This is a genomic window from Streptomyces sp. CY-1, assembly GCF_047218265.1.
Taxonomy (GTDB): Bacteria; Actinomycetota; Actinomycetes; order Streptomycetales; family Streptomycetaceae; genus Streptomyces; species Streptomyces niphimycinicus.
The window spans coordinates 1,146,015-1,261,357 of sequence record NZ_CP178393.1 but is presented as its reverse complement, the minus strand read 5'-3'; the positions used below and the strand labels follow the sequence as shown (position 1 = coordinate 1,261,357).

Sequence of the window (115,343 nt, the reverse complement as noted above, 5' to 3'; positions counted from 1 at the left end):
ATGAATTCAGCCGGATAAATGCGGATGCGGATTCCGGACACTGTGGGAGTGGGGCGGACGTCGCCACAGGGGCGGTGGTGGGACGTGTCGTGCGTTGACGCGCGTCGACACTTCGGAATTCCTCGTTCAAGGCGGTACAAGACCCATTCCGCTTTTGTCGGGGAGGGCAGCCCAGGAGCCGGTAAGTGATTTTCCGTACCGGCTGGGCTGTAATGCCTGACCGGATACCGTTCTCGCCGCCCGCAGGCACTTGCCGTGCGCACTTCACCGCGCGATACGGTGCGGCCGGGATTTCACCGGGGGCATCCGCTCCCTGTCCCGATCAGAATTTGGGGGGACTGGTGCAGATACGCAAGGTCGTTTTAGCGGCGAGCGGAGTGGTTTTCGCGTTCGCCCTGACGATTCCGGCGGCCGCGTCCGCCGACTCGCACAGCACCGTCACACGTACCGCGGATTCCGCGGTGTCCACACACAAGAGTGCGGCATCCCGCTCATCCGTTGAGTCCGCCGAGAATTACTGGACTCCGCAGCGCATGCGCAGAGCCGTCGAAGCCGACACGCCCGCCGACGCCAAAGCGTCCCGGAAGGCGGCCGTCGACGCGGCGGCCAAACCCTCTCAGCTCGCGAAACCGCAGAAGGCGACCACTTCGAAGAAGGCCCGCGGGATCCGGATCGCGACCTCGATCGTGCAGGGGAAGGTCTTCTTCCACAACCCGACCAACGGCGGCGACTACGCCTGCTCCGCCGCGGCGGTCAACAATCCCACGAAGAACATGGTGTTCACCGCCGGACACTGCGTCCACGGTGGCGCCGGCGGCACCTGGGCGACCAACTGGGTGTTCGTCCCCGCCTACTACAACGGCTCGCGGCCGTACGGAACCTGGTCCGCCAAGACGCTGACCTCGTTCAACGGCTGGATCAACAACAGTGACCTGAACTACGACATCGGCGTGGCCAACGTCTGGGACAACGGCTCCAGCAAGCTGGTCAACACCGTTGGCGGCATGGGGCTCGGCTACAACTACGGGTACGCCAACACCGTGACCGTCTGGGGCTACCCGGCCGCCTTCGGCTACAACGGCGAGGTGCCCTACGTGTGCCAGAACATCGGCACATGGCAGGACGGCTCCCGGGTGCAGAACGGATGCACCATGGTCGAGGGCGCCAGTGGCGGCCCCTGGCTGCGGGACTACAACGAGACCACGGGCCTGGGGACCGAGATCGGGGTCACCAGCACCCGGACCGACCCGCCCGCCTACATCGACAGCCCCTACTTCGACAACAAGATCCAGACGATCTACAACAACACCGCCAACGGCTGAGCACCACACCGCCAACGGCTCAGTACCACACCGCACTCGGCCGGGGCCCCGCAGCCAGGGGTCCCGGCCTCCGGCATCGGGAGACAACGCCATGCGCCCGCTCAGTGCAGCCCTCCTCACCGCGGCGATCGCGGCAACCGGCATCGTCGCGGCCCTCGCCGTCGCCGCCCGGGGCCAGGACACCGGCGATCCCCCCGCCCCGGACACCCCGCGGACCGCCCCGGACACCCCGCGGACCGCCCCGGACACCCCGCGGACCGCCCCGGACACCCCGCGGACCGCCCCGGACACCCCGCGGAGCCACCGGGCGGATCCGCCGGACCCCTCGTACTGGACCCCGGAGCGGGTGCGCGACGCCCGGCCCGCGCCCATGCCCACCGATCCGCGCACGGGAGGCGGGCGGCAATCGCCGCCGTAGGTGCGTAGGGTGGCGCGGGTGCGAATAGCTGTGTCCTCCGGCCGCCGTGCCGGCTACCGAAGCTGGCCGGGGCGGATCCTGATCTCGGCGCTTGCGCTGTTGTCCCTCTTCTCCGTCTATCAGGACGTGACGGAGCGGATCGTCTTCGACCCGACCCTCGACACGGAGGCATACGTCGGGGACTGGGTGCCGGTCTGCTCCGGAGCCCTGGCCGGGGCGATGGCCGTGCTGGCCGTGATGCGCGAATCCCGCTGGGTCCCGCGGGCCGCGCTGGTGGCCTGCGCCGGTACCTTCGCGGCCACGCTGGCCTACCATCTGCTGCCGGTGAACATGGTGACCAGCGAGAGCAGCGGCAGCGAACTCATGGGCCTGCTGGTCCTCCTCGCCGTGGCGGTGCGCCGCTGCACCCCCGGATGGGCCCCGGTGATCGTGGCGGCCCTGGGCATCAGCGTGTTCTCCGTCCCGCTGCTGCGGGACTCGGATCCAGGCGACTTCTCCGGCAGCATCGTGCTGGCCCTGGCACTGGCCTTCGTCTGCGGTCTGGTGCTGCGCCTCTACGACATCCAGCAGGAACGCACCGGACAGCTCGTCCGGCAGGAGGAACGGCTCGCACTCGCCCGCGACCTGCACGACACCGTGGCCCATCAGGTGACCGCGATCGTGGTGCAGTTGCAGGCCGTGCGCCATGTCACCGGCCGGGGCACCCCCGACCCGCGGATGCTGAACGAGATGCTCGACGCCGTCGAGAACGCGGGCGGCGAGGCGCTGACGTCCATGCGGCGTCTGGTCGGTTCGATGCGCGGTGACGAGACCCCGCGGCATCCGGAGAACCTCGCCGAGGTGCTGACCCGCATCGTGGACGAGGCACAGGCGACGGGGCTGCCGATCCGGCTGGACCTCGGACAGGACCTGCCGGAGGACGTTCCCACGGAGGTCACCGGCGGGCTGAGCCGCGTCCTCCAGGAGGCTTTGACCAACGCCCAGCGCTATGCGCGCGGAGCACGGTCGGTGGACGTGTCCGCCCGGGTCGCGGCACGCCACGCCGAACTGGTCGTCGAGGACGACGGACAAGGCTCCCCGTCCGGACACCGCGGCGGCCTCGGCCGGCTCGGCGGCGGCTTCGGCATCATGGGCATGCGGGAGCGGATCGAGCTGCTCGGCGGCGCCTTCGAGGCCGGGCACCGCCCGGAAGGCGGGTGGCGGGTCCGCGCCTCCGTACCGCTGCACCCCGACGAGGCGTCACGGAACGCCCGGGCACGCGGGCGGCACGCCGTACGATCCGGATTGCGGCTACGGGAGGGCAGGACGGCATGACCATACGCATCCTGGTCGCGGACGATCAGCACCTGGTGCGGGCCGGGTTCCGCATGGTGCTGTCGGCCGAGTCCGACATGGAGGTGGTGGCCGAGGCCGCCGACGGGGCCTCGGCCCTGTCGCTGGCCCGCGAGACCCGCCCGGACGTGTGTCTCGTGGACATCCGGATGCCCCCGCCCGACGGTCTGGAGGTCACCCGCCGACTGGCCGGCGGCGGTCATCCCGGAGCGCCGAAAGTGGTCGTGGTCACCACCTTCGACCTCGACGAGTATGTGTACACGGCGCTGTCGAACGGGGCGTCGGGCTTCCTCCTCAAGGACGCCGGTCCGGCACTGCTGACCGAGGCCGTCCGGGCGGCCGTCCGCGGGGACGCCATGGTCGCCCCGCAGATCACCCTCCGTCTGCTCCAGCACTTCACCAAGGCGCGGCGACGCGGCGCGTCCGAACCGGCCGAGCCGCTGACCGACCGCGAGGAGGAGGTCATCCAGGGCATCGCCCGTGGACTGACCAATCCGGAGATCGCCGCCGAGCTGTATATCGCGCCCAGTACGGTCAAGACGCATCTGGGGTCCGTCCAGGCGAAGCTGGGCCTGCGCAACAGGGTCGAGGTCGCGGCCTGGGCCTTCCGCTCGGGGCGGGTGGAATAGCGGCCCGGCCGTCGTGGCGGTCCGTCCGGCCGGAAGGGCGGTGCCGCGATCTCCCCCGATCGGGGGATGCGGTGCCGGATGTTCGGGGGATCCGCCGGCGGGTGGCCGAGCGGCAGGCTCATGGAGGTCGCCATCAGCGGCGACTCCCTCTGCCACGAGGGCATCCACCGAGCGTCCACCGAGGATCGGCATGCACGCGAACCTGCCCCCTTCCGCCCCCGAGAGCTACGCGGCCCACGCCACCGACCTGACGAAGGTGTACGGCACGGGGGACACCCGTGTGGTGGCCCTCGACGCGGTCACCGTCGGCTTCGTCCGGAGCCAGTTCACCGCGATCATGGGTCCCTCCGGGTCGGGGAAGTCCACGCTGATGCACTGCATGGCCGGTCTCGACGCGCTGTCCTTCGGGTCGGTCCGCCTCGGTGACACGGAGATCAGCTCTCTGAACGACCGTCAGCTCACCCGGCTGCGCCGCGACCGCATCGGCTTCGTGTTCCAGGCGTTCAACCTGCTGCCGACCCTGAGCGCCGTGGAGAACATCACCCTCCCCATGGACATCGCGGGCCGTAAGCCGGAGCGGGACTGGCTGGAGAGCATCATCCGGACCGTCGGCCTGGCCGACCGGCTCGACCACCGGCCCGGCCAGCTCTCCGGCGGCCAGCAGCAGCGCGTCGCCGTCGCCCGCGCGCTGGCCGGGCGGCCCGATATCGTCTTCGCCGACGAGCCCACCGGCAATCTGGACTCCCGCAGCGGGGCCGAGATCCTCGAGTTCCTGCGCGACTCCACGAGCGCGCTGGGCCAGACCGTCGTCATGGTCACCCACGACCCCGTCGCCGCCTCCTACGCGGACCGCGTCGTCTTCCTCGCCGACGGGCGCATCGTCGACGAACTCCACGCGCCCACCGCCGAGGCCGTCCTGGAGCGCATGGGGCGCCTGACCCCCGCGCACCAGGTCTGACGCCCATGCCTCACGTCTGACGGCCGCTCGCCACGTCCGACGTACGCCCCGCTCCCGAGCACCCCTCACCCGGCACCCTCCCGGAAGGCCCCCGTGTTCCGCACCGCCTTGCGCAACGTCCTCGCGCATAAAGCCCGCCTGCTGATGACCATGCTCGCCGTTCTGCTCGGCGTCGCCTTCGTCGTGGGCACCCTCGTTTTCACCGACACCATCGGCAACGCCTACAAGGAGCGCTACCTCACCACTCTGCGCAATGTCTCGGTCCAGGCCACGCCGCCGTACGACGAGAAGACCGGCGAGCCCGGAACCGTGGGTGAGGACACACTGCGGAGCCTGCGACGGCTGTCCGGGGTGGCGTCCGTGACCGGTTCCGTCGAAGGGTTCGCCGCCGTGGCCGCGAAGGACGGCCATCCCCTCGGCGGGGACGATGTGACCAGGGCGGGCAACTACTTCCCCCAGGCCGACGGCAAGGACAACCGCCACCCGCTGACCGCCGGACGCGCTCCCACCGGGCCCGACGAGGTGCTGGTGGACACCAGCACCGCGGACCAGGGCGGCTACCGGATCGGCGACACCGTCCGGCTGGCCATCGACGGGCCGGTGCTGCACAAGAAACTCGTCGGCATCGTCCGCACCGACGACACCTCCGGCTCCGGCGGCACCTTGGTGCTCTTCGACGACGCCACCGCGCAGAAGCTGCTGCTGAAGCCCGGCCACTACGACGCGGTCTCGCTCGAGGCCGACCGCGGCGCTTCCGAGCAGCGGCTCGCGGCCGAAGCGCGCGACCTGCTGCCCGAGAACTCCGAGATCCACACGGGGGCGCAACTGCGCGCGCAGCAGCAGGCCGATGCCGCCGAGGGGGCCAAAGGGCTCAGCCAGGTGCTGCTCGTCTTCGCGGCCATCGCCCTGTTCGTCGGCATCTTCGTCATCGCCAACACCTTCACCATGCTGGTCACCCAGCGTTCGCAGGAGATGGCCCTGATGCGGGCCGTCGGCGCCGAGCGCCGCCAGGTGACCCGCTCCGTCCTCATCGAGGCCGCCCTGCTGGGGCTGTGCGCAGGCGCCGCCGGGTTCCTCCTCGGCATCGGCGTGGCCATGGGCATCCGGCAACTGTTCGCGTCCACCGGATCCGGCCTCCCCGACGGGCCGCTGGTCGTCGCCCCGGGCACCGTACTGATCTCGTTCCTGGTGGGCGTCGTCGTCACCATGCTCGCCGCCTATCTGCCGGCCCGCCGCGCCGCCGCCGTGCCTCCGGTGGCCGCCATGTCCGCGCTCCACACACCCCCGCCGGTCCGCGGCCTCCGCAGGCGCAACGCCATCGGTATCGCCCTGATCGTGATCGGTGTGCTCGGCGTGGTGTACACGGCGTCCAGCGGCGAGGAGGGCCGGACCACCGTCCTCTTCCCGTCCGTCCTGCTGCTCATCGGCATCATCGTGGTGACCCCGGCGCTCTCCGGCCCGGCCATCGCCCTGGCCGGGCCCCTGCTGCGCCGCTTCGGTGTCCCGGGCACGCTGGCCCCGCGCAACGCCCGGCGCAACCCCCGGCGCACCGCCTCCACCGCCTCGGCCCTGATGATCGGGCTGTCCTTGGTCACCGGCCTCACCGTGGTCGCGGTGTCCGCCACGACATCGCTGCAGCAGCGGGCCGAGAACACCGTCACGGCCGACTTCGAGATCTCCTCGAGGAGCAGCGGCCACCTGCCCGCGTCGGTCCATGACGCCCTGGCGAAGTCCACGGCCGTGACCTCCTCGAGCCCGCGGCGCGAGGGCGCTGTCCGGATCCGCGGCGACGAGGTGAACCTGACCGGTGTGGACGCCCGGAGCATCGCCGACCTGCTCGACCCGAGCTTCGCATCAGGGTCGCTCGCGGCACTGGGCGCGGGCGGCGGCAGGAACCTGCTGATCGACACCTCCACGGCCGAAATGCACGGATGGACCATGGGGCAGCGGGTGCCGGTGGTCTACGCCGACGGCAGCCGGGGCACTCTACGGATCGGCGGCATCTACCGCAGCGACGAATTCCTCCCGGCCACCATGATCCCGCTGGCCACCCTCCAGCCCCATCTGAAGAAGATCGAGGACACCTCGGTCCTGGTGCACACCAAGGACGGCGACGGCGAGACGGTACGGCGCTCCCTCCAGCGCGCCCTCGACCAGAACCCCCTCATCCGGCTGCGGAACACCGACGACCTGGCCGAGTCCGCCGGCGGCGAGTCCATCACCCTGCTCCTCAACGTCCTGTACGGGCTGCTGGCCATGGCCGTGGTGATCGCCGTCCTGGGAGTCATCAACACCCTCGCGATGTCCGTGTTCGAGCGCACCCGTGAGATCGGCATGCTGCGCGCGGTGGGGCTCCAGCCCGAGCAGACCAAGCGGATGATCCACCTGGAGTCCGTCCTGATCTCGCTCTTCGGGGCCCTGCTGGGCATCGGCGCGGGCATCTTCCTCGGCTGGGCCGCGGGCAAGCTCGCCTCCGACAGCATCCAGGGGTACGAGATGGTCATCCCCTGGGGCCGCATCGCCGTGGCCCTCGCGGGCGCCGCACTCGTCGGCGTGGTGGCGGGACTCTGGCCCGCCCGCCGGGCGGCCCGGCTGAACGTCCTCACGGCCCTCAAGGCGGACTGAGCCGCGCGCGGGACGGCTTGGACCCGGGCGGCGGTGGGACTCGTTCCACCGCCGCCACGCGTGCCACCCGGCGCATCCCCCCGAGCGCTCCGGGGCCGCCCGCCCGAGCGCTCAGGGATTGCCGTAGGCCGCCACCATGATGTTCCGCGCCACCTCGTTCATCTCCTGGCCCTTGGCGTCCGTGGAGTTGACGCTGTAGACCAGGGTGCGCGAGCCGTCGCGGGTGGCGGCGACGCCGGTGTTGTAGCCCCAGCGGCCGCCCGTCTTGCCCCACACCTCACGGCCGCCCAGCTTCTTCATCGACAGCCCGGCCGAGTACGCGGCCGGGTCCCCGGTTCCCCAGTCCGCCACCTTCGGCAGGGTGAACATCTCGCGCAGCAGCGGGCCGCGCACCACGTGTCCCCGGAACAGGGCCTTGATGAACCGCTCCAGGTCGGCCGTGGTCGAGATGATGTCACCGGCCGCCCAGCCGTCCGTCGGCCCCCACACCGACACATCGCGCGGACCGGTCGTGCCGTCGTCCAGCCGCATCGTCTGGTAGCCGTGGTTGTGCGGGCCCAGGATGCGCGGATCGGCCCCCGGGAGATAGGTGTCGCGCAGCCCCAGCGGCTTCAGGATCCGGCGGGTCACCTGGTGTTCGTACGAGTCGCCCGAGACCCGCTCGATGACCAGAGCGGCGATGGTGTAGCCGATGTTCAGATAGTGCTGCTTCTCGCCGGGCGGGAACTCGCGGTCCTTCGAGGTCGCCGAGCGGACCATCTCCTCGGGGTCATGGATCCGGAAGCGGTCGGCGTACCGCTCCTCGACCGTGTTCCCGGGGAAGTCGGGGGCCGGGATGCCATGCGTGTGATTGAGCAACTGCCGCACGGTGACCTTCGCGTATGACGCCGGGATCAGCTCCGGCAGATACGAACGAGCACTGCGGTCCAGGTCGAGCGTGCCCTCGGTGGCCAGTTGCAGGGCGACCGCGGCCGTGAAGACCTTGGTCACGGAACCGGCGCGGAACCGGCCCGCCGGATCGGCCGGCCGGTTGGTCCTCAGGTCGTGCACACCCGAACTGCCCCTCCAGACGCCCTCGGAGCCCCCGACCCGGACCAGCGCGGCCGTCGCGTTCCGCGTCGGCAGACCCGCGATGGCGGCTTCCAGCGCCGGAATCCCGGACCGCGTGGGGACCGCCGCGGACGAGGTGGCCGCGAGGGCCGGCGGCACCGCCGGGCCCGCCACGACGCCCAGGACGAGCGCCGCGGCCAGCAGCGTGCGTCTGGTGCTCTGCATGGTCAACTCCAGTGATAGGGGCGCGAGCGCCGTATGAGCCATTGCTCCCGATGGCTCCATCCTGGTGACCGGCGGTCTGTCGCGGATCGCCCGCGCGAGCGTGTTCCGGGTGTCAGTTCCTCGCCGACGCGGGGGAGGAGCCGGGCCGGGACGCTCCCCCGGGCGGGGGATCCCCGGCCGTCCCGGCCGTGATCAGGCCCGTCTCGTACGCGCAGATCACCGCCTGGATCCGGTCCCGCAGCCCCAGCTTGGCGAGCACATTGCCGACATGCGTCTTGACCGTGTGATCGCTGACCACCAGCTCCGCCGCGATCTCGGCGTTCGACAGGCCGCGCGCGAGCAGCAGCAGGGTCTCCCGCTCCCGTGCGGTCAGCGTGTCCAGACGGGGATCGGGCCGCCGTGGCCGGGCGGTCGCCCGGGTGTACTGCTCCACCAGACGCCGGGCCACCGACGGCGCGAGCAGCGAGTCGCCCCGCGCCACCACCCGCACCGCGTGCACCAGATCGTCCCTGCGCACATCCTTCAGCAGGAAGCCGCTCGCGCCCGCGTGCAGCGCTTCGTACACATACTCGTCGGAGTCGAAGGTCGTCAGCATCACCGTCCGGCAGGTGCCGTCCGCGCCGATCTCGCGGCATGCCTCGATGCCGTCCATACCCGGCATCCGGATGTCGAGCAGCGCCACATCGGGCGCGTGCCGCCGCACCGCCTGAACGGCCCCGGCCCCGTCGCCCGCCTCCGCGATCACCTCGATGTCCGGCTGGGCGTCAAGGATCATGGAGAAGCCGCTGCGCACCAGCTCCTGGTCGTCGGCCACCACCACACGGATCGTCAACGCGCCACCTCCGCCGAGGAGCGTACGGGGAGGCGGACCCGTACCTCGAAGCCCCGGCCGTCCGGGCCCGGCCCGGTGACCGCCGTACCGCCGTGCGCCGCGGCCCGCTCGCGGACCCCGATCAGACCGTGGCCGCCGTCGGAACCGGACCGCGGTCCCCGCCCGTCGTCCACCACCCGGATGTCCACCGCGCCCTCACCATAGGTGAGTTGAACGCGGACGGTACGGGCTCCCGCGTGCTTGACCACGTTGGTCAGCGCCTCCTGGACGATCCGGAAGACGGTCGCCCCGGTGGCGTCCGGCAGCGGCCGCACGGCCCCCGCCCACTCGTACGCGACATCGAGGCCACTCGCCCGTACCCGGTCGAGAAGACCGGACAGACCGGCCAGGCCCGGCTGCGGCTCACGCGGGGCGCGGCCCGGCTCGTCGCCCGTGCGCAGCAAGCCCAGCATCCGGCGCAACTGGACCATCGCCTCCCGGCCCGTCGTGGAGATGGCGTCGAAGGCGGCCTCGGCCCGCTCCGGAGCCGTCCGCACCGCCACCGGACCGGCCTCCGCCTGCACGATCATCAGGCTCACCGCATGGGAGAGGATGTCGTGCATCTCCCGTGCGATCCTGGCCCGTTCGCGGGCGGCGGCCCGCTCCGCCTCGATCCGGTCGGCCCGCTGCCGGGCATCGGTCAGCCGACCGAAGACGTAGGCCGCCGCGAACACGAAGAGGGAGAAGGTGAGCTCGCGCGCCGTCCGGGTGTTCAGCCACACCGACACCGGCACGGCGACCGCCAGCAGGCCCCCGGTGGCCAGCCGCTTCCACGGCGGTGACAGGACGGCGACCGTATAGACGATGACGAGCCCGGTGTACGGCAGCGGCTGTCCGGGGCCTTCCACGGCCAGCTTGTACAGCGCGCTCGTCGCGATGATGGCGATCAGCACGGCGAGGGGAGCGCGCCGACGCCAGATCAGGGGGACGACGGTGAGCGTGGTCAGCCCATAGGCGGGCCAGGTCGCCGGCTCCACATCGGGTGGCCGCGGCACCACGAACGGCATCGTCATGGCCGCCTGGACCAGGAGCGCGATCCCCAGGTCAACGGCCTGGGGATGGGCTGCTCCCAGCGCCCGGCCCCGCTCCCACCACCCCCGCACAAGACAGGATGGTAGCCGTTATGCCGCCGCCAGCAGGACGCGTGCGGCTTCCTTCGCCGCGTGCGCGGGCTCGGCGCTGCCGGTGATGGCCGCGGTGGTGATGGCGCCTTCGGCGAGGAGGGCCAAGTGGCCGGAGAGCGAGGCCGGTTTGCCCGCGGCCGCCGTCAGCTCGGCGAGGTATCCGAAGAACGCCTCCTTATGGGCGCGTGCCGTCTCGGCCACGGGCGAGGAGGTGGCGCCGAGTTCCCCGAAGGAGTTGCTGAAGGCGCAGCCCCGGAAGTCCGGCTCGCCGAACCACTCATGGAGCCAGTCGAAGACCGCGAGGATGCGTTCCTCGGGGGTGTCCTGGGCATCGGCGTACGCGGCCAGCCTCTGGCGCCAGCGGATGTCGCGGCGCCGCAGATACGCCTGTATGAGCTCCCCCTTGGACGGGAAGAGCTGGTAGAGCCGTTTGAGGGAGACGCCGGAGGCGGACCGGATCTCGTCCATGCCCACCGCCTGGAGCCCCCGTCCGTAGAACAGGGTCTCGGCCGCGTCGAGGATCCGGAGCTCCGCGGTCTCGGGACTGATCATTTCGCCGTTCTCCTGGTGCCGGTCGGTCAGAGGCCGAGGTCGCTCAGCCCGGGGTGGTCGTCGGGGCGGCGCCCCAGCGGCCAGTGGTAGTGACGCTCCGACTCCTTGATGGGGAGGTCGTTGATGCACGCGTAGCGCAGGCGCATCAGACCGGAGTCGTCGAACTCCCAGTTCTCGTTGCCGTAGGAGCGGAACCAGTTGCCCGAGTCGTCGTGGCATTCGTAGGCGAAGCGCACGGCGATGCGGTTGCCGTCGAAGGCCCACAGCTCCTTGATGAGCCGGTAATCCAGCTCGCGCGCCCATTTGCGGGTGAGGAAGGCGATGATCTCGTCGCGCCCGGTGACGAACTCCGCGCGGTTCCGCCAGCGCGAGTCGACGGTGTAGGCCAGGGCGACCTTCTCCGGGTCACGGGAGTTCCAGCCGTCTTCCGCCAGCCGGACCTTCTGGATGGCGGTCTCCCGGGTGAACGGGGGGAACGGCGGGCGTGGAGCGTCGGTCACAGCGTCTCCTTGTGAGCGGTGGAGCGGGGCGGTGGAGGAGAGAACGAGCATTCTCCTCTTCGGGTACGAGGGTAGGAGAACGATGGTTCTCGCGCAAGGGCCGGCTCGCTGCCGTCCGCGTGGCGGGGGTGGTGATCAGGTCTTCTCGGGGCGGTGGGTACCGTGCGAGCGGAAGCACCGTGCTCGACGACAAGGCAGGGGACCGGGCGTGTTGATCGATGATCTGCGGCAGGAGCTCGCGGCCGGCCGGATGGTCGAGGACCCCGGTGTCGCCGCCGGTTTCGTCCACGACGAGGCGGAGTGGGCACCGTACGGCACGCCCCTCGTGGTGGTACGGCCACGTACGGCGCTCGAAGTGCGTTCCGTGGTGCGGGCCTGTGTGCGGCACGGCGTTCCGCTGGTCACCCGGGGCGCGGGCACCGGTCTCTCCGGCGGCGCCAACGCCGTCGAGGGCTGTGTGGTGCTCTCCACCGAGGCCATGGACACCATCCACGAGATCGACCCCGTGGAGCGCCTCGCGGTCGTCGGACCCGGTGTGGTCAACGACGATCTGCGGGCCGCCTGCGCCGAGCAGGGCCTCTGGTACCCGCCGGACCCGGCGAGCGCGCCCTGGTCCACCATCGGCGGCAATGTGGCGACCAACGCGGGCGGGCTGTGCTGTGTGAAGTACGGCGTCACCCGCGACTATGTGCTCGGCGTGGAGATGGTGACCGGCACCGGTGAGCTGGTGCGGCTCGGCCGCAGGACCGCCAAGGGGGTCGCCGGGTACGACCTGGCGGGGCTGATGGTCGGCTCGGAAGGCACCCTGGGAGTGATCACCGAGGTCACGGTGCGGCTGCGGCCGCGGCGTGAGGCCGAGCGCACGGTCGCCGGATACTTCTCCTCGGTCGTGGCGGCGGGACGCGCGGTCGCCGCGATCGGGGCCGCGGGCCTCACCCCGTCCGCGCTGGAGCTGATCGACCGGCACTGCCTGGCGGCGGTCGACAAGTGGAAGAACATGGGCCTGTCGGTCGACGCGGACGTGGTGCTCCTCGGCCGTACGGACGCCCCGGGCCCGGCCGGTGCCCAGGAGGCCGAGCGCATGCTCGCGTGTTTCGAGGAGGCGGGGGCGACCTGGGCCGCGCAGTCCACGGACCAGGAGGAGGCCGACGCGCTGTTCTCGGCCAGGCGGCTGGCCTATCCGGCGCTGGAGCGGCTGGGCCCGGTGCTCACCGAGGACGTCTGTGTGCCCAAGGCGGCCGTACCGGAGATGCTGGCGCGGATCGAGCGCGCCGCCACCCGCCATGACACGCTCATCGCCAACATCGCCCACGCCGGTGACGGCAACCTCCACCCGCTGCTGATCACCCAGCCCGGCGACACGGCGGCCAGGGAGCGGGCCCAGGCCGCCTTCCACGACATCATCGCGGACGCCATCGACCTCGGCGGCACGGTCACCGGTGAACACGGGGTGGGCCTGCTGAAGCGGGACGGTCTGGAGCGGGAGCTCACACCGGCCGTTCTGGAGATGCACCGTGCCGTGAAGGCGGCCCTCGACCCGCATGGGATTCTCAATCCGGGCAAGGTCATCGCAGGCGGCTGAGCGCGCGGCGGGCGAGCGGACGCCACTCCAGTCCGCCTCACTCCAGTCCGCCGCGCTTCACGAGCTGAGCCGCGATCACATTGCGCTGGATCTCATTGGTGCCCTCGCCGACGATCATCAGGGGCGCGTCACGGAAGTAGCGCTCCACGTCGAACTCGGTGGAGTAGCCGTAACCACCGTGGATGCGGATGGCGTTGAGCGCGATCTCCATGGCGGTCTCGGAGGCGAACAGCTTCGCCATGCCCGCCTCCATGTCCACGCGCCGCGCCGCGTCGGCCTCCCGCGCGGCGTACAGGGTGAGCTGACGGGCCGCGGTCAGCGAGGTGGCCATGTCGGCGAGGTAGTTGCCGATCGACTGGTGCTGCCAGATCGGCTTGCCGAACGACTCGCGTTCCTGGGCGTAGGCCAGCGCGTCCTCCAGCGCCGCCCGGCCCACGCCGAGCGCGCGGGCGGCGACCTGGAGCCGCCCGGTCTCCAGCCCCTTCATCATCTGGGCGAACCCCTTGCCCTCCACACCGCCCAGAACGGCGTCGGCCGGGGCGCGGTAGCCGTCGAACGACAACTCACAGCTCTCGACGCCCTTGTAGCCCAGCTTGGGCAGATCGCGGGAGACCGTCAGACCGGGTCCGTGCTCGACCAGCAGGATGGAGATGCCCTGGTGCGCGGGGGTGGCGTCGGGGTCGGTCTTGCAGAGCAGGGCGATCAGCCGGGAGCGTCGGGAGTTGGTGATCCAGGTCTTGGAGCCGTCCACCACATAGCCGTCGGTGTCCTTACGGGCGACCGTGCGCATCGCCTGGAGGTCGGAGCCGCCGCCCGGTTCGGTCAGCGCCATGGTGGCCCGGATCTCGCCGGTGGCCATCTTCGGCAGATACCGGCGCTTCTGTTCCTCGGTGCCGAAGCGCAGCAGGAGGGTGGCGACCACGGTGTGGCCGCCCATCGCACCGGCCAGGCTCATCCAGCCACGGGCCAGTTCCTCGGTGATCAGGACGTAGCACGGGGTGGAGACAGGGGTGCCGCCGTACTCCTCCGGGATGGCGAGCCCGAAGACACCGAGCTGTTTCATCCGCTCGATCAGGGCCTCGGGGTAGGTGTTGGTGTGCTCCAGCTCCTGGACGACCGGTTTGACGTCGTTGTCCACGAAGTCGCGCACCGTCCTGACGATGAACCGCTCGTCCTCGGACACGATGTCGAGGATGCTCATGCTCTGACGCTCCTGCGAGACGGGGGAGACGGGACTGGCTTCCGAGCCAAGTGTCATCATGGACACTCATGGACGTGCCAGTGAAATAGCAAAGCGTGATACGTCCATGCCGGGCGCGGATGGCTGGGAGCGAGCGTTGGACGTCAAACAACTCAAGGCACTCGTCACGGTCGCCGAGGTCGGTAGCGTCACCCGGGCCGCGGAGTTGCTCCATCTGGTCCAGCCCGCGGTCACCCGGCAGATCCGCACCCTGGAGCAGGAGCTGGGTGTCCCCCTCTTCGAGCGGACCCGGCAGGGCATGCGGCCCACCGAGGCCGGTGCGATCGTGGCCGACCGCGCCCGCCGCGCCCTGAACGAGCTGGAGCGCGCCCGTGCCGAGGTCCAGCCGACCCCGGGCGTGGTGACCGGCATCGTCACCGTGGGGCTGCTGGAGAGCACCACCGATCTGCTGGCGGAGCCGCTGGTGTCCGCGCTCGCCCGGGACCACCCCGGGATCGAGCTGCGCCTGATGACGGCGTACTCCGGGCACCTCCAACAATGGCTGGACGACGGCGACCTGGACCTCACGCTGCTGTACAACCTGGCCGGCACACCGTCGCTGAACCTCCAGCCCCTGGTGCGCGAGCGGCTGTGGGTGGTCGCGCCGCCGTCCGAGGGGCTGCGTGGCGATTGGCCCGTCCCCCTCGCGCGGGCCGCCGAGCATCCGCTGGTCATGCCCGCGGCCGGGCACGCCCTGCGCAGCCTGATCGACGGGGCCGCCGGGCGCGCCGCGGTCGAGATGGACGTCGTCGCGCAGACCAACTCCATGCGGGTGCAGAAGCAACTCGTCAGGGCCGGGCACGGCTGGACCATCCTGCCGGGGCTGGGCATCGCCGAGGACGTGGCCGATGGCACACTCAGCGCGGCACCGCTGTGCGCACCCGATGTATGGCGCTCCATCGTCCTCGGGACGTCGAGAGCCGGGCGGACACCACCCGCGGTGGACGCCGTCGCCCGGGAACTGCTCCACCAGATCACCTCGGCCGTGGACCAGGAGCGGTGGCCCTCCGCCCAGTTGCACATGCGGGCCGCGCCCACCGACGACACCTGAAGCCCGAAACCCGAAAAACGACCCGTGAAGCCCGAAAGGCGAGAAACACCCATGGCAAGCACCGACGTCCATCAGCAGGTCAGCGGCCACGCCCGCGCGCTGGACGGCACTCTCCTCGCCTATCAGCACCAGGGCACCGGACGGCCCCCGCTGGTGCTCCTGGCGGGCCAGGCCAACAACCACCACTGGTGGGACGGCATACGAGCGGACTTCCACGACACCCACACCACCCTCACCATGGACTGGCGTGGCACGGGGGAGAGCGAGAAGCCCGACCAGCCCTACTCGACGCCGGGCTTCGCCGACGATGTGATCGCCGTCCTCGACCATCTGGGCATCGAGCGCGCCGATCTGTACGGGACCTCCATGGGAGGGCGGGTCGCCCAGTGGGTGGCCGCCCGCCATCCGGACCGGATCCGGCGGCTCGTGCTCGGCTGCACCTCGCCCGGCGGGCCCCATGCGACGGAGCGCGATATGGCGGTGCGGCGCTCGCTGGCCCAGGCCGACGCGCGGGCGGCGAACGAGGCGCTGATCGACCTGATGTACACCCCGGCCTGGCGGTCCGCACACCCCGGGCCCTATACGACTCTCGGCGCCCCCGGTATGCCCCCGCACGCCCGGCGAGGACACCTGGTGGCCAGCAATCGGCACGACGCCTGGGATGCCCTTCCGCGGATCAGCGCGCCCACCCTGATCCTGCACGGCGCGGACGACCGGCTCACCCCGGCGGCCAACGCACCGCTGCTCGCCTCGCGCATCCCCCAGGCGCGTACGCACATCTTCGAGGGTGCGCGGCACGGTTATTTCCAGGAGTGCCGCCCGGCGGCCGCGACGATCGTGTCGTCGTTCCTGGCGGAGCAGCCCTTCCCGGTCTGACCAGGTCTGGCCCAGGTCTGACCACCCACTCACGAATGAGGAGGGACAGAAGAACCATGCCACCCACCCCGCCCCCGCTCAGCCCGTACGTCGCCGCATGGGCCCCGGGACCGGTCACGGCCGAGGACGCCCTGCCCGTCGGCCCCGTCGTGGCCCTGTCGGCGGTCCTCGACCTGCCCGAGGCCGTGGCGAAGGACGGTGAGCCCCTGCCACCGCTGTGGCACTGGCTCTATTTCCTGCACTGGCCCGCCCAGCGGGAGCTCGGAGCCGACGGACACCCCCGGGACGGACACTTCCTGCCGCCCCTCCCGCACCGGCAGCGGATGATCGCCGGAGGGCGGTGCGAGATCGCCGAACCGCTGCGCCTCGGCGAGCCCGCCGAGCGCATCAGCAGCCTGGGCACGGTGGCGGCGAAACACGGGAGCACGGGGGAACTGCTGTTCGTCACCGAGCGCCGGGAACTCCGCCAGCGTGGCCGGACCTGCCTCGTCGAGGAGCAGGACATCGTCTACCGGTCGGGGCGCGGCTCCGTCCGCCACCACCCGGCCGCGCTCGACGAGTCAGCCGCCCCCGACCCCGAAGGGACGTGGCAGCTTCCGCTGCACCCGGACCCGACACTGCTGTTCCGGTTCAGCGCGCTCACCGCCAACGCCCACCGCATCCACTACGACACGCCGTACGCGCGAGGGGAGGAGGGCTACCCGGGGCCCGTCGTCCACGGCCCGCTGCTGGCCCTGCTGATGCTCGAACTCGTCCGCCGCCACGCCCCGGCGCGGCGGGTGGCCTCGCTGTCCTACCGGCTGCGGCGGCCGCTGTTCGCCGGGGAACACCTCCTGGCGTCCGGCACACCCTCCGGCAGCGGCGCCGACCTGCGCATCGCCACTCACCGGGAGGCCCGGCACGCCACGGCGGAGGTGACGTTCGCATGAGGGCGTGCCGGGACCGTGCGGCCGGACGTCGCTCAGGGGGTGTCCGCCGTCCGGAGTGAGGCGGAGTGGGTTTCGGCGGTGGGCCGCTCATGGCCTATCACCGTGGAGACGCCGCGCGGTGCGATCCGGGCGCGCAGGGACACCACCGTCAGCAGGGCCAGCGCCGTGCCGACGAGCGGCACCGTGAAGGCGGCGCTCGCGCCGAAGCCGTCCGCCATCTGTCCGGCCGCCGTCACCGCCGCGGCCTGCCCCAGCGCGACCGAACCGGTCAGCCAGGTGAATGCCTCGGTCCGGGACGTGGCCGGGACCAGGGCCTCCACCAGGGTGTATCCGGTGATCAGCGCCGGTGCGATGCACAGGCCCGCCAGCAGACCCAGCCCGCCCAGCGGCAGCGGCGCGGACACCGCCCACAGCGCCCCGCAGACCAGCGTCAGCGCGGCGTAGGAGGTCAGCAGCCGCCGCCTGGGGGAGGTGCGCCAGGCGATGGCGCCGCAGGCCACGCCGGCGAGCATGTTGCCCGCCGCGAAGACGCCGTACAGCACACCGTTCAGGGCCGGTTGGCCGTGCTCCTGGGCGAAGGCGGTCAGGGCGACCTGCATCCCGCCGAAGACCGAGCCGACGCCCAGGAAGGCCACGGCCAGGACCCGTACGCCCGGTACGGACAGGGCCGAGGCGGGCCGCTCCCGGGTGTCCGCCCGCGCCGCGCTCAGCGGCGGCGCGGTACGGCGCTGGGCCGCGAAGAGCAGTCCGCCCACCAGCGTCAGCGCCGCCTCCGCGATCAGGCCGGCCGCCGGATGCACACCGGTGCTCAAACCGGTCGCGAGCACGGGGCCGATGACGAACGTCAGCTCGTCCGTCACGGACTCGAACGCGGCCGCGGTCGCCAGCAGCGGATGGCGCCCCGAACGCGGCCCGGATCCGCCCGGGGCGCCATCCCCGAGAGCGCCGTCCCCGAGAGCGGCCGCCCAGCGGGCCCGCACCATCGGCCCGACCTGCGGGACGGAGGCGCCCGTCGGCACCGCGGCCGCGATCAGCGCCCACAGTGGCGCGTGGGCCAGGGCGAGCGCCGTCAGCAGGGCGGCGGCCGCCGCGTGGAGCAGCACACCCGGCACCAGGACCGCGCTCTGCCCATGGCGGTCGGCCAGCTTGCCGCTCTGGGGCGCGAACAGCGCCATGGAGACGCCGGTGACGGCCGCGACCGCACCGGCGAGCCCGTACGACCCGGTGGTGTGGCGCAGCAGCAGCACGATGCTGATCGTCAGCATCGCGAACGGCTGCCGGGCGGCGAAGCCGGGCAGCAGGAAGGTCCATGCGCCCGGTGTGCGCAGCAGTTGCCGGTAGCCGGCGCGCTGTGCGGGAGGAGGGGTGGTGCTGGAGACCGCGGATGCCACGGCCGACGCCTTTCCGCCGCCTGGTAGCGCACCCGGGCCGGCATGCCGGAGTGCGCCGAGAGCTGTCCTCTCGCGCTGGACCGGGGTAGATACCGGGTCCGCGCCGATGAGGAGGCAGAAGGACCGCGGCCGCCGAGCGGTCGCGCCAGCTCTGCGTCAGGCAGAGTGGTTCGTTGCTTGCCGCGCCATCGTACAGGGAGGCCGCCACCTCGCCGGTGGCGGCGTGTGTCGTACGAGGTCAGGCGCCGGGCAGCGGGCGGACGGTGAGGATCTGCTGGGCGTGTCCGATCGGGCCGCGCAGATCGTGCAGCACGGTGCTGGTGATGCCCTGGCCGGTGGGACCGAAGGTGACCGTGGTGTCCAGCCCGGCCCAGCCGCCCTCGGGCCGGCGGTGGAGGTGGAGGGTCAGATCGACGTTGGGGAACATCCACTCGGTGGGCGGCTGACGTACGGCGATCCCGTTGGCGGTGTCGACGAGGGCGACGTACGAGGCCAGCGGGGTGCTGGTCTGCCCGGCCACGAGGGCGAGCGGGCTGGAGACCCAGACGGTCGCCCGGCCCCGCTGGGGCGGCGCCAGCGGACGGGAGTCCAGGGAGGCGATGTACCCGCCGGGCCACAGGGAGGCCATCGACCAGGGGGCGAGCTGCTCGGGAGGGGTGAGCCGGTCCCCGGCGCCACCGGCGACGGCCGTGGTGTCCACGGTGGCGAGGAGCCACGCCCGGGCCCGGACCACGGGGCGGTCGGCGATGAGCACGACGGCCTCGATGAGTTCGATGGTGCGGCCGGGCCGGACGGTCTCCACCCGGATCTCGCACTCGTCGAGGGCGAGGCGCCCGAGGATGTCGAAGCTGATCCGGCTGAGCAGCAGCCCGGTGTGCGGACGGGTGGCGAGGTGGCGGTCGATGGCGTGGACGATGAGTCCGCCGAGCGGGCTGAAGTGCTGTTCGTCGGTGCTCCAGGCGCCACTGACATGGGCGGTGGGCTTGTAGCGGTGTTCGTCGATCGGCACGTAGTAGCTGTCGGTGGTCAACGGGGACTTCTCCTCGGGCGGGAACATCCTGGTGATCAGGGGGGCGTTGACCAGCATGACCTATACGGCCGGGTGGACGCCGCCCCGCGTCGAGCGCGGCCGTCCTGGCGCGGGCCACTGATGAGCGCGCTCGGACGGCGGTGGGAGGCAGTTACTCAAGATCCTTGAGTAACTGCTCTTGATCAAGGGTTGCGTCACCCCCTAAGTTGAAAGTAACAACAGGTGGCATGAACCTGTTCAGCCGCAGTACCTCCCGTCGCGCGGTCACCAACGCCGCGCCGGCGGTCCCCCCTACCCGGGCGACGTCCGGCGCCGTCGCTGTGCCGGATACCGGCCTCGCGGCTCTCACCGGAGAGTGGATCGTCGATCCGGCCCACAGCCGGATCGGTTTCTCCGTCCGGCACGCCATGGTGAGCACGGTACGTGGCGCCTTCACGGAATTCGAAAGCCGCCTCTACTTCGACGGCCGTGACCCGCGCCGCTCCCGGGCCGAGGTCCTGCTGTCCACCGCCAGTGTCCAGACCGGTGTCGAGCAGCGCGACGACCACTTGATGGGCCGGGACTTCCTGGACGCCAGAACCTACCCCCATATCCGGTTCGCGAGTACCGCCGTGGAAGTCGCGGGCCCGGACGTCTACCGGATGATCGGGGACCTCACGATCAGAGACATCAGCCGCCCCGTCGTCCTGGAACTCACCTACATCGGGTACGTCACGGACCCCTTCGGCTACCAGCGGGCGGGCTTCGACGGCACCACCACCATCAACCGCTCCGAATGGGGCCTGACCTACAACGCCCGGCTGGCCGAGGGTGGCGCGCTGGTGAGTGAGAAGGTCCGCCTCCAGTTCGACATCGCCGCCATCCGCACCGTCCCCGCCGCCTGACGAGCCCGGACCCGGAAAGGGCGCTCTGAAGACTGCCGTCTGCGCAGGAGGGTGCTGAGGGGGGGGCGGGCGGCGTCGGCTGGGGAACCGGCGCCGTCACACCGGCTTCACGGGCGCGGTGGTGAGGTCCAGGTTGTCCTCGACCCACAGGCGCAGGTTCCTGAGCGGGACGGACGCGCTGTGGCCCAGGGGAGAGAGTTCGTATTCCACGTGGAGCGGGACGGCGGGGTAGACCGTCCGCTCGATGAGACCGGCGTCCTCGAGGCGGCGCAGCGTCTGCGTGAGCACCTTGGGGCTGATCCCCTGAAGGCGGCGCTGTAGTGCGCCGAACCGGAGCGGGCCGTCCTCCAGAGCCCCGATGGCAAGCGCCGACCACTTGTTCGCGAGCAGATCGAGCATGGCGCGGCACGGGCACTGGGCCTCGTACACATCATGATGGTCGTGCTGGCCTGTGTGGCATCGCGTGCTCATGGAGGGACCTTCCGGGTGCTGGTACTACCCAAAAGATAGCAGTGTCCCTTGTGGGTAACCACGCCCCCGCGGCTAGCGTGCGAGCGCGCCCGGAGAGCGGGCGTGACGAGAACGAGAGCTCAGGAGGCCCACGTGGCCAGGTCCATGATGCGTGCGGTGGTGCAGGACGCGCTCGGCGGCCCGGAGGTGCTGCGCGTCGCGGAGGTCCCGCGGCCGGAGCCGCTGCCCACCGAGGTGCTGGTGCGGGTGCACGCCGCCGGTATCAACCCGGTCGACTGGAAGACCCGTCAGGGCGGCGGCATGGCGGGTGTGCTCGGCGAGCCGCCGTTCACCCTGGGCTGGGATGTCTCCGGTGTGGTCGAGGAAGTCGGGTTCGGGGTGACCACGCTGGCCCCCGGCGACGAGGTGTACGGGATGCCGTGGTTCCCCCGTCAGGCCGGTGGCTACGCCGAGTACGTCACGGCTCCGTCCCGCCAGTTCGCCCGTAAGCCCGCCACGTTGAGCCATGAGGAGGCGGCCGCCGTGCCGCTGGCGGCGCTGACGGCCTGGCAGATCGTGGTGGACACGGCACATGTGACGGCCGGGCAGCGAGTACTGGTGCACGCCGCCGCGGGTGGCGTCGGGCACTTCGCCGTCCAGTTCGCACGGCACCTGGGCGCGCGGGTGGTGGGGACCGCCCGGGAGAGCCGGCACGCCTGGCTCGCCCGGCTCGGGGCGGCGGAGCTGGTCGACTACACCGAGCAGCGCTTCGAGGACGCGGTCGAGGACGTCGATGTGGTGATCGACCTGCTGGGCGAGGAGCACGACGCCACCGGCACCCGTTCCCTGAAGGTGCTCGGGAAGGGCGGACTGCTGGTGGCCGTCCCCGGTGGCGTCGCCCCCGAGGTGCGGCGGGCCGCCGACGCTCGTGGGGTGCGCACCAGCGCCTTCCTGGTCGAGCCGGACGGTGCCGCGCTCACCACGATCGCCGGACTCATCGACGAGGGTGAGGTCGCGGTCGAGGTCGAGGAGGTCTTCCCGCTGGAGGAGGCCGGACGGGCCCACCGCCAGGGGGAGGACGGCCACACCCGCGGCAAGCTGGTCCTCCGCGTCGGCGCCTGACCCGCGCCGCGCCGACGGCGGACGCCCGAGGCCCTCTCGACCACCCCTCACATCAGAAGGAGACACGCATGTTCTACGAGATCCGCCGCTACCACATCAGGCCCGGCCGCCGGGAGGAATGGGTCGGCTTCATGGAAGAGGTGATCATCCCCTTCCAGGAGTCGATGGGGATGAACGTCATCGCCTCGTTCATCGACGAGGAGGATCCCGACGGCTATGTGTGGATGCGGCGCTTCGCCGACGAGGCGGAGCGGGAGCGGCTGTACGCGGCGGTCTACCAGAGCGAGCGGTGGCAGCAGGAGATCGGCCCTCGGGTCGAGGAGCTGATGTTCCGGGAGAAGATCCAGGTCACGCGTGCCGTGCCCACACCGGCTTCCGGGCTTCGCTGACCGCGTCGGCCCCATGTCCCTCCGGGAGCCACCCGGTCCCGTCCCGCCCGGAAACCACACGGTCCCAGGGCGGGACGGGCCGGGGTCACCCGGAGGCGGTCCGCGCGGGGACGGGGGCGGCGGCTTCGGCGCCGCTCCGGCCGCTGCCGCGGCGCAGGAAGTACACGCCGACGGTGGCGAGCAGCGAGGCCGCGGAGAGCGCGTAGAGGCCGCCGTTGGTGCTGCCCGTCGTCTCCTCCAGGTAGCCGAAGAGGGTCGGGGAGACGAAGCCGCCGAGGTTGCCGAGGGAGTTGACGACGGCGAGCCCCGCGGCCGTGACCCTGAGGTCGAGCGTGGACTGGGCCAGCGGCCAGAAGAGGTTGGCGGCGCATTTGCTGCCGACGGCGGCCAGGGTGACGGCGGCGAGGCCGAACCACGGGGAGCCGAGGGTGGCGAGGAAGGTGCCGATGGCGGACAGCACCAGGACGACGGCGAGGTAGGGCCGCCGGTCGGGCATGCGGTCGGTGTAGCGGCTCATCGTGTACATCGCGATGACCGCGCAGATCCACGGAATGGCCGTGAGCAGCCCGATCTGGAAGGAGGAGAGCCCACCGATGTCGTCGACCAGGCTCGGCAGCCAGAAGGTGATCGCGTATCCGGTCAGCGCCATGGCGAAGAACACGCCGGTCAGCAGCGCGACTTGGGGGTGGACCACCAGGCGCAGCCTGGACACCTGCGGCTCGCGGCTGCGCGCCTCGCGGTCCCGGCCGACCGCAGCGCCGAGGGCGGCCTTCTCCTCGCCGGTCAGCCAGCGGGCGTCCTGGATCCGGGAGACGAGGAAGAAGGCGGCGACGATGCCCACGGTGATCGAGATGGCGCCTTCCAGCGCGAACATCCAGCGCCAGCCGGCGAATCCGCCCAGGCCGTGCATTTCCAGCAGTGCGCCGCTGATGGGGCCGGTGACGATGTAGGCGGTGGCGGAGCCGCCGAGGAAGAGGGCGCTGGCCCGGCCGCGGGCGGAGTCCGGCAGCCAGGTGGTGAGGTAGTACATGACACCGGGGAAGAACCCCGCCTCCGCGATGCCCAGCAGGAACCGCAGGACGTAGAAGGAGGCGGCCCCGGACATGAAGCACATGGCGAGGGTCACCGCGCCCCAACTGATCATGATCCGGGTGAGCCAGACGCGGGCGCCGAAGCGCTCCATCAGCATATTGCTGGGGACTTCCAGCAGGGCGTAGCCGATGAAGAACAGCCCGGCGCCGAGTCCGTAGGCGGCGCTTCCGATGCCGATGTCGGCCTTGAGGTCGTCCTGGACGAAGCCGACGTTGGTGCGGTCCATCTGGTTGACCACCAGCATGAGGACCAGGATGGGCATCACACGCCGCAGAAACTTGGTCACGGCCCGTTCGACGAGCTCCGATGAGGCGGCCGGATCAGGGTCGGGGGCGGGGGGATTCACCATACCGGCTCTCCTCGGATCGTTCATCCACGTGAACACTCATAAAGTGTGTGCAGACCTTACGATCGCCCGTTCTCACGGGTCAATGACTCCGGAAGCAACAATTCCGTGGGACTGCGCATGAGTTATGGCTGGTGGTTTGCCTTCCCCTGGTCCGGGCATGCCCCTTGGTAGGGTTCACACACCTACCATCTGTTCAACCATATGAATGGACGTCGATGTCTGACGGAGCACCCCTGCGCATCACGGATGTCACCATCACCCCCGTCGCCTTCCGCGACCCGGCCCTGCTCAACTCCGTCGGCGTCCATGAGCCCTTCGCGCTCCGCTCGATCGTGCAGCTCCACACCGACGCGGGTCTGACCGGGCTCGGCGAGACCTACGCGGACGAGCTCCACCTGGAGCGCCTCGCGGCCGTCGGACACGAGATCGTCGGGCTCGACGCCTTCGCCACCGAGCAACTGCATCAGCGCGTCCAGCGGGTCATCGAGCGCGTGGGCGGCGCCGGTGGCTCCGGGCTCACCGGCATGATCACCACCAGCAGCACCGTCGACCGGGTCGCCTCCCCGTTCGAGGTGGCGCTCCTGGACATCCAGGGCAAGGCCGTCGGGCGCCCGGTCAGCGACCTGCTCGGCGGCGCGGTGCGCTCCGCGGTCCCGTTCAGCGCCTACCTCTTCTACAAGTGGGCCGCCCACCCCGGCCAGGAGCCGGACTCCTGGGGCGAGGCCCTCGACCCCGACGCCATCGTGGCGCAGGCCCGCCGGATGGTGGACGACTACGGCTTCACCGCGATCAAGCTGAAGGGCGGCGTCAGGCCCCCGGAGGAGGAGATCGAGGCGATACGGGCGCTGCGCCGCGCCTTCCCCGGCCATCCGCTGCGCCTGGACCCCAACGCCGTCTGGACGACACGGACGTCGGTGAAGGTCGGGCGCGCGCTCGACGGTGTGCTGGAGTATCTGGAGGACCCCACCCCAGGGATCGACGGCATGGCCGCGGTCGCCCGCGAGGTCCCCATGCCGCTGGCCACCAACATGTGCGTGGTCGCCTTCGACGAGCTGGCCCCCGCGGTGGCCGCCGACGCCGTCCAGGTCGTCCTCTCCGACCACCACTACTGGGGCGGACTGCGCCGGTCCAAGCTGCTCTCCGGCATCTGCGACACCTTCGGCATGGGCCTGTCCATGCACTCGAACTCGCATCTGGGAATCAGCCTGGCCGCGATGACCCACCTGGCCGCGGCCACCCCGAACCTCACCTACGCCTGCGACACCCACTGGCCCTGGAAGACCGAGGACGTGATCGTGGACGGCGCGCTGACATTCACCGACGGCTCGGTGCCGGTGCCGACCGCCCCCGGCCTCGGTGTGGAACTGGACCCCGACGCCCTGGCGCGGCTGCATGAGCAGTATGTCCACTGCGGACAGCGCAACCGCGATGACACCGGGTACATGCGGCGCTTCAACCCGTCCTTCCAGGCCGGCCTCGCCCGCTGGTAGGCCCCGCCGGTGGCCCACCGCCACCCGGGCCCACCTGCCCGAATACCTCGATTGAAGGAGGCCGTCCTCGGTCACGTGGGGTACCCGGATTTCGGCTAAGCGTACGAAGCTCCAGGCCAGGACGTTTTCCTAGCCTCTGAGGGACGGAAAAGACGCCGAAACCCTCGGAAGTGCTGAGACTTGACTTCTGCTCCTCGCGTACGTACCGCCCCTGTCCGGACCGATCGCCGCCGCCGGCGCACACTGGGCGCGGCGATCGCGGCAAGCCTGGCCGTGGGCGCCCTGGCCGCACCCGCGGCCGGCGCCGTGGGCCACCACGCACGGCACGGCGCCGAGGCGGCCGCCCCCAAGGCCGACACCGGCTCGCCGGTGCGGGTGAACCAGGTCGGCTATCTGACCCACGGCCCCAAGAAGGGCACCGTCGTCACGAGCGCCACCAAGCCGCTGACCTGGACGCTCCGGGCCGCCGACGGCACCAAGCGGGCGAGCGGGACCACCCACCCCGCGGGCATCGACCCCAGCTCCCGGCAGAACGTCCAGACCTTCGACTTCAGCGAGGTCACCGACGCGGGCGAGGGGTACACCGTCACCATCGGCGGGAAGAAGAGCGAGCCGTTCACCATCGGTGACCATCTCTACCGCTCGCTGCGCAGCGACGCGCTGGCGTACTTCTACCACAACCGCAGCGGCATCAAGATCGACGCGGACCTCGTGGGCCCGAAGTACGCCCGCCCCGCGGGCCACGACAAGGCGGCCCCGCACCGGGGCGACACCGACGTCCCCTGCCAGAAGGGCGTATGCGACTACCGCCGGAATGTCTCCGGTGGCTGGTACGACGCCGGTGACCAGGGCAAGTACGTCGTCAACGGCGGTATCTCGGTGGCCCAGCTCATGTCCGCGTACGAGCGCACCCGGACCACCAAGGGCGTCGACCCCGCCCCCCTCGGCGACGGCCGGCTCCGGGTGCCCGAGCGCGGCAACGGCGTCCCGGACATCCTGGACGAGGCCCGATGGGAGATGGAATTCCTGCTGCGCATGCAGGTGCCCCAGGGCAAGCCGCTCGCCGGTATGGCGTTCCACAAGGTCCACGACAAGCAGTGGACCGGGTTCCCGACCCGGCCCGACCAGGACAAGCAGCAGCGTGAGCTGCACAAACCGTCCACCGCGGCCACGCTCAACCTGGCGGCCTCCGCCGCGCAGAGCGCCCGCGTCTTCAAGTCCTACGATCCGGAGTTCGCCGCCCGCTGCCTGCACGCGGCCCGGACCGCGTGGGACGCGGCCAAGGCACATCCGAAGATCTTCGCCAGCGACCGGGACTCCACGGGCGGCGGCGCCTACGGCGACCGGTACGTGGGCGACGAGTTCTACTGGGCCGCGGCCGAGCTGTTCCTGAGCACCGGTGATCACACCTACGCCAAGGCGGTGCTCGACTCGCCGCTGCACCACGACGTCGACGCGCTCTTCCCGCGCGGCGGCGGCATGTCATGGGCCTCGACCGCGGGCCTCGGCGCGCTCGACCTGGCCACCGTCCCCAACAAGCTCACCGCCAAGCAGCGCGCCGAGGTGCGCACGATGGTGACGAAGGCCGCCGACCGCTACGCCGCGGACTCCGCGAAGTCGGCCTACGGCGTTCCGTACGCGCCCAAGGACGGCAAGTACGAGTGGGGCTCCAACAGCCAGGTGCTGAACAACATGATCGTGCTCGCCACCGCACACGACCTGACGGGCAAGCCCCGCTATCTCGACGCGGTGCTCCGTGGCATGGACTACATACTGGGCGGAAATCCGCTCAACCAGTCCTATGTCACCGGCTACGGCGAACGGAACTCGCACAACCAGCACCACCGCTTCTGGGCACACCAGCGAGACCACAGGCTGCCGCATCCGGCACCCGGTTCGCTGGCCGGTGGCCCGAACTCCGGGCTCCAGGACGAGGTCGCCAAGAAGAAGCTGAAGGGCTGCGCCCCGGCGATGTGCTACACCGACAGCCTGATGGCGTACTCCACCAACGAGATCACCATCAACTGGAACGCCCCGCTGGCCTGGATCGCCTCGTACATCGATGGCCTGGGCGGCGGTGCGACGGGCAAGCCAGTGAGCTGACCCGGCCCGGTTTGCGCCCGGCCCCTCCGGCGGCGCGGCACCCCCGAGCGGGGGTGCCGCGCCGCTTGGCGTCTGCGGGAGCGGTCAGCAGGTGGCGTTCGTCCGGGTGAGCAGCCCAGCCGCGAAAAGCACACGGCCAGGACGCCCCGTCGAGGGGTGTCCTGGCCGTTGTCGCGTGTGGTGGAGCGCAGACCTAGTCGGCGCCGAACTCCATCGCGGCGCGGTCGAGCAGCGTGTCCTGCCCGGATACATGTCCGTCCGAGGCGATCGCCTCGGAGGCGCCCTGCGGCATCGCGCCGATCAGCCCGGTCGAGGCCGCCTGCGCGGCGCCGATCAGCGCCGGATGCGCGTTGCCGACCATGCCAAGCCCGGCGTACTGCTCCAGCTTGGCGCGCGAGTCGGCGATGTCGAGATTGCGCATGGTCAACTGGCCGATCCGGTCCACCGGCCCGAAGGCGGAATCCTCGGTCCGCTCCATGGAGAGCTTGTCCGGGTGGTAGCTGAACGCCGGTCCGGAGGTGTCCAGGATGGAGTAGTCCTCACCGCGCCGCAGCCGCAGGGTCACCTCGCCGGTGATCGCCGCACCGACCCAGCGCTGTAGCGACTCGCGCACCATCAGCGCCTGCGGGTCCAGCCAGCGGCCCTCGTACATCAGCCGGCCGAGCCGCCGTCCCTCGCTGTGGTACGTGGCGAGGGTGTCCTCGTTGTGGATCGCGTTGACCAGCCGCTCGTACGCCGCGTGCAGCAGCGCCATGCCCGGTGCCTCGTAGATGCCCCGGCTCTTGGCCTCGATGACGCGGTTCTCGATCTGGTCGGACATGCCCATGCCGTGCCGACCGCCGATGGCATTGGCCTCCAGCACCAGATCGACGGCGGAGGCGAACTCCTTGCCGTTGATCGTCACCGGCCGGCCCTGCTCGAAGCCGATCGTGACGTCCTCGGCCGCTATTTCGACCGTCGGGTCCCAGAACCGCACGCCCATGATCGGCTCGACGAGCTCGATGCCCGTGTCGAGGTGCTCGAGCGACTTGGCCTCGTGGGTCGCGCCCCAGATGTTGGCGTCGGTGGAGTAAGCCTTCTCGGTGCTGTCCCGGTAGGGCAGGTCATGGGCGACCAGCCACTCCGACATCTCCTTGCGGCCGCCGAGCTCGCGGACGAAGTCGGCGTCCAGCCACGGCTTGTAGATCCGCAGGGAGGGGTTGGCCAGCAGGCCGTAGCGGTAGAACCGCTCGATGTCATTGCCCTTGAAGGTGGAGCCGTCGCCCCAGATCTGCACATTGTCCTCGAGCATGGCGCGCACCAGCAGAGTGCCGGTGACCGCCCGCCCGAGCGGGGTGGTGTTGAAGTAGCTGCGGCCGCCGGAGCGGATGTGGAACGCCCCGCAGGCAAGGGCCGCGAGCCCCTCCTCCACCAGGGCCGCCCGGCAGTCGACCAGCCGGGCGACCTCCGCGCCGTACGTCGTGGCGCGCCCGGGGACCGAGGCGATGTCGGGCTCGTCGTACTGGCCGATGTCGGCGGTATAGGTGCAGGGCACCGCGCCCTTGTCGCGCATCCACGCGACCGCTACCGAGGTGTCGAGGCCGCCGGAGAAGGCGATCCCGACGCGTTCGCCGACAGGGAGGGAGGTGAGAACTTTGGACACAGCAGGAGTATGCAGTCTTATGCATGATCATGCAAGCGCCCCTGGTAACGCTGATGATCCAACGCCTCACCCAGCGCCTCGTCCCGCGCTTCGCCGGGCCGGAAACCGGGGCGTCCGGGCGGCTCCGGGCGGCTCCGGGCGGCGAAGCGCGGGGGCGAGGGTCACGAGGTCAGATACGCCTCCACCTCACTGAGCTGGGCGGCCGGCCAGCCCGTGTTGCCGGTGACATTGAGCTTCAGGTAGCGCACCTGCGCGGTGCCGGGCAGGGCGATGGTGACCTTGTTGCCGGTCGCCGGGTCGAAGCGGTAGCCCTGCGAGCCCACCACCGTCGAGTACGCCGAGCCATCGGAGCTGCCCAGCACGGACAGCGTCTGGGTACGGGCGCCCCACGCCGAGGAGGGCGGCAGCTTCAGCACCAGCCGGCGGACGGCCTGGCTGGAGCCCAGGTCGACGGTCAGGGCCTGCGGAAAGGCGTTGTTGGTCGACTCCCAGTAGGTGCCGGCGTCGCCGTCGACCGCCTTGCCTGGGGTGTAGACGTCCTGGGAGCCGGTCGCGGTGGCCGGGCGGCCCTTGGCGAGGTTGCGGCCCGGGTCCGGGTCCGGGTTGCCCTGGCCGGGCTGGGGCCAGGCGGAGCAGTCCGACCAGGTGCTGCTCCAGCCGGAGTTGCCACCGCCGTCGGCGACCTCGAAGGTGCCGGAACCGGCCGGGAACGGGCAGTTGTAGACCCCCGCCACGCCGACGCTGGAGGCGGTGACATTGCCGAACTTCGCCGCTCCCTGCGCCTCGGCCTGGACGACGACCGTTCCGGGGTTGGTGACGGTCGCGCCGGTCACATTGACGTTCTTGACCGGGTAGCCCCGGCCGCCGCCGGAGACGAACTCGAAGGCGCTGTACGGGCTGTCCGTGATGGTCGTGTTGGTGATGTTGACGGTGGCGTCGATCGCGCTGTCGTAGGAGTCGACGCGCAGGGCGCCCATCGGATGGTTCCAGTTGGGGTTCATGGCACCCGCGCGCACGAGCGTGTTGCCGTCCACCGTGATCGTGCCGGCCAGTGGATGGAACGGGTCCAGGAACTTCTGGTTGGAGATGGCGATGCCGCTGCCCAGCGCGTTGGTGTCGGAGATCAGGTTGTTCTTGACGGTGATGTCCCGGCCGCCGTAGATCGCGATGCCATTGGCCAGGTTCGGCTGCGAGATGGTGTTGTTCTCGAAGCTGCTGCTCACATCCGGGGAGTTCAGCGACCACATGGCGAGCGAGTCGTCACCCTGGTTGCGCAGGAAGTTGTTGCGGACCCGCACCTCCTTGGCGCTGCCGTTGAGGTTGAGGCCGTCGGCGGTGGTGTCGAGGATGCGGTTGTTCTCCACCACGAGGTTGTCGTTGTTGCCGGTCAGCCAGAGACCGACCTTCAGATGCTGGAGCCACATGCCCGACACGCTGGAGCCCGGGCCGAGCGAGCCGTTGACGAAGTTGTCCGGGTTGGAGTCGACCCGCTCGGTGACCTCGCCGATGACCGCGAAGTCCTTGATGTGGACGTTGCCGGAGGAGCTGGTCTGGTCGATGAACCGCGAGGTGTGCACGACCGAATGCCAGCTTCCGGCGCCCTGGAGGGTGACGTTCTGGACACCGCTCAGGGAGGAGGTCAGCTTGTAGTCACCCGGCGGGATCCAGACCACACCGCCCTGGGCGGCGGCGATGGCGTCCCGGAACGCCTGGGTGGAGTCGCCCTGCCCGCTGGGGTCGGCGCCCTTGGAGGTGACCGAGACCGATCCGGCGGGCTGTCCGGAGGCCGCCGCGACCTGCTCGAAGTCGGCCACATCGACGGTGACCTGGGCGTTCGCCGCCTCGAAGGCGATCTTGTCACCGGCCTGGATGTTCTGCCCGAGCAGCAGCCGGACGTTGTCGTACAGGTGGTGGGTCTTCGAGCCCGCGATCCAGCCGGTGTCCACATACGAGTACTTGGACGTGACCGCGAGGGTCTTGGCCAGCCTGGTGCCGTTGACATAGACGTTGAGCGCGCCCGACTGGCCGTCGGGCACGCTGTAGGCCACGTTCACCGCGTTGGCGGCGCGCGGTGCGGTGAACTCGACGCGCTGGCCGGTGGCGAGGCGGACGGCCTGGCGCCCGGACGCCTCGGAGGCGAGCGTGCCCTGGGTGAAGTCGGGGCCGATCTTCGTACCCGTGGTGGTGGCCGCCTCGGCCTCGACCGAGGTGAAGGGCAGGGAGGCGCCCGCCGCCGCGTGTGCGGCCGTGGGGGTCAGGGTGACGAGCATGCCGGCCGCCAGGGCGACGGCCACGCCGATCGCCGACAAGCGCCTGGTGGATGCCGATGCGGTGCTGCTGCTGTGCATGTGCTGATCCCTTCGTGGTGGGGGTCGTGGGATAGCGCGGTGCGGTGGGGGGTGGTTCAGGCGAGCAGCCAGGCCGCCGTGTCCTGCGGAAGACGGCCCTGGTCGTCCAGCGGGCCGCTGCTGAGCAGCAGCCGGGAGGTGCCGTCCAGCTCGGCGGGGGTGTCCGCGAGGTTGACCACGCAGACCAGGCCGTTGTCACGGGCGAAGGCCAGGACACCGTCGGCCGAGGGAAGCCAGGTCAGCGGCCCGTCGCCGAATCCGGGGGTGGCCCGGCGGAGGCGGATCGCCTCGCGGTAGAGGGCGAGCATCGAACCCGGATCCGCCTCCTGCGCATCGGCCGCGTACGCCGGCCAGTGCGCGGGCTGCGGCAGCCACGGCTCCTGGTGCGAGCCGAAACCGGCGTACGGCGCCTCGGCCCCCCACGGCAGCGGCACCCGGCAGCCGTCGCGGCCCGGGTCGGTGCCGCCGGAGCGGAAGTGCATCGGGTCCTGGATGCGATCGCGGGGGATATCGGCCTCGGGCAGGCCCAGTTCCTCCCCCTGGTAGACGTAGACGGCGCCGGGCAGGGCCAGCGACAGCAGGGCGGCGGCCCGTGCCCGCCGGGTGCCGAGGGCGAGGTCGGTGGGGGTGCCGAAGACCTTGGTGGCGAAGTCGAAACCGGTCTCCTCGCGCCCATAGCGGGTGACCGTGCGGGTCACATCGTGGTTGCACAGCACCCAGGTGGCGGGCGCGCCCACCGGAGCGTGTTCGGCGAGCGTCTCGTCGATCGACGCCCGCAGCCGCCGGGGCTCCCAAGGGCAGGCCAGAAAGGAGAAGTTGAAGGCGGTGTGCAGCTCGTCCGGGCGCAGATAGCGGGCGAAGCGCTCGCTGTCCGGCAGCCACACCTCGCCGACGAACACACCACCGTGCTCGTCGGCCACCGCGCGCCAGGAGCGGTAGATGTCATGGAGCTCGTCGCGGTCGACATACGGATGCGGATCGCGGCCCTCGACGAAGTCGGGCAGCCGGGGATCCTTGGCCAGCAGGGCGGCCGAGTCGATGCGCACGCCCGCGACACCCCGCTCGAACCAGAAGCGCAGGATGTCCTCGTGTTCCTGGCGTACGGCGGGGTGCGCCCAGTTGAGGTCCGGCTGCTCGGGGGCGAACAGATGCAGATACCAGTGGCCGTCGGGCAGCCGGGTCCAGGCCGGGCCGCCGAACTCCGACTTCCAGTCGTTGGGCGGCAGTTGACCGTGGTCGCCACGGCCCGGGCGGAAGTGGAACAGCTCGCGCTCGGGGCCGCCGGCCAGCGCGGCACGCCACCAGGGGTGCTGGTCGGAGACATGGTTCGGCACGATGTCGACGATCGTGCGGATGCCCAGCTCCCGGGCCTCGGCGATGAGCTTCTCCGCCTCGGCCAGGGTGCCGAAGGCCGGGTCGATGGCGCGGTAGTCGGCGACGTCATAGCCGCCGTCCTTCATGGGCGACTGGTACCAGGGGCTGAACCACAGTGCGTCTACGCCGAGTTCGGCGAGGTACGGCAGCCTGGCGCGGACACCCGCGAGGTCGCCGGTGCCGTCGCCGTCCCCGTCGGCGAAGCTGCGCACATACACCTGGTAGATGACGGCGGAGCGCCACCAGTCGTGGGGCGTCCGGGCAGGGGTGGGCTGGGCCACGGTGGATGCCTTTCTGTCGAGGGGGCGATATCAGCCCTTCGTGCTGCCCGCGCTGATCCCGGCGATGATGTGCCGCTGGAAGACGAGGAACAGCGCGACCATCGGGATGCTGGCGATGACCATCGCGGCGATGAGCACGGTCAGTTGGATGTTCTGCGACAACTGGACGAGTGCCACGCTGATCGGCTGCTTGCCGGTGTCGGAGAAGACCATCAGCGGCCACAGGAAGTCCTGCCACACCGCGACCAGCGCGAAGATCGACACGACGCCGAGCACCGGATGCGACATGGGCAGCACGATCGACCACAGGGTGCGCAGCTTCCCGGCGCCGTCGATCTCGGCGGCCTCCAGGACATCGCGCGGGATCTGGTCGAAGAACCGCTTGAGGAGATAGAGATTGAAGGCGTTGGCCACGGCCGGCAGCCAGATCGCGAGCGGGTCGTTGAGCAGGCTGGTGTGGATCAGCGGCAGATCGGCCACGGTCAGATACTTCGGCACGACCAACGCCTGGGCCGGGACCATCAGCGTGGCCAGGATGCCACCGAGGAGCACCTTGCCGAAGGCGGGCTTCAGCTTGGACAGGGCGTAGGCGGCGGCCGTACAGAAGACCAGTTGGAACAGCCAGGCACCGGCCGCCTGGACCACCGTGTTCCACAGATGCTGCGGAAGCTGCATCAGGTCCCAGGCGTCGGTGTAGCCGCTGGAGTGCCACTGCTTCGGGACGAGGCTGGGCGGGGTCTGCGCCACCTCGTCCGGCGACTTCATCGCACCGGTCACCATCCAGTAGACGGGGAAGAGGAAGGCGATCGCGAACAGCACCACCACGGCCGTGAAAACCGTCCAATAGACGGCCCGGCCGCGGGGGCGGGCCAGGGCGGCGGGGGAGACGAGGGTCCGAGTGCTCACGCTTCGTCCTCCCCGGAGCGGGTCAGCCGCAGATAGAGGGCGGAGAAGGCGCCGAGCAGCACCAGCAGCATCACGCTCAGCGCACACGCGCCACCGAAGTCGTTGTAGAGGAAGGCGTATTTGTAGATGAGGTAGAGGACGGTGACCGTGGCGTTCTCCGGGCCACCGCCGGTGATCACGAAGGGCTCGGTGAAGACCTGCATCGTCGCGATGATCTGAAGCAGCATCAGCATGAGGATCACGAACCGCGTCTGGGGAATCGTGACATGGCGGACACGTTGCAGCAGACTCGCGCCGTCCAGCTCGGCCGCCTCGTACAGCTCACCGGGGATGGACTGGAGGGCCGCCAGATAGATCAGGACGGTGCCGCCCATATTGGCCCAGGTGGCGACGATGACGAGGGAGACCAGGGCGGTGTCGGCGCCGTTGGACCAGTTCGAGGTGGGCAGATGCGCGAAGCGCAGCGCCTCGTTGGCCAGCCCGGCGCCGGGGTCGTAGAACCACTTCCACAGCAGGGCGCTGACCACCGGCGGGATCATCACCGGCAGATAGACCACGACCCGGAAGAACGCCTTGGCGTGCCGGAGTTCATTGAGGACCAGGGCGAGCAGGAACGGGATCGCGAAGCCGATGACCAGCGCCAGCAGGGTGAAGGTGAGGGTGTTCCGCCACGCCGCGGTGAACTCCGGATCGTGCAGGACCCGGGTGAAGTTGGCGGTGCCGACCCACTCGGGGGACGAGCCGGGCGTGTACTTCTGGAAGGCGATCACGACCGCGCGGATCGCCGGATACCAGGAGAACAGCGCGAAGCAGACGAGACCGCCGAGGAGGAAGCCATAGGCGCGGGCCTGGTCGGCGAGGCGGCGCCGCCCCCGACCCCCCGCCGGGGGCGGCGCCTGCACCGGGTGGACGGCGATCGCCTCGGCGGGCGGCCGCGCAGCGGTCCTGGTCATCGGGTCAGCCCCGGGCCAGGATGCTGTCGATCTTTCCCGAGGCTTCCTCGATGAGCTGGTCGATATCGGCGTCCTTCTTGGTCAGGACGGCGGAGACGGCTCCGTCGAGCACGGAGTAGATCTGCTGGGCATGCGGCGGCTCGATCTTCATCCGCAGCTTCTGATTGCCGTCCAGGAAGGTCTGGTAGTTGTCCACGGGGACATTGGCGTTGGCCTTCTTGACCTGCTGGTCCTTGGCGTCGGCGGCGCCGGTGAACAGCCGCGGCTCGGGCAGGCCCACCGGGGCGTCGTTCTTCTTGGCGCGGACGTAGTCGCCGAGGAAGCCCTTGCCCGGAGTCAGGAACATATGGTCGAGCCACTTGAGACCGGCCCGGATCTGGGCGGGCGTGTCCTTCTTCTGGAACATATAGCCGTCGCCGCCGATGAGCGTGCCCTTGCCACCGGGCATGGGGGCGATGGCGAGGTCCTCGTAGTTGCCGCCCTTCTCCTTCACCAGGATCGGGATGTTGTCGGGCGCGGCGAGATACATGCCCAGCTTGCCCGAGCCCATCATCTGCTGGGCGTCGTTGATGACGAGGAGCTGCTTGCTGCCCATCGAGTCGTCCACCCAGCGCATATCGTGCAGATTCCGCAGGACGGCACGCGCCTCGGGGGTGTCGATGGTGGCCTTCTTGCCGTCGGTGCTGACGACATCGCCACCCTGTGCGTACAGCTCCGCCGTGAAGTGCCAGCCGCCCTGGTTCTGTGCGCTGTAGTCCGCGTAGCCGACCGTGCCATCGCCCAGCGCGGCGATCTTCTTTGCGTCGGCGCGGACCTCTTCCCAGGTCATCGGCGGCTTGTCGGGGTCGAGTCCGGCCTTCTCGAAGAGCTTGCGGTTGTAGATCAGGCCCATCGAGTAGCCGGTGCGCGGGATGCCGTAGACCTTGCCGTCGACCGTGTAGATGTCGCGAAGCTGCTTCTGGAGGGTGGGGTAGCTCTTCAACTCCTTGACGTACGGAGTGAGATCGGCCGCCTGGTTGATGTCGACGACATGCCGGGCGTCGGTGAAGTACGTGTAGAAGACGTTCTCCATCTGGCCGCCGGCCAGCTTGGCGTCGAAGGTCTTCGGGTCCTGGCAGGGGAACGCGTCATGCGCGACGACGTCGATGTCCGGGTTCTGCTTCTCGAAGGAGGCGATGTCCGCCTCGAAGAACGAGCGGTCGACCTTGGCGCTCTTGGGCGGCATGCAGTTGACGGTGATACGCGTCTTTCCGCCCGCCGAGCCGTCGTTCGACCCTCCGCAGGCGGTGAGGGCGAGGGAGCAGGCGCTGAGCGCGATGAGCGTACGGCGGAACCCGGTGCTTCTCATGGGTGGACCCCTCTGTACAGGAGCAGGGAAGCACCACGGCCGCGAGCGGGGCGCACACAACCGTGAGTGCGCCGCACACTCAAGCACCGTCGACAACGGGCCGCAAGATGTCGCGTAGATTCTGTAATTATTCAACTGAGCTGTGGATCAAGTGAATTGATCCTGCCGACCACCTGCCGACCACCTGCCGACCGGCTACGGGCAGGCCCCGCGCTTCAGTCCCGTGCGGCCTGCGCGGTGGAGCCGCGCACCACCAGCTCCGGCTCGAACAGCAGCTCCTCGGACGGTACGGCCGCGCCGCCGATCTGCGCGTTCAGCAGCTCCACGGCCGCCCTGCCCATGGCCTCGATGGGCTGGCGGACGGTGGTCAGCGGCGGCTCGGTGCAGTTCATGAACGCGGAGTCGTCGTAGCCGACCACGGACACCTGCGACGGCACGCCGAACCCCTTGCGGCGCGCCGCCCGGATCGCCCCCAGGGCCAGCGGGTCACTGGCGCAGATGATGCCCGTGACGCCCCGGTCGATGAGCCGGGAGGCCGCGGCGTGGCCACCCTCGATCGAGAAGATCGCCCGGGCCACGAACTCGTCCGGCAACTGGCCCGCGACCGCGCGCGCGGCGGCCAGCTTGCGCGCCGACGGCATATGGTCACCCGGCCCGAGTACGAGCCCGATCCGCTCGTGGCCGAGGGAGGCCAGATGCCGCCACGCCTGCTCCACGGCCACGGCGTCGTCGCAGGAGACGCCCGGGAAGCCGAGATGCTCGATGGCCGCGTTGATCAGCACCACCGGGATGTTGCGCTCGGCGAGCAGCCGGTAGTGGTCGTGCGGTGCGTCGGCCTGCGCGAACAGCCCGCCCGCGAACACCACCCCGGAGACCTGCTGTTGCAGCAGCAGGTCCACATAATCGGCCTCGGAGACCCCGCCCTTGGTCTGGGTGCACAGCACCGGAGTCAGCCCCAGTTGCGCCAGCGCCCCGCCGATGACCTCGGCGAACGCCGGGAAGATGGGGTTTTGCAGCTCGGGCAGGACCAGCCCGACCAACCGGGCCCGGTCGCCCCGGAGCTGGGTGGGCCGCTCGTAGCCGAGGACGTCCAGCGCGGACAGCACCGCCTGCCGGGTGGCTTCGGAGACCCCGGGCTTGCCATTGAGCACCCGGCTGACCGTGGCCTCGCTGACACCGACCTTCTTCGCCACTTCAGCAAGTCGTCGCGTCATGCACGCAAGCGTAGCGCAAGAATTGCAAGTCGCTTGCGTAATGGGGGAGTAGATCGCACGGACCCCGGCGGTGGCCCCGGCTCAAGTCGCCCGGGTGACGGCCACCGCCGCTTTCAGATCCGCCCAGAACTCGGGCCGGAGGCCGATACGGTAGCCCAGCCGGTAGACCGTGGTCCTGGTCCGGCCACGCACCAGCAGATGTACCTCGGTCGGTCCCGGATGGGCCTGGAGGATCTCCTTGAGCTGCTGGAGGGAGCGCGGCGTCACCCGCGCTTCGAGCATCTCCAGGCGCAGCGGGGCATGGCGGGCGCTCAGGTCGGGGACCGCCAGTTCCATCCCCACCAGCCGGGGCACATCCTCGCGCCGGTCGAGGCGGCCCTTGACGAACACCACCGTGTCCTCGACGAGTTGGGCCGACACCAACTGATAGGTGGCGGGGAAGAACATGCGCTCGATGGAGCCGGCCAGGTCCTCCACGGTGGCGATGGCCCAGGCGTTGCCTGTTTGGTCATCGTCCTCGAACTGGTTGGGTTTCACCAGCCGCAGGAGCGAGCGCATCGCGCTGCCGTCGAACTGGAACACACCGAGGGTGTGGCCACCGCCGAGCATCTCGAAGGTCCTGCGGTCTTCCAGCGGCAGCTCGAGCAGTTTCAGGTCGACGCCCTTGTTGGCACGCACCATCGTGACGGCGTCGTCCATGATGGTCAGGTTGCGCAGGCCCAGGAAGTCCATTTTCAGCAGGCCGAGCGACTCACAGGTGGGGTAGTCCCACTGCGTGATCGTGACGCCGTCGGTGTGCCGCACCCAGACCGGGACATGGTCCACGATCGGCTCGCTCGACATGATCACACCGGCGGCGTGCACACCCATCTGCCGCACCAGGCCCTCGACACCCTTGGCGGTGTCGATGACCTTCCGCGCATCCGGCTCGTTCTCGTACATCGCCCGCACCTCGCCCGCTTCGGAGTACCGCGGGTGTTCCGGGTCGGTGATGCCGGACAGCGGGATGCCCTTGCCGCCGACGTCGGCGGGCATGGCCTTGGTGATGCGGTCGCCCATCGCGTACGGATAGCCCAGCACCCGGGCGGAGTCCTTGATGGCGTTCTTGGCCTTGATGGTGCCGTAGGTGCCGATCATGGCGACCTTGTCGGCGCCGTACTTCTCCATCACATGGCGGATCACCTCGACCCGCCGGCGCTCGTCGAAGTCGATGTCGACGTCCGGCATGGAAACGCGCTCGGGGTTGAGGAACCGCTCGAAGATCAGCCCGTGCTCGACGGGGTCGAGGTCGGTGATGCCCATCGCGTACGAGACGATCGAACCGGCCGCCGAGCCACGGCCCGGCCCGACCGCGATGCCCTGCTGCTTGGCCCACATGATGAATTCGGCGACCACGAGGAAGTACCCCGGGAACCCCATCTGGATGATGACGTCCATCTCGTACGCGGCCAGCTTCTGCCGGTCCTCCGGTACGCCACCCGGATAGCGCCGGGCCATCCCGCGCCGGACCTCCTCGCGGAACCAGGTGACCTAGGTGTGGCCGTCGGGCACATCGAACCGCGGCATGGGGTCGCGCTTGTCGAACATGCCGGTGGTGTCGATCTGCTCGGCGACCAGCAGGGTGTTGCGGCAGCCCTCCTGCCAGGCGTCCGAGGAGTCGATGGCATACATCTCCTCGGCGGACTTGAGGTAGTAGCCGGTGCCGTCGAAGCGGAAGCGGTCCAGGTCGGAGAGGCTCTTGCCGGTCTGGATGCACAGCAGCGCATCATGTGCGGTGGCCTCGTCCGCGTAGGTGTAGTGCGAGTCGTTCGTCACCAGCGGCGGGATGCCCAGCTTCTTGCCGATCTCCAGCAGCCCGTCCCGGACCCGGCGCTCGATCTCGATGCCGTGGTCCATCAGCTCCAGGAAATACCGGTCCTTGCCGAAGATGTCCTGGTACTCGGAGGCGGCCTTCAGCGCCTCGTCGAACTGGCCCAGGCGCAGCCGGGTCTGCAACTCGCCCGAGGGGCAGCCGGTGGAGGCGATCAGGCCCTCGGCGTGCTCGGCGATGACCTCCTTGTCCATCCGCGGCCACTTCTGGAGCCAGCCCTGCGCATACGCGTCCGACGACAGCCGGAACAGATGGTGCAGCCCGGTGGTGTCCGCCGCCCAGATCGTCTTGTGGGTGTAGCCGCCCGAGCCGGAGACATCATCGCGCTTCTGGTGGGGCTGCCCCCACTGGATCTTGCGCTTGGTGCGCCGCGACTCCGGCGCGACATACGCCTCGATCCCGATGACCGGTGTCACGCCCGAGGCCGTGGCCTGCTGGAAGAAGTCGTACGCGCCGTGCAGATTGCCGTGGTCGGTCAGGGCGGGATCGTCCTGAACGTGCGTTCCGAATGTTCCGTCGAGGTCCGGCAGCAGCTTGCCGAGGCTTTCGAACGGTCCCGTACGGATCGGTCAGGACGTGTGTTCAGAATGTTCGGAACGGGCGCTCAGGACGGTCATGCGGACGGCGGATCAGGTGTGGCTCGGCGCCGGTTCCTGCTCGGGGCGGGGCGCGTCGTGCTCGTGCCGGGGGAGGAGGAGTGGGGTCGCCAGGCTGAGGAGTCCGGCTATGGCGACCGCGATCCGGGGGCCGGTGACAGCGGCCAGCAGGCCCCACAGGGCGGTCAGGGTCGCGATCGTGGCCTTGCTGGAGACCGACCACGCGGAGAGGGTACGGGCGACCCGGTCCGCCGGGGTCCGGTCCAGCCGGTAGGTGGCGTACAGCGGGTTGAACACGCCCATGCAGCAGATCAGCCCCAGCTCGACCGCCATGACCAGCACCAGCCCCGCCGTACCAGGGCGGACGAAGGCCAACCCCGGCAACCAGCACGCCCGCAGCGCCCCCGAGATCAGCATGACCCGGTGCCGCCCGAACCGTGCCGCCAGCCTGGGAGCCAGCCGGGAGCCGATCAGACCGCCGACGCAGGGCAGGGTGAAGGCCATGGCGTACTGCCAGGGCGCGAACCCCAGGCTGCCCAGCATGAGGACGGCGAGCAGCGGCGCGGTCGCCATGATCAGCCCGCCCACCAGGACCTGGTTGAAGAACAGCGGGCGCAGCGCCGGGTGGGTCAGAATGCACCGCCAGCCCTCCAGCAGCTCACCGGCCCGCAGCCGTGGCGGCGGGCCGGTGCGCGCGGGGCGTGGCTCCGTGCCGCCGATCGCGCGGATCCCCACCGCGGAGAGCAGAAAGCTGACCGCATTGGCCGCCACGGTCATCACCGGGCCGAAGAGCCCGATCGCGGCGCCGCCGATCTGCGGTCCGAGCATGGTGGCGGTCCAGGCCGTGGACTCGAACCACGCGTTCGCCACCAGCAGGTCCTCTCGCGGCACCAGCGCCTTCAGACACGCCCCACTGGCCGAGGTGAAGGCGATGTCGGCCGCGGAGACGACGACCGAGACGACCACGAGCTGGGCGAAGGTGAGCCGGCCGAGCAGATACAGGACGGGGACGGTCATCAGGGCCGCGAACCGGACCATATCCATCGCGATCATCACCGGCCGCTTGCGGCGGAACTCCATCCACGGCCCGAGCGGCAGCGCCACCGCCGCGCCCACCGCGAGTCCCGCGGCCGCCAGCAGCGACACCTGGGCCGCCCCGGCATGGAGCACCATGATCGCGATCATCGGGAACGCGTCGAACGCGAGCCAGGTGCCGAACGCGCTGACCGCGTACGCCCCCCAGAGCCATCCGAACTGCCGCCCAAGCTTCCGACTCGCCCCCATGTGCAGCGCACTCCTCCTCGCCGTCCCGCCCGAAAAACCTCATATGGAACGGGCGATATCCAAGCGAGCCGGGGCGGGCGGTTCAAACAACGCCCTCGATATGCCACAACCAGACGTTGTGCGACTAAGGTGGCCGACGTGGACCTCAAGGCCGTGCGCACCTTCGTCGCCGTCGCGGACGCGGGCCAGTTCCAGGAGGCGGCCGCCGAGCTGTCCATCACCCAGCAGGCCGTCTCCAAGCGCATCGCCGCCCTGGAGAAGGAACTCGGGGTGCGGCTGTTCACCCGTACCGCGCGTGGAGCCCGGCTCACCATCGACGGGCAGGCGTTCCTGCCCCACGCCCGGGAGCTGCTACGGGCCGAGGAACGGGCCGCCGCCTCCGTACGCCCCGGCCGCCGCGCGCTGCGCGTCGATGTGATCGGGCGGCGGCTCGCACCGGCCGATCTGCTCCGCGGTTTCCACCGGGCGAACCCCGAGGTCGAACTCGATGTGGTGACGCTCTTCGACGCCGACGCGGCCATCGCCGCCGTGCGCACCGGCACCATCGACGCGTCGTTCCGGGCGGTCACCATGCCCGCCCGGCGGCTCCCCGGCGGTATCGAGGCCACCCGGGTCCACGACGAGCCCATCCAGCTCCTCACCGGACCGTCCCATGAGCTGGCCGCCGCCCGCGAGGTCACCCCCGCCGAACTGGCCGGGCACCGGATCTGGATGCCGGGCATCGTTCCCGGTACCGAATGGGCCGCCTACTACGACGACCTCGCCGCCGCGTTCGGGATCACCATCGACGCGATCGGCCCGTACTTCGGGCCCGAGCCGCTCCTCGACACGATCGCCGACTCCTCGACACTGGCGACCTTCGTCGGCGAACGGACCCGCCTGGTCTGGCCCGCCGACTACGGGCTGCGGCGCATCGCGGTGCGCCACCCGACCCCGGTCTACCCGCATTCGCTGATCTGGCACCGCGACAACCCGCACCCCGCCCTCACCGCGCTCCGCGACCACCTCGTCGCCGCGCCGCCCGGCCACCGCGACACCGACGCCTGGACGCCGAAATGGGCGTGGTGACCTAAATCACCGCGTCACCGCCGACGGGCGGATCATGCGGGCCGGTGAGTTCGCGCAGGTCGGCAACTCCCGCTATTTATCGCCGAAAAGGTGCGGGTTGACAGCGGATCAGCCAACGATCTAGGTTCACCTCAGGGGACTCGCTGGACGGCGAACGGGGGCTGTGGTGAGTGTTTTGACGTTGCGCGCATCCGATATCACCAGGATCGCGCGGCTGGTCGCGCGTGATGTCTTAATGGACCGATTGACCGACCGGTCGACCTCAGGAAATGCTGTCTTGGATCGCGAGGATCGCGAGGATCGCGAGGAAAACGACACCTCACCGCAGCGTGGCGGATTTCGCGGAAATTCCCTGTCCGGCGCTGGTATCACCGCATGGCTGCCGCCTTATGAATCCGGCAAGAGCCTGGTGGGCGCCGGTGCGCGGGCTGTCGCTCAACCACCCGCCCGCTCTGCGGAGTTCGAGGTGCGCCGGACGCTCGCCTCGGATGTCGACGCCGCTCACCCGGTGAGTTTCAGCCGACGGGCCGGCTTCCCCGGACTCCGGATCCCTATGGGCCGCACGTCGAATACCGGCGCGGGCCGGGGCGATGGTGTACCGGTGCCGACTTGTGCACCGGTGCTGACTTCCCTTTAAACGGCGTCCTGAACGGCATCCGCGCCACAGCCGGGCAAGTATCAGTGGCAGTATCAGCGAAATAATCGCGCAAAACCATTTCCATCAGTCGTCGGGGAAGGCTGTGTTGTGGGGCAATCAGGCGCGCCCAAATCCCAAGGTCTCAGCGCGGCCATGAGTAATCTCTTCGAGCGCACCAGGCGAAAGGAATCCACGGGTGTGGTGCCGGTCTCCAGGGACCGGGAGCTGAGGGCGTCATTCGCCCAGCGACGACTGTGGTTTCTGGACCAACTCGAGCCCGGCAACGCCTCGTACAACCTCCCCTTCGCGGTGCGGGTGCGCGGCCGCCTGGACGTTACTCATCTCTCCCGGGCCCTTTCGCTGGTGGTCGCCCGGCACGAGGCGCTGCGCACCACCTTCACCGAGACCGGCGGCCAACCGGTGCAGTCGGTCCAGCCCCCCGCCCCCGTCCCGGTGCGGATCGAATCGGTGCCCGACGGCCCGGAGGAGGAGCGGCTCGCCGCGGTCCGGCAATTGGCCGGAGCGGAGATCACCGAGCCCTTCGACCTGAGTACCGGCCCCTTGCTGCGGGCCAAGGCGCTGCGGCTGGACGAACAGGACCACGTCCTGCTGCTGACGGTGCACCATGTGGCCACGGACGCCTGGTCGCAGGGCATTCTGGTGGGTGAGCTGTCGGCCGCGTACGAAGCGCTGGAGGCCGGGCGGGAGCCCGTACTGCCGCCGCTGCCCGTGCAGTACGCAGACTACGCGGAGTGGGAGCGCGACTGGCTGTCCGGTCCCACCCTGCGCCGCCAGTTGGACTACTGGACGAAGCGACTCGACGGCATGGCACCCGCGCTGGAGCTGCCCACCGACCGGCCCAGGCCCTCGGTCGCCCGCCAGGAAGGCGACGCGGTGCGCTGGGAGCTGCCCGCCGAACTGATCCAGGCCGCCCGCCGGCTGGGCGCCGGTGAGAACGCGACCCTCTATATGACCTTGCTGGCCGCCTTCCAACTGGTCCTGGGCCGGTATGTGGACAGCGACGACATCACGGTGGGCACCCCCGTGGCCAACCGGGGGCGCGCCGAGGTCGAGGGCCTCATCGGGTTCTTCGTCAATACCGTGGTGCTGCGGACCGACCTGTCCGGCGACCCCACCTTCCGCCAACTGCTGGCACGGGTCCGGGACATGGCGGCCGGTGCCTTCGCCCATGGCGACCTGCCCTTCGAGTATCTGGTGGAGCAGGTGCACCCCGAGCGGGACCTGTCCCGGAACCCGCTGGTACAGGTGCTCTTCCAGATGATCAACGTGCCGGGGGAGCGGCTCGCCCTGCCCGGCGCGGAGACCGAGCCCTACGACCACGGCCGGATCCTCACCCGCATGGACCTGGAGGTCCATCTCGTCGAGACCGAGGACGGAGTGCTCGGTCATATCGTCTTCAGCAAGGCCCTGTTCGACAGGAGCACCGTCGAACGGCTGCTGCACCATGTCACCGTCGTCCTGCGCGGTGTTCTGGCCGAGCCGGACCGGCCCCTCTCGGAGATCTCCCCGCTCGACGACGCCGAGCGGGCGAAGGTCCTGGCGGAGTTCAACCACACCACGGGCCCCGTACCAGCCGGATCGCTGCCCGCGCTCTTCACCGCCCAGGCCGAGCGCCGCCCCGGCGCGGTGGCCGTGATCAGCGGTGGCGACCGCATCACCTACGCCGAACTGGACCAGCGGTCGAACCAGCTCGCCCACCTGCTGGAGAGCCGGGGGATCGGCCCCGAGACGCTGGTCGGGCTGTGTGTCGACCGCGGCGCCGAGATGATCGTGGCGATTCTCGCGATCCTCAAGCTCGGCGCGGCCTATGTGCCGATCGACCCCAACCACCCCCGGGACCGTATCCAGTTCGTACTGGCCGACGCCGGGGTGACCGTCGCCGTCACCCAGCAGCGCTTCACCAGCCTGCTCGAAAAGCCCCCCGAAACGGAGGCCGGGACGGCCGGGATCCGGCTCATCCTGCTCGACGCCGAACGCGAATCGCTCACCAGCCGGCCCCTGACCCCGCCCACGGCACGGCCCAGCGCCCAGAACCTCGCCTACGTCATCTACACCTCCGGCTCCACCGGAGTGCCCAAGGGCATCCTCATGCCCGCCTCCTGCGTGCTCAACCTGGTGGCCTGGCAGAAGAAGGCGCTGCCGATCGGCCCCGACGCCAAGACGGCCCAGTTCGCCACGCTGACCTTCGACATCTCGCTCCAGGAGATCTTCTCGGCGCTGCTGTACGGCGAGACGATCGTCATCCCCGGCGAAGAACTGCGCATGGACCCCGTCGAGTTCGCCCGATGGATCCACGCCCACGAGATCGACCAGCTTTTCGTCCCGAATGTGATGCTGCGGGCGATCTCCGAGGAAGTGGATCCGCACGGCACCGAGCTGGCCGCGCTGCGCCATCTCTCGCAGGCCGGTGAACCCCTCTCCCTCCACCACGATCTGCGCGAGCTGTGCGCCCGCCGCCCCGAGCTGCGGCTGCACAACCACTACGGTCCCAGCGAAGCCCATGTGGTGACCTCGTACTCGCTCCCCGCCGAGGTGGCCGAGTGGCCGCTCACCGCCCCCATCGGCCGCCCGATCGGCAACACGCGGGTGTATGTCGTCGACCGGCGGCTCCGGCCCGTCCCCGTGGGGGTGCCCGGAGAGCTGTGCGTGGCCGGAGCGGGCCTGGCCAGGGGCTATCTCGGCCGCCCGGATCTGACCGCCTCCCGCTTCGTGGCGAACCCGTTCCACGGCGATGGATCGCGGATGTACCGCTCCGGCGACCTGGTGCGCTGGCTGCCCGACGGCAACCTGGAATACCTCGGCCGGATCGACGACCAGGTGAAGATCCGTGGCTTCCGGATCGAACCGGGCGAGATCGAGGCGATCCTCGCCAGGCACCAGGATGTGCTGCACACGGCCGTGATGGTGCGTGAGGACACCCCGGGGGACAAGCGGCTGGTGGCCTATGTGGTGGCCGATGCCACCGCCGCGGACCGGCACGGCGGGCACGACCGGCACGGCGGGCATGACCGGCTGACCGAAACCCTGCGCCGGCACGTCGAGTCCGCGGTGCCCGAGTACATGGTGCCCTCCGCCTTCGTCCTGCTGGACACCATGCCCCTGACCTCCGGTGGCAAGATCGACCGGAAGGCGCTGCCTGCCCCCGACCTGCGCACCGTGCTCGAGGTCGGCTACGTCGCCCCCCGCACTCGCCAGGAAGAGGCCGTCTGCGGGGTCTACGCGGATCTGCTCGGCGCCACCAGGGTCGGTATCGACGACGACTTCTTCGCCCTGGGCGGCCATTCCCTCATCGCCACCCGGGTGGTCGCCAGGCTCCGGACCGCCCTTGGCGTCGACGTACCGCTGAAGACCGTGTTCCAGCAGCGCACCCCCAGGGAACTGGCGGCCACGCTCAGCGCCGCGGCCCGGTCCGTTCCCGAACCGGAGTTGCCGCCGCTGGTCCCCACCACGCGGCGCGATCGGCCCGTTCCCCTCACCTTCGCACAGCAGCAGACGGACCTCTTCTTCGGCGATGTCCTCGACGCCGGGCACTGGAACATCCCCATGGCCGTGCGGGTCTCGGGCGAACTGGACCTCGACTGCCTGCGGCGGGCCATGGACCTGCTGATCGACCGGCACGAGGCCCTGCGCACCACCTTCGTCAGGGAGGCCGACGGATACGTCCAGGTGATCCGGCCGCAGGTGCCGGTCCAGGTGGAGGTGGCCGAGGCGGACGACGAGGCCGAAGCCTCCGTACTGGCCGGACAGGAGGCGGCACGGACCTTCGACCTCACGAGCGGCCCACTGGCGAGGCTGCGCGTGCTGCGCCTGGCCGAGCTCGACCATGTGCTGGTGCTCACCCTGCACCATCTGGTCACCGACGGCTGGTCCCAAGGCGTGCTGGTCCGCGATCTGTCCCTCGTGTACTCGGCCCTGCTGCGCGGCGCCGAACCCGAGCTGCCACCCGTGCCCGTCCAGTACGCCGATGTCGCGAACTGGGAGCGCGAGTGGCTGCGCGGGGATCTGCTGCGACGCCAACTCGACTACTGGCAGCGGCACTTCGATGGAATGGCACCCGCAGAACTGCCCACCGACCGGCCCCGCGCCACGTCGGCCCGCTACGAGAGCGGCATCTACCACTGGCGGCTGCCGAAGGACGCCGTGGAAGCGGCCCGGCGGCTGGGCGAATCGTCCAGCGCCACCTTGTACATGACGCTGCTGACCGCGCTGAAGGTGGTCATGTCCGCCCGCTCGGACAACCAGGACGTCCTCGTCGGCGTGCCCATGGCCAACCGTGGCCGGGACGAACTGGAGAACGTGGTGGGCCTCGTCTCCAAGATGCTGGCGCTGCGTACCGAGGTCCCCGGCGCCACGGACTTCGGCACACTGCTGGCCACGGTGCGCGATGCGATGTCCGACGCCTTTACCCACCAGGACGTGCCGTTCGTCTCCGTGCTCAAGCACTCGGACGAACCCACCGGCGGCCGCGCCGGGACGCGGCTCTCGGACGATCCGCCGGTAAAGGTGATCTTCCAGATCGTCAACACCCCACAGCGGCCCCTCATGCTCACCGGGCTGACCGCCGAGCCATTCCTGATGACCCACCCGCCGGTGACCGTCAACGTGGACATGGAGATCGACCTGTACGAGAACGCGGAGGACGGCGGCCTCGCCGGCACCGTGCTGTTCAGCACGTCCCTCTTCGACCGTGCCACGATCGAGCGGTTCTGCGATGACGTGGTGGCGGTGGTCTCCACGGCCGCCGCGGACCCCGGACGGTCGGTCTCGCAGGTCTGGCAGGTCCGAGGTCGCGATCAGTGAACGACGACCCCGAAGCCGGTTCCGCGAGCGACCCCGCGGGTGAAAGCGGCCCCCTAGGTGAGAGCGGCCCCGCAGGTGATTCGGCGAACGGTCCGACTGACCGTCCCGCAGACGATTCCGCCCCGAGGAACAGCATGGAACCGGACGAGGCCATCGCCGTTGTCGGAATGTCCTGCCGCTTTCCCCAGGCACCCGACCCCGAGGCGTTCTGGCGGCTGCTGAGCGAGGGCGTCTCGGCGATCAGCGAGGTGCCCGCCGGGCGATGGACCGACGACCCGTCCATGCCGCCCGCCATCCGCCACGGCGGCTTCATCGACGACGTCGACCGTTTCGACCCCGCGTTCTTCGGCATCTCGCCACGCGAAGCCGTGACGATGGACCCCCAGCAGCGGCTGATCCTGGAGCTGGGCTGGGAAGGGCTGGAGCACGCGGGCATCGTGCCCGCCACCTTGCGGGGAGCCACAGTCGGCGCGTTCATCGGCGCCGGGTCCGCCGACTACGCCTCGCTGATCAGCGCCCACGGCCGCTCACACCACACACTGACCGGCACCCAGCGCGCCATGCTCGCGAACCGGCTCTCCCATGTTCTCGGCCTGAGCGGTCCGAGCGTGACTGTCGACGCGGCCCAGGCATCCTCCCTGGTCGCGGTGCATATGGCCGTGGAAAGTCTGCGTCGCGGCGAGTCGCGGCTCGCGCTTGCGGGCGGGGTGAACCTGAACCTCTCCGCGGAAACCGCCGCCGATATCGCCGCGTTCGGCGCGCTCTCCCCGGACGGCCGCTGTTTCACCTTCGACGCCCGCGCCAATGGCTATGTGCGCGGCGAGGGCGGTGGCATCGTCGTCCTGAAACCGCTGTCCGACGCCCTCGCCGACGGCGACACCGTCTACTGCGTGATCGAGGGCAGCGCGGTCAACAACGACGGCGGCGGTACGTCGCTCACCGCCCCCGACCCCCGCGGCCAGCAAGAGGTGCTCCGGCTGGCCCAGCGGCGGGCCGCGGTCTCACCCGGCTCCGTGCAGTACGTGGAACTCCACGGCACCGGAACGGCGCTCGGCGACCCGGTCGAGGCGGCGGCCCTGGGCGCCGTCTTCGGCCGGACCGGGACGGGGCCGGTGCGGCTGGGTTCGGTGAAGACCAACATCGGCCACCTTGAAGCCGCCGCCGGTATCGCCGGATTGCTGAAGACGGCACTGGCCATCCACCACCGTCAGCTCCCGGCCAGCCTCCATCACCGCACGCCCAATCCCCGCATCCCCCTGGGCGAGCTCAACCTGGAAATGCGCCTGGCACCGGGGGAGTGGCCGCAGGCGGACCAGCGCCTGATCGCCGGCGTCAGCTCGTTCGGGATGGGCGGCACCAACTGCCATGTGGTGCTTGCCGAACCACCCGCCCAGGCTCCCTCCCACGCCTCCGCACACCCGAAGCCCGGGGCCCTCCCGAGCCCGAACCCCCTTCCTGTCTCCGTACCGGTCCCGCTGGTGCTGTCGGCGACGACCGGGGCCGCGCTCCGGGGCCAGGCGATGCGGCTACGGCCGTATCTGGAGCGGTCGACGAACCTCACCGACCTCGCCTTCTCCCTCGCCACCACCCGGACCACCTTCGAACACCGCGCGGTGCTCATCGCCGGAGCGGCCACCGACGCGGCACCCGGCCTGACTACGCTCGCCGAAGGCGGCACGACTCCGACTCCCGGCCTGGTGACCGGCACGGCAAGGGCGGGAAGGCTCGCCTTCGCCTTCGCCGGCCAGGGATCCCAGCGTCTCGGCATGGGACGCGAACTCAGCGCCGCCTTCCCCGTGTTCGCCGACGCTCTCGACGCCGTGTGCACGGCGCTGGACGCACACCTCGACCGGCCACTTCGGGACGTCATCCACGGTGACGACGCCGAGCTGCTCGACCAGACGGTGTACGCCCAGGCCGGACTCTTCGCGGTGGAGGTGGCGCTCTTCCGGCTGCTCGAGGACTTCGGGCTCGTACCCGACGTGCTGATCGGCCACTCCCTCGGCGAAGTGAGCGCCGCCCATGTCGCCGGTGTGCTGTCGCTGGCGGACGCCGCCACCTTCGTCGCCGCCCGCGGGCGGTTGATGCAGGCCGTGGCGGAACCGGGCGCCATGGTCCTGCTCGAAGCGAGCGAGGACGAGGTCACCCGGACGCTCAAGACGGGCGAGGCGGCGGACGACAGCGCCCGGGTCTGCGTGGCGGCGGTCAACGGACCGGCCGCAACGGTGATCTCGGGGGATGAGCGGGCCGTACTCGACCTCGCGGCGGAGTGGACCCACCGCGGACGCAGAACCAAGCGGCTCCGGACCAGCCACGCCTTCCACTCGCCGCATCTGGACCCCGTCCTCGACGAGCTTCGGCACATCGCCGAGGGCCTCACATACCGGCCCCCGCGAATACCGCTCATATCGAATGTGACCGGCAGCCGTGCCACGGCGGAAGAGCTGTGTTCCCCGGAGTACTGGGTGCGGCATGTCCGCCGGACCGTACGGTTCCTGGACGGCATCCGGGCGCTGGAAGGCGAAGGCGTCACCACCATCGTGGAGCTGGGCCCGGACAAGGCGCTCACCACCCTGGCCCGCGACTGCCTGACCAGGCCCGGGACCCTGGTGGGCACGCTCCGCCGCGACCGGTCCGAGCCATTGGCCCTGGTCACCGCGCTGGCCGAGCTGTATGTCTCGGGCACCGAGGTGGTATGGGACCCGCTGGTGTCCGGTGGGCGGCGGATTCCGCTGCCCACATACGCCTTCCAGCGGCAGTCGTACTGGATTTCCGAGTCCGGCGCCGGAGGCGGGGCCACGCCCGGACCTGCGGTCAGCTCGGAGCCTGCGGACACTTCCGGATCTGAGGGTTCGGACCTGGGCCGGAGCGGTGGCGAGGTGCTCGGCATGGTCCGGGCGCACGCGGCCGTCGTGCTCGGGTACGAGTCGGTGGCGGCCATCGGCGCCGAGCGAACCTTCAAGCAACTGGGGTTCGACTCGATCACCGCCGTCGAGCTGTGCGAACGGCTCGGCGAGGCGACCGCCCTTCCTCTGCCGAGCACCCTGTTGTTCGACTATCCGACGCCCGCCGCACTCGCCGAGCATCTGCACCACAGGCTCCACGGCGGGGTGGATGAGCGGACCGTGCCCGCGACGCGGCCGACGCCCGACAGTGGCGATCCGGTGGTGATCGTCGGGATGGGCTGCCGGTTCCCCGGCCGGGTGCACTCGCCGGAGGACCTCTGGCGGATCGTGGCCGACGGCGAAGACGCCATCTCCGGCTTTCCGTCCGACCGGGGCTGGGACCTCGATGGCCTCTACCATCCCGACCCCGACCATCCCGGTACCTCATACGCACGCGACGGCGGATTCCTGTACGACGCGGCCGAGTTCGACGCGGGGTTCTTCGGCATCTCCCCGCGCGAGGCCGCGGCGATGGACCCGCAGCAGCGGCTGCTGCTGGAGACGGCGTGGGAGGCGTTGGAGCAGGCGGGGATTCCCGCGGGGCACCTCAAGGGCAGTGGCACAGGTGTGTTCATCGGAGCCTCGTCGGCCGGCTACGCGGCGGATGCCGGAGAGGCGGCCGAGGGCTATCGGCTGACCGGCACCGCGGCGAGCGTGGCCTCGGGCCGGGTGTCGTACACCCTGGGCCTCGAGGGTCCGGCGGTCACCGTGGACACGGCCTGCTCATCGTCGCTGGTGGCATTGCATCTGGCAGTGCAGTCGCTGAGGGCGGGCGAGTGCTCGCTGGCCCTGGCGGGCGGCGTGACGGTGATGGCCACCCCGGCGATGTTCGTGGAGTTCTCCCGTCAGCGGGGGCTGGCCGCGGACGGGCGATGCAAGGCGTTCGCGGCGGCGGCGGACGGCACAGGGTGGGCCGAAGGCGTCGGGATGCTGGTGGTCGAGCGGCTGTCCGACGCCGAGCGCAACGGTCATCGGGTGTTGGCGGTGGTGCGGGGTTCGGCGGTGAATCAGGATGGTGCGTCGAACGGGTTGACGGCGCCTAATGGTCCGTCGCAGCAGCGGGTGATTCGCCGGGCGCTGGCGGTTGCGGGGCTTGTGGCGTCGGATGTGGACGCCGTGGAGGCGCACGGTACGGGTACGACGCTGGGTGATCCGATCGAGGCGCAGGCGTTGCTGGCCACGTACGGTCGGGACCGGGATCCGGAGCGGCCGTTGCTGCTGGGTTCGGTGAAGTCCAACATCGGTCATACGCAGGCGGCGGCGGGTGTGGCCGGTGTGATCAAGATGGTGATGGCGATCCGGCATGCCGCATTGCCCAAGACGCTGCATGTGGACGCGCCGTCGCCACACGTCGACTGGTCCGACGGCCGGGTCGAGCTGCTCACCGAGGCAATGCCGTGGCCCACGACCGACGGTCCTCGCCGAGCGGGCGTCTCGTCGTTCGGAGTGAGTGGCACCAACGCGCACGTCATCCTGGAGCAAGCCCCGGGGATGGCCCGGCCGGCCGATCGCATTGGGGAAGGTGACCCCGAAACCACCGCGCTCGCCTGGGTGTTGTCGGGTCAGGGCGAGGCGGGGCTACGGGCGCAGGCCGAGCGCCTCCGCGCCTTCCTGGCGCGCGGCCCCCGTCCCACCCCGGCAGAAGTGGGCTGGTCGCTGGCATCGACGCGTACGACGTTGTCGCACCGCGCGGTGGTCGTGGGCGCTGACTGCGACGAGTTGCTGCGCGGTGTGGACGCGGTGGCGGAAGGGACGGCCGCGCCCGGAGTGGTACGGGGCACCGGGGCATCCGGAGACGTGGTGTTTGTCTTCCCGGGTCAGGGGTCGCAGTGGGTGGGGATGGCGCTGGAGTTGGCGGAGTCTTCGGCGGTGTTTGCGCGGCGGTTGGGTGAGTGTGCGGATGCGCTTGCTCCGTTGGTGGAGTGGTCGTTGTGGGATGTGCTGGGTGATGAGGTGGCGTTGGGGCGGGTGGATGTGGTGCAGCCGGTGTTGTGGGCGGTGATGGTGTCGCTGGCGGAGTTGTGGCGTTCGTATGGTGTCGAGCCCGCTGCCGTGATCGGTCATTCGCAGGGTGAGATCGCGGCGGCGTGTGTGGCGGATGGTCTGACCTTGGCGGATGGCGCGCGGGTGGTGGCCTTGCGGAGCAAGGCGTTGCTGGCCCTGTCGGGTCGGGGCGGGATGGTGTCCGTCCCGGTGCCTGCTGACCGGCTGCGGGATCGTCCGGGGTTGTCGGTGGCGGCGGTGAATGGTCCGGCGTCGACGGTGGTGTCCGGTGGGGTTGAGGTGCTGGATGCGGTGTTGGTGGAGTTTCCGGAGGCCAAGCGGATTCCGGTGGATTACGCCTCGCATTCGGTGCAGGTGGAGGAGATCCGGGGAGAGCTGGCGGAGGCGCTGGCGGTCGTTAAGCCGCGTAGTGGGCGGGTGCCGTTCTATTCGACGGTGACCGGGCGGGTGATGGACACCGTGGAGTTGGATGCCGGGTATTGGTATCGGAATCTGCGCGAGACCGTGGAGTTCCAGGGCGCCGTTGAGACCCTCATACGCCAGGGTCACACGGTGTTCGTCGAGGCCAGCCCGCATCCGGTGCTGACCATCGGCATCCAGGACACCGCCGACGCCACCGACACCGATACCGCCACCGACACCGTCGTCACGGGGTCGCTCCGTCGTGACGACGGCACGATCGAGCGGTTTCTGAGCCACCTGGCCGAGCTCCATGTGCGCGGTGTCCGGGTCGACTGGCGACCGCTCTTCGCCGGTGTCTCGCCCGTCGAGCTGCCGACGTACGCCTTCCAGCGGGAACGGTTCTGGCTGGGGGCGGACACAGCCGAGTCCGTCGAGTCCGCCTGGCGATACCGGATCGCCTGGAAGCCGCTGTTCGGGATGGACACTCCGACCCTGCCGGGCACATGGCTGGCTGTGGTACCCGAAGGAGCCGAGTGGGCCATGGCCGCCGCCCGGGCGCTGGCCGAGCAGGGCGGCGCACGAGTCCGTACCCTCCAGGTGCCGTACGACGCGGAGCGTCAGAGCCTGACCGGGCTGCTGACGGATGTGGTGGGAGCCGATGACATCTCCGGTGTCGTCTCGTTCCTGGCCCTCGACGAGCGTCCGCATCCGACCCATCGGGCCCTGTCCCGGGGGATGGCGCACACTGTCGAGCTGCTGTGTGCGCTCGCCGCCGCCGAGGTCGATGCTCCGCTGTGGTGTGTCACCCGGTCAGCCGTCGCGGCAGTGCCAGGGGATCCGGAACCCAACCCCGCGCAGGCGGCGGTCTGGGGGTTCGGACGGGTGGCCGGGCTGGAGCGATCCGGGCACTGGGGCGGGCTGATCGATCTGCCCACACAGTGGGACGCACAGGTGGCGCGGAGGTTCGTCGCGGTGCTCGCCGAGACGGTCGGCGAGGACCAGGTCGCGGTGCGGCCTTCGGCGACCATGGGCCGACGGCTGGAACCGGCGGCCACGACCGGACCGGCCGACGGGTGGCGCCCGCACGGCACGGTTCTGGTCACCGGAGGAACCGGTGCGCTGGGCGCGCATGTGGCACGGTGGCTGGCACAAGCCGGCGCGGAGCACCTGGTGCTGCTCGGCCGTCGCGGCCCGCAGGCCCCGGGGGCGGCCGCGCTGGAAGACGAACTGACCGCGCTCGGCGTACGAGTGACCATGACGGCCTGCGATGTGACCGACCGGGCCGCTCTCGCCGACGTGCTGGCGTCGCTGCCGAACCTCACCGCCGTGGTCCATCTCGCGGGAACCGTGCGGTTCGGCGGTTCGATCGACGCGGATCTCGACGAGTACGCCGCCGTCTTCGACGCCAAGGTCACCGGCGCCCTGCACCTGGACGAGCTGCTCGACCACGCGTCGCTGGAGGCGTTCGTCCTCTTCTCCTCGGCAGCGGCGGCCTGGGGTGGCTCCGGCCAGGCCGGTTACGCGGCGGCGAACGCCCTGCTCGACGGTTTGGCACAGCGGCGCCGCGCACGCGGCCTACCGGCCACCTCGATCGGATGGGGCACCTGGGGCGGCAGCCTCGCGCCCGAGGACGAGGAGCGGCTGAACCGCATCGGCCTGCGCCCGATGCGGCCGGAGTCGGCCGTCGCCGCGCTGCGCCACGTCGTCGGATCGGACGAGTCCTGCCCGGTCATCGCGGACGTCGACTGGGAGACCTTCGGCCCGGCCTTCCTGGCCGGACGGCCCAGCCCCCTGCTGAGCGAACTGCCACAACTGCCAACGGGCTCCGGTGCCCTGGCGGTGACGGGCGACCGCGCCGGATGGCGGAGGCGGCTGGCCGGGGTCCCCGCGGCCGATCAGGACCGGATGCTGGTGGATCTGGTACGGGAGCATGCGGCGCAACTCCTGGGACATCGCGACCCGGCGGCCATCGACCCGGCGGCGCCCTTCCGGCAACTGGGCTTCGACTCGCTGACGGCGGTCGAGCTGCGAACCAGGCTGAACACGAGTACGGGACTGCGTCTCCCGGCCACCTTGTTGTTCGACCACCCGAGCTGTCGGGCCGTCGCCGACCTGCTGGGCTCGGAACTGCTCGGCGGCGACCGTTCGGGCGCCCTCGCGGTGTCCTCCGCCGAGGTGGCTGTGCCCGTCGGCGCGGTGGCCTTCGACGAGCCGATCGCCATCATCGCGATGAGCTGCCGTTTCCCGGGAGACATCCAATCCCCCGAGGACTTGTGGCGGGTTGTCAGCGAGGGCCGGGAAGTGCTCTGCGACTTCCCCGACGACCGCGGCTGGGACGCGGACGCGCTGTACGACCCGGATCCGGACCGCCCCGGAACCACTTATGCGCGTACCGGCGGATTCCTTTACGACGCCGCGGAGTTCGACCCGGAACTCTTCGGCATCTCCCCGCGCGAGGCGCTGGCGATGGACCCCCAGCAGCGACTGTTGCTGGAATCGGCGTGGCAGGTCCTCGAGCGCGCCAGGATGGCGCCGACCTCCCTGCGATCCAGCAGGACCGGTGTCTTCATCGGCGGCTGGGCCCAGGGCTATCCATCGGCATCGGACGAAGGGTATGCCCTGACCGGTGCCGCGACCAGCGTGATGTCCGGTCGTATCGCCTACGCGCTGGGCCTGGAGGGCCCCGCCCTGACCGTGGACACGGCGTGTTCGTCCTCGCTGGTGGCATTGCATCTGGCGAGTGAGGCGCTGCGGCGGGGCGAATGTTCGCTGGCGCTCGCGGGCGGCGTGACGGTGATGGCGACGCCCAGCACTTTCGTGGAGTTCTCGCGCCAGCGCGGGCTGGCCCCGGACGGGCGGTGCAAGGCGTTCGCCGGAGCGGCGGACGGCACGGGGTGGGGCGAGGGCGTGGGCATGCTGCTGATGGAGCGGCTGTCCGACGCTGAGCGCAATGGGCATCGGGTGTTGGCGGTGGTGCGGGGTTCGGCGGTGAATCAGGATGGTGCGTCGAATGGGTTGACGGCGCCGAATGGTCCTTCGCAGCAGCGGGTGATCCGGCAGGCGCTGGCGAATGCCCGTTTGTCGACGGTGGATGTTGATGCCGTGGAGGCGCACGGTACGGGGACGACGCTGGGTGATCCGATCGAGGCGCAGGCGTTGCTGGCCACGTACGGTCAGGACCGGGATTCGGAGCGGCCGCTGTGGTTGGGGTCGGTGAAGTCGAATATCGGTCATACGCAGGCGGCGGCGGGTGTGGCCGGTGTGATCAAGATGGTGATGGCGCTGCGGCACGGGGTGCTGCCGCGGACGTTGCACGTGGATGAGCCGACACCGAAGGTGGATTGGTCCACCGGCGCGGTGGAATTGCTCACCGAGCCGGCCGAGTGGCCGCGGGAAGACCGACCGCGTCGCGCCGGGGTGTCGGCGTTCGGAGTGAGCGGCACCAACGCCCACGTCATCCTGGAGCAGGCACCGGAGGCGTCTGCCGAGAGCAGGCACGATCGCGTGGAGCCGGTGGCGGTGCCCTGGGTGCTCTCGGGCGCGAGTGAGCCGGGTCTGCGGGCGCAGATCGAACAATTGCGGACCTTCGTCGACGACAACCCCGCCCTCGACCCGGCGGACGTGGGCTGGTCGCTGGCATCTACGCGTGCGCTGCTGCCATATCGCACCGTCGTCGTGGGCACGGACCTCGCAGAACTGCGACGTGGGTTGGACGCGGTGGAGGTCACCGGTGCGGTCGCAGCGGATCGTGGCGTGGTGTTCGTCTTCCCGGGGCAGGGGTCGCAGTGGGTGGGGATGGCGCTGGAGTTGGCGGAGTCTTCGGCGGTGTTTGCGCGGCGGTTGGGTGAGTGTGCGGATGCGTTGGGTCCGTTGGTGGAGTGGTCGTTGTGGGATGTGCTGGGTGATGAGGTGGCGTTGGGGCGGGTGGATGTGGTGCAGCCGGTGTTGTGGGCGGTGATGGTGTCGTTGGCGGAGTTGTGGCGTTCGTTTGGTGTGGTGCCGTCGGCGGTGGTGGGCCATTCGCAGGGTGAGATCGCGGCGGCGTGTGTTGCGGGTGGTTTGTCGCTGTCGGATGGCGCGCGGGTGGTGGCCTTGCGGAGCAAGGCGTTGCTGGCCTTGTCGGGTCGGGGTGGGATGGTGTCCGTCCCGGTGCCTGCTGACCGGCTGCGGGATCGTCCGGGGTTGTCGGTGGCGGCGGTGAATGGTCCGGCGTCGACGGTGGTGTCCGGTGGGGTTGAGGTGCTGGATGCGGTGTTGGTGGAGTTTCCGGAGGCCAAGCGGATTCCGGTGGATTACGCCTCGCATTCGGTGCAGGTGGAGGAGATCCGGGGGGAGCTGGCGGAGGCGCTGGCGGGTGTGGAGCCGTGTAGTGGGCGGGTTCCGTTCTATTCGACGGTGACCGGGCGGCTGTTGGACACCGTGGAGTTGGATGCCGGGTACTGGTATCGGAATCTGCGCGAGACCGTGGAGTTCCAGGGCACAGTTGAGGGACTGTTGGAGCTCGGGCATACGGTGTTCGTGGAGGCCAGCCCGCATCCGGTGCTGACGGTCGGCATCCAGGACACCGCCGACGCCACCGACACCGACATCGTGTTGACGGGATCGCTGCGCCGCGATGGCGGTGGCCTGGACTCCTTCCTCACCGCGCTGGCCCGGTCGCATGTCCGGGGCGTCGCGGTGGAGTGGCGGGCGGCGTTCGCCGGGCTGGGCGCGCACGCCATTGACCTGCCGACCTACGCCTTCCAGCGTCGGCGCTTCTGGGCGGCCTCCCGTCGGGCGACACCCGGATCGGCCGAGGTCGACCACCCCCTCGTGAGTGCGGTGGTTCCGTTGCCCGATTCGGGAGGTGCTCTCCTCACCGGCGTGCTCTCGCTGGCCGGTCAGCCGTGGCTGGCCGAACACTCGGTATCCGGTGTGGTCCTGTTCCCGGGGACGGGGTTTGTGGAGTTGGTGTTGCAGGCGGGGTTGGGGTTGGGGTGTGGGGTGGTTGAGGAGTTGACGTTGGAGGGGCCGTTGGTGTTGCCGGAGCGGGGTGAGGTGGAGGTTCAGGTTTCGGTGGGTGGTGCCGGTGAGGGGGGTCGCCGGTCGGTGTCGGTGTTTTCGTGTCGGGAGGGTGAGTGGGTTCGGCATGCGGTGGGTGTGGTGGGGGTGGCGGGTGGTGGGGTGTCGGCTGTGGAGGTGTGGCCGCCGGTGGGTGCGGAGCGGGTTGGGGTGGAGGGGGTTTATGAGGCGTTGGCGGAGCGGGGGTATGCGTATGGGCCGGTGTTCCAGGGGTTGCGGGAGGCCTGGCGCCGGGGAGACGAGGTCTTCGTCGAGGCGGTGCTACCGGATGAGGCGAGAGGTGATGCGGCTCGCTGCGCGATACATCCGGCTCTGCTCGACGCCGGGCTGCACGGGGTCGGACTGGGCGGCCTGATCACCGACGATGGCGGGGCGTATCTGCCCTTCTCCTGGAGTGGCATCAGGCTGCACGCGGTCGGCGCGACCGCTGTCCGGATGGCGCTGACGCCTGCCGGTCCGGACGCGGTGTCGCTGAGGGTGACCGATCAGGCGGGTGAGGCGGTCCTGTCGGTGGACTCCCTGGTACTCCGACCCGTCCCGGAGGGACAGCTCGCTGACGCCCGGGTCGGCAGCCTTGATGCGTTGTATCGGGTGGAGTGGGTGGATGTGGGTGTGTGTGGGGTGGGGTCGGTTGTGGAGTGGGGTGAGGTGGTTTCGGGTGGTGTGGTGCCGGGGTGTGTGGTGTTGTCGGGGGTTGATGTGGTGGGTGTGTTGGAGGTTTTGCGGTTGTGGGTGGGGGATGAGCGGTTTGGTGGTTCGCGGTTGGTGGTGGTGACGCGGGGTGCGGTGTCTGTGGGTGGTGAGGGTGTGGTGGATGTGGGTGGTGGTGCGGTGTGGGGGTTGGTGCGTTCGGCGCAGTCGGAGCATCCGGGTCGGTTTGTGTTGGTGGATGTGGGTGTTGATGGGGATGTGGGTGTGGTTGCGGATGTGGTGGGGTTGGGTGAGTCGGAGGTTGCGGTGCGTGGGGGTCGGGTGTGGGTGCCGCGTTTGGTGGGTGTGAGTGCGGCTGGTGCTGGTGGGGGTGTGGTGGCTGGTGTTAGGGGTGGTGTGGCGTTGGTGACGGGTGGGACGGGGTTGTTGGGTGGTTTGGTGGCGCGTCATTTGGTGTCGGGGTGTATGGGGTGGGTGAGGTGGTGTTGGTGAGTCGTCGGGGGTGGGGTGCGCCGGGTGTTGGGGGTTTGGTTGGGGAGTTGGAGGGGTTGGGTGCTCGGGTGCGGGTGGTGGCGTGTGATGTGGGGGATCGGGGTGCGGTGGCGGAGTTGGTGGGGTCGGTTGAGGGGTTGAGTGTGGTGGTGCATGCGGCGGGTGTGGTGGATGACGGGGTGGTGGGTTCGTTGGATGGGGGTCGGTTGGTGGGGGTGTTGGGGCCGAAGGCGTTGGGGGCTTGGTATTTGCATGAGTTGACGTGTGGGTTGGATCTGTCGGCGTTTGTGTTGTTCTCGTCGGCGGCGGGTGTGTTGGGGAATGCGGGGCAGGGGAGTTATGCGGCGGCGAATGGGTTTCTGGATGCGTTGGCTGTTCATCGGCGGGGGCAGGGGTTGTCGGGGGTGTCGATCGCGTGGGGGTTCTGGGAAGAACGCAGCGAACTGACCACCGATCTGGCCGAGGTGCAACTGTCGCGGATCTCCCGGTCCGTGGGGACGAGCATCGGCAGCGAACAAGGGCTGGCCCTTTTCGATGCGGCGCTCGCCGCCGATGAGGCGATGGTGCTGGCCACGCCCCTGAACATGCCGGCGCTGCGGGAACAGGCCGCCGCGGGCACATTGCCGTCGATCCTGAGCGGCCTGGTCACCGCCCCCGTCCGTAAGGCAGTCGGGACCGGAGGCACTCCGGCCGGACTGCGGCACCAACTCGCCGGAGCAACAGAGGCCGAGAGGGAACGCCGGGTCGTGGGCCTGGTGCAGGAACACGTGGCCGGTGTCCTCGGCCACGTCTCCGCGGAGTCCGTCGACACTTCGAGGACATTCCAGGAAATCGGCTTCGACTCGCTCACCGCGGTGGAACTGCGCAACCGGATCAGCGCGGCCACCGGCGTACGGCTGCCCGCCACCGCCGTCTTCGATCACCCCACCCCCCAGTTGCTGGCCGAGCGTGTGCTGGCGGAGGTATGGGGCTCCCTGCCCGCCGTCGCCCCGACCGCGCCGCTGCCGGCTATCGACGACGATCCGATTGTGATCGTGGGCATGAGCTGCCGCTTCCCCGGGGGTGTCGAATCTCCCGAGGATCTGTGGCGCCTGGTCGACTCGGCCACCGACGCGGTCTCCGCGCTGCCCACGGACCGGGGTTGGGATCTGGCGACCTTGGCCGGGGCCAGGGACGGCGTCGGTGCCTCGTACGCCCGAGACGGCGGATTCCTCTATGACGCCACCGAGTTCGACGCCGGGTTCTTCGGGATCTCGCCGCGTGAAGCGCTGGCGATGGATCCGCAGCAGCGGCTGCTGCTGGAGGCGGCCTGGGAGGTGTTCGAGCGGGCCGGAATCGCCCCCGACACGCTCAAAGGCAGCCGGACCGGGGTTTTCACGGGCGTGATGTACCACGACTACGGCTCGTGGCTCGCCGATGTCCCGGAGGACATCGAGGGCTATCGGGGGACGGGCATCGCGGGCAGCGTGGCGTCGGGACGGTTGGCCTATACGTTCGGTCTGGAGGGGCCTGCCCTGACGGTGGACACGGCGTGTTCGTCGTCGCTGGTGGCGCTGCATCTGGCAAGCGAGTCGCTGCGGCGCGGGGAGTGCTCGCTGGCGCTCGCGGGCGGAGTCACCGTACTGGCGACTCCACAGGTTTTTGTGGAGTTCTCGCGTCAGGGCGGGCTGGCTGCCGATGGGCGGTGCAAGTCCTTCGCCGCTGGTGCGGATGGGACGGGTTGGTCCGAGGGTGTGGGACTGCTGCTGGTGGAGCGGTTGTCCGATGCTGAGCGCAATGGGCATCGGGTGTTGGCCGTGGTGCGGGGTTCTGCGGTGAATCAGGATGGTGCGTCGAATGGGTTGACGGCGCCGAATGGTCCGTCGCAGCAGCGGGTGATCCGGCAGGCGCTGGCCGGCGCCGGGCTCGCCACTCGGGATGTCGATGCGGTGGAGGCGCACGGTACGGGGACCGCTGGGTGATCCGATCGAGGCGCAGGCCCTGTTGGCCACGTACGGTCAGGATCGGGATCCGGATCGGCCGTTGCTGCTGGGTTCGGTGAAGTCGAATATTGGTCATACGCAGGCGGCGGCGGGTGTGGCCGGTGTGATCAAGATGGTGATGGCGATGCGCCACGGTGTGCTGCCGCAGAGCCTCCACATCGATGAGCCGACCCCGCATGTGGACTGGTCCAGCGGCGCGGTGCGGCTCTTGGGCGAGCAGACGGCGTGGCCGGAGGCCGGGCGGCCACGTCGCGCCGGAGTCTCATCGTTCGGGGCGAGCGGTACCAACGCCCATGTGATTCTGGAGCAGGCCCCCGACACGACGGGCGAACCCGAGCCCGGGCCGGAGCGGATCGAACTCCCGGCGATTCCCTGGGTGTTCTCGGCCCGGGATGAGGCGGGTGCGCAGGCGCAGGCCGTACGGCTACGGGCCTTCGCGGAGCGGAATCCCGATCTGGATCCGGTGGATGTGGGTTGGTCGTTGGTGGCTGCTCGTTCTGGGTTGTCGCATCGTGCGGTGGTGGTGGGTGCGGATCGTGCGGGGTTGCTTGGGGCTTTGGAGGGTTCGGTGGTTGTGGGTGTTCCTGTTGGTGGTGGGTTGGGTGTGGTGTTTGCGGGTCAGGGGTCGCAGCGGTTGGGGATGGGGCGTGGGTTGTATGAGGCGTATCCGGTGTTCGCCGGGGCGTGGGATGAGGTGTGTGGGGAGCTGGACCGGTATTTGGACCGGCCTTTGGGTGAGGTGGTGTGGGGTGATGATGCTGAGTTGATGGGGGAGACGGCGTATACGCAGGCGGGTTTGTTCGCGCTTGAGGTGTCGTTGTTCGCGTTGGTGTCGTCCTGGGGTGTGAAGCCGGATTATCTGCTGGGTCACTCCATTGGTGAGTTGGCGGCGGCGTGTGTGGCGGGTGTGTGGTCGTTGGAGGATGCCGCCCGGGTGGTGGCCGCACGTGGCCGTTTGATGCAGGCGTTGCCGTCGGGTGGGGCGATGGTTTCGGTGGCGGCGCCGGAGGATGAGGTGCGGCCGCTGTTGACCGGTGGTGTGGCTATCGCGGCGGTGAATGGTCCCGAGTCGGTGGTGATCTCGGGGGGTAAGGATGAGGTCGCTGAGATTGCTGGTGTGTTGGCTGGGCGGGGGGTGCGGACGCGGTGGTTGCGGGTGAGTCATGCGTTTCATTCGTCGCGTATGGACGGGATGCTGGCTGAGTTCGGTGAGGTACTTGGGTCGGTGGAGTTCCGGACCCCGAACTTGCCGGTGGTGTCGAACGTATCCGGAGTGGTGGCGGGCGAGGAGCTGTGCTCGCCGGAGTATTGGGTGCGTCATGTGCGGGAGACCGTGCGCTTTGCCGACGGGCTGGAGACACTTCGTGGGCTGGGCGTCGGGTCCTTCCTGGAGCTGGGGCCCGATGGCACGTTGACCGCGCTGGCCGATGGCGACGGACTGCCCGTACTGCGTCCGGATCGGCCGGAGCCCCTTACCATGATGGCCGCTTTGGGCGGGCTGTATGTCCGGGGTGCGGAGGTGGATTGGCGGGCGGTGTTCCCGGGTGCTCGGCGTGTTGATGTGCCGACATACGCGTTCCAGCGTGAGCGGTTCTGGCTGGAGCCGTCGGCGGCCCAGCCCGCGACCAGCGCCGTTGACGCGGCGTTCTGGGAAGCCGTCGAGCGCGAGGATTTCGGTTCGTTCGGTATCGACGCCGGGCAACCGCTCAGCGCGGCTCTCCCCGCCCTGGCGGCATGGCGGCGGATGCGGCAGGAGCAATCGGTCATCGACGGCTGGCGATATCGGCTCGGGTGGGCGCCGATTCCGGGGGTCTCCGAGGAGGCCGTTCTCACCGGCACATGGCTGCTGGTGGTCGAGCCGGGCGGCGGCGCCGATGACCTGATGGGCGCGATGCGCACGGCGGGGGCTGCGGTGCGGATGGTGACGGTGGCAGAGGCCGCGGAGCTCGCAGAGGCCACGGAGCCGGAGATCGTCCAAGCCATGGCGGGTGTGGTGTCGCTGCTGCCCGTCGAGGAGACCGTCCTCTTGTTGCAGACGCTTCGTACGACTGCGCCGTTGTGGTGTGTCACTCGGGGTGCGGTCTCGGTGGTCGACGGGGATGTGGTGGATCCGGATCAGGCGGGTCTGTGGGGGCTTGGTCGAGTGATCGGTTTGGAGCATCCGGATCGCTGGGGTGGGTTGATCGATCTGCCGCCGGTTGTGGATGAGGGTGTCGGGGCTTGGCTGTGTCGGGTTCTGAGTGGGGGGACAGGGGAGGACCAGGTTGCGGTCCGTGCCCCTGGGGCGTGGGGTGCCCGGCTGACCCGGGTGACACCGGCGGCGGACACGTCCGCGGAGTGGCGTGGTCGTGGGACTGCTTTGGTCACCGGGGGTACGGGCGCGCTGGGCGGTCATGTGGCGCGTTGGCTGGCGGGGGCTGGTGTGGAGCGGATTGTGCTGGCGAGTCGTCGGGGGGCCGAGGCGCCCGGCGCGGCGGAGTTGGTGGCGGGATTGGAGACGCTGGGTGTGGTGGTGTCGGTGGTGGGGTGTGATGTGGCTGATCGGGGCGAGGTTGCCGCGTTGGTGGCGGGGATCGCGGATTTGCGCACCGTGGTTCATACGGCGGGTGTGCTGGATGACGGTGTGTTGGAGTCGTTGACGTCCGAGCGGATCCGGGAGGTGATGCGGGTCAAGGTGGCGGGGGCGCGGAATCTGGATGAGCTGACGCGGGGGCGGGATCTGGATGCCTTCGTGTTGTTCTCGTCGGCCGCGGGGACGATGGGAAACGCGGGTCAGGGGAGCTACGCGGCGGCCAACGCCGTTCTGGACGGACTGGCCCAGCGGCGCCGGGCCGAGGGACTGGTGGCCACGTCCCTTGCCTGGGGTGCCTGGGCCGACAGCGGTATGGGAGCGGCTCAGCGACAGCTTCCCGGAATGCCCCCGGAATTGGCGATCGCCGCACTTCAGCAGTCACTGGCAGCGGACGAGACCACGATGATGATCGCGGATGTGGAGTGGTCGAGCTTTGGCTCCCGGTTCACCGCCGTACGGCCGAGCCCGCTGCTGAGCGAGCTGCTGACGGTCGCCACTCCTCCCCTGGAACCGGTCGAGGAATTCGCCACCCGGCTGCGCGGCATGTCGCCGATCGAGCGCGATCGGGCGGTGCTGGAACTGGTCCGTACCCATGTGGCGGCCGTGCTGGGGCATGCGAAGCCCGCCTCCGTCGACCCCGCGCGGACCTTCCAGGAGGTCGGCTTCGACTCGCTCACCGCGGTGGAGCTGCGGAACCGGCTGGCCACCGCCACCGGCGTAGCGTTCCCGGCGTCGGTCATCTTCGACTATCCGACCACCGCGGCCCTCGCCGACCATGTCCGGGCCCAACTCGTCCCGGGCGAGACCGAGGACGATGCGACGTCCGTGCTCGACGAGCTGAACAGGCTCGAAGCGGTGTTGTCCGACCTGTCCCCGAGCGACCTGGCCGGTGCCGAGGTCGCCGCGAAGATCAAGAGCCTGCTGTCCCACTGGGGCGCGGCCACCAACCGTGACATTGAACTGGATTCCGCGACGGACGAGGAGATGTTCGACCTCCTCGGCAAGGAATTCGGTATCTCGTGAATCCGCCGTCGAGTTCGACTCCGAGCGAGTCCAGCACCGCGTTGAGAGGGCTGTCCTGTGGAGAATGAAGAGAAACTTCGTCATTACCTCAAAGAGGTCACGAAGGATCTGCGGCAGACCCGCCAGCGCTTGCAGGACATCGAGGCGAAGAGCCACGAGCCCATTGCGATCATCGGCATGAGCTGCCGTTTCCCCGGTGGCATCGCGACGCCGGAAGCGTTGTGGGACCTGGTGCGCGACGGTGGCGACGCGGTGTCGGAATTCCCGGTCGACCGTGGCTGGGACACGGAAGGTCTCTACGACCCGGAGGGCAGTTCCGGGAAGTCGGTCACCCGCTACGGCGGATTCCTCCATGGCATCGCCGATTTCGACGCGGCGCTCTTCGGGATATCCCCCCGGGAGGCCATCGCGATGGACCCGCAGCAGCGGCTGATGCTGGAGACTGCCTGGGAAGCGTTCGAGCGGGCCGGTGTCAACCGTGACGCCGTGCGGGGCAGCCTGACCGGGGTGTTCATCGGCACCAACGGCCAGGACTACGCGACGCTGCTCAGCGCGGCGCGGGACGATGTGCAAGGCCACCTCGGCACGGGCAGCGCGGCCAGCGTCCTCTCGGGACGAGTGGCCTACGCCTTCGGTCTCGAAGGGCCGACGGTCACCGTGGACACCGCGTGCTCGTCCTCTCTGATCGCCCTGCATCTGGCCGTCCGGGCGCTGCGCAACGGGGAGTGCGAGCTGGCGCTGGCGGGCGGCGTCACGGTGATGACGACGACGAACACCTTCGTCGAGCTGTCCAAACAGGGCGGGCTGGCGCCGGACGGCCGGTCCAAGGCGTTCGCGGCGGGCGCGGACGGCACCGGCTGGGGTGAGGGCGCCGGGATGCTGCTGGTGGAGCGGCTGTCCGACGCCGAACGGCACGGCCACCCGGTACTGGCGGTGGTGCGTGGCACCGCCGCCAACCAGGACGGCGCGTCGAACGGGCTGACCGCGCCCAACGGGCCCTCCCAGCGCCGGGTCATCCGCGCGGCACTGTCCGACGCCCAGCTCTCCACCGGCGATGTCGACGTGGTGGAGGCGCACGGCACCGGCACCAGGCTCGGGGACCCGATCGAGGCACAGGCCCTGCTGGACACCTACGGTCAGGATCGGGACCTGCCGTTGTGGCTGGGATCGGTCAAGTCGAACCTGGGCCACACCCAGGCCGCCGCGGGCGTCGCCGGGGTCATCAAGATGGTGCTCGCCATGCGCCACGGCGTACTGCCGCGCACCCTGCACGTGGACGAGCCGACCCCGCATGTGGACTGGTCCGCCGGCGCGGTGCGCCTGCTCACGGAGCGGACTCCCTGGCCGGAGAACGACCGTCCGCGCAGGGCGGGAGTCTCCGCCTTCGGCGTGAGTGGCACCAACGCCCACGCGATCCTGGAACAGGCACCGGAGGCCGAGCGCACCGATCCGCCGCGGACCGAACCGGTGGCGGTGCCCTGGGTGCTCTCGGGCCAGGGCGAGGCCGGTCTGCGCGCGTTCGCGGCCCGGCTCGCCACCGTGGCCACCGAAGCGGACCCCAGCGACCTCGGATGGACCCTCGCCGCCACCCGCTCGGCGCTGTCACACCGCGCCGTGGTCATCGGATCCACCCCGTCGGACCTGCTGAACGGCCTTGCCGCGGTGGCCGCCGGAGACCCGGCCCCGAACGTGGTGGAGGGAGTGGCCGGTCCCGACACCGGCGTGGTGTTCGTCTTTCCCGGCCAGGGCTCGCAGTGGGCCGGTATGGCCGTGGAACTGCTGGACTCCTCCCCGGCCTTCGCCCGCCGGTTCGCCCAGTGCGCCCGTGCACTGGAGACGCATCTCGACTGGTCCATCGAGGACGTGGTGCGCTCCGTGCCCGGTGCGCCCTCGCTCGACCTCATCGAGGTCGTCCAGCCGGTTCTGTTCACCATGATGGTGTCCCTCGCCGAGCTGTGGTCCTCCTACGGGATCACTCCCTCCGCCGTGGTCGGGCACTCCCAGGGCGAGATCGCGGCCGCCTGTGTGGCCGGGGCGCTGTCGCTGGAGGACGCGGCCAAGGTGGTGGTGTTGCGCAGCCGCCTGTTCGCCGAAACGCTGGTGGGCAACGGTGCGATCGCCTCGGTCGCCCTGCCGGCGGAACAACTGGCCACCCGGATCGAGCCGTGGGGCGAACGCCTCGCGGTGGCCGGGGTGAACGGGCCCGCGGCGGCCACGGTGGCCGGCGACCCGCAAAGTCTCCAGGAGTTCGTGGCCGCATGCCAGGCGGACGGCGTACGCGCGCGTGTCGTGCCCGCCACGGTGGCATCCCATGGCCCTCAGGTGGAACCGCTGCGCGAACGGCTGCTCGCTCTGCTGGCCGACGTGGCGCCCCGCCAGTCCACCGTGCCGTTCTACTCCACGGTGACCGGCGGACTCCTGGACACCACCGAACTCGACGCGGACTACTGGTTCTGGAACGCCCGCAAGCCCATCGACTTCCTGGGCGCGCTCCAGGCCCTGTTCTCCGACGGCCACCGCGTCTTCGTGGAATCGAGCACCCACCCCGCCCTGACCATGGGCATCCAGGACACGGCGGACGCCTCCGGCGAATCCGTGGTGGTCACCGGCTCGCTGCGCCGTGGCCAGGGCGGGCTCGCCCAGTTCTTCTCGGCCATGGCGCGGCTTCAGGTGCACGGCATACGGGTGGACTGGCCCGCGGCCTTCGGCGAGGCGCGGCGGGTGGAGCTGCCGACCTACCCGTTCCAGCGGGAGCGTTACTGGCTGACGCCCCGGCCCGGGCACGGTGACGCCTCCGCGCTGGGGCTGGGCGCGCTCGACCACCCCCTCCTCGGGGCCACGGTCGCGCTGCCCGAGTCCGGCGGCTGCCTGCTCACCGGTCGGCTGTCCCTGGCCACCCACTCCTGGCTGGCCGATCACGCCCTCTCCGGTGCGGTGTTGCTGCCGGGGACGGGGTTTGTGGAGTTGGTGTTGCAGGCGGGGTTGGGGTTGGGGTGTGGGGTGGTTGAGGAGTTGACGTTGGAGGGGCCGTTGGTGTTGCCGGAGCGGGGTGAGGTGGAGGTTCAGGTTTCGGTGGGTGGTGCCGGTGAGGGGGGTCGCCGGTCGGTGTCGGTGTTTTCGTGTCGGGAGGGTGAGTGGGTTCGGCATGCGGTGGGTGTGGTGGGGGTGGCGGGTGGTGGGGTGTCGGCTGTGGAGGTGTGGCCGCCGGTGGGTGCGGAGCGGGTTGGGGTGGAGGGGGTTTATGAGGCGTTGGCGGAGCGGGGGTATGCGTATGGGCCGGTGTTCCAGGGGTTGCGGGAGGCCTGGCGCCGGGGAGACGAGGTCTTCGTCGAGGTGGCGGTGGCCCAGGAGGCCCGGGGGGACGCGGCCCGGTGCGCGATCCATCCCGCGCTGCTCGATGCCGCGCTCCATGGGGTGCGATTCGGCGACTTCGTAACCGACGACGGCCAGGCTTATGTGCCGTTCTCCTGGAGCGGCGTCACGTTGCACGCGGTCGGTGCGACGGTCCTGCGCGTCACCCTGACCCCGGCCGGCCGCGACGCGATCGCCCTCCGGGCCACGGATGTCACCGGCGCGCCCGTCCTGTCGGCACGCTCACTGGCTCTGCGGCCGGTCTCCGCTCAGCAGCTCAACGACGGGCGGGGGAGCAGGACCGATGCGTTGTATCGGGTGGAGTGGGTGGATGTGGGTGTGTGTGGGGTGGGGTCGGTTGTGGAGTGGGGTGAGGTGGTTTCGGGTGGTGTGGTGCCGGGGTGTGTGGTGTTGTCGGGGGTTGATGTGGTGGGTGTGTTGGAGGTTTTGCGGTTGTGGGTGGGGGATGAGCGGTTTGGTGGTTCGCGGTTGGTGGTGGTGACGCGGGGTGCGGTGTCTGTGGGTGGTGAGGGTGTGGTGGATGTGGGTGGTGGTGCGGTGTGGGGGTTGGTGCGTTCGGCGCAGTCGGAGCATCCGGGTCGGTTTGTGTTGGTGGATGTGGGTGTTGATGGGGATGTGGGTGTGGTTGCGGATGTGGTGGGGTTGGGTGAGTCGGAGGTTGCGGTGCGTGGGGGTCGGGTGTGGGTGCCGCGTTTGGTGGGTGTGAGTGCGGCTGGTGCTGGTGGGGGTGCTGGTGCTGGTGGGGGTGTGGTGGCTGGTGTTAGGGGTGGTGTGGCGTTGGTGACGGGTGGGACGGGGTTGTTGGGTGGTTTGGTGGCGCGTCATTTGGTGTCGGTGTATGGGGTGGGTGAGGTGGTGTTGGTGAGTCGTCGGGGGTGGGGTGCGCCGGGTGTTGGGGGTTTGGTTGGGGAGTTGGAGGGGTTGGGTGCTCGGGTGCGGGTGGTGGCGTGTGATGTGGGGGATCGGGGTGCGGTGGCGGAGTTGGTGGGGTCGGTTGAGGGGTTGAGTGTGGTGGTGCATGCGGCGGGTGTGGTGGATGACGGGGTGGTGGGTTCGTTGGATGGGGGTCGGTTGGTGGGGGTGTTGGGGCCGAAGGCGTTGGGGGCTTGGTATTTGCATGAGTTGACGTGTGGGTTGGATCTGTCGGCGTTTGTGTTGTTCTCGTCGGCGGCGGGTGTGTTGGGGAATGCGGGGCAGGGGAGTTATGCGGCGGCGAATGGGTTTCTGGATGCGTTGGCTGTTCATCGGCGGGGGCAGGGGTTGCCGGGGGTGTCGATCGCGTGGGGGTTCTGGCAAGAACGCAGCGAGCAGACCGAGCACCTGACGGGCGACGATCTGGCGCGTGCCCACGCGGTCCCGATGCCCACCTCCCAGGCACTGGAACTGTTCGACGCGGCGCTCGCCGCCGATGAGGCGATGGTGCTGGCCGCACCGCTGGACCTCCAGGCATGGGCGGGCACCGACAATCTGCCCGCCGTCCTACGCGACCTGGTCCGCCCGCGGATCCGGCGTGCTGCCCAGGCAGTAGACGTCCCCGACTCGGCCTCCGCGCTCGAACACCGGCTGGCCGCCGTGGACCGCGCCGAGTGGGATCAGGCCGTACTCGACCTCGTGCGCAATCACATCGCGGCGGTACTGCGCCACGCGTCCACGGAATCGGTCGACACCGCGCGGACCTTCCAGGAAATCGGCTTCGACTCGCTGACCGCGGTGGAACTGCGCAACCGGATCAGCGCGGCCACCGGCGTACGGCTGCCCGCCACCGCCGTCTTCGACTATCCGACACCGCATGCGCTCGCCGAGCATCTGCTGGCCGAAGTCCTCGGCACGGACAGCGGCGCCGTCGTCACACCGGCCGGGGGCTCGCTCGTCGCCGACGATCCGATCGTGATCGTCGGAATGAGCTGCCGCTACCCCGGCGGGATCACCTCACCGGAAGCGCTGTGGGACCTGGTGCGCTCGGGCGGCGACGCGATATCCGTCCTGCCGACCGACCGCGGCTGGGACCTGGACAGTCTCTACGATCCGGATCCGGATCGCCCCGGTACGTCGTATGCCCGCAGCGGTGGATTCGTCTACGACGCGGCCGAGTTCGACGCCGGGTTCTTCGGGATCTCGCCGCGCGAGGCCGCGGCCATGGACCCGCAGCAGCGGCTGCTCCTGGAGACATCATGGGAGGTGTTCGAGCGCGCGGGTATCCCCGCCACCTCCGTCAAGGGCGAGCGGATCGGTGTGTTCACCGGCGTGATGCACCACGACTACCTCACCCGACTGTCGACCACTCCGGACGGTGTCGAGGGGTATCTGGGCACGGGCGCGGCGGCCGGCGTCGCCTCGGGCCGCGTGGCCTACACCTTCGGCCTCGAGGGCCCGGCCGTCACCGTGGACACGGCCTGCTCGTCGTCGCTGGTGGCACTGCACCTCGCCATACAGGCGCTGCGCCTCGGCGAGTGCTCGCTCGCGCTGGCCGGTGGCGTGACGGTGATGTCCACCCCCACCGTCTTCGTGGAATTCTCCCGCCAGCGCGGGCTCGCACCGGACGGCACCTGCAAGGCGTTCGCGGGAGCGGCGGACGGCACCGGCTTCGCAGAAGGCATCGGCATGCTGCTGGTCGAACGGCTTTCTGATGCTGAGCGCCATGGGCATCCGATCCTTGCGGTGGTGCGGGGTTCTGCGGTGAATCAGGATGGTGCGTCGAATGGGTTGACGGCGCCGAATGGTCCGTCGCAGCAGCGGGTGATCCGGCAGGCGCTGGCCGGCGCCGGGCTCGCCACTCGGGATGTCGATGCGGTGGAGGCGCACGGTACGGGGACCACGCTGGGTGATCCGATCGAGGCGCAGGCCCTGTTGGCCACGTACGGTCAGGATCGGGATCCGGATCGGCCGTTGCTGCTGGGTTCGGTGAAGTCGAATATTGGTCATACGCAGGCGGCGGCGGGTGTGGCCGGTGTGATCAAGATGGTGATGGCGATGCGCCACGGTGTGCTGCCGCAGAGCCTCCACATCGATGAGCCGACCCCGCATGTGGACTGGTCCAGCGGCGCGGTGCGGCTCCTGGGCGAGCAGACGGCGTGGCCGGAGGCCGGACGGCCCCGTCGCGCCGGAGTCTCATCGTTCGGCATCAGTGGAACGAACGCACACCTGATTATCGAGCAGGCGCCGATGTCGACGGCCGCGGAGCGGCCCGACGACGCCGAAGCAGGCGCGACGGTCCCGTGGATCGTCTCGGGCCGGGACCGGCGCGCCGTTCGCGCACAGGCGGAACGACTGCGCGCACACCTGATGAGCCACCCAGACGGGAACGTGGCGGACATCGGCTTCTCGCTGTTCACCAGCCGCGCGACGCTGGAACATCGGGCGGTGGTGCTCGGCGGCGATCACACCGCACTGCTGGCCGGACTGGCGGCCCTGGCACAGGACGAACCGGCACCGGGCGTGGTGGAGGTAGCGGACGCGGCCGAGCCGGGACGCTCGGTGGTGTTCGTCTTCCCGGGGCAGGGGTCGCAGTGGGTCGGGATGGCGTTGGAGTTGCTGGAGTCCTCGCCGGTGTTCGCGCGGCGGATGGGCGAATGTGCGGATGCGCTGGCTCCGCTGGTGGAGTGGTCGCTGTCGGACGTGCTGGCGGATGAACGAAAGCTGGCTCGTGTCGATGTGGTGCAGCCGGTGCTGTGGGCGGTGATGGTGTCCCTGGCGGAGTTGTGGCGTTCGTACGGTGTGGTGCCGTCGGCCGTGGTGGGTCACTCACAGGGCGAGATCGCGGCGGCGTGTGTTGCGGGTGGTTTGTCGCTGGCGGACGGGGCGCGGGTGGTGGTGCTGCGCAGCAAGGCGCTGCTGGCGTTGTCGGGTCGGGGTGGGATGGTGTCCGTCCCGGTGCCCGCCGACCAACTGCGCGACCGCCCCGGGCTGTCGGTGGCGGCGGTGAACGGCCCCGCGACGACGGTGGTGTCCGGTGCGGATGAGGTGCTGGACACGGTGCTTGCGGAGTTCCCGGAGGCCAAGCGGATCCCGGTGGACTACGCCTCCCACTCGCCCCAGATCGACGGGATCCGTGATGAACTGCTGACGGCCCTGGCGTCCATCGAGCCGCGCACCGGAACGACCCTCTTCCACTCCACGGTGGCCGGACGGCCCATCGACACCGCGCAACTGGACGCGGACTACTGGTATCGCAATCTGCGCGAGACAGTGGAGCTCGAGCAGGTCACCCGTGGCGCGCTGGAGGGCGGCCACCACACCTTCATCGAGATCAGCCCTCACCCCGTCCTGACCACGGGCCTGCGCGAAACGCTCGACGACGCGGGCGCGAACGGCGGACTCGTACTGGCCTCACTGCGCCGGGACGACGGTGGCCTCGTCCGCTTCCTCAGCGCGTTGGCCGAGGCGTACGCACACGGTGTCGAGGTCGACTGGCTGCCGCTGTTCCCCGGCGCCCGCCGGGTGGACCTGCCGACGTACGCCTTCCAACGGGAGCGCTACTGGCTGGACGCCCCGCCGCCCGAGATCTCCACCGGCACGGTCGACACGGACTTCTGGGACACCGTCGAGCGTGAGGACCTCGAATCGCTCGCCGGGGCGCTCCGCGTCGACGGGCAGTCGCTGCGCGAAGTGGTGCCCGCCCTGTCCCAGTGGCGGCGCGAACGCCGTGATGTCTCCACCATCGACTCATGGCGGTACAAGATCCGCTGGAAGCCGCTCACCGCGCCCGCCACATCGCCGGCGGGCACCTGGCTGGTCGTGGTCTCCCATGCGGAGGCCGAGCACGAGTGGGTCGCGGGGGTGACCGGTGCACTGATCCGCCACGGTGCCGAGCCCGTCATGGTCGTTCTCGGCGAGCCCGAACTGGACCGTGCCACGCTGGCCGACCGGCTGGGCGCCGTTCTGGCCGACACCCCCCGGATCAGCGGTGTGGTGTCGCTGACCGCGCTGGACGAAAGCCCGCACCCCGCGTACCCCTCGGTCCCCCAGGGATACGCGATGACGCTGTTGCTTTCGCAGGCGCTCGGAGACGCCGGTCTGGAAGCCCCGATGTGGTGCCTCACCCAGCGTGGCGTCTCGCTCGGCTACGGCGTCGGCGTCGGTGGCGGTGCAGGAAGCGATGCCAAAACCGGTGGCGAAGGCCACCTGGCCGTCCGCCGAAAGCAGGCCCTGGCCTGGGGCCTCGGCAAGGTGATCGCCCTGGAACAGCCGCTGCGCTGGGGCGGTTTGATCGACCTGCCCGAGAGCGTGGACCCGCGTACCCAGGACCACCTGGCCGGTGTGCTGTCCGGCACCTCGGGCGAGGATCAGGTGGCGATCCGACCGAGTGGGCTCTTCGGCCGGAGGCTGGCGCATGCGCCGGCCCGCGAGCGCGGCGGGGCCTGGCAACCTCGCGGCACCGTACTGGTCACCGGCGGCACCGGAGCGTTGGGTGGCCATGTCGCCCGATGGCTGGCCGGCCGGGGCGCCGAACATGTGGTGCTGACCAGCCGCCGGGGCATGGCCGCGCCGGGCGCCGAGCGGCTGGCCGGAGAACTGGAGGCGCTCGGCGCCCGGGTGACGGTGGCGGCGTGCGACGTCGGCGACCGGGACGCCCTGGCCGCGTTGCTGGCCGAGGTCGGACCGCTGACCGCGGTGGTGCACACCGCGGCGGTGCTCGATGACGGCACCCTGAACTCGCTCACCACCGAGCAACTGCAACGAGTGCTGCGCGTCAAGACCGACGGCGCGGTGCATCTGCACGAACTGACCCGGGACATGGATCTGTCCGCCTTCGTCCTCTTCTCCTCGCTGTCGGGCACACTGGGCGCACCCGGACAGGGCAACTACGCACCCGGCCATGTCTTCGTGGACACGCTGGCCGAGCAGCGCCGCGCCGAGGGCCTGGCCGCCACCTCCATCGCCTGGGGTCTGTGGGCCGGTGACGGCATGGGCGAGGGCGGGGTGGGCGAGGTGGCCCGCCGCCACGGCGTACCGGAGATGGCGCCGGAGATGGCGGTCGCGGCCATGGCACGCGCCGTCGAGCAGGACGACACCGTCGTCACGGTCGCCGAGATCGACTGGGACCGGCACTATGTCGCCTTCACCGCGACCCGCCCCAGCCCGCTGCTGTCCGAACTCCCTGAGGTACGGGCGCTGATCGACGCCGGAGTCGGTCAGGAGAGCGCCGAGCCGGGCCACGAGCGCTCGGAATTCGCCGAGCGGATCGCCGGGATGGCCGACGCCGACCGGGATCGCGCGGTGCTGGACCTGGTCCGGCGCCATGTCGCGGTCGTGCTCGGGCACGCCGGCCCGGACGCGATCGACCCCGGCCGGGCCTTCCAGGAGAGCGGCTTCGACTCGGTCACCGCGGTCGAACTGCGTAACCGGCTCAACCGGGCCACCGGCCTCCGGCTGCCGGCCACCCTGACGTACGACCAGCCCACCCCGCTGGCGATGGCGGAGTACCTCTGCGGCGAACTGCTGCACGGTGGCCAGGACCGCTCGGCCCCGGCCGTCCCGGTCCAGGCGATCGGCGCGGTGGACGACGAGCCCATCGCGATCGTCGGGATGAGCTGCCGCTTCCCGGGGGACGTCATGTCTCCCGAGGATCTGTGGCGTCTGCTCGCCGACGGCTCCGACGCCATCGGCCCGTTCCCCGAGAACCGGGGCTGGGACACCGCGAACCTGTTCCACCCGGACCCCGACCACCGGGGCACCTCCTCCACCCGAGCGGCCGCGTTCGTCGCCGGAGCCGGTGAGTTCGACGCCGGATTCTTCGGGATCTCCCCGCGCGAAGCGGTGGCGATGGACCCGCAACAGCGGCTGCTGCTCGAGGTGTCATGGGAGGCGCTGGAGCGGGCCGGCATCGACCCCACGACGCTGCGGGGCAGCGAGACCGGCGTGTTCACGGGAACGAACGGCCAGGACTACGCGGCCCTGCTGAAGGCGGACGAGACGGGCGACTTCGAGGGCCGGGTGGGCACGGGCAACTCGGCATCGGTGATGTCCGGCCGGGTCTCCTACGTCCTTGGTCTCGAAGGCCCCGCGCTGACCGTGGACACGGCGTGTTCATCGTCGCTGGTGGCCCTGCACCTGGCGGTACGGGCCCTGCGGTCCGGCGAGTGCTCGCTGGCCCTGGCGGGTGGCGCGAGCGTCATGACGACCGCCGGTATCTTCGTGGAATTCTCCCGCCAGCGTGCCCTGGCTGCCGATGGACGCTGCAAGGCGTTCGCGGCGGCGGCGGACGGCACCGGCTGGGGCGAGGGCGCCGGAATGCTGGTGGTGGAGCGGCTGTCCGATGCCGAGCGCCATGGGCATCCGATCCTTGCGGTGGTGCGGGGTTCTGCGGTGAATCAGGATGGTGCGTCGAATGGGTTGACGGCGCCGAATGGTCCGTCGCAGCAGCGGGTGATCCGGCAGGCGCTGGCGAACGCCCGCTTGTCCACGGTGGATGTGGACGCGGTGGAGGCGCACGGTACGGGTACGACGCTGGGTGATCCGATCGAGGCGCAGGCGTTGTTGGCCACCTACGGTCAGGGCCGGGATCCGGAGCGGCCGGTGCTCCTGGGTTCGATCAAGTCGAATATTGGTCATACGCAGGCGGCGGCGGGTGTGGCCGGTGTGATCAAGATGGTGATGGCGATGCGCCACGGTGTGCTGCCGCAGAGCCTTCACATCGATGAGCCGACTCCTCATGTGGACTGGTCCACCGGCGCGGTGGAACTCCTGAGCGCGCGGAAGGCATGGCCGGAGGCCGGACGGCCCCGCCGCGCCGGAGTGTCCGCATTCGGGGTGAGCGGCACGAACGCCCATGTGATCCTGGAGCAGGCCCCCGAGCCGGTCTCCGAGCCCGAGCTCTCGCCGGAACGCGACGGCTCTGGGGTCGTCCCGTGGGTGGTGTCGGGTGCGAGCGAAGCCGGTGTCCGCGCACAGGCCGAGCGCCTCATGGCCTTTGTCGGCGACCGGCCGGACCTGAGCCCGGTGGATGTCGGCTGGTCGCTGGCGTCGACCCGCGCCGCCTTGCCACACCGTGCCGTGGTCGTCGGCGCTGACCGCGATGACCTCCTCCGTGGGCTGGCGGCCGTGGCCAGTGGCGGCGCCGCGATCGGCGAGGCCGGATCGCCTACTGGAGTGGTGTTTGTCTTCCCGGGTCAGGGGTCGCAGTGGGTCGGGATGGCGTTGGAGTTGCTGGAGTCCTCGCCGGTGTTCGCGCGGCGGATGGGCGAGTGCGCCGATGCGCTGGCTCCGCTGGTGGAGTGGGCGCTGCCGGATGTGCTGGCGGATGAACGAGCGCTGGGCCGGGTGGATGTGGTGCAGCCGGTGCTGTGGGCGGTGATGGTGTCGCTGGCGGAGTTGTGGCGTTCGTACGGTGTGGTGCCGTCGGCGGTGGTGGGTCATTCGCAGGGTGAGATCGCGGCGGCGTGTGTGGCAGGTGGTCTGTCCTTGGCGGATGGCGCGCGGGTGGTGGTGCTGCGCAGCAAGGCGTTGCTGGCGTTGTCGGGTCGGGGTGGGATGGTGTCGGTCCCGGTGCCCGCCGACCAAGTGCGCGACCGCCCCGGGCTGTCGGTGGCGGCGGTGAACGGCCCGGCGTCCACGGTGGTGTCGGGTGCGGTCGACGTGCTGGATGCCGTGCTCGCGGAGTTCCCGGAGGCCAAGCGGATCCCGGTGGACTACGCCTCGCACTCCCCACAGGTGGAGGAGATCCAGGAAGAACTGGCCCAGGCTCTGGCGGGCGTGGAGCCGCGCGGCGGGCAGGTTCCGTTCTATTCGACGGTGACCGGGCGGCTGACGGACACCGCGGAGCTGGACGCCGGGTACTGGTACCGAAACCTGCGCGAGACCGTGGAGTTCCAGTCCACGATCGAGGGATTGCTGGAGCTCGGACACACGGTATTTGTCGAGGCCAGCCCGCATCCGGTGCTGACCATCGGCATCCAGGACACCGCCGACGCCACCGACACCCCCATCATCACCACCGGATCGCTGCGCCGCGACAACGGCGGCCCGGTCTCCTTCCTCGGCACCGTCGGCAGGCTGTTCACCGAGGGTGTGCCGGTGGACTGGCGGCCGCTGTTCGCCGAGGCGGGGGCGCGGAGGGTCGATCTCCCGACCTATGCGTTCCAGCATGAGTGGTTCTGGCTGGATCCGGTGTGTGGCGCGACCGATGTCGCAGGCGCGGGCCTTGTCGGTCTCGATCACCCCTTGCTGAGCGCGGTGTTGCCACTGCCCGAATCCGACGGCTGTGTGCTGACCGGCTCGCTCTCCATGGCCACCCACCCCTGGCTGCGCGATCACACCGTCCTGGACAGGGTGTTGCTGCCGGGCACCGGATTCGTGGAGCTGGCCGTACAAGCGGGGCTGCACATGGACTGCCGCACGCTGGACGAGCTGACCCTCCAGGCGCCGCTCGTGCTGCCCGCACACGGAGACGTACAGATCCAGGTGGCGGTCGGCGGACCGGACGAGAGCGGTCGCCGGTCGGTCACCGTGTACTCCAGGCCGGGCCGGGACCGGGCCTGGGTACGGCACGCCACCGGCACCATCAGCCCCGGTGACGACACGGCTCCCGTGGACCGGATGGCGTGGCCGCCGGAGGACGCCACACGGGTCGATCTCACCGATGTCTACGCCGAGATGAGCACCCGCGGTTACGCGTACGGGCCCGTCTTCCAGGGGCTGCACACGGCATGGCGGCGCGGTGACGAGGTGTTCGCCGAGGTGGCCTTGGACGAGAGGGCCGCGAGCGACGCGGGCCGCTTCGGCGTCCATCCCGCCCTGCTGGACGCCGCCCTGCACGGCGCCGGACTGGGCGCGTTCGTGGCCGAACCAGGCCGACCGCACCTTCCGTTCGCCTGGACCGGTGTCACCCTGCACGCCGTCGGTGCCACCACCTTGCGGGTCGCGCTGTCACCGGCGGGCCCGGACGCCATCTCGCTCCTGGCGATGGACGGCACCGGGGCACCGGTGCTGTCGGCGGAGTCTCTGGTCCTGCGTCCGGTGTCCGACGGCGGGCTCGGCGATGCCCACTATGACGCGCTGTTCCGGGTGGACTGGACCGAACTCGCCCTGCCCGGCTCGCCCGACAACTCGGCCGAAGAGGACTCCCCCGCCATCGAGTCGGCGGCCCAACTGGCCGAGCTGGCGACGGTCCAGCCCCAAGCCGGGGCGGTGGTGTTCAGGCTTTCCGCCGCTGAGGAGAGTCCGGCGGGTGTGTACGCCCTCAGCAGCCACGTCCTCGAGGTCGCGCAGGCGTGGCTGGCGGACGACCGGTTCGGGGACGCCCGCCTCGTCGTGATGACGCGGGGCGCGGTCGCGGCCATGGCCGGTGAGAATCCGGAGAGCCTCGCCGCCGCCGCGGTCTGGGGTCTCATACGCACCGCGCAGACCGAGAACCCCGGCCGTTTCGTGCTCGTGGACACGGTGGACGAGGATCCATCCGTATGGTCCGCGCTCCCGGCATTGCTCACCGTCGACGAACCGCAGGTGGCCATCCGGGCCGGGAAGGCGCTGGTACCCAGGCTGGTACGGGCCACCCCGCCGGCGTTGCCGATCCCGGCGGAAACGGACACCTGGCGGCTGGAGGCCGACGGCGAGGGCACTTTGGAGCACCTGGTCCTCGCGCCCTGCGCGGAGGTGTCCAGGCCACTGGCCGCGGGCGAGGTCCGGGTGGCCATGCACGCGGCCGGGGTCAACTTCCGTGACGTCCTCCTGGCCTTGGGGATGTACCCGGACAAGGCCGGTCTGCTGGGCAGCGAAGGCGCCGGAACGGTGCTGGAGGTCGGCTCCGGAGTAGCCGGAATGGCACCCGGGGACCGGGTGATGGGTCTGTTCTCCGGGGCCTTCGGGCCGGTGGCGATCACCGACCACCGGCTGGTGGCCCCGATCCCGGCCGACTGGTCCTTCCCGCGGGCCGCCGCCACCCCGATCGCCTTCCTCACCGCGATGTACGCGTTGGTCGACCTTGCCGATGTGCGCAGCGGCGAGTCCGTGCTGGTGCACGCGGCAGCCGGTGGCGTCGGAATGGCGGCAGTGCAGGTGGCCCACTGGCTGGGCGCCGAGGTGTTCGCCACCGCCAGTCCGGCCAAATGGGATGCGGTGCGCGAATGCGGTGTCGCCCCGCAGCGGATCGCGTCCTCCCGCTCGACGGAGTTCGCGGAACACTTCCGCTCGGACGCACCGGACGGGGTGGACGTCGTACTCAACTCGCTGACCGGCGAACTCCTCGACTCCTCACTCGGACTGCTGCGCCCCGGCGGGCGGCTGATCGAGATGGGCAGGACCGACCTCCGGGACGCCGACGAGGTGATGGCGCGCCACGGCGTGGCGTACCGGGCCTTTGAGCTGCTCGACGCCGGCCCCGACCGGATCCACCGACTACTCACCGAACTGCTCTCCCTGTTCCACCAGGGCGTGTTCACCCCGCTGCCACTGCGGATCCAGGACGTACGGCAGGCGGATGACGCCTTCCGCCAGCTCTCCCAGGCGCGGCACATCGGCAAACTGGCCCTCACCATCCCGCGACCGCTCTCCGGCGGCACCGTACTGATCACCGGCGGCACCGGGACTCTGGGCGGGCTGGTGGCTCGCCATCTGGTGCACGAGCACGAGGTGACGGAACTGGTGCTGGCCGGCCGTCGCGGCAACACCGCTCCGGACGTGGCGGAGCTGGTCGCCGACCTGGAAGCCGCCGGGGCGCACGTGCGCGTGGCCGCATGCGATGTGTCGGACCGGGACGCCATTGCCGCGTTGGTCGACTCGCTGCCGAATCTGCGGGGCGTGGTGCACACGGCCGGTGTCCTCGACGACGCCGTGATCGGGTCGCTCACCCCGGAGCGGCTGCGCACGGTGCTGCGCCCCAAGGCGGACGCCGCATGGCATCTGCACGAACTGACCCGGGACCGGGACCTGGCCGAGTTCGTGTTGTTCTCATCTGCTGCCGGTGTGCTCGGTGGCCCGGGGCAGGGCAATTACGCGGCGGCCAACGCCTTCCTGGACGCGCTGGCCGCACGCCGCCGGGCGCAGGGACTGCCCGCGACCTCCCTGGCCTGGGGCTTCTGGGAGCAGCGCAGCGGACTGACCGAACACCTGACCACCGACCGGCTCGCCCGATCCGGCGTCCGCTCGCTGTCCACCGAAGAGGGATTGGCCCTCTTCGACGCCGCCCGGGCGAACGGCGACACCCTGCTGGTGCCGATGCGGTACGAACCGTCCTCACCGGCCGCAGAGCCGGTGCCCGCCCTGCTGCGGGGCCTCGTACGCGCTCCGCTCGCAGCTCCGCTCGCCCGCGCCCTTCCGGGCCCGGCCGACGCGATGAACAACGATGGGTACGACGCTCTCGCGGGGCTGGCGGAGGACGAACGCCTCGCCGCTCTGCTCGACCTGGTCCGCCGGCAGGCGGCGGCCGTGCTCGGCCACGGCGGCCCGGAATCGGTGACCCCGCAGCGGCCGTTCAAGGAACTCGGCTTCGACTCGCTCTCCGCCGTGGAACTGCGCAACAGGCTGCGCACGGCGACCGGACGACGGTTGCAGGCCACCTTGATCTTCGACCACCCCACTCCGGCCGCGCTCGCCCGCCATCTCGACGCCGAGCTGTTCGGCTTCACGGATGGGGCGGTGTCCGTACCGGCACCCGTGGTGGCGCACCCGGCCGACGAGCCGATCGCCATCGTCGGCATGAGCTGTCGGCTCCCGGGTGGTGTGGACTCCCCGGAGTCGCTGTGGCGGCTGCTGGAGAGCGGCGCGGACGCCATATCGGAGCTCCCGGCCGACCGCGGCTGGGACCTTGACGCGCTCTACGACCAGGACCGGAGCCGGCCCGGCACGACATACGCCAGGACCGGCGGCTTCCTCGAGAACGCGGCGGACTTCGACGCGGGATTCTTCACCATCTCCCCTCGAGAGGCGCTGGCCGCCGACCCTCAGCAACGCCTGTGGCTCGAGGCGTGCTGGGAAGCCTTCGAACGCGCCGGTATCGATCCCCTCGCCCTGAAGGGCACCCGAACCGGGGTGTTCGCGGGCGCCGCTTCGACTACGTACGGCGCGGGCCAGGCCGCCACTCCGGACGGCTCCGAGGGATATCTGCTCACCGGGAACTCCACCTCCGTCATCTCCGGCCGCGTGGCCTACACCCTCGGCCTCGAAGGCCCCGCCGTCACCGTGGACACCGCGTGCTCCTCCTCGCTGGTCAGCGTGCACTGGGCCTGCGAGTCCCTGCGCCGTGGCGAAAGCACACTGGCGCTGGCGGGTGGCGTGGCCGTGATGACGACACCGGATCTGCTGGTGGAGTTCTCCCGCCAGCGCGGACTCGCACCGGACGGGCGGTGCAAGGCATTCGCCGCCGCCGCCGACGGCACCGGGTTCGCCGAAGGCGCCGGGGTGCTCGTCCTGGAGCGGCTGTCCGACGCCGAACGGAACGGCCACCGGGTGCTGGCGGTGGTGCGTGGTTCGGCCGTCAACCAGGACGGTGCATCCAACGGGCTGACGGCGCCGAATGGTCCGTCGCAGCAGCGGGTGATCCGGCAGGCGCTGGCGAGCGCCGGGCTTGCGGCTCGCGATGTGGATGCGGTGGAGGCGCACGGTACGGGGACGACGCTGGGTGATCCGATCGAGGCACAGGCCCTGTTGGCCACCTACGGTCAGGACCGGGACCCGGAGCGGCCGTTGCTGCTGGGCTCGGTGAAGTCCAACATCGGACACACCCAGGCGGCCGCGGGTGCCGCCGGACTCATCAAGATGGTTCTGGCCCTGCGCAACGGTGTGCTGCCACGAACCCTGCATGTCGATGAGCCCTCCCCGCACGTCGACTGGAACGCCGGGGCCATCGAGCTGCTGACCGAGCAGACCATGTGGCCCGACCAGGGCCGACCGCGCCGCGCCGGGGTGTCCGCGTTCGGAGTGAGCGGCACCAACGCCCATGTGATCCTCGAACAGGCACCGGAGCTGGACGAGAACGGTGAGTCGGACACCGAACGGGCGGGGCTGCCCGTGGTGCCATGGGTGCTCTCGGGCGCTGGGGCGGCCGGGCTACGGGCGCAGGCCCAGCGGTTGGCATCCTTCGTGCGGCAGAACCCCGAACTCGACCCGGTGGATGTGGGATGGTCCCTGGTCGAGACCCGCGCGACCCTGTCGCACCGCGGGGTCGTCGTGGGCGCGGACCGCGCGGAACTGCTGCGCGAGCTGGACGCCATCGAGACCGGCGGCGCTGCCCAGCCCGGTCGCTCGGTGGTGTTTGTCTTCCCGGGGCAGGGGTCGCAGTGGGTCGGGATGGCGTTGGGGCTGATGGAGTCCTCGCCGGTGTTCGCGGGGCGGATGCGTGAGTGTGCGGATGCGCTTGCTCCGTTGGTGGAGTGGTCGTTGTGGGATGTGCTGGGTGATGAGGTGGCGTTGGGACGGGTGGATGTGGTGCAGCCGGTGTTGTGGGCGGTGATGGTGTCGCTGGCGGAGTTGTGGCGTTCGTATGGTGTCGAGCCCGCTGCCGTGATCGGTCATTCGCAGGGTGAGATCGCGGCGGCGTGTGTGGCGGATGGTCTGACCTTGGCGGATGGCGCGCGGGTGGTGGCCTTGCGGAGCAAGGCGTTGCTGGCCCTGTCGGGTCGGGGCGGGATGGTGTCCGTCCCGGTGCCTGCTGACCGGCTGCGGGATCGTCCGGGGTTGTCGGTGGCGGCGGTGAATGGTCCGGCGTCGACGGTGGTGTCCGGTGGGGTTGAGGTGCTGGATGCGGTGTTGGTGGAGTTTCCGGAGGCCAAGCGGATTCCGGTGGATTACGCCTCGCATTCGGTGCAGGTGGAGGAGATCCGGGGAGAGCTGGCGGAGGCGCTGGCGGTCGTTAAGCCGCGTAGTGGGCGGGTGCCGTTCTATTCGACGGTGACCGGGCGGGTGATGGACACCGTGGAGTTGGATGCCGGGTATTGGTATCGGAATCTGCGCGAGACCGTGGAGTTCCAGGGCGCCGTTGAGACCCTCATACGCCAGGGTCACACGGTGTTCGTCGAGGCCAGCCCGCATCCGGTGCTGACCATCGGCATCCAGGACACCGCCGACGCGATGGGCACCAACATCGTGGCCACCGGTTCGCTCCGCCGTGACGAGGGAGGAGCGGATCGGTTCCTGACGTCGCTGGCCGAGGTGTCCATCCACGGTGTCGAGGTCAACTGGCAGACGGTCTTCGCCGGTACCGGTGCTCGGCGCGTCGACTTGCCCACCTATGCGTTCCAGCGTGAGCGGTTCTGGCTGACGCCTTCCACGCGCACCGGCGACGCATCCGGACTGGGACTGGGAGCCGTTGACCATCCGCTGTTGGGCGCGGCGGTGCCGCTCCCGGACGCGGATGGCTGTGTGCTGACCGGTGCGCTGTCGCTGGCCGGGCAGCCGTGGCTGGCCGACCACGCCGTCCTCGGAATGGTGCTTCTTCCGGGCACCGCGTTCGTGGAACTCGCGCTTCAGGCGGGGGCGCGGTTCGGCTGCGACACACTGGAAGAGCTGACGCTGCATGAGCCGCTTGTCGTGCCCGACCAGGAGACTGTGCAGCTCCAGGTGTCGGTCGGAGGCCCGGATCACCTCGAAAACCGCCCCCTCACGGTGTTCTCCCGCCGCGAGGGCGACTGGATACGCCACGCCGGGGGCACGCTGCGCGCGGGCGAGCATGGCGATCCGCCCGCGAACCTGTCTTCCTGGCCACCGGTCGGTGCCCAGCCGGTCGACGTCACCGAGCTGTACCCGGCGATGGCCGAGCGGGGCTATCAGTACGGCCCTGCCTTCCATGGTCTGCGGGCGGCGTGGATTCGTGACGGCGAGGTGTTCCTGGACGTGGCGTTGCCCGAGCAGATAGCAGGCGACGCCGCCCGATGCGGAGTGCATCCCGCGTTGCTGGACGCGGCCCTACAGGGCATCGGCCTGGGCGCCTTCGTGAGCGAGCCGGGTCAGGCCCATCTCCCCTTCTCCTGGAGCGGGGTGACCCTGCACGCGGTGGGTGCGACCACCCTGCGGGTGGCGCTCAGCCCGGCGGGTCCGGATACGGTGGCCATTCGGATGGCGGACACCTCCGGGGCGCCCGTGCTGTCCATCGACACGCTGGCGATGCGTCCGGTGGCGGAGAGCCGACTGCTCGAAGTGGCCGGTGGCAGCCGGAGCGACGCACTGTTCCGGCTGGACTGGAAGGAGCTTCCCCTCCCCACGGGCGCCGCCGGCTCGCAGGCTCTGTCCTGGGGACTGCTGGGCGGCCACGAGGAACCGCGGCTGACCGCCGCGCTGACCACGGCCGGTGTGTCGCCACAACGCCATCGGGACCTCGCCTCCGTCGGCCAGGTGCCGGATGTGCTGGTCCTGCCGTGTCTGCCCGAGGCGGCCGACGGTCCGGCCCCGGAAGCGATCTCGTCCACCCTGCGCCGAGTGCTGGAGGTGGTGCGGGATTGGCTCGCGGACGTGCGATTCACCGATACCCGCCTGGTGGTGCTCACTCGCCGCGCGGTGGCCACATCCACCGGGGACGACGTGGCGGATCTGGCGGCAGCCTCCGTACGGGGGCTCCTGCGCACCGCACAGCAGGAGAACCCCGACCGGCTCGTTGTGATCGACCACGACGACGATTCGAACCTCGGGGTGCTGCCCGCGGTGCTCGCGACAGGGGAACCCGAAGCGGCCATCCGGACCGGGACGGTACTGGTGCCCAGGCTGGTCAAGGCGCCCGTACCGGACGGGAAGACCCCCGCCTGGGACACCGGCACCGTACTGATCACCGGAGGGACGGGGACCCTCGGCGGTCTGGTCGCCCGCCACCTGGTGACCGTCCACGGCGCGAATGACCTGGTGTTGGCCAGTCGCGGCGGTGCCACCGCGGCCGGTGCCGCGGACCTGGCCGCCGAACTTGAGGCGCTCGGCGCCCGCATCCGCGTCGCCGCCTGCGATGTGGCCGATCGTGCCGAGCTGAGCGCCCTGCTTGCCACCATTCCGACGTTGCGCGCCGTCGTTCACACCGCCGGGGTGCTGGACGACGGTGTCATCGGCTCGATGACCGCCGAACGCGTGGACACCGTCCTACGGCCGAAGGCGAACGCGGCCTGGCACCTGCACGAGCTGACACGTCGGCTGGATCTGGACGCGTTCGTGCTGTTCTCCTCCGCCACCGGAGTGCTGGGCAGCGCCGGGCAGGGCAACTACGCCGCTGCCAACGCCTTCCTCGATGCGCTGGCCACCCACCGGCGGGCCCAGGGACTCGCCGCGGTGTCGGTGGCGTGGGGCCTGTGGCAGCGGCGCAGTGGCTTGACCGCACACCTGTCGGAGGAGGATGTGGCGCGGATGACCCGTACGGGCGCCGTTCCCCTGTCCGACGAGCGTGGTCTGGAGCTGTTCGACGCCGCGTGCCGAAGCGGCGAAGCCACCCTCGTGGCCACCCCGCTGCACCTGCGGGCGGTGGTGGCCACCGGCACGGTGCCACCCGTGCTGAGCGCGCTGGCACCGACCCCGCCGCGCCGGGCCGCCGAGGCCGGTGACGGTGGGGTGGCACTGCGGAAGAGCCTGGCCGAGATGCCGGACGCGGAACGGAGCCAGACCGTACTGGAGCTGGTACGCGGGCAGGTCGCCGCGGTGCTGCGGCACCCGGACGCGTCGGCGATCGATCCGTCGCGGACCTTCCAGGAGATCGGCTTCGACTCCCTGACCGCGGTGGAACTGCGCAACCGGCTGGGTGCCACCACCGGCATCAGGCTGGCCGCGACCGCGATCTTCGACTATCCGACCCCGGCGGCGCTGGCGGAACATGTGCTCGCCGAGGTTGCGCCGGAGACCGCCGACCCGGTCGCGGCGCGGCTCAGGGAGCTGGACAAGGTCGCCGCCATGATTTCAGTGATGGCGGAGGACGACACCATGCGTGAGCAGTTGTCCTCGCGGATGGAGACCATCGTTTCGATGTGGGCTGACCTGCACCGTCCGGCGCGGTCGAGCAACGTCGAGGGAGACCTGGAATCGGCCTCGCTCGACGACATGTTCGGAATCATCGACCAGGAACTCGATGGGTCATGAGCAGCGAGAACGTCCGACCGGGGATCGAGGGGACTGGCACGGGGATGTCGAACGACGAAAAGGTACTCGAGTACCTCAAGAAGCTCACCGCCGATCTGCGCCAGACGCGTCAGCGCCTGGCGGATGTCGAGGCCAAGAGCCGCGAGCCGATCGCGATCGTTGGCATGAGCTGTCGTTTTCCGGGTGGAGTCAGCTCGCCGGAAGACCTGTGGCGGCTGACGGAGTCGGCGGTGGACGCGGTCTCCGGCTTCCCCACCGACCGCGGCTGGGATCTGGACGGCCTGTACGACCCGGATCCGGATCGCGCGGGCCGGTCGTACGCCCGAGAGGGCGCGTTTCTCCCCGACGCCGGCCACTTCGACCCCGGCCTCTTCGGGATCTCGCCGCGTGAGGCGCTGGCGATGGATCCCCAGCAGCGGCTGCTGCTGGAGGCATCATGGGAGGCTCTGGAGCGGGCGGGTATTCCGACCGACTCCCTGAAGGGCAGCCGGACCGGGGTGTTCGCCGGACTGATGTCTTCCGACTATGTCTCGCGGCTGTCGGCCGTTCCGGATGAGCTGGAGGGATACGTCGGAATCGGCAGCGCGGCGAGCGTCGCGTCCGGCCGGGTGTCGTACACGCTGGGGCTCGAGGGCCCGGCGGTGACGGTGGATACGGCGTGTTCGTCGTCGTTGGTGGCGTTGCATTTGGCGGTGCAGGCGCTGCGGAACGGTGAGTGCTCGCTGGCGCTTGCGGGCGGTGTCACGGTGATGGCGACACCCGGCACCTTTGTCCAGTTCTCGCGTCAGCGCGGACTGGCCGCCGATGGGCGGTGCAAGGCGTTCGCGGCGGCGGCGGACGGCACCGGCTGGGGCGAGGGTGTGGGGATGCTGGTGGTGGAGCGGTTGTCCGATGCTGAACGTCTTGGTCATCGGGTGTTGGCGGTGGTGCGTGGTTCGGCGGTGAATCAGGATGGTGCGTCGAATGGGTTGACGGCGCCGAATGGTCCTTCGCAGCAGCGGGTGATCCGGCAGGCGCTGGCGAATGCTCGTTTGTCGGCGGTGGATGTCGACGCGGTGGAGGCCCACGGTACGGGTACGGCGTTGGGTGATCCGATCGAGGCGCAGGCGTTGTTGGCCACGTATGGCCAGGATCGGGATCCGGGTCGGCCGTTGTGGTTGGGGTCGGTGAAGTCGAACATTGGTCATACGCAGGCGGCGGCGGGTGTGGCTGGTGTGATCAAGATGGTGATGGCGTTGCGGTATGGGGTGTTGCCGCGGACGTTGCATGTGGATGAGCCGTCGCCGCATGTGGATTGGTCGGTTGGTGGGGTGGAGTTGCTGACTGAGCAGGTGGTGTGGCCGGATGTGGATCGGCCGCGTCGGGTGGGTGTGTCGGCGTTCGGGGTGAGTGGGACGAATGCGCATGTGATCGTGGAGCAGGCGCCTGAGGTGGTGGAGGGACCTCGGGGCGAGCGTGTTGGGCTGCCCGCTGTGCCGTGGGTGATTTCGGGTGTGGGCGAGGCGGCGGTGCGGGCGCAGGTGGAGCGGTTGCGCGGGTCTGTGGCGGACAACGCTGAATGGGATCTGGCTGATGTGGGGTGGTCGTTGGTGGCTGCTCGTTCTGGGTTGTCGCATCGTGTGGTGGTGGTGGGTGCGGATCGTGCGGGGTTGGTTGGGGCTTTGGAGGGTTCGGTGGTTGTGGGGGCTGTAGTGGGTGGTGGGTTGGGTGTGGTGTTTGCGGGTCAGGGGTCGCAGCGGTTGGGGATGGGGCGTGGGTTGTATGAGGCGTATCCGGTGTTCGCCGGGGCGTGGGATGAGGTGTGTGGGGAGTTGGACCGGTATCTGGAGCGGCCTTTGGGTGAGGTGGTGTGGGGTGATGATGCTGAGTTGATGGGGGAGACGGCGTATACGCAGGCGGGTTTGTTCGCGCTTGAGGTGTCGTTGTTCGCGTTGGTGTCGTCCTGGGGTGTGAAGCCGGATTATCTGCTGGGTCACTCCATTGGTGAGTTGGCGGCGGCGTATGTGGCGGGTGTGTGGTCGTTGGAGGATGCCGCACGGGTGGTGGCCGCACGTGGCCGTTTGATGCAGGCGTTGCCGTCGGGTGGGGCGATGGTTTCGGTGGCGGCGTCGGAGGATGAGGTGCGGCCGCTGTTGACCGGTGGTGTGGCGGTTGCGGCGGTGAACGGTCCCGGGTCAGTGGTGATCTCGGGGGGTAAGGGCGAGGTCGCTGAGGTCGCGGGTGTGTTGGCTGGGCGGGGGGTGCGGACGCGGTGGTTGCGGGTGAGTCATGCGTTTCATTCGTCGCGTATGGACGGGATGCTGGCTGAGTTCGGTGAGGTACTTGGGTCGGTGGAGTTCCGGACCCCGACCGTGCCGGTGGTGTCGAACGTATCCGGTGTGGTGGCGGGCGAGGAGCTGTGCTCGCCGGAGTATTGGGTGCGTCATGTGCGGGAGACCGTCCGGTTCGCTGACGGGCTGGAGACACTCCGTGGGCTGGGCGTCGGGTCCTTCTTGGAGTTGGGTCCGGATGGGACGCTGACCGCGCTGGCCGATGGTGAGTGCTTGCCCGTGCTGCGTCCGGATCGTCCGGAGCCGATCACGGTCATGGAGGCTCTGGGTGGGCTGTTTGTCCGGGGCGTCGAGATTGATTGGGCGGCGGTGTTCCCGGGTGGTCGGCTGGTTGATTTGCCGACGTATGCGTTCCAGCGTGAGCGGTTCTGGCTGGAGTCGGCGGCGGCCCAGCCCGTGACCAGCGCGGTGGACGCGGCGTTCTGGGAAGCCGTCGAGCGCGGGGATGCGGAGGCTCTGGGGGTCGATGCTGAGGAGCCGTTGAGTGCCGCGTTGCCTGCTTTGGCGTCGTGGCGGCGGGCGCGGCGGGAAGAGTCGGTGGTCGACGCCTGGCGGTATCGGGTGACCTGGACTCCGGTTGTGAGCCCCTCTTCGCAACTCTCCGGGCTGTGGTTGGTGGTGATCGAGCCCGACGGAGCGGAGACGGACATTGTCGCCGCGCTGCGGGCCGCCGGCGCCGAGGTGCGCGTTGTCACGGTCGAGGAGCTGGACGCGGGCCCGGTCGCGGGTGTGGTGTCGCTGCTGTCGGTCGAGGCGACGGTCTCGCTGGTGCAGGCCCTCGGGGTGGCCGGGGTCGATGCGCCGTTGTGGTGTGTCACCCGGGGTGCGGTCTCCGTGGTGGACGGGGATGTGGTGGATCCGTACGCGTCGGCGGTCTGGGGGCTGGGCCGTGTGATCGGTCTGGAGCATCCGGAGCGTTGGGGCGGGCTGATCGACCTGCCCGCCTCATGGGATGAGCGGACCTCGGGTCTGTTGTGCTCGTTGCTTTCAGGCGCCACGCGTGAGGATCACACAGCGATCCGTGGCAACGACGTCTTCGGCTGTCGGCTGAGCCGTGTGACGACCTCGGGTCGGGGGCAGTCCGCTGCCTGGGAAGCGTCGGGAACCGCCCTGATCACCGGTGGAACGGGGGCCCTGGGGAGCCATGTCGCCCGGTGGCTCGCAGGCACCGGCGTCGCGGAGATCGTGCTGACGAGTCGGCGAGGCTCGGACGCGCCCGGAGCCGGGGAACTGGTGGCCGAACTATCGGCCATGGGTGTGTCGGCTCGGACCGTGGCGTGTGATGTGGCCGATCGGGACGCGGTTGCGGAACTGCTCGGGACAATCCCGGATCTTCGCGTGGTCGTCCATGCTGCGGGCGTTTCAAGCTGGGGCCCATTGAGCGCCCTTACGGCCGAGGATCTTGCGGCCGGGATGCGGCCGAAGGTCATGGGAGCCATCCATCTGGATGAGCTGACGCGCCACATGTCCTTGGATGCCTTTGTTCTGTTCTCGTCGGTGGCGGGGGTGTGGGGGAGCGGTCGTCAGTCGGCGTATGCGGCGGCGAATGCGTTTTTGGATGGGTTGGCGTGGCGGCGTCGTGGTGTTGGGTTGGTGGGGACTTCGGTGGCGTGGGGTATGTGGGATGGGGGTGGTATGGCTGTTGGGGGTGAGGAGTTTCTGGTTGAGCGTGGTGTGTCGGGTATGGCGCCGGGTGCGGCGGTGGTGGCGTTGCGGCGGGCGTTGTGTGAGGGCGAGACGGCGGTCGTGGTGGCGGATGTGGACTGGGAGCGGTTTGGGCCGAGGTTCACGGCCCTGCGTCCGAGTCCATTGCTGAGCGAGCTGATAGCCGACACCGTCGATTTGGGGACTGGAGCGGGCGAATTCGCGGCCCGCCTCCACACCATGTCCGAGGGCGAGCGTATACGCGCGGCCGTCGAGCTGGTGCGCGTCTCTGCCGCGGCGGTACTGGGGCACCCGGGCCCTGAGGCGATCGACCCCGGCAGGACATTCCAGGAGATCGGCTTCGACTCGTTGACCGCGGTGGAGCTGCGCGATCGGATTGCCACGACCACCGGCATCCGACCGCCGGCCACCATGATTTTCGACTATCCGACTCCTACGGCCCTCGCCGAATATCTGAACGTGGAATTGCTCGGCGCGCCGCGGGAAAGTGTGCCGCCGATACCGGTGATCGCACCGGATGACCAAGACCCCATCGTCATTGTCGGCATGAGCTGCCGCTTCCCCGGGGATGTCGAGTCCCCCGAGGACCTGTGGCGGCTGGTCGATTCCGACGGCGATGCCATAACGGCCTTCCCGGCGGACCGCGGGTGGGATCTGACCGGCCTCTTCGAGGCGGCTGCGGGGGAGTCGGGCACGTCGTATGCGCGTGTCGGTGGATTCGTCCACGATGCGGGCGAGTTCGATCCCGGTCTGTTCGGGATCTCGCCGCGTGAGGCGCTGGCGATGGACCCGCAGCAGCGGCTGCTGCTGCACGCGGCATGGGAGGCGTTCGAACGGGCGGGTGTCCCGGTCGCCTCGGTCCGGGGCAGTCGAACGGGCGTGTTCGTGGGGGCCTCCCCGCAGGGCTACGGCGCCGCCGACGCATCGGAAGGCTACTTCCTCACCGGCAGTTCGGGCAGCGTCATTTCGGGTCGAGTGTCGTACACACTCGGGCTTGAGGGCCCGGCGGTGACGGTGGATACGGCGTGTTCGTCGTCGTTGGTGGCGTTGCATCTGGCGGTGCAGGCGCTACGGAACGGCGAGTGCTCGCTGGCGCTTGCGGGCGGTGTCACGGTGATGGCGACCCCTACCGCCTTCGTGGAGTTCTCGCGTCAGGGCGGACTGGCTGCCGATGGCCGGTGCAAGTCCTTTGCCGCTGGTGCGGATGGGACGGGTTGGTCGGAGGGCGTGGGGCTGCTGCTGGTGGAGCGGTTGTCCGATGCTGAGCGCAACGGGCACCCCATCCTGGCTGTGGTGCGGGGTTCTGCGGTGAATCAGGATGGTGCGTCGAATGGGTTGACGGCGCCGAATGGTCCTTCGCAGCAGCGGGTGATCCGGCAGGCGCTGGCGAGTGCCGGACTTTCGGCGTCGGAGATCGACGCGGTCGAGGCGCACGGTACGGGCACGGCGTTGGGTGATCCGATCGAGGCGCAGGCCCTGTTGGCCGCCTACGGTCAGGATCGGGATCCGGAGCGGCCGCTGTTGCTGGGTTCGGTGAAGTCGAATATTGGTCATACGCAGGCGGCGGCGGGTGTGGCCGGTGTGATCAAGATGGTGATGGCGATGCGCCACGGCGTGCTGCCCCGGACCCTCCACATCGATGAGCCGTCGCCGCATGTGGATTGGTCGGCCGGTGCGGTGGAGCTGCTGACCGAGCAGGTGGCGTGGCCGGATGCGGATCGGCCACGTCGGGCGGGTGTGTCGTCGTTCGGAGTGAGCGGGACGAATGCCCATGTGATCGTGGAGCAGGCGACTGAGGTGGTGGAGGGACCTCGGGACAAGGGAGTTGGGCTGCCTGCTGTGCCGTGGGTGATTTCGGGTGTGGGTGAGGCGGCGGTGCGGGCGCAGGTGGAGCGGTTGCGTGGGTTTGTGGCGGGTGATCCTGAGTTGGATCCGGTGGATGTGGGTTGGTCGTTGGTGGCTGCTCGTTCTGGGTTGTCGCATCGTGCGGTGGTGGTGGGTGCGGATCGTGCGGGGTTGGTTGGGGCTTTGGAGGGTTCGGTGGTTGTGGGGGCTGTAGTGGGTGGTGGGTTGGGTGTGGTGTTTGCGGGTCAGGGGTCGCAGCGGTTGGGGATGGGGCGTGGGTTGTATGAGGCGTATCCGGTGTTCGCCGGGGCGTGGGATGAGGTGTGTGGGGAGCTGGACCGGTATTTGGACCGGCCTTTGGGTGAGGTGGTGTGGGGTGATGATGCTGAGTTGATGGGGGAGACGGCGTATACGCAGGCGGGTTTGTTCGCGCTTGAGGTGTCGTTGTTCGCGTTGGTGTCGTCCTGGGGTGTGAAGCCGGATTATCTGCTGGGTCACTCCATTGGTGAGTTGGCGGCGGCGTATGTGGCCGGTCTGTGGTCGTTGGAGGATGCCGCCCGGGTGGTGGCCGCACGTGGCCGTTTGATGCAGGCGCTGCCGTCGGGTGGGGCGATGGTTTCGGTGGCGGCGCCGGAGGATGAGGTGCGGCCGCTGTTGACCGGTGGTGTGGCGGTTGCGGCGGTGAACGGTCCCGGGTCAGTGGTGATCTCGGGGGGTAAGGGCGAGGTCGCTGAGGTCGCGGGTGTGTTGGCTGGGCGGGGGGTGCGGACGCGGTGGTTGCGGGTGAGTCATGCGTTTCATTCGTCGCGTATGGACGGGATGCTGGCTGAGTTCGGTGAGGTACTTGGGTCGGTGGAGTTCCGGACCCCGACCGTGCCGGTGGTGTCGAATGTGTCGGGTGCGGTGGCGGGCGAGGAGTTGTGCTCGCCCGAGTACTGGGTGCGTCATGTGCGGGAGACCGTCCGGTTCGCTGACGGGCTGGAGACACTCCGTGGGCTGGGTGTCGGTTCCTTCCTGGAGCTGGGGCCCGACGGGACGCTGACCGCGCTGGCCGATGGTGAGTGTCTGCCTGCGCTGCGTCCGGGTCGTCCGGAGCCGACCGTGGCCATGGAGGCTCTGGCTGGGCTGTTTGTCCGGGGTGTGGAGGTGGATTGGCGGGCGGTGTTTCCGGGGGCTCGGCGTGTTGATTTGCCGACGTATGCGTTCCAGCGTGAGCGGTTCTGGCTGGAGCCGTCCTCGGCCCAGCCCGTGACCAGCGCCGTTGACGCCGCTTTCTGGGATGCGGTCGAGCGCGAGGATTTCGGTTCGTTCGGTATCGACGCCGGGCAGCCGCTCAGCGCGGCTCTGCCCGCCCTGGCGGCATGGCGGCACCGTCACCAGGAGAGGTCACTGGTCGAATCGTGGCGGTACCGCCTCGATTGGTCCCTGATCGGGGATGTCACTGAGCAGCCGAGTCTGCGTGGCACGTGGCTGGTGGTTGGCGCTGACGGAGATGATGTGGCTGCCGCTCTGCGGGCCGCTGGGGCTGATGCGCGGGTCGTGACGGCGGTGGAGCCGGGCGATGTGGTGGTCGCGGGTGTGGTGTCGCTGCTGTCGGTCGAGGCGACGGTCTCGCTGGTGCAGGCCCTCGGGGTGGCTGGGGTCGATGCGCCGTTGTGGTGTGTCACCCGGGGCGCGGTCTCCGTGGCGGACGGGGACGTGGTGGATCCTGACCAGGCCGGAGTCTGGGGGCTGGGCCGCGTCATCGGCCTGGAGCATCCGGACCGTTGGGGCGGGCTGATCGACCTGCCGGCGGTCATGGACGACCACACGGAGGAAGCACTGGCCGCCGTCCTCACCGGGCACACCGGTGAGGATCAGATCGCCATCCGTGCCACCGGGACGTGGGCCGCCCGTCTGACCCGGGCGGAAGCGGCCACCACCGCGGTGTCGGCCGCATGGCGCGGTAGCGGCACCGCTCTGGTCACGGGCGGTACAGGGGCGCTGGGTCGCCATGTGGCGCGCTGGCTGGCGGATACCGGTGTGGAGCGGATCGTGCTGACGAGCCGTCGAGGGGCCGAGGCACCGGGCGTCGCGGAGTTGGTGGCCGAGCTGGGGGACCGGGTGCGCGTGGTGGCGTGCGATGTCGCCGATCGCGAGGCGCTCGCGGCACTCCTGGGGACGATTCCGGATCTGCGTGCCGTGGTGCATGCGGCGGGTGTCCTCGACGATGGTGTGCTCGAATCGCTCACCCCGGAGCGCATCCGGGAGGTGATGCGGGCCAAGGTGGCGGGGGCACGCTATCTGGATGAGTTGACCCGTGACGCCGACCTCGACGCCTTTGTGTTGTTCTCGTCGGCCGCGGGGACCGTGGGCAATGCGGGGCAGGGAAGCTACGCGGCGGCCAATGCGGCGTTGGATGGCTTGGCTTGGCGGCGTCGGGCGGAAGGGCTGGTAGCCACGTCCGTGGCCTGGGGTGCCTGGGCCGACAGCGGAATGGGGGCCGGGCACGCACGGGCCATGGCGCCACCACTGGCGCTGGCCGCCCTTCAGGGAGCTTTGGACGACGACGAGACCGCACTGATGGTCGCGGACATCGATTGGGAACACTTCGCCTCGCGGTTCGTCGGGGCGCGGCCCAACCCGCTGCTTGGTGAATTGCTGGGTGACGCCGTTCGCCGCGCGCCCGCGGCGGACGAGTTCGTCGACCGGCTGCGGGGCCTCCCCTCGGTCGAGAGGGAACGGGCGGTCCTTGAACTCGTACGTGGTCAGGTGGCCGCCGTTCTGGGACATGCCACCCCAGCGGCAATCGACCCCGCGGCCACATTCCAGTCAGCCGGTTTCGACTCTCTGACCGCGATCGAACTCCGCAATCGACTCATGGCGGCCACCGGCGTACAGGCACCTGCCTCGGTCGTGTTCGACTACCCCACGCCGGAACTCCTCGCCGGCCACTTGCGGGAGCAACTGCTGGGGGTGGGATCGGCAGCTCTCTCGGCGACCGCCGCCACGGCTCTGGTGGATGACGACCCGATTGCGATCATCGGCATGAGCTGCCGGTTCCCAGGTGGGGTCGACTCACCCGAAGCGCTGTGGCAGCTCCTGGAATCGGGAACGGACGCCATATCAGCCTTTCCGCTGGATCGGGGCTGGGATCTCGTTGGCGGAGCCGGTGGCGCCTCGGTCGGGGCGGGTGGTTTCCTCTACACGGCTGCCGACTTCGACCCCGCCTTCTTCGGGATCTCGCCGCGCGAGGCCGTCGCGATGGATCCGCAGCAGCGGCTGTTGCTGGAGGTCTCGTGGGAGGTCTTCGAGCGGGCCGGGATCGCCGTGGACGCGTTGCGGGGGAGCTCCACCGGAGTGTTCGTCGGCACCAACGGCCAGGATTACGCCGCCCTCGTCGGCAACGCGCCACAGCGTACCGACGGCCATCTGGCCACCGGCAGCGCGGCGAGCGTGGCGTCCGGCCGGCTGTCCTACACCTTCGGGCTCGAAGGCCCGGCCGTCACCGTGGACACCGCGTGTTCGTCGTCGTTGGTCGCCATGCACCTGGCCGCGCAGGCGCTGCGCGCGGGCGAATGCGGTATGGCGCTCGCGGGCGGCGCGACGGTGATGGCCACGTCCACCGCGTTCGCCGAGTTCTCCCGCCAGGGGGCGTTGGCTTCCGATGGCCGGTGCAAGGCGTTCGCGGCGGCGGCGGACGGCACCGGCTGGGGTGAAGGCGTGGGCATCCTCCTGCTGGAGCGGCTGTCCGACGCCGAACGGAACGGACACCGGGTGCTGGCAGTCATGCGTGGCTCCGCCGTCAACCAGGACGGTGCGTCGAATGGGTTGACTGCGCCGAATGGTCCGTCGCAGCAGCGGGTGATCCGGCAGGCGCTGGCGAGCGCCGGGCTTGCGGCTCGCGATGTGGATGCGGTGGAGGCGCACGGTACGGGGACGACGCTGGGTGATCCGATCGAGGCGCAGGCGTTGTTGGCCACCTACGGTCAGGATCGGGATCCGGAGCGGCCGCTGTTGCTGGGTTCGGTGAAGTCGAATATCGGTCATACGCAGGCGGCGGCGGGTGTGGCCGGTGTGATCAAGATGGTGATGGCGATGCGCCACGGTGTGCTGCCGCAGAGCCTCCACATCGATGAGCCCACTCCCCACGTGGACTGGACGGCCGGACGGATCGCACTGCTCACGGAACCGTCCCTCTGGCCTCAGAGGGGAGTGCCGCGACGGGCCGGGGTCTCCTCGTTCGGCGTAAGTGGCACCAACGCGCATGTCATCCTCGAGCAGGCATCTGTGGCGGACGAACCCGAGATAGTGCGAACGGCCGAACCGCCAGCCGTTCCGTGGGTGCTGTCGGCACGGAACGAGGCGGCGTTGCGGGCCCAAGCCGCCAGGCTGCGGTCCTTCGTGAGCGCCGATGGTGGAGTACATCCGGTCGATGTCGGTTGGTCGCTGGCATCGACCCGAGCGATGCTGTCTCACCGTGCGGTGGTCGTAGGGGACGATCACGCTGAGCTGTTGCGTGGTCTGGAGGCGGTGGCGAACGGAACTCCTGACCAAGGAGTGGTGACCGGCGAGGCCGGATCGCCTACTGGAGTGGTGTTTGTCTTCCCGGGGCAGGGGTCGCAGTGGGTCGGGATGGCGTTGGAGTTGCTGGAGTCCTCGCCGGTGTTCGCGCGGCGGATGGGCGAGTGCGCCGATGCGCTGGCTCCGCTGGTGGAGTGGGCGCTGCCGGATGTGCTGGCGGATGAACGAGCGCTGGGCCGGGTGGATGTGGTGCAGCCGGTGCTGTGGGCGGTGATGGTGTCGCTGGCGGAGTTGTGGCGTTCGTACGGTGTGGTGCCGTCGGCGGTGGTGGGTCATTCGCAGGGTGAGATCGCGGCGGCGTGTGTGGCAGGTGGTCTGTCCTTGGCGGATGGCGCGCGGGTGGTGGTGCTGCGCAGTAAGGCGTTGCTGGCGTTGTCGGGTCGGGGTGGGATGGTGTCCGTCCCGGTGCCCGCCGACCAAGTGCGCGACCGCCCCGGGCTGTCGGTGGCGGCGGTGAACGGCCCGGCATCGACGGTGGTGTCCGGTGCGGATGAGGCGCTGGACGCGGTGCTGGCGGAGTTCTCGGAGGCCAAGCGGATCCCGGTCGATTACGCCTCGCACTCGCCACAGGTGGAGGAGATCCAAGGAGAGCTGGCGGAGGCTCTGGCGGGTGTGGAACCGCGCGGCGGAGAGGTGCCGTTCTATTCGACGGTGACCGGGCGGTTGATGGACACCGCGGAGTTGGATGCCGGGTATTGGTATCGGAATCTGCGCGAGACCGTGGAGTTCCAGTCCACGATCGAGGGATTGCTGGAGCTCGGACACACGGTATTTGTCGAGGCCAGCCCGCATCCGGTGCTGACCATCGGCATCCAGGACACCGCCGAGGCCACCGACACCCCCATCATCACCACCGGATCGCTGCGCCGCGACGACGGCGGATCTGCCCGTTTCCTGGCCGCGCTGGCCGAACTGTCCGTACGAGGGGTGACGGCGGACTGGCGGCAGGCGTTCGGAGCCCTCGGCGCCCGGCATATCGACTTGCCGACGTACCCATTCCAGCGGGAGCGCTTCTGGGTCGAGCCCACCGCCCCGGAGGTGGTCCGAGATGGGGGCAGCACCGCGGACAGCGAGTTCTGGGCCGCCATCGAGCGCGAAGACGCCGCGTCGCTGGCGACCGTTCTGGAGGTCGATGACGCGTCGCTGGGTGACCTGCTGCCCGCCTTGTCGGCCTGGCGCCGACGGCGGCACGAGAGGTCCGCGCTTGAGGCGATTCGGTACCAGGTCAACTGGAAGCCGCTCGCCGACGACCAGGCCGCGATGCTGTCGGGCTCTTGGCTGGTTGTGGTTTCCCAGGCCGACGCCCAGCATGAGTGGGTCTCCGGCGTGTGCGAGGCACTCGCTCGGCACGGGGCCGAGCCAGTGGTGTGTCCGGTGGACGAGCGACACATGGATCGTGCCGTGCTGTCGGCCCACCTGACGAGCCTGACCACTGCGACCAGCCTGACTAGCACGACCGGCACGACCGGCACAAGCAGCGCGACGGATGTCAGGGGCGTGGTGTCGCTGGTCGCCCTGGACCAGCGGCCGCACCCGGACTTCGCCTCCGTTCCCGTCGGTTTCGCGATGACGGTGCTGTTGACCCAGGCTTTGGGCGACGCGGGTGTGGAGGCCCCGCTGTGGAGCCTGACCCAACGAGCCGTATCGACCGGGCCCGGGGACACCCTCGCCGAACCCGCACCCGCATCGGCGCTGGTGTGGGGCGTCGGCCGAGTGATCGCGCTCGAGCAGCCACTGCGCTGGGGCGGCCTGATCGACCTGCCGACCGAGGTGAACGCGAGGGCATACGCGCAACTGGCAAGGGTCCTGTCAGGCGTCTCGGGGGAGGACCAGGTCGCGATCCGGGCGGTGGGGACTTTCGGGCGCAGGCTCGCCCACGCCCCCGCGTTGCGGACCGACCTGCCGTCCTGGAATCCGAGCGGGACCGTACTGGTCACCGGAGGCACCGGAGCACTGGGCGGCCATATCGCGCGGTGGCTGGCGCAGCAGGGCGCGGAGCACCTCGTGCTGACCAGTCGGCGCGGCATGGCCGCACCCGGGGCGTCCGAGCTCGTCGCTGACCTGGAGATGACCGGAGCGGCGGTGACGGTGGCCGAGTGCGATGTGGCCGAACGTGCCCAACTGGCCGCCCTGATAGCCGAGATCGGCCCGCTGACGGCAGTGGTGCACACGGCCGCCCTGCTGGACGACGCGACGGTCGAGTCCCTGACCACCGAGCAACTGCACCGGGTACTGCGCGTCAAGGCCGACGGTGCGATGCATCTGCACGAGCTGACCCGCGACATGGAGCTGTCCGCGTTCGTGCTCTTCTCCTCCTTGTCCGGGACCGTCGGTACACCGGGGCAGGGCAACTACGCACCGGGCAACGCCTTCCTCGACGCGCTGGCCGAGTGCCGCAGGGCCCAGGGCCTGGTGGCTACCTCCGTGGCCTGGGGCCTGTGGTCCGGTGGTGGTATGGGGGAGACCGAAGCCGGTGAGGTGGCCCGGCGACATGGTGTTCCGGCACTCTCCCCCGAACTGGCGGTGGCCGCTCTCCGTACGGCCGTCGAGCAGGGCGACACGGTGGTCACCGTCGCCGACATCGAATGGGAACGCCACTACGCCGCCTTCACCGCCACCAGGCCGAGCCCCCTGCTCGCCGACCTTCCGGAAGTACGGCGACTCGTCGACGCGGGAGCCGCTTCCGTCGTCGAGGAGACGGGCGCCGACCGATCCGGACTCGGTGAGCGTTTGGCCGGGCTCGACGGGGCCGGGCAGCGGCGACTGCTGCTCGAATTGGTGCGCCGCAACGTCGCGGTGGTGCTCGGGCATACCGACCCGGAGAGCGTGCCGTCCCATCGCGCCTTCAAGGAACTCGGTTTCGACTCGGTGACGGCGGTCGAATTCCGCAACCGGTTGGGTGCCGCGACCGGTCTGCGGCTGCCGGCCACCGCTGTATTCGACTACCCGACGCCGCTCGCCCTTGCGGAATACGCGTGTTCCGAACTGCTGGGGACGGCCGCGGAGCCCCTGCACACCGAGCCGAGCGGGTCCCTCGTGGACGACGATCCGATCGTGATCGTCGGGATGAGCTGCCGCTTCCCCGGTGGGGTGAGTTCGCCGGAGGACCTGTGGCGTCTTCTCACCGAGGGCGGGGACGCGATGTCGGCCTTCCCTGCCGACCGTGGCTGGGACCTGGCCGGGCTCTTCCACAGCGACCCCGGCCACCCGGGGACCTCGTACACCCGGACAGGTGGCTTTGTAGATGACGCGACCGCGTTCGACGCCGGGTTCTTCGGTATCTCCCCGCGTGAAGCGACGGCGATGGATCCCCAGCAGCGGCTGCTGCTGGAGGCGTCGTGGGAGGCGTTCGAGCGGGCGGGGATCGATCCTCGATCGCTGCGGGGCAGCACGACGGGAGTGTTCGCCGGTACCAACGGCCAGGACTACGTCAGCCTTTTGGGCGGAGATCAGCCGCAGGAGTTCGAGGGCCATATCGGAACGGGCAATTCGGCGTCGGTGATGTCCGGCCGGATCGCCTATGTCCTGGGCCTCGAGGGACCTGCCCTGACGGTGGATACGGCGTGTTCGTCGTCGCTGGTGGCGTTGCATCTGGCGGTGCAGGCGCTGCGGAACGGTGAGTGCTCGCTGGCGCTTGCGGGCGGTGTCACGGTGATGGCGACACCGAGTCTGTTCGTGGAGTTCTCCCGCCAGCGCGGCCTCGCCGCGGACGGTCGGTGCAAGGCGTTCGCGGGAGCGGCGGACGGCACCGGTTTCTCCGAGGGTGTGGGGATGCTGGTGGTGGAGCGGTTGTCCGATGCTGAGCGCAATGGGCATCGGGTGTTGGCGGTGGTGCGGGGTTCGGCGGTGAATCAGGATGGTGCGTCGAATGGGTTGACGGCGCCGAATGGTCCGTCGCAGCAGCGGGTGATCCGGCAGGCGCTGGCCAATGCTCGTTTGTCGGCGGTGGATGTCGACGCGGTGGAGGCCCACGGTACGGGTACGGCGTTGGGTGATCCGATCGAGGCGCAGGCGTTGCTGGCCACGTACGGTCAGGATCGGGACCCGGAGCGGCCGTTGCTGTTGGGTTCAGTGAAGTCGAACATCGGACACACTCAGGCGGCCGCGGGTGTCGCCGGACTCATCAAGATGGTTCTGGCCCTGCGCAACGGTGTGCTGCCGCAGAGCCTCCACATCGATGAGCCGTCGCCGCATGTGGATTGGTCGGCCGGTGCGGTGGAGTTGCTGACCGAGCAGGTGGTGTGGCCGGATGTGGATCGGCCGCGTCGGGTGGGTGTGTCGGCGTTCGGGGTGAGTGGGACGAATGCCCATGTGATTGTGGAGCAGGCGCCTGAGGTGGTGGAGGGACCTCGGGGCGAGCGTGTTGGGCTGCCTGCTGTGCCGTGGGTGGTGTCCGGCCAGAGCGAGGCTGCGGTGTACGCGCAGGTGGAGCGGTTGCGCGGGTCTGTGGCGGACAACGCTGAATGGGATCTGGCTGATGTGGGGTGGTCGTTGGTGGCTGCTCGTTCTGGGTTGTCGCATCGTGCGGTGGTGGTGGGTGCGGATCGTGCGGGGTTGCTTGGGGCTTTGGAGGGTTCGGTGGTTGTGGGTGTTCCTGTTGGTGGTGGGTTGGGTGTGGTGTTTGCGGGTCAGGGGTCGCAGCGGTTGGGGATGGGGCGTGGGTTGTATGAGGCGTATCCGGTGTTCGCCGGGGCGTGGGATGAGGTGTGTGCGGAGTTGGACCGGTATCTGGAGCGGCCTTTGGGTGAGGTGGTGTGGGGTGATGATGCTGAGTTGATCGGGGAGACGGCGTATACGCAGGCGGGTTTGTTCGCGCTTGAGGTGTCGTTGTTCGCGTTGGTGTCGTCCTGGGGTGTGAAGCCGGATTATCTGCTGGGTCATTCGATTGGTGAGTTGGCTGCGGCGTGTGTGGCGGGTGTGTGGTCGTTGGAGGATGCCGCACGGGTGGTGGCCGCACGTGGTCGTTTGATGCAGGCGTTGCCGTCGGGTGGGGCGATGGTTTCTGTGGCGGCGTCGGAGGATGAGGTACGGCCGCTGCTGACCGGGGGTGTGGCTATTGCGGCGGTGAATGGTCCTGCGTCGGTGGTGTTGTCCGGTGATGAGGAGGCGGTGCGTGCCGTCGCGGAGGTGTTCATCGATCGGGGGGTGCGGACGCGGTGGTTGCGGGTTAGCCATGCGTTTCATTCGTCGCGTATGGACGGGATGCTGGCTGAGTTCGGTGAGGTACTTGGGTCGGTGGAGTTCCAGGCCCCCAATGTTCCGGTGGTGTCGAACGTATCCGGTGTGGTGGCGGGCGAGGAGCTGTGCTCGCCGGAGTATTGGGTGCGTCATGTGCGGGAGACCGTGCGCTTTGCCGACGGGCTGGAGACACTTCGTGGGCTGGGCGTCGGTTCCTTCCTGGAGCTGGGCCCGGATGGGACGTTGACCGCGCTGGCCGATGGCGACGGACTGGCCGTGCTCCGTCCGGATCGCCCGGAGCCGACCGCTGCTATGGAGGCTCTGGGTGGGCTGTTTGTCCGGGGCGTCGAGATTGATTGGGCGGCGGTGTTCCCCGGTGGTCGGCTGGTTGATTTGCCGACGTATGCGTTCCAGCGTGAGCGGTTCTGGATGGAGCCGTCCTCGGCCCAGCCCGCGACCAGTGCGGTGGATGCGGTGTTCTGGGACGCCGTCGAGCGTGGTGATGCGCAGGTGCTGGGCGTTGATGAGGAGCAGTCGTTGAGTGCCGCGTTGCCTGCCTTGGCGTCGTGGCGGCGGGCGCAGCAGGAACAGTCGGTGGTCGACGGCTGGCGTTACCGGCTCGGTTGGACGCCGGTCACGGATGTGCCGTCCGGGGAGGTGCTGACGGGGACCTGGCTGGTCGTGGTCGAGCCGGGTGCTGGGGATGTTGACGGTGCCGATGTGGCCGTTGCGCTGCGGTCGGCCGGGGCGGAGGTCCAGGTCGTGACGGCGGTGGAGCCGGGCGATGTGGTGGTCGCGGGTGTGGTGTCGCTGCTGTCGGTCGAGGCGACGGTGTCCCTGCTCCAGAACCTCCTGGCTGCCGGGGTCGATGCACCGTTGTGGTGTGTCACCCGGGGTGCGGTCTCCGTGGCGGACGGGGACGTGGTGGATCCGTACGCGTCGGCGGTCTGGGGGCTGGGCCGTGTGATCGGTCTGGAGCATCCGGAGCGTTGGGGCGGGCTGATCGACCTGCCCATGGAGGTGGATGCGCGTACGGACTCCTTGCTGGCCGGGGTTCTCGCCGGGCGCACCGGGGAGGATCAGGTGGCAATTCGTGCCGCTGAGGCATGGGGTGCCCGGCTGGCCCGAGTGACACCGGCGGCGGACACGTCCGCGTGGCAGGGCCGGGGAACCGCCTTGATCACCGGGGGTACGGGCGCGCTGGGCGGCCATGTGGCCCGCTGGCTGGCCGGGACCGGTGTGGAACACATCGTGCTGACGAGCCGACGGGGGATCGAGGCCCCCGGTGCGACCGAGTTGGTGACCGAGCTGGAGGAGCTCGGGGTCCAGATGACTGTGGCCGCGTGCGATGTCGCCGATCGGGATGCGGTCGCGTCGCTGCTGGCCGGCATCCCCGATCTCCGGGTCGTTGTGCACGCCGCGGGGGTGCCGAGTTGGGGCGCGGTGGAGAGCCTGACAGCCGATGAGTTCGAGGAGAGCGTGCGGTCGAAGATTGCCGGGGCGGCGCACCTGGACGCACTTCTGACGGACGCCGATCTGGACGCCTTTGTTCTGTTCTCGTCGGTGGCGGGGGTGTGGGGGAGCGGTCGTCAGTCGGCGTATGCGGCGGCGAATGCGTTTTTGGATGGGTTGGCGTGGCGGCGTCGTGGTGTTGGGTTGGTGGGGACTTCAGTGGCGTGGGGTATGTGGGATGGGGGTGGTATGGCTGTTGGGGGTGAGGAGTTTCTCGTTGAGCGTGGTGTGTCGGGTATGGCGCCGGGTGCGGCGGTGGTGGCGTTGCGGCGGGCGTTGTGTGATGGCGAGACGGCGGTCGTGGTGGCGGATGTGGACTGGGAACGGTTTGGGCCGAGGTTCACGGCCCTGCGTCCGAGTCCATTGCTGAGCGAGCTGATAGCCGACACGTCCGAGCCGACCGCGTCGACGGCTGGTGAATTCGCCGCCACGCTCAGCGGGTTGTCGCGGCAGGAGCGGGATCGTGCGGTCGCGGAGCTCGTACGGACGCATGCCGCCGAGGTGTTGGGTCACCCGAACCCGACCGCGATCGACCCCGACCGGACCTTCCAGGAGCTGGGCTTCGACTCGCTGACCGCCGTGGAACTGCGGGACCGGCTCAGTACGGCCACCCAACTACGATTCCCGGCTTCCGTGATCTTCGACTACCCGACCCCGACGGCGCTCGCCGAGCATGTGTGCGGGGAGGCGCTCGGGCTGGCCGAAGAGATACGGATACCGCACACGCCGAGTGCCGTGGACGACGATCCGATCGTGATCGTCGGGATGAGCTGCCGCTTCCCGGGCGGTGTGGACTCTCCGGAGGCACTGTGGCGGCTGGTCAGCGCCGGGGACGACGCCGTATCGCCCTTCCCCTCCGACCGTGGCTGGGATCTGGCCGGTGTGTACGACGCCGACGCCACTCGCTCGGGCCGGTCGTACGTCCGCTCCGGTGGCTTCCTCCACGACGCGGCCGAGTTCGACGCCGGGTTCTTCGGGATCTCGCCGCGTGAGGCGCTGGCGATGGATCCGCAGCAGCGGCTGCTGCTGGAGGCGTCATGGGAGGCGTTCGAGCGGGCCGGAATCCCGGCGTCGACGCTCAAGGGCAGCCAGACCGGTGTCTTCGTGGGCGCGTCCGCGCAGGGCTACGGCGGCGGAGACGGGCGGGCCCCGGAAGGCTCCGAGGGATACCGTCTGACCGGCAACGCGAGCAGTGTGGTGTCCGGTCGGGTGGCCTACACGTTCGGGTTGGAGGGCCCAGCGGTCACGGTGGACACGGCGTGTTCTTCCTCGCTGGTGGCACTGCACTGGGCGGTACGGGCACTGCGGTCGGGCGAGTGTTCCCTCGCCCTGGCAGGCGGGGTGACGGTGATGGCGACCCCCGCCACCTTCGTGGAGTTCTCGCGCCAACGCGGCCTGGCCGCCGATGGCCGCTGCAAGTCCTTCGCCGCCGGTGCGGACGGGACGGGCTGGTCCGAGGGTGTCGGCATGCTGCTGGTCGAGCGGCTGTCGGACGCCGAGCGGAACGGCCACCCGGTGCTGGCCGTGGTTTCCGGCTCCGCGGTGAATCAGGATGGTGCGTCGAATGGATTGACTGCGCCGAATGGCCCGTCGCAGCAGCGGGTGATCCGGCAGGCGCTGGCGAGCGCCGGGCTTGCCGCCCGGGATGTGGACGCGGTGGAGGCGCACGGTACGGGGACAACGCTGGGTGATCCGATCGAGGCACAGGCCCTGTTGGCCGCCTACGGTCAGGATCGGGATCCGGGTCGGCCGTTGTGGTTGGGGTCGGTGAAGTCGAACATTGGTCATACGCAGGCGGCGGCGGGTGTGGCTGGTGTGATCAAGATGGTGATGGCGTTGCGGTATGGGGTGTTGCCGCGGACGTTGCATGTGGATGAGCCGTCGCCGCATGTGGATTGGTCGGTTGGTGGGGTGGAGTTGCTGACTGAGCAGGTGGTGTGGCCGGATGTGGATCGGCCGCGTCGGGTGGGTGTGTCGGCGTTCGGGGTGAGTGGGACGAATGCCCATGTGATCGTGGAGCAGGCGCCTGAGGTGGTGGAGGGACCTCGGGGCGAGCGTGTTGGGCTGCCTGCTGTGCCGTGGGTGGTGTCCGGCCAGAGCGAGGCTGCGGTGTACGCGCAGGTGGAGCGGTTGCGCGGGTCTGTGGCGGACAACGCTGAATGGGATCTGGCTGATGTGGGGTGGTCGTTGGTGGCTGCTCGTTCTGGGTTGTCGCATCGTGCGGTGGTGGTGGGTGCGGATCGTGCGGGGTTGCTTGGGGCTTTGGAGGGTTCGGTGGTTGTGGGTGTTCCTGTTGGTGGTGGGTTGGGTGTGGTGTTTGCGGGTCAGGGGTCGCAGCGGTTGGGGATGGGGCGTGGGTTGTATGAGGCGTATCCGGTGTTCGCCGGGGCGTGGGATGAGGTGTGTGCGGAGTTGGACCGGTATCTGGAGCGGCCTTTGGGTGAGGTGGTGTGGGGTGATGATGCTGAGTTGATCGGGGAGACGGCGTATACGCAGGCGGGTTTGTTCGCGCTTGAGGTGTCGTTGTTCGCGTTGGTGTCGTCCTGGGGTGTGAAGCCGGATTATCTGCTGGGTCATTCGATTGGTGAGTTGGCTGCGGCGTGTGTGGCGGGTGTGTGGTCGTTGGAGGATGCCGCACGGGTGGTGGCCGCACGTGGTCGTTTGATGCAGGCGTTGCCGTCGGGTGGGGCGATGGTTTCTGTGGCGGCGTCGGAGGATGAGGTACGGCCGCTGCTGACCGGGGGTGTGGCTATTGCGGCGGTGAATGGTCCTGCGTCGGTGGTGTTGTCCGGTGATGAGGAGGCGGTGCGTGCCGTCGCGGAGGTGTTCATCGATCGGGGGGTGCGGACGCGGTGGTTGCGGGTTAGCCATGCGTTTCATTCGTCGCGTATGGACGGGATGCTGGCTGAGTTCGGTGAGGTACTTGGGTCGGTGGAGTTCCAGGCCCCCAATGTTCCGGTGGTGTCGAACGTATCCGGTGTGGTGGCGGGCGAGGAGCTGTGCTCGCCGGAGTATTGGGTGCGTCATGTGCGGGAGACCGTGCGCTTTGCCGACGGGCTGGAGACACTTCGTGGGCTGGGCGTCGGTTCCTTCCTGGAGCTGGGCCCGGATGGGACGTTGACCGCGCTGGCCGATGGCGACGGACTGGCCGTGCTCCGTCCGGATCGCCCGGAGCCGACCGCTGCTATGGAGGCTCTGGGTGGGCTGTTTGTCCGGGGCGTCGAGATTGATTGGGCGGCGGTGTTCCCCGGTGGTCGGCTGGTTGATTTGCCGACGTATGCGTTCCAGCGTGAGCGGTTCTGGATGGAGCCGTCCTCGGCCCAGCCCGCGACCAGTGCGGTGGATGCGGTGTTCTGGGACGCCGTCGAGCGTGGTGATGCGCAGGTGCTGGGCGTTGATGAGGAGCAGTCGTTGAGTGCCGCGTTGCCTGCCTTGGCGTCGTGGCGGCGGGCGCAGCAGGAACAGTCGGTGGTCGACGGCTGGCGTTACCGGCTCGGTTGGACGCCGGTCACGGATGTGCCGTCCGGGGAGGTGCTGACGGGGACCTGGCTGGTCGTGGTCGAGCCGGGTGCTGGGGATGTTGACGGTGCCGATGTGGCCGTTGCGCTGCGGTTGGCCGGGGCGGAGGTCCAGGTCGTGACGGCGGTGGAGCCGGGCGATGTGGTGGTCGCGGGTGTGGTGTCGCTGCTGTCGGTCGAGGCAACGGTCTCGCTGCTCCAGAACCTCCTGGCTGCCGGGGTCGATGCGCCGTTGTGGTGTGTCACCCGGGGTGCGGTCTCCGTGGCGGACGGGGACGTGGTGGATCCTGACCAGGCCGGAGTCTGGGGGCTGGGCCGCGTCATCGGCCTGGAGCATCCGGACCGTTGGGGCGGGCTGATCGACCTGCCGGCGGTCATGGACGACCACACGGAGGAAGCACTGGCCGCCGTCCTCACCGGGCACACCGGTGAGGATCAGATCGCCATCCGTGCCACCGGGACGTGGGCCGCCCGTCTGACCCGGGCGGAAGCGGCCACCACCGCGGTGTCGGCCGCATGGCGCGGTAGCGGCACCGCTCTGGTCACGGGCGGTACAGGGGCGCTGGGTCGCCATGTGGCGCGCTGGCTGGCGGATACCGGTGTGGAGCGGATCGTGCTGACGAGCCGTCGAGGGGCCGAGGCATCGGGCGTCGCGGAGTTGGTGGCCGAGCTGGGGGACCGGGTGCGCGTGGTGGCGTGCGATGTCGCCGATCGCGAGGCGCTCGCGGCACTCCTGGGGACGATTCCGGATCTGCGTGCCGTGGTGCATGCGGCGGGTGTCCTCGACGATGGTGTGCTCGAATCGCTCACCCCGGAGCGCATCCGGGAGGTGATGCGGGCCAAGGCCGACGGCGCACGCCATCTGCACGAGTTGACCCGTGACATCGGCCTCGACGCCTTTGTGTTGTTCTCCTCGGCCGCGGGGACCGTGGGCAACGCGGGCCAGGGGAGCTATGCGGCGGCCAACGCCGTTCTGGACGGACTGGCCCAGCGGCGCCGGGCCGAGGGGCTGGTGGCCACATCGGTGGCCTGGGGAGCCTGGGCCGATTCCGGTATGGCCGCGGGAGTGGCGCGGTCGCAGGGCATGGATCCCAAGTCGGCGCTCTCCGCCTTGGGGCTGGTGCTGGCCGCTGACGAAACCACGGTGATGGTGGCCGATATCGACTGGGCGACCTTCGGAGCGCGGCTCACCGCCTCGCGGCCGAGCCCGCTGCTGAGGGAGTTGCTCAGGGACGTATCCCTGCCGACCGAGCCGACCGGCAGCGGGGCGGCCGACGCGTTCGCCGCCCGTCTGGAGGCCATGGCCGAGCGGGACCGGACGGCCACCGTGCTGAACCTCGTCCGCACACATGTGGCCGCCGTACTGGGCCACGCGGCATCCGAGGCGATCGACCCGGCCCGGCCCTTCCAGGAAATCGGCTTCGATTCGCTCACCGCGGTGGAGCTGCGGAACCGGCTCACCGCGGCCACCGGGGCACGCTTCCCGGCGTCCGTGATCTACGACTACCCGACCCCGGCGGCGCTCGCCGAGCATGTGTGCCGGGAGGCGCTGGGTCTGGCCGACCGGACACCGGTCCCGGTGACGCCACGCCCGGTGGACGACGAACCGATCGCCATCATCGGGATGAGCTGTCGCTTCCCCGGCGGGGTGAGCTCACCGGAGGACCTGTGGGGGCTGCTGGCCGACGGCCGCGACGCCGTATCGGAGTTCCCGGCGGACCGTGGCTGGAACCTGGCCGAGCTGTACGACCCGGATCCCGACCACCCCGGCTCCTCCTACGTCCGGGCGGGCGGCTTCCTCGATGACGCTGCCGCGTTCGACCCCGGGTTCTTCGGGATCTCGCCGCGCGAGGCGATCGCCATGGATCCGCAGCAGCGGCTGCTGCTGGAGGTCGCCTGGGAGGCGTTCGAGCGCGCTCACATGTCCCCCGCCACGCTCCAGGGCAGCCGGACCGGCGTGTTCATCGGGACCAACGGCCAGGACTACGCCGCTCTGGCCAGCGGTGCCCCGCAGAGCGCGGAGGGCTATCTGGGCACGGGCAGCGCCGCCAGTGTCGCCTCGGGCCGGCTGGCGTACACCTTCGGTCTCGAGGGCCCGGCGGTCACCGTGGACACCGCCTGCTCGTCGTCGCTGGTCGCGCTGCATCTCGCCGCGCAGGCCCTGCGCTCCGGCGAATGCTCCTTGGCCTTGGCCGGTGGCGCGACCGTCATGGCCACCCCGGCGGCCTTCCTGGAATTCTCCCGCCAGCGCGCACTGTCGGCCGATGGACGTTGCAAGGCGTTCGCGGCGGCGGCGGACGGCACCGGCTGGGGCGAAGGCGCCGGCATGCTCCTGGTGGAGCGGCTGTCCGACGCCGAGCGGAACGGCCACCGGGTGCTGGCGGTGGTGCGTGGCTCCGCCGTCAACCAGGACGGTGCCTCCAACGGCCTGACGGCGCCGAACGGTCCGGCCCAGCAGCGGGTGATCCGCCAGGCGCTGGCGAACGCCCGCCTGTCCGCCACCGACATCGACGTAGTGGAGGCGCACGGCACCGGCACCAGCCTCGGCGACCCGATCGAGGCACACGCCCTGCTCGCCACGTACGGTCAGGAACGGCCCGAGGACAAGCCACTGTGGCTCGGCTCGGTGAAGTCGAACATCGGTCATACGCAGGCTGCCGCCGGTGTGGCCGGTGTGATCAAGATGGTCATGGCCATGTGGCACGGCGTACTGCCGCGGACCCTGCATGTCGACGAGCCCTCGCCGCATGTGGACTGGACGGCGGGCCAGGTCGCGTTGCTCGTCGAAGCGAGGGAGTGGCCACGGGACGGCGCTCCGCGCCGGGCGGGCGTGTCCTCGTTCGGGGTCAGCGGTACCAACGCCCATGTGATCGTCGAGCAGGGGCCGGTGGCGGCCCGGCCCGATGCGGTGGACGGGCCGGAGCCGGTGCCCGGGTTGTTGCCGGAGCCGGCGTCCGGGCCGTTGCCGGAGTCGGCGTCCGAGCCGCTGCCCGACCAGCACCGGAGGGCGCTGCCCCTGCCGTGGGTGCTGTCAGGCGCCGGTGAGGCCGGGCTGAGGGGCCAGGTCGAACGCCTCACGTCCTTCATCGATGCCCATCCGGGGCTGGATCCCGCCGATGTCGGATGGACACTCGTGGCCGGCCGTTCGCTTCAGTCGCACCGCGCCGTGGTGGTGGGCGCGGACCTCGCGGAGCTACGACGTGGACTGGACGCCATCGAGACCGGCGGCGCCGCCGCCCGGCCCGGCCGCGAGGTGGTGTTCGTCTTCCCGGGTCAGGGGTCGCAGTGGGTCGGGATGGCGCTGGAGCTGATGGAGTCCTCGCCGGTGTTCGCGGGGCGCATGCGTGAATGTGCCGATGCGCTGACCCCGTTCGCCGAGTGGTCCCTGTTCGATGTACTGGCGGATGAACGAGCGCTGAGCCGTGTTGATGTGGTGCAGCCGGTGTTGTGGGCGGTGATGGTGTCCCTGGCCGAGCTGTGGCGTTCGTACGGAGTGGTGCCGTCGGCCGTGGTGGGTCACTCACAGGGCGAGATCGCGGCGGCGTGTGTGGCGGGCGGTCTGTCGCTGGCCGACGGAGCGCGGGTGGTGGCCTTGCGGAGCAAGGCGCTGCTGGCCTTGTCGGGCCAGGGCGGGATGGTGTCCGTCCCGGTGCCCGCCGACCGGCTCCGCGACCGCCCCGGGCTGTCGGTGGCGGCGGTGAACGGTCCGGCGTCCACCGTGGTGTCCGGCGCGGTCGCGGAACTGGACGCGGTGCTCGCGGAGTTCCCGGAGGCCAAGCGGATCCCGGTGGACTACGCCTCGCACTCCCCACAGGTGGAGGAGATCCGGGAGGAGCTGGCGGATGCGCTGGCGCCGGTCCGGCCGGGTGCCGGACAGGTCGCGTTCCACTCGACGGTGACCGGACGGCTCACCGACCCCCGTGCACTCGACGCCGACTACTGGTATCGCAACCTTCGGCACACGGTGGAATTCCAGGCCACCCTGGAAACCCTGATGGGCCAGGGCCACACCGTGTTCGTCGAGGTGAGCCCACACCCCGTGCTGACCGTCGGCATCCAGGACACCGCCGACGCCGTCGACACCGACATCGTCGTGACCGGATCGCTGCGCCGCGACGACGGCGGTCCCGCCCGTTTCCTCACCGCACTCGCCGACCTCCACACCCACGGCGTCGACGTGGACTGGCGTCCGCTCTTCACCGGCGCCCGGACGGTCGACCTCCCCACCTACGCCTTCCAGCGGGAGCGCTTCTGGCTCGAACCCGTGCGGGCGGTGACCCAGGCGTCCGGTCTGGGGCTCGACGATATCGAGCACCCCCTGCTGGGCGCGGTGCTGCCGCTACCCGGGACCGAGGGCGGTGTGCTGACCGGACTGCTCTCCCTGGCCGGACAGCCCTGGCTGGCGGACCACAGGGTGCGGGGCACGGTGGTCTTCCCCGGCACGGGCTTCGTCGAGCTCGCCCTCCAGGCCGGTCAGCACTTCGGCCACCCGGTGGTGGAGGAGCTGACCCTCCAGGCCCCGCTGGTGGTGCCGGATCAGGGCGGCGTCCAGGTGCAGGTGGCCGTCTCCGCGGCGGATGAGTCGGGCCGCAGGCCGGTCACGGTGCACTCGTGCCGCGCCGGGGAGTGGCTGCTGCACGCCTCGGGCGCCCTCGGCGTCACAGGCGTCACAGGCACCCCAGGAGTCACAGACGCCCCGGGCGCCACCCAGCAGCCCACCGCGCCGACCCGATCCCTGGAGGTGTGGCCGCCCGAGGGCGCGCAGCCCATCGACGTCTCGGGAATGTACGAGGCGATGGCGGAGCGCGGCCACGGATACGGCCCCGCCTTCCAAGGGCTGCGTGCCGCGTGGACACGCGACGACGAGATATACGCCGAGGTGACGCTGGACCCGACGGCACAGGACGTGGCCGTGCGGTGCGGTGCGCATCCCGCCCTGCTCGACGCCGCCCTGCACGGAGTGGGGCTCGGCCGTTTCCTCACCGAACCCGGCCAGGCGTATCTGCCGTTCTCCTGGGACAAAGTGGCCTTGCACGCGGTCGGCGCCTCCGCCATCCGCGTGGTGCTGTCCCCGGCCGGTCCGGACGCGGTGTCGCTGGAGGTGGCCGATCCGTCGGGCGCGCCGGTGCTGTCCGTGGCGTCGCTGGCGCTGCGTCCGCTGTCCGGCCGTCGGATCACGGACACCCGGGGCATGGACCAGGATGCGCTGTACCGCATGGACTGGGCCGAGACGCCGCTGCCGACCACCACGACCGCCGAGGCGCCGGTGGAGTTCGACGCCCTCGGAGACGTCCTGGGAGACGACCTCGGACACGCCCTGGCGGACGACCTGGGCCCGGACACCCCCGTACCCGACGTCGTCGTGCTGCCCTGCGAGTCCGCCGGTGACCCGGTGTCCACCGTCGTCGGCCGGGTGCTGACGGCGATACGGCGCTGGCTCGCCGACGAGCGCTGCGCCCGGTCGCGGCTGGCCGTGCTGACACGTGGCGCGGTGTCGACCGCCCCCGGCGAGAATGTCGAAGACCTCGGCGCGGCGGCGGTCTGGGGTCTGCTCCGCAGCGCGCAGGCCGAGCATCCGGACCGCTTCGTCCTCGTCGACCACGACGGCCACCAGGATTCCGGTGCGGTGCTGGCCGCCGCGGTGGCAGCCGGCCATCCGCATCTCGCGCTGCGCCGTGGCCGTGCCCTGACGCCCCGGCTGGCTCCGCTCACCCCCGCCACCACCCCGGCCCCCGGGGACGGGACGCCGTGGCGGATGGACGTCACCAGCCAGGGCACGCTGGAGAATCTGGCCGCCGTCCCCTGCCCGGAAGCCGCCGGTGCTCTCGGCGACGGGCAGGTGCGGGTGGCGATGCACGCGGCCGGGGTGAACTTCCGGGACGTCGTCGTCGCCCTCGGCATGATCCCCGGCCAGGACGTCATCGGCAGCGAGGGCGCCGGAGTGGTGCTCGACATCGGGCCCGGTGTGTCCGGCCTGGCGCCCGGTGACCGGGTGATGGGCCTGTTCTCCGGCGCGTTCGGCCCCGTGGCGCTGACCGATCACCGGTTGCTGGCGCGGCTTCCGGAGAGCTGGTCGTTCACCGACGCGGCGGCCACGCCGGTGGTGTTCCTGACTGCCCTGTACGGGCTGCTGGACCTGGCCGGTCTCCGGTCCGGTGAATCGGTGCTGGTGCACTCGGCCGCGGGCGGGGTGGGCATGGCCGCGACGCAGGTGGCCCGCTGGCTCGGCGCGGAGGTGTACGCCACCGCGAGCCCGGGGAAGTGGGACACGCTGCGCGCCGGCGGAGTGGCCGACGACCGGATCGCCTCCTCCCGCACTCTGGAGTTCGCCGAGCGCTTCGACCGGGTGGACGTGGTGCTGAACTCGCTCGCGGGCGAGTACGTGGACGCGTCGCTCGGGCTGGTCGCCGACGGCGGCCGTTTCCTGGAGATGGGCAAGACCGACATCCGTGACGGTGAGCGCGTCGCCGCCGAGCACGGGCGGCTGCGCTACCAGGCGTTCGATCTCATGGACGCGGGCCCCGACCGGATCGGGGAACTGCTCCAGTTGCTGGTGTCACTCTTCGAGCAGGGGGTCTTCACCACGCTGCCGACCCGGTCCTGGGACGTCCGGCGGGCGGGCGACGCGCTGCGTTTCCTCTCGCAGGCACGCCACATCGGCAAGCTGGTGCTCTCCGTTCCGCAGCCACTGCGGGAGCGGGACACCGTGCTCATCACGGGTGGCACCGGCACCCTGGGCGGGCTGGTCGCCCGTCACCTGGTCGAACGGCACGGGGTACGGGACGTCGTGCTGGCCGGACGGCGAGGGCCGGACGCCCCGGGCGCGGCCGAACTCACCGCCGCCCTGCGGGAATCGGGTGCCCAGGTGCGGGTGGTCGCCTGTGATGTGGCCGATCGGGACGAGCTGGCCCGGCTGCTGGACACCATGCCCGCCCTGCGGATGGTGGTGCACACCGCGGGCGTGCTCGACGACGGTGTGGTGGAGTCGCTCACCGCGGAGCGGGTGCGCGAGGTGCTGCGGCCGAAGGTGGATGCCGCATGGCATCTGCACGAGCTGACGGCCGGTCGTGAGCTGGCGGAATTCGTGGTGTTCTCCTCGGCCGCGGGTGTCCTGGGCAGCCCGGGACAGGGCGCCTACGCGGCGGCGAACGCCTGGCTGGACGCGCTGATGGCACATCGCCGGGCCGCCGGGCTGCCGGGTGTCTCCGTGGCGTGGGGACTGTGGGCCGAGCGCAGCGGGATGACCGGCCATCTGTCGGACCGGGATCTCGCCCGGATGGCCAGGGCCGGTGCCACGCCCCTCGCCACCGATCAAGGGCTCCGCCTCCTGGACAGCGCCAGGGCGGCCACCGAGGCGGTCGTGCTGGCGACACCGCTGGACGCCACCGCGCTGCGAGCGCAGGCCGACGCCGGTGCGCTGCCCGCGCTCTTCCACGGCCTGGTCCGCGCGTCGATCCGCCGCGCGACCGGCGCGGGCTCGAGCGAAGACGTGTCCTCACTGCGCGACCGGATGACCGCGATGCCGGTCGCCGAGCGCGAACAGCATGTGCTCGACCTGGTCCGTACGCATGTGGCGACCGTGCTGGGCCACGGCACCCTGACCGATATCGATGCGGCACGTACCTTCGCGGAGACCGGATTCGACTCGCTCACGGCCGTCGAGTTGCGCAACCGGCTGCGCACCGCCACCGGGGTCAGGCTGCCGGCCACCGCGATCTTCGACTACCCGACACCGGCGGTCCTGGCCGCACATCTCCTCCGGGAACTGGACGGCACCGTAGACGAGGCCGTGCCGCCGCCCGCCGCCCCGGCGGCCACCGACCACGACCCGGTCGTGATCGTCGGGATGGCCTGCCGCTATCCGGGCGGGGTGACCTCGCCCGAGGAACTGTGGGAACTGCTCGACACCGGGCGCGACGCGGTCTCGGACCTGCCCGACGACCGTGGCTGGGACCTGGACGGCCTGTACAGCGCCGATCCGGACAGCACGGGCACCTCGTATGTCCGCGCCGGTGGCTTTGTGTACGACGCGGGGGAGTTCGACGCCGGGTTCTTCGGGATCTCGCCACGTGAGGCGCTGGCGATGGACCCGCAGCAGCGGCTGCTGCTGGAGGTGGCCTGGGAGGCGGTGGAGCGGGCCGGTATCCCGGCGGCGTCGCTGAAGGGAAGCCGGACCGGGGTGTTCGTCGGCGCCGCGTCACAGGGCTACGGAACGGGCGCCGGCCAGGCGGCGGAGGGGTCCGAGGGCTATTTCCTGACCGGTGGCGCCGGCAGCGTGGTCTCCGGCCGGCTCTCGTACACCTTCGGTCTGGAAGGACCGGCGGTCACC

39 protein-coding genes and 14 pseudogenes (1 of these 53 only partly in view) are annotated in these 115,343 nt (G+C 70.1%); 34 read left to right on the top strand and 19 right to left on the bottom strand.

The window, feature by feature from the left end:
* Positions 1 to 533 precede the first annotated feature (533 nt).
* The 6 genes from ACK1X7_RS05090 to ACK1X7_RS05065 all read left to right on the top strand — a co-directional run bounded on the left by ACK1X7_RS05090 (position 534) and on the right by ACK1X7_RS05065 (position 7,284).
* Positions 534 to 1,322, top strand: coding sequence for a trypsin-like serine peptidase (locus ACK1X7_RS05090; protein ID WP_398160741.1), 789 nt, complete (start codon positions 534 to 536; stop codon positions 1,320 to 1,322).
* A gap of 91 nt (positions 1,323 to 1,413) precedes the next feature.
* Entirely contained in the window at positions 1,414 to 1,740 is a 327-nt protein-coding gene (locus ACK1X7_RS05085) for a hypothetical protein (RefSeq protein ID WP_413114692.1), read from the top strand.
* Positions 1,741 to 1,758: 18 nt separating this feature from the next.
* Positions 1,759 to 3,054, top strand: coding sequence for a sensor histidine kinase (locus tag ACK1X7_RS05080; protein WP_413114691.1), 1,296 nt, complete (start codon positions 1,759 to 1,761; stop codon positions 3,052 to 3,054).
* The gene (locus ACK1X7_RS05075; RefSeq protein WP_385144061.1) at positions 3,051 to 3,701 is read left to right on the top strand and encodes a response regulator; all 651 of its coding nucleotides are present in this window, start codon (positions 3,051 to 3,053) and stop codon (positions 3,699 to 3,701) included. The genes ACK1X7_RS05080 and ACK1X7_RS05075 overlap by 4 nt, the downstream gene beginning before the upstream one ends.
* A gap of 190 nt (positions 3,702 to 3,891) precedes the next feature.
* A complete protein-coding gene (locus tag ACK1X7_RS05070) occupies positions 3,892 to 4,659 on the top strand; it encodes an ABC transporter ATP-binding protein (protein WP_385144059.1) in 768 nt (255 codons plus the stop codon).
* 93 nt (positions 4,660 to 4,752) lie between these two features.
* A complete protein-coding gene (locus tag ACK1X7_RS05065) occupies positions 4,753 to 7,284 on the top strand; it encodes an ABC transporter permease (protein ID WP_413114690.1) in 2,532 nt (843 codons plus the stop codon).
* A gap of 111 nt (positions 7,285 to 7,395) precedes the next feature.
* On the opposite strand, the gene ACK1X7_RS05060 is transcribed toward ACK1X7_RS05065, so the two are convergent.
* From ACK1X7_RS05060 to ACK1X7_RS05040, 5 genes are all read right to left on the bottom strand, one after another.
* Positions 7,396 to 8,559: a serine hydrolase domain-containing protein gene (locus ACK1X7_RS05060; protein ID WP_390794722.1), complete on the bottom strand. Its 1,164-nt coding sequence runs from the start codon at positions 8,557 to 8,559 to the stop codon at positions 7,396 to 7,398.
* A gap of 112 nt (positions 8,560 to 8,671) precedes the next feature.
* Positions 8,672 to 9,391 (bottom strand): response regulator, encoded by a 720-nt coding sequence (locus ACK1X7_RS05055; protein ID WP_385144053.1) that lies wholly within the window; start codon positions 9,389 to 9,391, stop codon positions 8,672 to 8,674.
* Complete coding sequence (locus ACK1X7_RS05050; protein WP_423247791.1) at positions 9,388 to 10,533, bottom strand: sensor histidine kinase; 1,146 nt, start codon at positions 10,531 to 10,533, stop codon at positions 9,388 to 9,390. Before ACK1X7_RS05050 ends, ACK1X7_RS05055 begins: the two co-directional genes overlap by 4 nt.
* Before the next feature lie 18 nt (positions 10,534 to 10,551).
* Positions 10,552 to 11,106, bottom strand: coding sequence for a TetR/AcrR family transcriptional regulator (locus ACK1X7_RS05045; protein ID WP_216341597.1), 555 nt, complete (start codon positions 11,104 to 11,106; stop codon positions 10,552 to 10,554).
* A 26-nt stretch (positions 11,107 to 11,132) separates the two neighbouring features.
* A complete protein-coding gene (locus ACK1X7_RS05040; RefSeq protein ID WP_390794721.1) occupies positions 11,133 to 11,606 on the bottom strand; it encodes a DUF1348 family protein in 474 nt (157 codons plus the stop codon).
* Between the two features lie 250 nt (positions 11,607 to 11,856).
* Between ACK1X7_RS05040 and ACK1X7_RS05035 the strand changes: the two genes are divergently transcribed.
* On the top strand, positions 11,857 to 13,188 hold the full coding sequence (locus ACK1X7_RS05035; protein WP_385144079.1) for an FAD-binding oxidoreductase: 1,332 nt from the start codon (positions 11,857 to 11,859) through the stop codon (positions 13,186 to 13,188).
* A gap of 37 nt (positions 13,189 to 13,225) precedes the next feature.
* Here ACK1X7_RS05035 and ACK1X7_RS05030 read toward each other — a convergent pair whose 3' ends face one another.
* Positions 13,226 to 14,389, bottom strand: a complete 1,164-nt coding sequence (locus ACK1X7_RS05030; RefSeq protein WP_413114689.1) for an acyl-CoA dehydrogenase family protein — start codon at positions 14,387 to 14,389, stop codon at positions 13,226 to 13,228.
* A gap of 136 nt (positions 14,390 to 14,525) precedes the next feature.
* Here ACK1X7_RS05030 and ACK1X7_RS05025 point away from each other — a divergent pair, with 136 nt between their 5' ends.
* The 3 genes from ACK1X7_RS05025 to ACK1X7_RS05015 are packed head-to-tail and all read left to right on the top strand — an operon-like array spanning position 14,526 to position 17,284.
* Entirely contained in the window at positions 14,526 to 15,479 is a 954-nt protein-coding gene (locus ACK1X7_RS05025) for a LysR family transcriptional regulator (protein ID WP_385144047.1), read from the top strand.
* 51 nt (positions 15,480 to 15,530) lie between these two features.
* A complete protein-coding gene (locus ACK1X7_RS05020) occupies positions 15,531 to 16,355 on the top strand; it encodes an alpha/beta fold hydrolase (RefSeq protein WP_385144045.1) in 825 nt (274 codons plus the stop codon).
* Between the two features lie 56 nt (positions 16,356 to 16,411).
* Positions 16,412 to 17,284 (top strand): hypothetical protein, encoded by an 873-nt coding sequence (locus ACK1X7_RS05015; protein ID WP_385144043.1) that lies wholly within the window; start codon positions 16,412 to 16,414, stop codon positions 17,282 to 17,284.
* Between the two features lie 32 nt (positions 17,285 to 17,316).
* Here ACK1X7_RS05015 and ACK1X7_RS05010 read toward each other — a convergent pair whose 3' ends face one another.
* Together ACK1X7_RS05010 and ACK1X7_RS05005 are read right to left on the bottom strand one after the other, a co-directional pair.
* Positions 17,317 to 18,675 (bottom strand): MFS transporter, encoded by a 1,359-nt coding sequence (locus ACK1X7_RS05010; protein ID WP_413114688.1) that lies wholly within the window; start codon positions 18,673 to 18,675, stop codon positions 17,317 to 17,319.
* Between the two features lie 238 nt (positions 18,676 to 18,913).
* On the bottom strand, positions 18,914 to 19,732 hold the full coding sequence (locus ACK1X7_RS05005) for a thioesterase family protein (RefSeq protein ID WP_413116850.1): 819 nt from the start codon (positions 19,730 to 19,732) through the stop codon (positions 18,914 to 18,916).
* A gap of 200 nt (positions 19,733 to 19,932) precedes the next feature.
* Here ACK1X7_RS05005 and ACK1X7_RS05000 point away from each other — a divergent pair, with 200 nt between their 5' ends.
* Positions 19,933 to 20,589 carry a YceI family protein gene (locus ACK1X7_RS05000; RefSeq protein WP_216341603.1) on the top strand — a complete coding sequence of 219 codons (657 nt, stop codon included), beginning with the start codon at positions 19,933 to 19,935 and terminating at the stop codon, positions 20,587 to 20,589.
* A gap of 96 nt (positions 20,590 to 20,685) precedes the next feature.
* Here the strand turns inward: ACK1X7_RS05000 and ACK1X7_RS04995 are convergent, their stop codons facing one another.
* Entirely contained in the window at positions 20,686 to 21,060 is a 375-nt protein-coding gene (locus ACK1X7_RS04995) for a winged helix-turn-helix transcriptional regulator (protein WP_361511269.1), read from the bottom strand.
* A gap of 147 nt (positions 21,061 to 21,207) precedes the next feature.
* Between ACK1X7_RS04995 and ACK1X7_RS04990 the strand changes: the two genes are divergently transcribed.
* The gene (locus tag ACK1X7_RS04990) at positions 21,208 to 22,161 is read left to right on the top strand and encodes an NADP-dependent oxidoreductase (RefSeq protein WP_398160821.1); all 954 of its coding nucleotides are present in this window, start codon (positions 21,208 to 21,210) and stop codon (positions 22,159 to 22,161) included.
* A 68-nt stretch (positions 22,162 to 22,229) separates the two neighbouring features.
* Positions 22,230 to 22,550: an NIPSNAP family protein gene (locus tag ACK1X7_RS04985; RefSeq protein WP_216341605.1), complete on the top strand. Its 321-nt coding sequence runs from the start codon at positions 22,230 to 22,232 to the stop codon at positions 22,548 to 22,550.
* Positions 22,551 to 22,635: 85 nt separating this feature from the next.
* On the opposite strand, the gene ACK1X7_RS04980 is transcribed toward ACK1X7_RS04985, so the two are convergent.
* On the bottom strand, positions 22,636 to 23,991 hold the full coding sequence (locus ACK1X7_RS04980) for an MFS transporter (RefSeq protein ID WP_385144039.1): 1,356 nt from the start codon (positions 23,989 to 23,991) through the stop codon (positions 22,636 to 22,638).
* A gap of 215 nt (positions 23,992 to 24,206) precedes the next feature.
* Between ACK1X7_RS04980 and ACK1X7_RS04975 the strand changes: the two genes are divergently transcribed.
* On the top strand, positions 24,207 to 25,481 hold the full coding sequence (locus ACK1X7_RS04975; RefSeq protein ID WP_385144037.1) for a glucarate dehydratase family protein: 1,275 nt from the start codon (positions 24,207 to 24,209) through the stop codon (positions 25,479 to 25,481).
* 273 nt (positions 25,482 to 25,754) lie between these two features.
* Positions 25,755 to 27,584 carry a glycoside hydrolase family 9 protein gene (locus tag ACK1X7_RS04970; RefSeq protein WP_413116849.1) on the top strand — a complete coding sequence of 610 codons (1,830 nt, stop codon included), beginning with the start codon at positions 25,755 to 25,757 and terminating at the stop codon, positions 27,582 to 27,584.
* A gap of 193 nt (positions 27,585 to 27,777) precedes the next feature.
* Here ACK1X7_RS04970 and argG read toward each other — a convergent pair whose 3' ends face one another.
* The 9 genes and pseudogenes from argG to ACK1X7_RS04925 all read right to left on the bottom strand — a co-directional run bounded on the left by argG (position 27,778) and on the right by ACK1X7_RS04925 (position 41,400).
* Complete coding sequence (gene argG, locus ACK1X7_RS04965; RefSeq protein WP_385144035.1) at positions 27,778 to 29,226, bottom strand: argininosuccinate synthase; 1,449 nt, start codon at positions 29,224 to 29,226, stop codon at positions 27,778 to 27,780.
* 161 nt (positions 29,227 to 29,387) lie between these two features.
* Positions 29,388 to 31,574: a discoidin domain-containing protein gene (locus tag ACK1X7_RS04960; RefSeq protein ID WP_390794717.1), complete on the bottom strand. Its 2,187-nt coding sequence runs from the start codon at positions 31,572 to 31,574 to the stop codon at positions 29,388 to 29,390.
* A gap of 56 nt (positions 31,575 to 31,630) precedes the next feature.
* Positions 31,631 to 33,229, bottom strand: a complete 1,599-nt coding sequence (locus ACK1X7_RS04955) for a glycoside hydrolase family 13 protein (protein ID WP_385144031.1) — start codon at positions 33,227 to 33,229, stop codon at positions 31,631 to 31,633.
* A 30-nt stretch (positions 33,230 to 33,259) separates the two neighbouring features.
* A complete protein-coding gene (locus tag ACK1X7_RS04950) occupies positions 33,260 to 34,135 on the bottom strand; it encodes a carbohydrate ABC transporter permease (RefSeq protein WP_413114687.1) in 876 nt (291 codons plus the stop codon).
* A complete protein-coding gene (locus tag ACK1X7_RS04945; RefSeq protein WP_382950732.1) occupies positions 34,132 to 35,088 on the bottom strand; it encodes a carbohydrate ABC transporter permease in 957 nt (318 codons plus the stop codon). Before ACK1X7_RS04945 ends, ACK1X7_RS04950 begins: the two co-directional genes overlap by 4 nt.
* Before the next feature lie 4 nt (positions 35,089 to 35,092).
* Positions 35,093 to 36,436: an ABC transporter substrate-binding protein gene (locus ACK1X7_RS04940; RefSeq protein ID WP_385144027.1), complete on the bottom strand. Its 1,344-nt coding sequence runs from the start codon at positions 36,434 to 36,436 to the stop codon at positions 35,093 to 35,095.
* 215 nt (positions 36,437 to 36,651) lie between these two features.
* Entirely contained in the window at positions 36,652 to 37,650 is a 999-nt protein-coding gene (locus ACK1X7_RS04935) for a LacI family DNA-binding transcriptional regulator (RefSeq protein WP_390794715.1), read from the bottom strand.
* Positions 37,651 to 38,163: 513 nt separating this feature from the next.
* A pseudogene (dnaE, locus tag ACK1X7_RS04930) lies at positions 38,164 to 40,053 on the bottom strand (DNA polymerase III subunit alpha); the annotation flags it as partial.
* A 96-nt stretch (positions 40,054 to 40,149) separates the two neighbouring features.
* Positions 40,150 to 41,400: an MFS transporter gene (locus ACK1X7_RS04925; RefSeq protein ID WP_413114686.1), complete on the bottom strand. Its 1,251-nt coding sequence runs from the start codon at positions 41,398 to 41,400 to the stop codon at positions 40,150 to 40,152.
* A 138-nt stretch (positions 41,401 to 41,538) separates the two neighbouring features.
* Here ACK1X7_RS04925 and ACK1X7_RS04920 point away from each other — a divergent pair, with 138 nt between their 5' ends.
* The 19 genes and pseudogenes from ACK1X7_RS04920 to ACK1X7_RS04830 form a co-directional block, all read left to right on the top strand.
* Positions 41,539 to 42,468 carry a LysR family transcriptional regulator gene (locus ACK1X7_RS04920; RefSeq protein WP_385154629.1) on the top strand — a complete coding sequence of 310 codons (930 nt, stop codon included), beginning with the start codon at positions 41,539 to 41,541 and terminating at the stop codon, positions 42,466 to 42,468.
* A 166-nt stretch (positions 42,469 to 42,634) separates the two neighbouring features.
* Positions 42,635 to 43,105 carry a hypothetical protein gene (locus tag ACK1X7_RS04915; RefSeq protein ID WP_413114685.1) on the top strand — a complete coding sequence of 157 codons (471 nt, stop codon included), beginning with the start codon at positions 42,635 to 42,637 and terminating at the stop codon, positions 43,103 to 43,105.
* A 153-nt stretch (positions 43,106 to 43,258) separates the two neighbouring features.
* Complete coding sequence (locus tag ACK1X7_RS04910; RefSeq protein WP_413114684.1) at positions 43,259 to 47,926, top strand: amino acid adenylation domain-containing protein; 4,668 nt, start codon at positions 43,259 to 43,261, stop codon at positions 47,924 to 47,926.
* Between the two features lie 152 nt (positions 47,927 to 48,078).
* Positions 48,079 to 48,777, top strand: a pseudogene (locus ACK1X7_RS04905) (polyketide synthase); the annotation flags it as partial.
* A gap of 39 nt (positions 48,778 to 48,816) precedes the next feature.
* Positions 48,817 to 49,143, top strand: a pseudogene (locus tag ACK1X7_RS04900) (polyketide synthase); the annotation flags it as partial.
* Positions 49,117 to 49,587, top strand: a pseudogene (locus ACK1X7_RS04895) (ketoacyl-synthetase C-terminal extension domain-containing protein); the annotation flags it as partial. The pseudogenes ACK1X7_RS04900 and ACK1X7_RS04895, both read left to right, overlap by 27 nt.
* A 36-nt stretch (positions 49,588 to 49,623) precedes the next feature.
* Positions 49,624 to 50,604: pseudogene (locus tag ACK1X7_RS04890) on the top strand (acyltransferase domain-containing protein); the annotation flags it as partial.
* 30 nt (positions 50,605 to 50,634) lie between these two features.
* Entirely contained in the window at positions 50,635 to 59,481 is an 8,847-nt protein-coding gene (locus ACK1X7_RS04885) for an SDR family NAD(P)-dependent oxidoreductase (protein ID WP_413116848.1), read from the top strand.
* Positions 59,451 to 63,192 (top strand): annotated as a pseudogene (locus ACK1X7_RS04880) (type I polyketide synthase); the annotation flags it as partial. The gene ACK1X7_RS04885 and the pseudogene ACK1X7_RS04880, both read left to right, overlap by 31 nt.
* Positions 63,193 to 63,207: 15 nt before the next feature.
* Positions 63,208 to 64,284: pseudogene (locus ACK1X7_RS04875) on the top strand (beta-ketoacyl reductase); the annotation flags it as partial.
* Positions 64,285 to 64,347: 63 nt separating this feature from the next.
* Positions 64,348 to 65,058, top strand: coding sequence for an acyl carrier protein (locus tag ACK1X7_RS04870; RefSeq protein WP_413116847.1), 711 nt, complete (start codon positions 64,348 to 64,350; stop codon positions 65,056 to 65,058).
* Between the two features lie 57 nt (positions 65,059 to 65,115).
* The gene (locus ACK1X7_RS04865; RefSeq protein ID WP_413114683.1) at positions 65,116 to 86,403 is read left to right on the top strand and encodes a type I polyketide synthase; all 21,288 of its coding nucleotides are present in this window, start codon (positions 65,116 to 65,118) and stop codon (positions 86,401 to 86,403) included.
* A gap of 83 nt (positions 86,404 to 86,486) precedes the next feature.
* Positions 86,487 to 95,183, top strand: a pseudogene (locus tag ACK1X7_RS04860) (type I polyketide synthase); the annotation flags it as partial.
* Positions 95,184 to 95,270: 87 nt separating this feature from the next.
* Positions 95,271 to 111,134: pseudogene (locus ACK1X7_RS04855) on the top strand (type I polyketide synthase); the annotation flags it as partial.
* A pseudogene (locus ACK1X7_RS04850) lies at positions 111,108 to 111,566 on the top strand (hypothetical protein); the annotation flags it as partial. The pseudogenes ACK1X7_RS04855 and ACK1X7_RS04850, both read left to right, overlap by 27 nt.
* Positions 111,540 to 112,169: pseudogene (locus ACK1X7_RS04845) on the top strand (polyketide synthase dehydratase domain-containing protein); the annotation flags it as partial. The pseudogenes ACK1X7_RS04850 and ACK1X7_RS04845, both read left to right, overlap by 27 nt.
* 36 nt (positions 112,170 to 112,205) lie before the next feature.
* Positions 112,206 to 112,703: pseudogene (locus ACK1X7_RS04840) on the top strand (SpnB-like Rossmann fold domain-containing protein); the annotation flags it as partial.
* Between the two features lie 66 nt (positions 112,704 to 112,769).
* A pseudogene (locus ACK1X7_RS04835) lies at positions 112,770 to 113,000 on the top strand (alcohol dehydrogenase catalytic domain-containing protein); the annotation flags it as partial.
* 147 nt (positions 113,001 to 113,147) lie between these two features.
* Positions 113,148 to 115,343, top strand: a pseudogene (locus ACK1X7_RS04830) (type I polyketide synthase); its annotated part runs 2,439 nt beyond the window's last position; the annotation flags it as partial.

Bases quoted from the DNA above. Each gene is read 5' to 3' on its own strand.
- ACK1X7_RS05090 (WP_398160741.1), top strand. From the start codon at position 534: ATGCGCAGAGCCGTCGAAGCCGACACGCCCGCCGACGCCAAAGCGTCC.
- ACK1X7_RS05085 (WP_413114692.1), top strand. From the start codon at position 1,414: ATGCGCCCGCTCAGTGCAGCCCTCCTCACCGCGGCGATCGCGGCAACC.
- ACK1X7_RS05075 (WP_385144061.1), top strand. From the start codon at position 3,051: ATGACCATACGCATCCTGGTCGCGGACGATCAGCACCTGGTGCGGGCC.
- ACK1X7_RS05070 (WP_385144059.1), top strand. From the start codon at position 3,892: ATGCACGCGAACCTGCCCCCTTCCGCCCCCGAGAGCTACGCGGCCCAC.
- ACK1X7_RS05060 (WP_390794722.1), bottom strand. From the start codon at position 8,559: ATGCAGAGCACCAGACGCACGCTGCTGGCCGCGGCGCTCGTCCTGGGC.
- ACK1X7_RS05045 (WP_216341597.1), bottom strand. From the start codon at position 11,106: ATGATCAGTCCCGAGACCGCGGAGCTCCGGATCCTCGACGCGGCCGAG.
- ACK1X7_RS05035 (WP_385144079.1), top strand. From the start codon at position 11,857: ATGGTCGAGGACCCCGGTGTCGCCGCCGGTTTCGTCCACGACGAGGCG.
- ACK1X7_RS05030 (WP_413114689.1), bottom strand. From the start codon at position 14,389: ATGAGCATCCTCGACATCGTGTCCGAGGACGAGCGGTTCATCGTCAGG.
- ACK1X7_RS05020 (WP_385144045.1), top strand. From the start codon at position 15,531: ATGGCAAGCACCGACGTCCATCAGCAGGTCAGCGGCCACGCCCGCGCG.
- ACK1X7_RS05015 (WP_385144043.1), top strand. From the start codon at position 16,412: ATGCCACCCACCCCGCCCCCGCTCAGCCCGTACGTCGCCGCATGGGCC.
- ACK1X7_RS05005 (WP_413116850.1), bottom strand. From the start codon at position 19,732: ATGTTCCCGCCCGAGGAGAAGTCCCCGTTGACCACCGACAGCTACTAC.
- ACK1X7_RS05000 (WP_216341603.1), top strand. From the start codon at position 19,933: ATGAACCTGTTCAGCCGCAGTACCTCCCGTCGCGCGGTCACCAACGCC.
- ACK1X7_RS04995 (WP_361511269.1), bottom strand. From the start codon at position 21,060: ATGAGCACGCGATGCCACACAGGCCAGCACGACCATCATGATGTGTAC.
- ACK1X7_RS04990 (WP_398160821.1), top strand. From the start codon at position 21,208: ATGCGTGCGGTGGTGCAGGACGCGCTCGGCGGCCCGGAGGTGCTGCGC.
- ACK1X7_RS04985 (WP_216341605.1), top strand. From the start codon at position 22,230: ATGTTCTACGAGATCCGCCGCTACCACATCAGGCCCGGCCGCCGGGAG.
- ACK1X7_RS04980 (WP_385144039.1), bottom strand. From the start codon at position 23,991: ATGGTGAATCCCCCCGCCCCCGACCCTGATCCGGCCGCCTCATCGGAG.
- ACK1X7_RS04975 (WP_385144037.1), top strand. From the start codon at position 24,207: ATGTCTGACGGAGCACCCCTGCGCATCACGGATGTCACCATCACCCCC.
- ACK1X7_RS04960 (WP_390794717.1), bottom strand. From the start codon at position 31,574: ATGCACAGCAGCAGCACCGCATCGGCATCCACCAGGCGCTTGTCGGCG.
- ACK1X7_RS04945 (WP_382950732.1), bottom strand. From the start codon at position 35,088: ATGACCAGGACCGCTGCGCGGCCGCCCGCCGAGGCGATCGCCGTCCAC.
- ACK1X7_RS04940 (WP_385144027.1), bottom strand. From the start codon at position 36,436: ATGAGAAGCACCGGGTTCCGCCGTACGCTCATCGCGCTCAGCGCCTGC.
- ACK1X7_RS04935 (WP_390794715.1), bottom strand. From the start codon at position 37,650: ATGACGCGACGACTTGCTGAAGTGGCGAAGAAGGTCGGTGTCAGCGAG.
- ACK1X7_RS04925 (WP_413114686.1), bottom strand. From the start codon at position 41,400: ATGGGGGCGAGTCGGAAGCTTGGGCGGCAGTTCGGATGGCTCTGGGGG.
- ACK1X7_RS04910 (WP_413114684.1), top strand. From the start codon at position 43,259: ATGAGTAATCTCTTCGAGCGCACCAGGCGAAAGGAATCCACGGGTGTG.
- ACK1X7_RS04870 (WP_413116847.1), top strand. From the start codon at position 64,348: ATGGGAGCGGCTCAGCGACAGCTTCCCGGAATGCCCCCGGAATTGGCG.